We start from the raw sequence: 115,343 nt of genomic DNA, 5'->3' as shown, positions 1-115,343 counted from the left end.
CACAAGTATATATGAAGGTAGCAGCGAAGTATTCGAACGCTATTAAAGAATCCCTAACTGTCAGCAAGCACAATAGAAGTTACGATCATTCAATAGGGGAGGGTAAGGTTAGGGTTGGTTATTATTCTCCTAATTTCCGACTTCACCCCGGAGGATTTTTAGTGCGAACACTCTTCGAGCATCACGATCGATCAAAATTTGAAATACATGCTTTCTCTCTAGTCAGTTCGGAAGATTACGTTAAAAATGACATTGAGGAGGCCACAGATTACTTCCATGATGTTTCTAAAATGACTTCAGTCGAAATAGCAGACTTTATTAATAGGGAAAAGATAGATGTTCTGGTTGCATTAGCTGGTTATAATACACAGATGAAACTAGATGTGTTGGCACTTAAACCTGCTCCCATCCAGATTATGACTTTAGGATCTCATGAAACGACTGGTTCAAACTTTATTGATTATGTTTTTTCTGATAGTGTAGCCAGCAAAGAACAGCTTAAGGATTTTTATTCTGAATCAATTATTACCCTTCCATGCTCCATCATGTTTAATTGTCCCTTACCAGAGGTGAATGCGAATTCTACCAATCGGGCAGATCATAATTTACCAGAAAATAAATTTGTGTTTGCAAGTTTTAACCACCCTCGAAAATTAGATCCTGCCACGATAGACACATGGGTGAAAATTCTTCAAGCTTCAAAAGATTCCGTACTTTGGATATATCATGGAGGTATTCCAAAAATTGCTCAGAACCTTAAGGAATATTTTAAGAAGAAAGGTGTTTTTGATAAAGTAGTTTTCGCCGATAAGGTTGAAATAAATCAGCATTGGGAGCGAATTAAACATGCGGATGTCTTACTTGACTGTTTTACTTATAACGCGCATTTTACCGCTATTGAGTTTTTGAGATACGGTGTACCTATGATAACTCTTAAGGGTGATTCACATAATTCAAGATTAGGATCCAGCATTTTGCATTTTGCAGGACTGTCAGATTTAATTGCGAATTCTGTAGCGGAGTATATCGCACTCGCATTGGATAGGCATAAAGTTTATTCATTTAAAGAAAAACTAGCTGAGAAAAATCAACTACTTTTCGATTCGTGGATGCAGGTTAAATATCTGGAATCAGCTTATAAAAAGGCCCTTGATATGTTTCGAAGAAACAAAGTCAAGTCATTTAAAGTGAAGCCCTTATTGCCATTTGATTCCAAATAAATTAGTACCTTAGTAGGGTTATACTAGACATACGTACTGCCAAAAAACACCACACTATGAATAATCTTTATTCAATCACGCTACAACGAACAAAAGAAAAGTATTTAAAATTTAAAAATCGCCTGGAAAAAAGCATCTCATCCGGAAGGTTTAATAGCCTTTCAAGGAAGAGTAAAAATCGACTTGTTAGGCGAGTAGATAAATATAAATCTAAACTTGACGAAGTAAACCTTGCTGTGAAAGGGTCACTTGTTGCTGGTTCAGTATTGGCAGCTTCAGTTATACCTCAAGATGCTATCGCAAAGGACGAACGATCCGAGTTTGATAGAGGGGCATTGTCATTCGATAATGAAGAATCCGAAGAAATTCTGAATCCGATTAAAGAAGCAATAGCAAAACGCAATACGTTTAAAATTGACGAATCTGTTGCGGGCTTGAATGACCTTGATGGTGACGGTAATAATAAGTTTTTCGCAACAGGTGGTTTAGCAGTTTCACTGGTCAATTTCACGGAAAATAACGCAAATAGAGGAGATATTATTGGCGTACTGGTAGCCCAAGATTTAGGTGGTTATGGTCTTTCTCCGGACGGTATTACATTCAGCTTTGCAACCGGTGATGGGACCAATGATGCAGACAATGCCAAATTCGAAATTGTTAATAACAATCAATTAATAGTTGCCGCAGCAACCACATTAGATTTTGAAACACAAAATTCTTTTAACCTATTTATCAATGTAGATGATGGAGATATTCCAGCAGACTATGCCATCACAATGTATATGGAGAATTCTCCAGAGCAGGGGGTAGGTACTTTCGATAAAACAGGGGAACAACTTTCAACCTTTAGAATGAACAATGGTTCGACGGCTGATCTTGACGGAGACGGTATTGAAGAGTTGATCTTTACAGGAAGAGAAGATAAGTATTCTGGTACACGAATTTTTGTTCAAAATATTGGAATAGGAGGAGATCCAGTTGAAGTTTATAGCACAGGAAGCATCGCAAGAGCAGCAGACATTGATGGAGATGGGGATTTAGATTTGGTGGTTGGGGTATCAAATTATCTACGCCTACTTCAAAATGATGGTTCGGGTAACTTCACCTACTATAACTCTGTAGCATACAGCTTTGGCTCTGTTTATGATATAGAGGTAGCTGACTTTGATCAAAATGGCAAGGTAGATTTTGCAGTCGCAGGTAGTTCAAATACACGAGTACTGCTGGATAATGGCTCTGCGATGAGTGTAGCTAATTCAGGGACTGTCTATGATTTAAGTGTTGGAGATTTTGATCAGGACGGTTTTCCAGATCTTGCATTTATTGATGGCTATAATGCTGTTGCGATACGTGAAAATGTAGATGGTTCGTATTTCAGCTTCACAACATCTAGCTACCAAAACTCCCCTAGAAAAGTGGAGTTTTCAGATATTGATGGAGATGGGGATGATGATGTTATCGCTGTTGGTTACGATATTATAACACTGACCAATTATGGCGGCTCATTTTCAGGATCATCTACAGTTTATCTATCAAGTTACCTATATGACAAAGACCACATCGCTATAGTAGATATTGATGGGGATGGTGATGATGATTTGGTAGTAAACACCTATGTCTACTCTAATAACTTTGAGGATAGCTACAATGAAATTACTGTTCATACGAATGTAGCTGGAGTATTTTCTACAGCTCAAAGTTTTCAGTCAGATATAGATAATCAGGGCATAAGAACACTGTTTGCAGGAGATATTGATGCCGATGATGATTTAGATATCATTATTAGTAGGGACATTCCCAATAATTCACCGAGCGGAGGAGATGATTATCAAGTGTTGGTTCTTGAAAATAGAAATGTTGCTCCATATATCTCATCTTTTAATGGGAAACTTAGACTAGAAGAAAACCAGTCACCCGGAACTCTAGGATCATTTACGTTCTATGATCCTAATGGAGAGTCAATTACGGCAACTCCATTTGATGGTGACAATGACAATGACCTTTTCAGCTATTCTGGTTCAGACTTATCACTTGTAGGAAATGTTGACTGGGAAGAAGTTGGTAGTACTGTTACTTTCCAGTTCGAACTTGGAGATAGTTATTCTACAAGAGTTGAAGATGTGACATTTGCAGTAAACAACTTAGTAGAAGCTGGGAGTGGGACATTTGAGTCAGAGCCTGTTCCATTATTTGGAAAACAACGTACAAGACATGCTATTTCAGGTGACTTTGATAATGATGGTGATCAGGACTTAATGAAAGTATCTTTTACATCTGGTGGTGGAGGCATTGAGGTTATTGGACCGTTAGATTCTCAATTTCCTAACAGTATGTTCAATCAAATTGAAGATGGAACATTTATAGAGGAGCCAATTTATGATTTATCATCCAGGCTTGATGTGCCCCTTTTTATTGATCTGGACAATGATGGAGATTTGGATCTTGTGGGAGAGACTGACGGTGGAGAGGGCAATGTAATTGCCAGATTGATAAATGAAGATGGTGTATTTGATCGAAGAGATTCCTATGGAAATAATTTTCGAATAGATTTTATGCAATCAGGTGATTTCGATAATGATGGAATTACCGAACTCGTAATACTTGACGATTACTTCAATAGTCAGATTATGGTATTTGATGTGGATGATGGTGGAGAGATGAGCCAAACAGATTCTTTCTATACAAATTATTCAGGTTCATATATTGTAACGGATAATATTGTCAATTTGGAGGTTGGCGATATCAATGGTGATGGATTTGATGACTTACTTCTTACCGTAACCAATGGTGGGGATGATGTGATGATTCCTGGAGGTGAATTTGGGTTGAATACTTCGCTTGCAACTTCGGTGATTACCGATCCGGACTATGGTAGTATTAACTCAAAATTAGTCGATATAGATGGAGACGGAGACCTTGATATTGTCCTTCATACCGTATACGATGATACTAACTATTACTCAGAAATTGACATTCATTTAAATGATGGCAATGGGTATTTCACATCTGGAGGTTCATTTTTAACAGGTGGAGAAAACGGAGGTGAACTCGCGCTTGGAGATATAGATGGGGATGGATCTCCTGACCTAATTACGATTAGTGGTTCAAATAGTGGAGGTACCTATACATCTTATTTAAAAATTTGGACAAATGATGGTTCGGGTACGTTTACATTATCTCAAGAGCTACCATTTGAAGATGGTTTAGGTGGTCAGCTAAGTTTGATGGATGTGGATGGAGATGATGATAATGACATTATTTTCGAGTACAACAAATACACTGTAGCACTGATCAATGCTAATGTTGCACCAACAGCAATTGTATTATCAGGAACTTCTCTCGATGAACATTTGGCCATTGATTCTGAAGTAGCAACCCTATCTGCAACAGATGCAAACGCTTTGGATACGCATACTTTCAGTTTAGTAGAAGGAGATGGATCGAATGATTTACATAATGGTTATTTTAGAATTGATGGGAACAGTTTGCAAATAATAAAAGATGCGAAATTTGAGGATACTCCTCAACTTTTCATTAACCTGGAAGCCTCTGATGATAGTGGGGCCAGTGTTACAGAGGCATTTGTTTTGACTGTTAATGATATAAATCAAGCTCCTACCGCCATTACTTTGTCAGCGTCCTCGCTCGATGAGAATACACCGGCAGGATCGGCAGTAGCAACGATAGATGCAACAGATGCGAACGCCGCAGATGAACATACCTTTACTTTGGTAGCTGGAGATGGCAGCAACGATGCAGATAACGACAAGTTTGTCGTCGAAGGTGATCAGTTGATCATTAAGCAAGCGTCAAGCTTCGAAACACAGTCCAGCTATAACATCTACTTATCAGCTGCAGATTCAGAGGGAAGTGTAGCACAAGCCTTTACCTTGACTGTTAACAATACGAATGAAGTACCAACAGCCATTACTTTGTCAGCGTCCTCTCTCGATGAGAATACACCGGCAGGATCGGCAGTAGCAACGATAGATGCAACAGATGTTAATGCTTCTGATGAGCATACCTTCAGTTTGGTAGCAGGCGATGGCAGCAACGATGCAGATAACGACAAGTTTGTCGTCGAAGGTGATCAGTTGATCATTAAGCAAGTGTCAAGCTTTGAAACACAGTCCAGCTATAACATCTACTTATCAGCTGCAGATTCAGAGGGAAGTGTAGCACAAGCCTTTACTTTGACTGTTAACAATACGAATGAAGTACCAACAGCCATTACTTTGTCAGCGTCCTCTCTCGATGAGAATACACCGGCAGGATCAGCAGTAGCAACGATAGATGCAACAGATGCGAATGCCGCAGATGAACATACTTTTACTTTGGTAGCTGGCGATGGCAGCAACGATGCAGATAACGACAAGTTTGTTGTCGAAGGTGATCAGTTGATCATTAAGCAAGCGTCAAGCTTCGAAACACAGTCCAGCTATAACATCTACTTATCAGCGGCAGATTCAGAGGGAAGTGTAGCACAAGCCTTTACTTTGACTGTTAACAATACGAATGAAGTACCAACAGCCATTACTTTGTCAGCGTCCTCTCTCGATGAGAATACACCGGCAGGATCAGCAGTAGCAACGATAGATGCAACAGATGCGAATGCCGCAGATGAACATACTTTTACTTTGGTAGCTGGCGATGGCAGCAACGATGCAGATAACGACAAGTTTGTCGTCGAAGGTGATCAGTTGATCATTAAGCAAGTGTCAAGCTTCGAAACACAGTCCAGCTATAACATCTACTTATCAGCGGCAGATTCAGAGGGAAGTGTAGCACAAGCCTTTACTTTGACTGTTAACAATACGAATGAAGTACCAACAGCCATTACTTTGTCAGCGTCCTCTCTCGATGAGAATACACCGGCAGGATCGGCAGTAGCAACGATAGATGCGACAGATGTTAACGCTTCTGATGAGCATACCTTCAGTTTGGTAGCTGGAGATGGCAGCAACGATGCAGATAACGACAAGTTTGTCGTCGAAGGTGATCAGTTGATCATTAAGCAAGCGTCAAGCTTCGAAACACAGTCCAGCTATAACATCTACTTATCAGCGGCAGATTCAGAGGGAAGTATAGCACAAGCCTTTACTTTGACTGTTAACAATACAAATGAAGCACCAACAGCCATTACTTTGTCAGCGTCCTCACTCGATGAGGATACTCCTGCCGGGTCTGCAGTAGCAACGATAGATGCAACGGATGTTAATGCTTCTGATGAGCATACCTTCAGTTTGGTAGCAGGCGATGGCAGTAATGATAGAGATAACAACAAGTTTGTCGTCGAAGGTGATCAGTTGATCATTAAGCAAGCATCACGGTTTGAAACGCAGGCTAATTACAATATTTATTTATCCGCTTCAGACAATGAAGGCAGTGTGGCTCAGGCATTTGTGCTAAGTGTAATTGATGTTAATCAGGCTCCTACATCTATCTCTCTCTCGATAACATCAATTGATGAGAGTGTAAGTCCTGGATCGACAGTTGCATTGATATCAGCAACAGATCCAAATGTCGGAGATTCTCCAACCTTTGCATTGGTCGAAGGAGACGGAACTAATGATGGCCATAATGATATGTTTGTTATCGTTGAGAACGAACTCATTTTAATCGATGAGATTGAGTTTAATGATCTTGAGTCGATCAATATTAATATCCAGGCGGATGATGGCGAGGAAACTTTTGAACAGGCATTCACTTTGGTTGTAAACGAAGTTCTAGGTCTTTCGGATGAGATCAGCAATACATTAGGTGTTTACCCTAATCCAGGCAATGACAGATTCCAAATCAACTTTGAGAATAATGTGAGAGGTGCTGTAACTATTAAAGTCTCAGACCTTTCAGGTAAGGTTGTCCATTCTATTTCATCTTTTAAAGATCAAATGGAATTTGTACACTCCATAGACATGTCCTCGGCGGAAGCTGGAATCTATCTCATTGAGTTAATTACAGTTGGAGAGGTAATTACTCAGCGTTGGATAAAGAAGTAAAATAATTGACTAAAAAAAGAGTGACTGAGTTATCAGTCACTCTTTTTTATTGCTTTTTGAAAAAAGATTGAAGCTTCATTTCAGCTTCATTTCCTGAAAGGTATGTCGGTGATAAAGAGGGTTGACCTGGTAGATTCTCTACATGCAGCGTTTGAGTTGGGAATGCGAAGTTGACACCTAATTCATTTCCAAGCTTCATGATGCTCATTAATATCTCGTGTCTACATTGGAGCTCTTCTTTCCAGGTTGGTACATTAAAGAAGATATAGAACATGATATTCAAGGAAAATGAAGCCATTTCATTAAAGTATACATGGTAGTTATCCTTCCATGTGTTTGGATGTTCTTCGACAATAGTTCTAAGTCCTTCCACAAATACATCAATCATCTCAGGAGGTGTATCATAAGTAATTGAAATCTGCGTGTAAAACCTTCGATATTTTCTCAATCCATGATTGTCAATGGTATTGTCTGCAAGTTTGCTGTTTGGGACATAAATGACGGAATTTCTAAATGTACGAATCCTTGAAGATCTGAACCCAACCTCTTCCACTGTTCCGTCTACATCATTTGATGTAATCCAATCGCCAACCTGAAATGGTTTATCCACAAAAATCATTACCGATCCGAAGAAGTTTTTGATTGTATCCTGAGCCGCTAAAGCAAATGCCAGGCCTCCAATAGATAAGCCGGTGAGTAGCGGAAGAATAGGTACATCCAGGTTATCAAGAATCAATAGTGTACCAATGATGATGACAAATGTTTTCAGTGTTTTTCTGAGCAGAGGAACCAATTGATCATCTAAAGTACTTTCCGTTCTTTGCGCTGCTCTTGCTAGAAAAATACTAAGGATGGAAACCAGACGGTACATAATAACGGTCCCAAACAGTGGTACCATCACTCGAAGAATAATGTTTACATATTTTGAGTAGGTGACAGGTAATTGTAAAGCAGGCGTAACTAAAAGCAGTAATAAGACAATAATAAAAACGCTGGTAGGTCGCGCAATTTGCCACAAGTATTTTTCAGAGGTATCACCAGCAAGACCAGATTTTTTGACGATTCTACTAAAAATTCTCTCAGTAAAAAACGCAAATATTTTATATACTAAGGCGCTTATAAGAGCAAGAATAAAAATTGTAACATACTGATAAGTGTAGAGACCAAAGGTCTTTTTTGTGCCTAGTTTGGGTAATAAGTTTAAAAGTTGACCGGTCCCAAACCTGAATGTTTCTGTGTATAGTTCATCTATGGTATCAATACTTGAATCGGAGAATAACCACTGGTCATTATCAGATTTAAGTAAGAACACCGTTGGGTAATTTTCTAATAGTACGTACTTGCTCTTATTACTAGCAGAGTCTACATAGGATTTTGTTTTTGGAATCTCATCCAGGTAGATTAAGATTCCTCGTCCATCAAGTACTCGTTTAAACTTTACTGCAGCATTTTTTGCTTCATTTTGTGTTCTTTCTGAGGTTTTAAATGGTAATGCAGCAAGCGAATCATTTTTGTTTTCCGGTTTTAGATTCTCAAGAAATGTTTTGACAGAGCCATGAGGAGAACTCAGGTTAACATAGTTGTCTTGACCAATAGCAGAAAATGTGAAGAATAATACGAAGGCGAGAAGAATAAATCTCATATGTCAGGTTGTTTCATGCAAAAGTAAACCCGAATGACAATTACATTTGCCGTCCATTCTGAAAATAAATAGTTGTGTTTATGGAAAATCCGCTTTTAGCCGCATTTGATACAAAATTTGAATTACCTCCATTCAAAAAAATTCAATCTGACCATTATGTTATTGCAATTGAAAAGGCATTGAATGAGGCGAAAGATGAGATAGCTAAAATTATTAAAAACTCTGAGAAGCCCACTTTTACAAACACTATTGAAGCATTGGAAAAAAGCGGTGAAAAACTTCAGCGAAATTCATCGATTCTTTTCAATCTGAACTCTGCTGAAACATCAGATGAACTGCAAAAAATTGCTCAGGAAATTTCACCAAAACTTGCGGCATTTAATAGTGAGGTAAAGCAAAACGAAAAACTGTTTGAGCGGGTAAAGGAAATCTTTCGGCAAAAAGAGAGTCTGGATTTATCTGGAGAACAAAAAAAGTTGCTTCATGACACCTATTTTGATTTCGTTCGACGTGGGGTGGAGCTAGAAGGCTCTAAAAAAGAGAGGTTCAAGGAAATCAGCATAGCGCTTTCAAAGCTATCCCTTAAGTTTTCAGAAAATGCATTAGCCGAATCGAATGCATTTGAAATGGTCATTACTAATGAGACAGATCTAGCTGGACTTCCAGACGATGTGAAGGGTAGAGCCAAAGAGCTAGCAATGCAAAAAGGCAATGAAAATACCTGGATTTTCACCCTTCAAGCACCCAGCTATATCCCATTTATGGAATATGCAGATAATCGGAGTTTAAGGGAGGAGATGTATAAAGCATATATGACCAAATGCTTTAAAGGAGATGATCGAGATAATCAGGAGGTAATTCTTAAAACCATCAGGCTCAAGGCAGAATTAGCGTCTCTCTTGGGCTACAAGACATTTGCCCATTATGTTTTGGAACAACGTATGGCAGAATCTCCTGATAAGGTTAGAACATTTTTGGATGACCTTTTAAGGAAGAGCTTGCCGAAAGCAAAGGAAGAAGTGGAGGAGATCAAAGAATTCATTAAGTCAGAAGGAGAAGATATAGAATTGCAAAGATGGGATTGGTCGTATTATTCTGAAAAATTAAGGAAAGAAAAATACGCATTAGATGACGAATTAGTGAAGCCGTACTTCAAGCTTGAGAATGTAATAGCGGGCGTTTTCACCACAGCAGAAAAATTGTATGGTATTTCTTTCAGGCCAAATGATGATCTGGAAGTTTATCATGAAGATGTTAAAGCTTACGAGGTGCTGAATGAATCTGGAGATGTTGTATCAGTTTTTCTTGCAGATTTTTTTCCAAGAGAGGGAAAGAGGGATGGTGCCTGGATGACCTCTTATAGAAGTCAACGATATGATGGTAATAGCCGAGTGATTCCGCAGGTAAGTATTGTCTGTAATTTTACTCCATCTTCTTCTACACATCCTTCTCTATTAAAGTTTAATGAGGTTAAAACACTTTTTCACGAGTTTGGGCATGCCCTTCATGGAATGCTTGCTGATACACATTACCAAAGCCTTTCAGGGACAAGTGTATATTGGGATTTTGTGGAGCTGCCGTCCCAAATCATGGAAAACTGGTGCTACGAAAAAGAATGTCTTGACCTATTTGCGAGACATTACGAAACAGGTGAGCTGATTCCTGAAGATCTCATCGATCGAATCAAAAAATCTTCAACATATCATGAGGCATTTGCTACTGTCAGACAATTAAGCTTTGGGCTACTGGATATGGCCTGGCACAGTTTGACACTAGAAGAAGCAAATGCGACAAGTGATGTGAGTGATTTTGAAGAAAATGCTTTTTCCTCGACAGACTTGTTTCCAAAGGTAGAGGGAACGAATATGAGTGTTCAGTTTAGTCATATTTTCGCAGGTGGATATGCGGCCGGATACTATAGCTACAAATGGGCAGAAGTGCTTGATGCGGATGCTTTTTCTCTTTTTAAAGAGAGGGGGGTCTTTGATAGGCAAACGGCAACCGCCTTTAAAGAACATATTTTAAGTAAAGGGGGTACTGAACATCCAATGACACTCTATAAGAAGTTTAGAGGACAGGAGCCTACGCCAGATGCATTGCTGAAGCGAGCAGGATTAGTTTAATGCTACAAATACTCGATCTCGGAAGCAAGTGATTTTTTATTAGAAGCCAGATCAGCCTCTAAGTCTGAGATGAGACTTGAGAAAACACTATGAAGCTTTCCTACTTCTTTCTGCTTTTCCGGTCTACCCCCAAACACCCGATCTTTTTCTGAGGGCGAAACGAGGTTACTAAAAAAGGCAGTATCGGTCGATATCTTATTAAGCAGTTTTGCTACTACTGGAAGAAGCGTTAGGACCTTATTAGGGGCAACAGATAATTCAGACTCTGGAATACTGTAAAGCATTGAGTTGATTTCTGAATCTCGCAGATTGATACGTTCATCATGGTCTGCTCTTAATGATTTGAGCAGCCTCGACATGGCTTTTAGGTTGCCATTTGTATGCTGATCTCTAGAGTTTATCCTTGCAATATTTAAAAAGGGCAAGTATTTCTTTACTTTCTTGTTCGCAAAATCGAATTCTGCAATGCCTCGATAGATTTCATTTCTTGTCTTCAGGTACTCCGCACTATTGATCCACATGGACGGAAGGATATCTATTTCACAGGTAGGCTTTTGAGCTGTAATCCTGATTCTTGTCTTATCGCTGTAATCAACAGACTTAAAAGTTGAATCTTTAGAAAGAACGTCAAGAAGATCCATGGCTAATGTCTGCATATCTGTATGTGGCTTATCAGAGATGTTCTTCTTAATTACCATAATCTCCACATCCCCATACAAAAGAATGTTCGTGTAGGTTTTCAAGGCTCCCTGATACCTGTAATCAACATCATACCCCTTTTTCTTTAGTGAGGTACTGATCATCTCATGGATTTTACGCGAATTGGCGTAGACTTTATATGCGTATGATGGATCTATTTCTACCATTGATTCCAATGCGTAGCGCAAGCAATCTGAGTATCCAGACTGGTGAAAAGCTTCTGAAAGCACCTGCTCACGTAGGGCCTCATCATACCTTCTTCCTTTTAGGTTTTCTACGAACAGGCTGTAATCGTGATCCATAGAGTGCCAAAATAATCAATTATATAGACATGAATTGTATTTTTAGAAGATTATTGTCCGGTAGGGTATTCCTTAAGAAGAATGTAGTATTAATATTCTGTATCTTTAGTATCGATAGCATTTCTTATGATTGAACAAATTAAAGACCCAAAGGATAGATTCAAAAATGATAAGTTAACTCAAAAACTGAGAGAGATACCATTATTCTTTTTTGAAGAAAATAAAGAACCTGCTACAATAAGTAGCAGAGCTACAGTGCTGTCTGGTTTGGCAGAATACACAGGGTCTTGGGACGAATTAACCTCAAGTCATTTACTAAAACGCTGCTTATTTGGTGTTAAAAAATCAGAAATAGACTATTTCAAGACATTAAGTATGAGTGAGGCCGTGGATCAGGTCATCTCGAGCTCACCTTCACCAGCTCCTCCTGTAAATGACTATGCCCCTGCATATGCTGACATTGAGGATCCGGATGTATTATTTGGAGAGACATGGATAAATGCACCACACAATAATGATATCGAAGGATATCGGATTTTATCCTTAAAAAGCTGGATTTTAAATAACATACTTGAACAGGAACCATCACTACATCAAAAGATGACCCTTTTTTGGCATAACCTGCTTGTAACTCAATTTTGGGATTTAAATATTGCTAAGGCATCATACAAATACTATAAGATGCTTTTCGACCATGCTTTTGGAAATTATAAATCATTGATTAAGCAACTCACTATCGACCCTGCAATGTTGTTCTTTCTCAATGGTACTTATAATAACAAGGAAGCCCCTGACGAGAATTATGCAAGAGAATTACAAGAGCTTTTTTGTATAGGCAAAGGACCTGATTCCAATTATACCGAGTCGGACGTACAGCAGGCAGCCAAGGTTCTGACAGGATGGGTGGTTGATTGGCAAAATACGATACTAGTTGAAGGTGAGCCAGACAGCTTTTTTTATGCACCATACCACGATACCTCTGACAAACAGTTTTCTTCATTTTATGAAAATAAAGTGATTGAGGGCAAGGCTGGTGATGAAGGTGCGAATGAGACGGATGAGTTGATCGATATGATTTTCGATAATAGTGAAACAGCACTTTACATCTGTAGAAGGCTTTACAACTTCTTTGTTTATCACGAAATAGATGAAGAAACAGAAAGCAATATCATTATACCGCTGGCTCAAATTCTTCGCGACGCAAACTTTCAGATAGAACCAGTTCTTAGGACTCTTTTCAAGAGTGAACACTTTTATGATGCAGCGAATAGAGGTGCTCAAATCAAGAATCCTATGGATCACTTACTTGGACTGTGGAGAACTATGGAGGTACCAAGATCAGAGGATTTATATGCCAAGCTAGTTATTAACAACTCATTATTATGGTCTATTTCTGAGGTTGGAATGGAACTCGGGGATCCTCCGTCTGTCTCTGGATGGCAGGCATATTATCAAGATCCGACATATGATCGGTTTTGGATTAATACGGATACGATTATCAAGCGAACAATAAGACAAGATTCTCTTATATACTGGGGACATTGGGTAAGCGAAAACCTTCAAATCAATGCAGACCTTATTGGTTTTGTTTCAACCTTTGATAATCCCGGAGATCCGGTTTTACTTATCGAAGAGATGAGTTTATTGCTTCTTGGCATACCATTATCAATTGATGCTGTTGAGGGAATGACAACAATTCTTAATGGTGACTTTGGGAATGGATATTGGGCAAGTATTTGGTATGACTTCATATATGATTCGGAGAATGAGGAAAAAAGAGTCACTGTTGAAAATAGGTTAAAGGCCATGTTGAGTCCATTTATGCAATTATCAGAATTTCAATTGATGTGATATGAAGAGGAGATCATTTTTGAGACATGCGATTCATTCATTAGCAGTGCCTGGTGTCGTCGGATCTATGGGCTTTAGTATGCCGTCAGGTAGATCAATGCAAAATTTGTTAAGATTGGCAGCAGACTCTGACAAAGCCCTTGTGATGATTTTTCTTGAAGGCGGTAATGACGGCTTGAATACATTAATCCCCCTTAACAGGTTATCCGAATTGAATGAACTGAGACCTCATGTTGTACTCAAAGACAATGAGCTTTTGGGACTTAGCAAGTCAGAAGTAGCACTCCATCCGTCACTGAAAGGATTGAAAAATTTATATGATGAGAATAGACTGCAAATAATTCAAAATGTAGGATATCCTGAGCAAAATTTTTCTCATTTCCGTTCGACAGATATTTGGATGAGCGGATCTGAATCGAACCAAATCGTTAGTTCAGGTTGGGCAGGGAGGAACCTGGAAATAGACTTCCCCAACTACCCTGCGGAGTTTCCTAATGAGGACATGAAAGACCCACTATCTGTTGAAATTGGATATGGATCTTCTTTGCTTTTTCAGGGTGTCGGATCGTCTATGAGCGTTACGCTGAATAGTGTAGACTCATTTTACGAGCTTGTTGAAAACATAGAACAGGAAGCCCCAGACTCGCCTGCAGGAGATAAATTGAAGTATATCAGGTTAATCGCAAAGCAGTCTCAACTCTATGGTGAGCGAATTGTTGAGGTAGCTGCAAAAGTGAATAATCACGTGCAGTATCCTTCGAATAATTACCTCGCAGATCAGCTTAAAGTAGTATCAAAATTGATAGCGGGTGGAAGTAGAACTCCGCTTTACCTGGTAAGGATTGGAGGTTTTGATACACATGACTCACAGGTTGAACAAGAAAATCATTCAATTGGGGAACATGCTAGCCTATTAACTCGACTGGACGAAGGAATATCTGCTTTCATGAGCGATCTGGAGTTGCATGGAGTGGATGATAAAGTATTAGGAATGACCTTCTCTGAATTTGGTCGTCGGATAGTTTCAAATGCCAGCTTGGGTACAGATCATGGATCTGCTGCCCCTATGTTCTTTTTTGGAAATAAAGTAAGAGGAGGGGTGCTTGGCAGTAATCCTGTCATTGACAATCAGATGACTTATTATGATAATTTATCTTATCAATATGATTTCCGACAATTATACGGTTCCGTTTTAGAACAGTGGTTTGGTGTGGATGCTGGTACCCGATCTAATGTTTTATTTAATGATTTTGACACACTTGATATAATAGGAGATCCCATTTTGTCGACAGAACCTAGAAGTAAGACAAATGCACTATTGGTTTATCCTAACCCACTCAATGGAATGGCTACTGTTCAATTTGATGGAGATGGTAAGAGTGTTTCCATTTCATTAGTTGATCTTCAAGGTAGAAATATGGCTGAAATATTTAACGGAGTATCAAAACCAGGAATTAATAAGATTAATTGGAACAGTGGCTCTATTCAACCCGGAAGATATTTTATCTTAAAGCAAACTAAAAGAGGTAGGGAAGTATTTAGCGTTACAAAATAAATATATCTGTCTTGCCAGTTTTTAAAAAAAATCACTACTATTGTAGTCTTATGATTCTATTCGCAGAGATTGTTAATACCACGCCCTCTCGCATCCGAGGGTAACCCCCAGGCTGGGTATCTCAACTTTTCATTTTAATAATTTCTGAAGCTGTCATCAATTGACAACTTCTCCAATCACTTAATTTCTTAGAAATGACGAAAGAATCATTCTCTATATCAAGAGTTTACAAACTCTTTGTTTCTGCCATGAAAGGCGAGGAAACAGAATTCACAACAGGTAGTATAAATCGAGCGATCATACTTTTATCTATCCCAATGATTGCTGAAATGATAGGTGAATCATTGTTTGCGGTTGTAGACATGATATTTGTTTCACGGATAAGCGTGAATGCAATCGCAACCGTGGCTTTAACTGAAACGCCTCTTATGATCATTTACTCACTCGCAGTAGGTTTGAGCATGGCTGCAACAGCCATTGTAGCCAGACGTGTGGGAGAAAAGCGGCTGGTGAGAGCTGCTGATGCCGGTTTTCAAGCTATTTTGATCGCTATAGTCATCGGAGTAATCTTCGGGGTATTAGGATTCGTATTTGCAGATGACATCCTCAGATTAATGGGCGGGGAGTCCGGTTTAATTGCGGAAGGTGTCGGCTATACGAAAATAATGTTTGCCGGTAATTTAAGTATCATCCTGATTTTTCTAATTAATGGAATATTCAGAGGTGCGGGTAATGCTTCCATTGCTATGAAGTCTCTGCTATTAGCCAATTTCTTAAATATAATCCTGGATCCGATATTCATATTTGGATTGGGACCCATCCCGGCAATGGGAATCGAAGGAGCTGCAGTAGCTACTACAACCGGAAGGACCATCGGGGTGATTTATCAACTCGTTCATATTTTCAATGGAAGCTCATTGATTAAGCTTACGATCAAAAATTTCGTTATTCGTATTAAAACGGTTGTTGAAATAATCAAGATCGGTTCCGCGGGAATTGGACAGTTTTTAGTTGAAACCCTAAGTTGGCTTTTTCTTGTCCGTATTGTGGCTGAATTTGGAACAGAGTATGTAGCTGGATATCAATTGGCATTTCGAGTGATCGTTTTCACACTATTGCCATCCTGGGGTATGGCCAATGCTGCTGCCACTTTAGTGGGTCAAAATTTGGGAGCAAAGAGTCCGGAGCGGGCAGAAACCTCCGTTTGGCGCACCGCAAAGTGGAATACCATTTTCCTGATTTTGGTGGCAATCGTATTTTCGATTTTCTCTAATGAGATATTGGCCATATTTGACCAGTCAGGAATTGTTCTGGATACAGCAATCAATGCGTTAAGGATTATCTGTTTTGGATATGTATTCTTTGCATATGGAATGGTGATTGGCCAGGCATTTAATGGAGCAGGGGATACTTATACGCCTCTATGGATCAATATTGTGGTTTTTTGGGCGATTCAAATCCCACTGTCATACGTTTTATCCATAGTTTACGATTGGGGGCCAAATGGAGTCTTCTTTTGTATTGCTTTTTGTCACAGTTTATATGCGGTCATCGCAATTGTTCTGTTCAAAAGAGGCAAGTGGAAGGAAGTTGAAGTATAGCGACTATGAGAAAGATCATTTATTACGTGGCGGTTTCCCTGGATGGGTATATCGCCGGAAAAGAGAATGACATCAGTGCTTTTGCAATAGGGGGCGAGATAGTAGACCAATATAGGTATGACCTGCAGTCTTTTGACACAGTGATCATGGGAAGGAATACCTACGAATTTGGGTACCTCTACGGCTTGAAACCTGGGCAACCCGCATATCCTCATATGGAGCATTTTATATTTTCAAATTCATTGAAATTTGAGGAACCCGATGAAAAAGTGAAAGTTGTTCCGGTTAGCTTAGATAGAGTTAGAGAACTCAAAAATGGGGTCGGAAGTGATATTTATCTATGTGGAGGCGGAGTGTTTGCAGGCTGGCTAATGGAAAATGGAATGATTGATGAGTTAAAACTTAAAATCAATCCCATTATTCTTGGAACCGGCATTAGGCTTTTTGGTGATAGTAAAAGACCAACTAAATTAAAAGTTAACTTCAATCAGTCTTATGAAGACGGGTATCGGATTCTTAGCAGTAAAGTACTCAATAGTTAAAAGTGTATAATTCCAGGTTAGTATCCCATGTGGTGAACACCTGGAATTCTCTTTTTGCTGCAGAATAGATGACGCTTACTTCATGTTCCGAATTCAATGGATTACCAGTTATCAGATTTCCTGACTTATCGTAAATGTATAACGCGTTGTTTGGCTGATCAGTGAAGATAACCAGATCTTTACCTGCTCCAAATTGATAGTATTGGACCGAAACAGGCCCTTCAGATAGGTAATCTTTCTTGAACAGCAGATTGCCTGTATCATCTAAAACCTCATAACTATTTCCGTCTCTGCGAAGGATAATAAAAGAATCCCCACCTGTGTCAGGAATGAGTCTGAATTTTGTATCAGCACTCGTTTTTATAAGCTGATCTCGCTTAATCACATCACCCTCCAGGTTTAGTTCTGTCAGTTCACCTCCTTCAGTAATAACCGAAATCGAAGAATTCGAAAGAGAGTTAGATTGTCTTAAAAAATAGTTTTTATTGATGGATTGCTTTGTGTCAAATGGGAATCCACGCATATATTCTCCCCTTCGATTCATGATATTAACGACCCCATTTTCTTGTAACGAAATCATAATATCCTTTCGTCCCAGACGCGCATGGTTCATCGGTTGAAGGGCAGAGCGATTAAATTTTCTTGGATTCCATCCTTCCAATACTTTCAAATCTTTGTCACCCAAATACACATTTCCATCACGATCCGTAATAGCCATTCGATAGTTTCTGCTCAGATCATAATCGATGATATTGAAATGATGGATGCTGGATGAATTGGGAAGTTCTTTTGGATACCCGGGAATATGGGTACCTGTCCGATCGATCAGATGAATATGGGTTGTAGTAGTAAAAGCATACTGGATTTTACCATTTTTATAATAGTCAAGAGGATAAATGCTACTGACAATGGGATTCTCAATAGTTTCGGTCCATAAAGCGTTTTGGTCCGGATCCAGGTAGTAAATAGTATTTGTGCTATCCTGCAAGATGATGTCAAATTCACGATGTGCATGAGTCCGCACCAGGTGTGGCTTGCTTATGAGCTTACTTACAAATCGAACTCCATTGTCAGCATCAGTTTTAGGTATATTTCTGGACTTTTTAACCGGTTGGGTAAACGTGTAGTTGGTAAAAAAAACGCCATCAAGGTGACTGAACTGAAAGGCTGCCAGGTCTAGAGACTTGAAGACGGATGAATTTTGCTTGAAGTGCTCCTCCCATTCAGGCTTTAAGGTAGTCAGAATATTGTTCCATGCTCGAGGAACATTAACAAACAGGCTAACATTAGCCGCATTGTTGGTTCTGGAAAGAAAATCATTCATTTGTATAGACTTTCCCCATGTCTCTTCCTCTGAAACTGAGGAAATCAAGTTTTTCAGCTCTTGAAGGTCATTGGAAAAAATGAGGTAATTTTTGTAGCTGATGTAAAAGCACTGCTCAAAATTTTCAGCCACTTCGCCGAGAAGTGTTGATGGAAAGTTACGGATGGGCAGGAAACGAATTTCATTATCGCTATAGGACTCGGTATAAACTGAATCACCTCTGGCCACTGCGATACGTTGGGTCAGCAGACTGAAGAAATTTAAGGACTCCTGAACATCTTTCACCTCCAGTATCATGAGTTTTTGTCGATCTCTGACACGGGGCGATTCCAGGTTGATGATTCCAATTTCATTGTCGACTAAATCAAAAACTTGGTCCACATTAAAATCATATTGGGATTTTAATGAATCCTGAAGGCGCTTGATTTCATCTGATTTAGTTCTTAAATAGGGAATCTGGTTTTCTTTCCAGGAAGTCGCATTGAAAGAAGTGAAATGGTAGACGAATGCTGCGTTGTTGGGAACTACTTCAGCCATTTCAAAAGTTGACGGTTGCTCATTATGAATATTTAACCAGTCTTTTGATGCAAACGAAAACCCTGATAGCTGGACAATAGAAGAATCTATCGCGAGCTCATAACTTCCGGAATTAAGCGGAAAATCTATTTCCGATGAAACGAATGCCTCAAGCAATTCACCTGTCTTTTCGTAGTTAATGAAAGTTGTAATGAAGTTGCCTGCGCCAGGATCATTCAATTCAACAAAATTTTCTTTGAAAGAAGGCATCCCATCTTCACTCAACGCACGAACCGCATCTTCTACGAGGTATGGCGTAAAGCTGCCCAGAAAAAAGTTTTTGTAAAATATGAAAGTTAGCGTTCTTCCTTTATCATTGATTTCGCTGATTTTAAAATCATTATAGTTTCTGGTTCTGAATCGATATCCTTTCTCTTTAAGTCTTCCTATTGCAGCATTAGCGAACGTATTTTGGGATATGTTTTGTAACTCTACAACAAACAGGAAGTCTGTTGAATTACTTGAGACTTTATGCATTGAGGCAATGGCAGGAGCATCCTCAAAAATGGCGGTGAAGCCACCCTCACCATTGATGGAGTCCAGGAATGATAGTCCTTGACGGAGGTTCTTGAATCCACTGGCCTGATCAGGGATGGACCAAAGAGGAAATTCCTTTAATAAGTTGAGGTCTGATGTGAGTTTACCTTCAAAAACGACTGCTGCATCTGACGGAACAAAACTCCATCTTGTGAGGTCTGAGTGCTTCACCCATTTTTCGTAGGTGAAGTAGCCAGCACCCGCAAGGAGTAAAATGGAAATAATGATTAAAACCTTTTTCAAGAGGAATGGTTGATTTGTTCAAAAATAACTTAGTTATTGACCATTTAGTACCTCTATAGATCTTTGTCTTATTTTTTTTCAATAAGCGGTTATTTGACGTGGACACAGAAATGGAATATATTAGCTAAAATGCCGCATCACAAGGAAATAGGATCATACATTGATCGCACATATAAGGTAGTGCGGCAGGATTTAATTAATCGTTTCAAAGACGTAGGTGTCAATATTACGCCTGAACAATGGGTAATCCTTTCCAAACTCAGTGAAAAGGATATGTTCCAGACCGACCTTGCCAATTTCAGTTTTAGAGACAAGCCTACCGTTTCCAGGATTGTGGACCTACTGGTTCAGAAAGGATTAGTGGAAAAGGAAAAAGACGTGGTTGATGGTCGAAAATACCACGTAATGATTACCGATGAGGGCAAAGGCGTAATCAGGAAGGCCACTCCTGCAGTGGAAGCTTCACGTGAGCTAGGATGGACTGAACTCTCTGAGAAAGAATATTACACACTAATATCCATATTAGATAAAGTATTTGAAAATTATACCAATGGGGAAGGTAATGAGTGATTCACTCTTTATTTTTTCTTATCAACATCCACACGTATAGCGGAATTCCTAGCATTAACAGGATAAATCCCCAATACACAATTTCAACACCAGAACCGGCAATGGCCCAAATGGCAAATAGAAATGCCACTGATGCCAACGATATTTTTATTTTAAATTCTTTGCTAACACCTTCCTTGTTACCTGTCACTATTGCATAACTCACTGAAGTAAAAAGATACGCAATCAGTGAAGTCATACTTGAAAGTAGTAGAACGAACTCAAATGCCTTTACCAATCCTTTTGAATAATTCATAATCACCAAAGCAGATATAAGCGCACTCGAAATAATCAGACTCAAGGCGGGTACCCCGTTTTTGTTTTCTTTAGCGAAGATGGGAGGGAAGAGTTTGTCTCTGGATATGGCAGCAGGGATTTGTCCTTGTATCAGAATCCATCCATTCAATGCCCCTAGTGTAGAAATAATAGCTCCAAACGCCACCAAGTTTTCAGCCCAGGGACCCCAGATAATGGCGGCTGCATCCGAGAAGGGTGATTGGGAGTATTGGAGCGTTTCTGCAGGAATGATCCCCATTAATGCGGTGGTCCCCAGAATGTAAACGATGGCCACTACCGCCAATCCAAAATAGGTAGATCGGGGAATTGTTCGTTTAGGATTCTCAATATCTCCGGAAGGAATAGTGGCACATTCAATTCCCATATACGCAAAGAAGGTCAATGTCGCAGTGGCCGTTAGCGCCTTAATGTTGGACACTCCACTGATGTTGAACAAAGAGAAGTTCTCAAGACGGATGTAGAATATCCCAACTAAAGCAATAGCGATAAGTGGGGTGATTTTGAGGATAGTTGTTACCAATGAGAATATCCCAGCCTCCCTGATCCCTCGGGTATTGATCCAGACTACTGACCACACGATGGCCAAACTGGTTGCCACCGCAATGAAACTGTTGGCTTTCAAGATAGGGAAGAATACCCCCAGGTATCCGATCAATGCGATAATGATGGCTGCATTAGCACACCAGACTGAGATCCAATACCCCCAGGCCACTAGAAATCCGGGAAAATCTCCAAGTCCTTTTCTTGAGTAAACATAAGGCCCTCCAGAAGTGCCAGGTAGCATTTTACTAAACTCAATGAAAACAAAAGCAAGTGCAGCAGCTCCAAAAGCGGATATAATCCAGCCCAAAATACTTACGGTTCCGTAGGCGGCCAGTGCAGAAGGTAGCAGGAAGATGCCCGATCCAATCATATTTCCAATGACCAGGGAGGAACTGGTCCAGAAGCCAAGCTTTTTTCTACTCATGGGTGTTTAGCCTAATTGGGAGACGTAAAATCGGTATTTTTGAAAGATAGCCGAAATAAATGAGCACACCTAGATATTCAATAAACCCGGACATTACCAAGGCTGAGACCTTACCAGCATCCTTTTATAACGATCAATCGACCTTTGATTTGATTAAGGAAAAGGTGTTTTATCAATCATGGCAATGGGTAGGGGATGAGCAGTTAGTGAAGCTTCCAAAGCAGACACATCCTTTCATCATGCTGGATGGGTACCTGACTGAACCGATGGTGCTCACCAAAGATGAAGCTGGTATTATTCATTGCCTGAGTAATGTGTGTACACACCGGGGAAATCTGGTCGCGCAGAATCCCGGCAGTCAGCGAAAGCTTATGTGCATGTATCACGGTAGAAAGTTTGGATTGGATGGATCGTTTGAATCCATGCCGGAGTTCAAGGAGGCAAAAGACTTTCCAAGAGCGTGTGAAGATTTGCATCGATTTGACTCGGTGCAATGGGGTCCTATGCTTTTTGCAAACCTGGGAAGCGAGGTTGATTTCAAAAACATTATTGACGAGATGAATCAATATGTGGGATTTCTCCCACTGGATGAGTTCGTATACAGCGATGTACAATCAAAAGATTACCTTGTCAACGCACATTGGGCGTTGTATTGCGATAATTACCTGGAGGGATTCCATATTCCGTTCGTGCATAGCGATCTGAATGAAGCGCTTGATTATGGTACCTATGAGACAATTCTTCACAATCACTTCAATGTCCAGGTCGGATATTCGGAAGGAGCGGAGGATACTTTTGAGTTACCCGAGGGTCACATGCATGCAGGGAAACGGGTGGCAGCTTACTATTTTTGGGTTTATCCCAATATGATGTTCAATTTCTATCCCTGGGGATTATCTGTTAACATCATACGACCACTTTCTCCGAACCAAACCAAAGTTTCATTTCTCTCCTACATCTACGACGAATCGAAACTGCATAAGGGCGCAGGGGCCTTACTCGATAAGGTAGAAAGGGAAGATGAGTTTGTTGTGGAAGGTGTACATAAGGGACTGAAGTCCCGATATTACCCTTCTGGTAGATTCTCACCAAAACGTGAAACAGGTGTTCATCAGTTTCATTCAATGCTCGCGAAGAGTCTGGGTTAGTTTAGCTAATCGGGCTTTGGTATCCATTTTTTAATAGTAACTGACCATATTCTATAAAACAAATGCTGCAATTGCGATGAAGATGATTAATCCCATTGATCAATTAAAAAAGGAACCTGAAAAGGTTCCTTTCTTGTGTGATTAGTAGTGAGTGATATTTTAGAGTGTTCCTCTTAGCTCTTGCTCTCTTTCTAATGCTTCAAACAAGGCCTTAAAGTTTCCTTTTCCGAAGGAGGTAGCTCCTTTACGTTGAATGATCTCGAAAAACATAGTAGGGCGTGCCTGCACTGTTTTCGTGAAGATCTGTAATAAATAACCTTCGTCATCTCGGTCTACCAGTATGCCCAGCGGCCTTAGCGCATCTATGTCTTCGTCTATTTTACCTACCCGCTCGGTTAGCACATCGTAATAGGTATCCGGTACCTGAAGGAATTCTACGCCTCTGTTCTTAAGATCAGTCACCGTCTGGATGATGTTGTCGGTAGCGACTGCAATGTGCTGTACACCGGCACCTTCATAAAACTCCAGATACTCATCAACTTGTGACTTTTTTAATCCTGCTGCCGGCTCATTGATTGGAAACTTAATTCGCCCATTGCCATTACTCATTACTTTGCTCATCAGCGCAGTATACTTGGTGGAAATGTCTTTATCGTCAAACGACATGATCTGCTTGAAGCCCATTACTTCTTCGTAAAACTTCACATATTTATTCATGTCGCCCATTTCTACGTTACCCACCATATGGTCCACGTACTTAAGCCCAACAGGCTCTGGGTTGTAGGAGGTATTCCATGCTCGGTAGCCCGGTAGGAATATGCCGTTGTAATTAGTTCTCTCAATGAATATATGAACCACCTCACCATAGGTATGAATACCTGATCGAACGACCTTGCCGTTCTCATCTTCCATGGTATTTGGTTCCATGTACGATTTGGCACCACGCTTTACTGCTTCATTGTATGCATAAGTTGCATCGTCCACCCATAGTGCGGTTACTTTCACGCCATCTCCATGCTTATCAATGTGTTTTCCAATTTCAGTGCCACTTCTCAAGGGAGAGGTCAGTACGAGTCTGATTTTATCCTGAACGACTACATAAGATTCCCTGTCCTTCAATCCGGTCTCCAGTCCTGCATAAGCCAGCGCCTTAAAACCAAAGGCTGAACGGTAGTAGTGTGCGGCCTGTTTGGCGTTGCTCACGTATAGTTCCAGGTAATCGGTCCCATTGATGGGCATAAAGTCCTGAGCTTCGGTTGTTTTTGGTGCTGTTGCTGTACTTTCCATGACAAGCGGTTTTATTTAGTTGCTTTGACAACAAAATTATAAATTATTGCTGATTTTACCCAATTTAACGTGTATAGGTTACTAGTGTTTTAGTCCCTCGGCTATTCGTTGATGTCCATTCAGGATACGGGTAAGTTCTTTTTCATTCGGTTCCAGTGACCAATTTCCTTTCTCAGAGGTTCCACCAAGGATAATTCCGTCTTTTCGTGGAAACATGTAGAGCAGGTCATCATAGGAAGGTACTACATAGCCGTACTTGATTTCTTCTTGTGGGATCAGTACTGCAAGCTGACCCTGCACGGGTACCAGTTCCTGATCATTGAAGAGGCTGTGCGAGCCCAACCCAGTACAATTCATGATGGTTGATTCGGATAGGTCTTTCAGTTCGCTTGAATCATTAAATTTCCGAATAACCATTTTTCCACCCAGTTGATAGAAGTCATCGAGCAGGGCTTTGAGGTAGATGGGTGGCTCAATCATGAGTGAATGTAATTCTTCATTGATGTCGTATCCCATGAATGGAGAGGAAGCGTTACTGTGCTTCTTGAAATCAGGATATAAGGACTGACCTCCCGGAAAATCAAAATTGCCTCCCAGGAAAAAGCTTTTGATCCACCAAACGCCGTACCGGTCACCCACCAGGTCTTGAAACATGCGCTGAGAAATTGCCGCCGCTTTATTGAAGGTTTCCATGAAGTCACTTGCAACCTTATTCGACTCATAAACGGATACAGGTGCCCAGTACGCAGCTGCCACATTGGATGTTGTATTGGGTGGGAGTTTGTCCGTATAGATGGTGACGGACTTTCCTTGTTTCAACAATAGTATTGCTGTGGATAAACCGATAACTCCTGACCCAAGCACTGCTATGCGCTGATGATCATTATTTACTTTTTCAATGGCCAGACTGGCGCTTCCCCAGGAGAGTGAGATACCTCCGCCACCATGTCCATAATTATGGATGATGACTTTGTCATCCAGTTTTTGAACACTCAGGTTAAATCCGGAGGGACGATAAGGTCTCAGTCCAACAACTTTTCTAATGAGCCGCTCACGAGAAACATTGACAGGTTTTAAAGGAGTGAAGGATGGGAAATGGTTACCAACTTGATCATATGCGAAGGATGGAATTCCTACAGTGGACATAAAAAGTCCGGCTGCTCCCAGCTTCTTTATGAAATTTCTTCTGCCTTCTTGTTGTTGTGTAGGTGTCATGCCAACAAAGCGTGGATATCTGACTTAATTATTGACTCATAAGATAAGCAGAATAGCAAATAGATCAGAATGTGGATACGGTTTATGATAGGTAAGCGATGTAAAATCTTGTCATTGCGGACTTGATCCGCAATCTTCCGTTTTCGAAAATGCCGTTTCGAAGAACGGCATGACAACTTTTATCTACTCATTCCTCAACGACTTCACCGGATTGGCTTTGGCAGCTCTACGTGCCTGATCAGAGACTATGGCGATCGCGAATAGCAAAATGATGACACCTACCAAAGGAAAAATCCACCATGTTACATCTACCCGAATAGTATAACGATCAAGGTATTCGTCCAGTAGATACCATGCGAAAGGAGCCGCAATGAAGAACGAGATCAATACAAGTTTTGCAAAGTCTTTGGACATAAGTCCCATTAAGCTGGCAATGGATGCTCCCAACACCTTGCGGATGCCAATCTCTTTGATTCGTTGTTCCGCAGTATAAGAGGCTAGTCCAAATAACCCAAGGCCGGTAATGATCATGGCAAGGGTTGCAAAAAGGCTGGCTAACTTTCTGGTTAGGTTGATGGTTGTGAACTTGCGTTCAAATTCCACGTCTGCAAAGTTGTATTCAAAGGGATAGGCCGGGTTGTGCCTGTTGAAAATCTCCTCCAACGATCCTAGGGAAGCTTGTAAGTCGTTGGTTTTCTTAAGACGAACAGAAACATAGCCCCCCCAATCATCCAAAATCAAAAACATGGGCTTTACAGGCTCATATGGTGAGCCCATCAGGACATTATCTACCACTCCAATCAATTTTCGTTTCTCCCCCCATAAATCCAGGTTTGTTCCAATCGGATCTTCTAAATTCATGAGTTCCAGAGCCGCCTTATTGATGACTATGGCATTTGAGTCGCTTGCAAACTCCTTTGAAAAATCCCTTCCCATCAACATATCGATTCCCATGGTTTTTGCATAATCATAGGTAGTTGTGATGGTAGTGAAAATCACACGTTTGTCTTCTGGTTTTCCAGGCCATCCAAGGAAATTATTTGAATTGATCTGGGTAATCTGTGAATTGGAACGGGTAACAGATTCTACTGCACCTGAAGATTCTAATTCTTGCTTTAAAACTTCATAATTATCACTGAGGTCATTTGTTAGCCCTACAGCTATCAGGAGGTCTTGATCGTATCCCAGGTCTCTGTTTTTGACCAGATTGATTTGCTGGAAAATGACAATGGTACTAATGATCAGTACAATGGAAAATCCAAACTGTGTTATGACTAATACTTTTCTTGGCGTGGTAGCCCCTTTGCCTGCTTTTACCGTGCCTTTCAGTGTTTCCACCGGATTGAAGGAGGAAAGATAGAATGCCGGATAACTACCAGCAATTACTCCTAAAATGACAATGATGCCAAAAGAGGCGAGCCAAAAAATCGGGGAGGAGTAGTCAATGAAAAGCTCTTTATCGACCAATGTATTATAGGCAGGTAATGCAAGCTCTGTTAGGATTACTGCTACTAAGAACGCAAGAAATGTGATGAATATGGACTCACTGATGAACTGATAGATCAAGCGTGTACGGTTTGTTCCGAGACTTTTCCTAATTCCGACTTCTTTTGCTCTTTTTTCCGATCTGGCGGTAGCCAAATTCATGAAGTTGATGCATGCGATAATGAGAATGACAATAGCAATGGCTGTAAAAAGTTGGACATAATCACTTCTGCCACCAGCTTGCTTTCCTGTATCGTCCCAGCTAGAGTATAGCCTCCAATCGGACATGGGATGGAGAAAGAAATGTTTATTGATTCCATCTTCACCATCTTTTTCCATAAGCAGATCATAAATACTTTGTTTTACATCAACTTCCCTCGATGGATCATTTAGCTCAATGAATACCTGAAAGGAATAGTTACCCCAATTGGTTTTGTTGTCCTTTACCCACTCGTTTACCGATTCCCGATACTTCCATGTGGCGAGGTAGTCAAACTGAAAACTGGAATTCTCAGGAATGTCTTTGACGATGGCAGAAACCTGTAAGGTTCCTTCGTCAGAAAGCCGAACTTGTTTCCCAATCGGATCTTCATCTCCAAACAAAATTTTAGCTAAAGACTCTGAGAGTACGATGGACATTGGATCCTTTAAAGCTTCTTTATGCGAGCCGGAAATCAATGGAAACTCAAACATTTCCAAAAATTCCTCACTTACATAATACCCCCTTTTGGTTATTCGTACATCTCCAGCTGTCAATAGTCGTTCACCTCCCCATCCAGTAACTACTGAGTTTTTGATATTACTATCTATCACTTTCATTTCTTCGTAAGTGGGAAGAGGAACAGATTGCCAGTTATTTACTTTATCATCAAAGTCGGAGCTTATCCAAACCTGATAGAGGTTATCATACTTTGGTAAGAACTTATCATAAGAGACTTCATCTGCCACCCATAGTAGTATCAATACACTGCATACGATTCCAATTGATAGACCTGAAATGTTGATGAAAGAATAAAGTCCGTTCTTTTTTAGGTTTCGAATTGAGATTAGGAAGAAATTTCTAAGCATGATAGGAGAGTTGAGTTGCTTTATTAAGGATGTTTTGACCGTACAATAGTTGCACGCTATTGGAATTACTTGGGTAAATAATCATAGTTACAACATGATGAACTATTTTCATGTTTTTAATACAATCTAAATATACATGACCCTATCCTTATTTGACTGGCTTGTCATTGGAGCTTTTTTCCTAGTTGTTCTCATAATTGGGTTGATAGCAAGTAAATCAGCAGGCAAAAGTTCCTTAGAGTATTTTCTTGGAGGCAAAAGCATGCCCTGGTGGTTGTTAGGTGTTTCTATGGTTGCTACTACTTTTTCGGCAGACACTCCCAACTTAGTAACTGGTTTTGTGAGAGAAGGAGGGATAGCCAAAAACTGGGCTTGGTGGTCTTTCTTAATTACGGGCATGGTTACCGTGTTCATTTACGCCCGCCTGTGGAGGCGGTCGGGTGTTTTAACTGATTTGGAGTTTTATGAGTTACGATACGGTGGAAAAGCAGCCTCTTTTTTGAGAGGGTTTAGAGCTCTTTATTTAGGCGTGTTCTTTAACTGCCTGATCATGGGATCTGTTACTCTGGCTGCTATCAAGATTTCCTCAATTCTCTTTGGTATTGAGCCAATTTATACGGTTTTGATTGCATCCGTAGTTGTTGCCGCATATTCTGCTCTTGGGGGAATTAAGGGAGTCATCTGGACAGATTTCTTTCAGTTTGGCATTGCCCTCCTAGGAGCAATTTATGCTGCATATGTAGCTGTTAGCCAACCACAAGTGGGAGGGTTAAAGGGTCTTTTGGCTCATGAATCACTGGAAGGGAAGCTGGATATTATCCCTGATCTCAACAATACGTCATTAATGGTCTCCATGTTTATCATTCCCCTTGCCGTGCAATGGTGGTCAGTTTGGTATCCGGGGGCAGAGCCTGGGGGAGGAGGATACATTGCACAGCGTATGCTGGCAGCTAAAAATGAAAAACATGCAGTAGGGGCAACACTCTTTTTCAACTTCGCACATTATGCGCTACGTCCATGGCCATGGATTTTGGTAGCTCTGGCTTCCATTATATTATTCCCGGACCTGGATTCGATTCAACGTGCGTTTCCAAACATAAGTGAACAATATCTGGGCGATGATATTGCCTATCCGGTCATGCTGACATTACTTTCCCCTGGATGGCTGGGGTTGGTGGTGGCTTCATTGATAGCTGCTTATATGTCTACCATCAGTACCCATCTCAACTGGGGCTCTTCCTATGTGGTAAATGATTTTTATAAACGTTTCATAAAGCCTGAGGCATCAGAGAAGGAGTTGGTAAAAATGGGTCGGATTTCAACCGTGCTTCTGATGGGTATTGCGGGGGCACTTGCTCTGACAATTCTGGAAAATGCCTCGCAGGCCTTCAATATTTTATTGCTTTCCGGGGCTGGTACCGGAGCGATATTTTTATTCAGATGGTTTTGGTGGAGAATTAATGCTGTAACCGAAATAGTAGGAATGATTGTAGCCACCACCAACGCGCTGGTGCTGGTGCTAGCTGTTCCGGACAGCATGTTGGCACATTCCATATTTGACCCATTCACGATGCGATTATTGATCGCAACAGCAATAACCACTTTGGTATGGATTATCACTGCCTTAATTACAAAGCCTGAATCGGAAGAAAAGCTCAATGCATTTGTGTCTCATGTAAAACCGGGAATTGGATGGAAGAGGTTTGAAAATCGGGGATCTTCAAATCTGACTTCAAGTATTCTATCTGTCTTTGTAGGTACGATTGGGGTGTACGCCGCATTATTTGCTATTGGGAGTTTGATTTATGGAAACTTTTTTACAGCTGCTTCAATGATCGCTTTATTTGGGATATCTGTTTACCTCATTATCAAGTGGTGGAAAGATTAAGCCAATGTTATTATTTTAAAAATACCCGAATTAGGGTATTGTTTATCATTTGATAAGTTTAGTTCTTTACACCTATAGACGCTCACCGCTCTATTCACTGCCTAAATGTAGAGGCCTCTTTAAAAAGGGCCTCTTTTTTTATGCCCTTTCGTTTATCTTGCTTCACAAATAATATCAGATGAATCATACGCAAGGCATGCTTAGTCCAGAGTCGCTAAAGGGCAAAACCATAATCGTAACGGGGGGTGGAACAGGATTGGGAAAATCCATGGGAAGCTATTTTTCTGAGTTGGGAGCCAACCTGGTAATCACCAGCAGAAAGATGGAGGTGTTGGAAGAAACAGCCAAAGAGATTACAGCTAAAAGCGGATACCCTGTACATTGTGTAGCATGTGATGTGCGAGAGTATGAACAGGTAGAGCGTGTGATTAAAGAAGCAAAAGAGAAATTTGGTCAAGTTGATGTCCTTCTTAACAATGCAGCTGGTAACTTCATAAGTCCTACCGAGAGGTTGTCTCACCGGGCTTTTGATACAGTAGTAGATATTGTGTTAAAGGGTAGTTACAATTTTACGCTGGCATTGGGTAAAGATTGGATTGATAATAAACAGGGAGGTAACATTCTTAGTATTGTTACAACTTATGCCTGGACAGGATCAGGCTATGTGGTTCCATCAGCTTGTGCGAAGAGTGGGGTATTGGCGATGACCCGATCCCTGGCAGTAGAATGGGCGAAGTATGGTATCAGGAGTAATGCAATAGCACCTGGACCTTTCCCGACGGAAGGGGCGTGGGATCGACTCTTACCAGGTGATTTGAAAAAGAAATACGATCCTGCCAAGAAGGTACCACTTCAACGTGTAGGAGATCATCAGGAGTTGGCTAATCTGGCAGCATACCTTGTGTCAGACTATTCCGCATATATCAATGGAGAGGTCATAACCATTGATGGAGGTGAGTGGTTAATGGGAGCTGGTGAATTTAACGGACTTGAAGCTATACCGGAGGAACTTTGGGACGCCATGGAAATGGGTAGAAAGAAAGGTGGCTCTAAATTAAAAATGATGTGGCTCTACTTTAAAGGGATGCGTAAACTCAAGATCTGAATTAGCGCTGATTTTTTTAAATCAACGCTAATCGTCAAAACTAGTCGTTTATGGTATAAAGAAGTCGATTGTTTGCGAAATCGTAAAGTGTCAATCTTCTCAGGTCATAATAGGCGATCCAGTAACTTCTCAATGCATTTATATAACTTCTACGTGCACTATCCTTTTCAGTCAATGCGATATTAAGATTAGTAATATCAATTTTTCCAATCAGGTATCTGTTTTGTGCTACCTCGTATCTTTTTTGTGCAACCTCATCCGACTTTTTGGATATTTCTATTTGTTGTTGCAAAACATCCAATTGACGAACCTGAGTAATGATTTCTTGCTCAAAGTTTTGCTCTTCCTGTGCTATGACATAGTCAGTTAGCTGCTTGTTAGCTAGCGCAGTTTTCATTCGTGCTTCATTGCGTCCCCAATTAACGATAGGAATATTGAGGGTTAGATTGGCGAATTGCTGAGTTTGTGCATCTTGATATGATTGGTCAAAATTTGTACCCGCACTATTTAATCCAAAAGAAGCATTCAAATTCATTTGAAACCTTTGTCCTTTAGCTTGCGCGACTTGAGCGTCTGCCTCTATTCTCCTACGTTCAAATGCAATAAAGTCAGACCGATTATCCTTTGCATACTGAAGTGCAATTTCTTCGTCAACAGGGAATACTGGAATTTCTTCAGGTAATGACAAATCAAAATTTTCACCTTCATTTAAACCAATAAAAGTTCTTAGAGCCAATCGTGAGGTTTGAAGATCAAGTTGCGCTTGCGCCAAATCTTGTTTAGACCTCAGGAGCTGTAATTCTACTTGTAAGAGTTTATCTTCTGACGCGGTTCCGATATTATAACGCCCTTTTTCAATGTTGTATATGGTATCATTGTTAGCCAGGTTAAACTGTGCTATCTGGTAATTCACCTGTGCATCCAGGTAGTCGAAGAATCGTTGTACAGCGTTCCTGGATACAAATTCCATTTCCTCTACATAGCTTCTTCTCGATTCTTCGTAGCGAATAGGTTCCGTTTTTCTATCCCATTTAAGTTGATTGAACGCAAAGATTGGTTGGTTCACAGTTAAATCAACTATTGTACTTCTCCACCGTGTGTCATCTAAGACCAAGTCTTGAAATTGACTAGCTCTGGTATTTACCGAAACGCTACCTCCTGTAGGTGCAATCGGTTGAAAAAGTCCCAGATTCAGAGATGAATTAGTTTGCTCGACAGGTCTAAATTGAGTTGACCCATCTTCCTGAATAACTGGAATAAATTGGTTGCTATAGGCTGGGAGGTTTCCACTCAAAGCTAGCTGAGGGTTATAATTTGATTTGAACAGTCGGTACTGCCAAAATCTATTCTCTTTACGTGTTTCAGCCTGTTTAGCTTGAGGAGATTGACCTTGGGCTAAATTGATAATATTATCCAGTGAATACTGAATCTGCGAGCTTGCCGTTATCGAAAGTCCAATAAGGCAGATTCCTGCGATTATTTTATTCATATCTAAGAGAAGTAATAGGGTCTTGTGATGCTGCTTTTCTTGCCGGTGCAATTCCAAAAATTAAGCCAATAGCCGTTGCTACACCAAATGAAATTATAATAGATCCAAAAGATATTACTGTAGGTATTTCGGCAAACCGACTGACGGCAGAAGCCATCATAATTCCTAAGAATATGCCGATAATGCCTCCTGAAACACTAATCATAATGGATTCAAACATGAATTGATTTATGATGTCATTCTTTTTAGCTCCAATGGAAAGTCTCAAGCCAATTTCTTTAATTCGTTCCAATACAGAAGCTAACATGATATTCATAATGCCTATACCTCCAACGATTAGTGATATACCTGCAATAGCACCCAACACATAACTGAAAATATCGTTTGTCCTCTGCTGTTGTTTTAAAAGCAGTTCAGGTATCTCTATTTCATAGTCAACTACCTCGTTATGTTTTCTTTGAAGCATACGCACGATCACATCAGCAGTCGGATTTAATTTATCTGTTTCGGCAACCTGAACAACCAATCGATCTAATTGATGATAGTTCACTGCCTGTTTAGGGGCATCATCACTTGATCCTCCACCGCCACCACCACCGATGATGATAAAAGCACCAGTAGATCCTCTGTTGGCTCCCTGAATCATTTCTTCAGTAAGCATTGCTCGGTTTTTGTATCGTACCAACACTGTCTGTAGTGGAGTATAAACGTCCATATTGTAATCTCTAATACCGAGTTTACTGATACTACTTTCACTGATGTATCGCTCATCTAATACTCCGATCACTTTCAACCAATTTGGACCACACTTCAACATTTTTCCCACGGGGTTTTGCGACGGAAAAAACTTTGCTTTGATGGATTTACCAATGATGCATACCGCTTCTCCTTTTTCAAGCTGAGTATCGTTAAACATCTTTCCTTCCGAAAGCGTGAAGTTGAAAATATCAAAATAGGAGGGCTCAACTCCAACAAGTTTAGCTGAGCGTCGAATGCCGTTTTTAATGATATAGGTCTCCAGCAATATTTCAGGACTGATTGTCTCTACTCCTGGAATTGTTCTCATGATGGATTCTTTGTCCTCTAACGTTAAACCTGGTGAGAATTTCTTTTTCTCCTTAGATTCAGAATCTTCTTCAGCTAAATTTTCCTCTGTCTGTTCGACTACAGGTTCAATGATTATGTTGTTGACACCAACGAGCTTTATCTGCTCAAGTATTTCTTGCTGTGCACCATTTCCAATAGCGAGCATGGCGATTACTGCTGCCACACCGAAGATGATACCAAGAGCTGTGAGGACCGATCTAATTCGGTTAGCCAAAACCGCTTCTATAGCGATATAGAGGTTGGCCAGGATTCTTTCTTTATCCATATCCTAGTTTCTTCTGCCTCTTCTTCCTTGTGGAAATTGTGATTTCATCGGCTCGGGTTCAACCTCTTCCTCTTGGATATTTCGCTTACCATCCATTTCGGGTAAAAGGATGACATCTCTGCTTTCCATTCCTTTAACTGTAGAAAGACTTACACGGTCACCCACTTCAAGGCCTCCTAAAATATGCACATATTCGGCGTTTGCATCTCCAATCATGACTTCCTGCTTAGTAGTGGAGCCTCCTGTTTTCTTGAAAACATAAGTAATGGAATCGAATTGTGATTGTAAACTTTCTAAAGGAATAAATAGGGCATCTTCAACTGTTTTGGTAATGATTTTGTTACTTGTTGTCATACCTGGTTTGAGTAGGGGGTCTGTTCCAAATACTTCGATCTCTACTTCAAATACTTTAGCGTCCGAGTTAGGTCTTTGTTCCCCAACGTTTGCTACTTTTTTAACTCTTCCTTTCAGATTCTTATCAGGAAAGGCATCAAACCCGATCTCAACACTTTGTCCGGGTTTAACTTTTCTAATGTCTACTTCATTGACGTAAGTTTTAGAAATCATTTTGGATAAATCAGGAAGTGTTGCCACGATAGGATCCCAGCCACTTATTTGTGAACCTTCTTTAACTGGTTTTCCGTCCCAATTTCTTTTATAAATAAGCATCCCATCCTCTGGAGCAATTACGGTAAACTCTCTGGAAAGGGCTGTTAATCCTTCGAGCTCGTTTCGAACTTTTGAAAGCTCAGCTGATGCTTGTCTCATTTTAGCAACATTTTGTTGCTTTTTGATTTCGTAATTTTCTTTAGCCTGCTTGAATGACCTTTTAGCTTTTTCAAGTTCAATTTCAGCTTTTTGAATAGTAGCCGGTGGTTCAAACTGCGATTGATCGAGTGTCAATTGCTTTTCCCTAACTGTATATTCCAAATTAATCAATTCATCTCTTGATTGCCTCATAGCCAAGGCAGTATCCAACCTTGTTTGAGTATATTGGGATTGTTGTTGTTCAAGGGCCAGCTGTGCGTCCTTCATTTTGCCTGTCAATTCAGATGGATCTAAGCGTGCTACATACTGACCTTTTTTCACTACTGACCCTTCGTCTATGATATCCTGTATAGTGACATTCCATATGCGATAATTCCGTAACCCATTCGGACCTTTTATTGGTACAGAGTTTTTGGCTTCTAAAGCTCCGGAGGTCATAATGTCAACAACGAATTCACCTTCTTCAACATCAACTACTACCTCAGTAGTAGAATCAGAAGAATTTCCTGAGAAAACCAGAAGAAGGATCGCAACGACAGCAACACCTCCGATGATGAATATTTTATTATTTCTTTTCATATTTAGATAGGTTCTATTAGATGATACTGTAATTCAAGATGATAGTTACGCTTCCCCAAGCCAAAATGACATAATCTTTTGTTGCTCAGGTGAAGGGTTTTCGATTACTTCCAGTGCATGCTTTTGGGATGACTTAACTTTTTTTGCTTTCGCTTTGAGTTTCACCTCTTTTATTTTTCCTTTAACTTCCCTTCTTACAAGAACCGTCACTTTATCTCCCTCATTAGTTTCATTATAAAAGGATTGTATGGTCTGAGAAAAAGTTTCAAGGTCTATAGTATTTCCATTCCACTCAAGTAATACATCGCCGACTTCAAATCCCAAATCTTTACCAAAATCATTCATTTCATTAATTCCAGCTACGAAGATTTCCTGATCTTCATTTAACGATGGAGTAAACTTACCGGCGGTAATTACTGACTCTTTGCTCTCAGGAGAATATCGAATGCCAGCCCAGCCTAGCACTTTACTATAGGGAAGCTTTTCAGCACTTCCAACATATGTTCTGAGGAAATCCCCCACTTCGGCATTGGTGTTTTTTTCGATTTCATCGAACAATTCTTCATCCTTAAAAGCTTTTTTAGGACCGTATTGTTTAGATAGTTCTCTTAAAAGTGATTGAAGGTCCATTTGACCATTCGTAGATTTTATGATGGTAAGGTCCAGGCACCAGGCAATTAAAGCACCTCCCGCATAAACATCTCCATAACGTTGCTCATTTTTTGGTTCAAGAATGTTCTCGCTAAATTCAGTGTAGGGGATGTCAACATTGTACTGGTCTTGCTGATTCATCTTACTCCTCATTTCACCCAAAAAATCCTCTAAATCATATAAATCATATTTGAGCTGAACGTGCTGCGAAGCATACTCTGTAACACCTTCATATAGCCATAAATGTTGACTCATTTCAGGTTCGATGTAATTGAAATCATGAATTTCTTCTGAATGGATATTCAGCGGAGTAACTATATGAAAAAATTCATGAGCTGCAACATCTTTAACGGTCTGACTAATCCGTTGAGGATCCATTTCAGGTAAAGTATATAGTGAAGAGTAAGAGTGTTCCAAAGCTCCCCAAGAACCAGAAATGGAGGGCGAATCAAATAAATAGATTAAATAGGCATATCTATCAACTGGTAATTCGCCACCCAGGTATTTGGCTTGCGCTTCCATCAACTCATCAATGTTGTCCATTACATCGGCAGCCGATAGTACCTTGTTAGGAGAGTAAACAGATACCAAAACTTCAGCTCCTGCAATTTCCTTTGTTACAATATCAGGTTTGCTATACATTATGGGTGCATCCGCTAAGAAATTGTAATTATCAGCGATATAGACATCACTGGTTGTTGTTTCTGATACTTTTTTTAATGAGGTAGCACCCTTAATTTCTTCATTGTGATTAATTGTTAATTCAAACGGGTTGAACTTGTATCCATCAATATATCCAACGAACCCAAAGGTATTCATGACAAATACTCCTTTATCTGCCTCAATGCTCATTCCGCCTGGTTCGAATATTTTATTGCTTCCATAACCTTTGAACTCATCAAAGGAATCTTCAATCCAGTAAGTAATTTTGCTTAATTGGCGTGCATTTGAGATTGTCCAACGATTGGTACTTATTTTCTCGAAGGGCAGCTCATTTCCTTCAGCGTCCATTGCCTTGAATTCATCAACAAATCTTCCGAAATCAGAAATACTATACGTTCCGGGTACAATTTTCGCCATGTGATATTCAACAGTATCTATATCCAGAGCAGGAACTAAAATCTCTACCGGGACACGATCCTCATTTGTTTTTGTGAGATCGATATTGATTTTGTAATCATTTTGTGCGAATGAGCCACTTGAGAATCCGACGAGTAATAAAAGGAGAAATTTTTTCATAAGTTTTAGTGTGTCAAATACCATGCAAGTTTAAGCGCAAAAAAACCCCTATTGTTTGTTAATAGGGGTTAATTTATATGAGTGGTCTGCCAGGTATTTGAATGACAGACACCCTGATATTTCAATTGAATCTATTTTTTCATTTCAATCGTATTGTCACTAATTATGTCACCTTTTTCATTGACATCAACAATTTCATAGCCTAGCTTTTCCAACTTGGCACGATTACTTGCACCATCTCCAACCACAAGGATATATAGACTATCATCTTTTAAGTACTTATTAGCCAATCCGTTAATCTCCTCTTTGGTTATCGTAGCAATAATCTTATTTTGTTTCTCGACGAAATTTTTGTCCAGATCATAATGATTGATTCTACGAAGGAAGTTAGCTTTTTGTCCAGGAGTCTCATAGCTTCTCGCGTCTCTTTGTCCAATTGCACTTCTCATAAATTCTAATTCCGCATCTGTGATGCCACCAGTTCGATAATCGGTGATCTCCTTCATGAATTCAACTACTGAACTATCTGTAGCAGCAGCTTTTACTCCGGCAGATGCAACAAAAGGCGCAGGTTCATCACCGCCATTGAAGAAGGAACGAGCACCATATGTCCATCCTTTGTCTTCTCTTAAGTTCAGGTTGATTCTGCTGTTGAATGCACCACCTAGAGGGAAATTCATTAACGTAGACTTGTAATAGTCTCCGGTAACATCATATTCCAAGTCTGTCATGTAACCAATACGGATCTGTGATTGTGGAGCATCCACTTTATCAACCAAATACACTTTTGTGTTATCAGAAGGTTTAGCTTCGGGCAGTTCAGGTATTTGTGTCCCTTTGCTCTCCCAATTTTTAAGGAAATCCAAGTACGGGTCAACTTCTTTTTTCGAAATATCACCCACCACTACCAGTTCGGAAACATTAGGTGAATAGTATTTATTGTAGAACTCTTTCACATCATCCAGTGTAATGTTTTCCACCGTTTCTTCAATGCCCTGAGATGACACGGAATAAATATGCTCATCCCCGTACATCAATCTGTTAAATACCTGGGAAGCAATGCTTGCCGGGTTCTTCTGAGAGGCTTTAATGCCTTCCATCTGTTGGTTTTTCAGCCTTTCAAAATCCTCCTGATTAAATGCGGGGTTTTTAAGAATTTCTTCAGCAATCTCCAATGTTCGAGCAAGATTCTTCTTGAGTGAGGAGATTGTCATTGTTGTTGCCGAATTGCCTCCAAAGATGTTGATGCTACTGCCTATTTTTCGTAGCTCTTCTTGTATCTCTTCAGATGTATAATTCTGCGTCGCTTCATTCATCATGCTAGCGGTTAATGAAGCTAGCCCTGACTTCTTAGGTGCATATGCGTCCATTTTATGTCCACCATTGATCGTAAGTTGCATTGCTACGACCGGAATTTCATTCGTTTCTGTACCGATTACTTTAATACCATTTGCATATGTTTCTTTCCAAAAGTCAGGCACTTTGATTGAAGGATTTGGACCTAATGGCGGACGCTCACTTCGATCAAAAGAGTCCCCAGAAGGACGCGTGTAGCTTAAACCTGAATAGTCTGTACTTGGAAAAGGGTTATTTCCTTCTCGTGGAATTTCATAATTGTCAGGTTTGGCAGTTGCTGTTTCCTCATCAGGTACCACACTCTGAATTACAGCAGCCTTTCCTTTAATATACTTATTAAACACACGCATCACATCTTCTTTAGTAATGCTCATGTATCGATCTAAATCGTGCTTAATCCCATTTGGATTCCCGTAAAATGTTTCATAGGAGGCAAGTTGGCTAACCTTACCGGCCACACTAGCTAATCCATTGATCATACTTTGTTCCTGGTTGGCTTTGAATTTGATGATGTCGTCATCAGAAACGCCGTTTTCCTCGAATTCAGCAAGAATTTCTCTGATTTGGGTTTCGAAATCTGCTAAAGTTCCCCCAGGAAAAGGCAAAGCGAAAAGCGTAAACTCACCTGCATGTTCGCTGGTAGGATGAAAGGTCGAAGCTTGTATTGCCTTTCGTGTGAGGACGAACTTTTTGTAGAAGTAAGAACTTTTGCCGGTACCTAGAATTTCTGCCAGACAGTCCAGCGCAGCTTCATCTTCATGAAACCGTGGAACAGTAGGAAATGTGAGAAGCAAGGCCGGGAAACGTATGTTGGAATCAACATAAGATACGTATCGATCACTTTCCAGTGTTGGAGGCTCTAATTCCAGAGGTTGCACCTCCGGTCCGCTTGGTATCACACCAAAGTATTTTTCGACTTTCGCAATGACATCTTTTGGATCCACATCACCGCCGACAGTTAAAGTCGCGTTGTTGGGACCGTACCATCTCATAAAAAACTTCTTAAGATCACTTACATCCACCCGGTCAAGGTCTTCTAATCGGCCAATGGTCAACCATGAATATGGATGTCCAAACGGATAAAGTGACCCGGCATTTACTTCTCTCCATCTTCCGTAAGGGGAGTTGTCATAATTCTGACCCTTTTCGTTCTTAACTGTGGCTCTTTGAACTTCGAATTTTTCTTGAGTAACTGCATCCAGGAAGAATCCCATTCGGTCTGCCTCCAACCATAACATGGTTTCAAGTTGATTGCTTGGAACAGTCTCAAAATAGTTGGTTCTATCTCTATTAGTAGTTCCGTTAAGGGTACCACCTGCTTCTGTTACAATTTTAAAATGCTCCTCATCAGCGACATTTTCCGATCCCTGAAACATCATATGTTCAAAGAAATGGGCAAAACCTGACTTGTTGAGTTCCTCACGGGCTGAGCCTACGTGATAAGTAACATCGACGTGCACCAATGGATCGGAATGATCTTCATGAATAATAAGGGTAAGTCCATTATCCAACATGTACTTTTCATATGGGATAACAATTTCGTCACCTTTCTTGGTAACCTTCTCCACCAGTTTTGTTTGACCGAAGGCCAAAGTTCCAATAAGTAGGGTTAGTAAAATGGGAATTTTCTTCATAATTGTGAGTTTTTGATGATTGAATTCTTTCTGAAAAGATAACTAAAAATGTGCCATAAAATTATCTGTGAAGTTTTAAAACAGAAATGTATAGACCAAAAAAAACCCGCTAGAAGCAGGTTTTTACACGAATATTAAGTGTTTTAGGCGTTTTCAGCATTTGCCATTCGCTTTCGTTGATTTTCATCCAGATAAATCTTACGCATACGTATAGACTTAGGGGTAACTTCAACATACTCATCTTTCTGTATGTATTCCAGCGCTTCTTCTAAGCTAAACTTCTTAGCTGGAATGATCTTCGCATTGTTGTCAGTACCCGAAGTTCGCATATTGGTAAGTTTTTTCCCTTTTTGGATATTAACGACCAGGTCATTACTTCTTGAGTGCTCTCCAATTACCTGACCTACGTAAAGATCTACCCCTGGGTCAACAAAGAAAGAACCTCTGTCCTGAAGCTTATCTATTGAATAAGCTGTGCCCGGACCATTTTCTATGGAAATTAATGAACCGTTAATTCTACTTGGAATATTACCTTTAAACGGTTGATATTCTTTTAATCTGTGTGTCATAACTGCCTCACCTGCGGTGGCAGTAAGCATATTATTTCTCAAGCCAATAAGTCCCCTTGATGGGATCTCAAATTCCAGGTGCTGAATGTTGCCTTTCGGCTCCATCACTTTCAACTCGCCTTTTCGCTGAGTTACTAACTCAATGGCTTTTCCGGAGTATTCTTCCGGCACATCAATTACCATGTGCTCAATTGGTTCCAGCTTTTGACCATTTTCATCTTCTTTGAAAAGTACCTGTGGCTGACCAACCTGTAGTTCATAACCTTCTCGTCGCATGGTCTCGATCAAAACTGACAAGTGAAGTACTCCTCGGCCATACACTAAAAATTTATCCTCTTTGTCTGTTTCTTGAACTCTCAAAGCAAGATTTTTTTCCAACTCTTTCATCAAGCGGTCACGCAAGTGTCGAGAAGTCACAAACTTTCCTTCCTTACCAAAGAATGGAGAATCATTTATTGTAAAAAGCATACTCATGGTAGGCTCGTCAATTGCAATCCGTTCAAGAATTTCAGGATTTTCAAAATCAGTTAGTGTATCACCAATTTCAAATCCTTCAATGCCTGTAACAGCACAGATATCACCTGCTCTAACTTCTGCAACCTTCTTTTTACCCAGACCTTCAAAAATATGTAACTCCTTGATTTTCACTTTTTTCATGGAGCCATCCTTTTTACTGATACCAAGGGAAGCACCTTCCTTAAGAGTTCCTTGCCATACTCGACCGATCGCTATTCGACCGGTAAAAGATGAATAATCAAGAGAAGTAATCCGCATTGCTGGTACACCCTCTTTGAATTCAGGTGCCGGAATTACTTCAATAATCTTATCCAATAGGGGAGTGATGCTATCGGTGGGCTTTTTCCAATCTTCACTCATCCAACCTTGCTTACTTGATCCATAAAGCGTATGAAAATCAAGCTGCTCCTCCGTGGCATCCAATGAGAACATCAAGTCAAATACTTGTTCGTGCACCTCATCAGGTCGACAGTTTTCTTTGTCTACTTTATTAATTACAACAATAGGAGTAAGTCCTAAACCCAAGGCTTTACCAAGGACAAATCGTGTTTGCGGCATTGGACCTTCAAAAGCATCACAAAGAAGGATTACTCCATCGGCCATTTTCAATACACGTTCTACTTCACCACCAAAGTCAGCGTGACCAGGAGTATCAATGATATTTATCTTAACTCCTTTGTATTCAGCGGATACGTTTTTAGAAAGGATGGTAATTCCTCTTTCACGTTCCAGATCATTGTTGTCAAGGATCAATTCACCCTTCTCCTGATTCTCACGAAATTCCTGAGTAGCGTAAATGATTTTGTCAACGAGCGTAGTTTTGCCATGGTCAACGTGTGCGATGATGGCAATATTTCTAATTTCTTGCATGCAATACTTAAATGAGCCGCAAAATTAGACAGAATGATTGTGGAATACACTATAAGAGGTAAACACAAAACTTATATTTGCGGACTCTTATCGAATTTATGAGCAAACAATACAAACGACATACGATCACAGCAGCACTTCCATATGCCAATGGGCCAGTACATATTGGACATTTAGCAGGGGTGTATGTGCCCGCAGATATATATGTGAGATACCTCAGAAACAAAGGTCAAGATGTAGCTTTTGTGTGCGGTTCTGATGAACATGGAGTTGCAATCGAATTGAGGGCAAGAAAAGAAGGTAAATCACCACAAGAAGTAGTGGATTTTTATCACAACCAAATCAAGAACTCTTTCGAAAAGTTTGGAATCAGCTTTGATATCTATCATCGAACGTCATCTGAGCTGCATCATGAAACAGCTTCTGAATTTTTTAAAAAAATGGAAGCTGACGGAAAGTTTACCGTTGAAACATCAGAGCAGTTTTTTGATGAGAAAGAACAACAATTCCTGGCAGATAGATACATTAAGGGAACCTGTCCCAACTGCGGCTATGAAGAGGCCTATGGCGACCAATGTGAACGATGTGGAACTACACTTAGCCCAACTGAACTGAAAAACCCTAAATCCATGCTAAGTGGAGAAGTACCTGTGATGAAGGAAACGAAGCATTGGTATCTGCCACTGGACAAGTTTGAGCCATGGCTGAAAGAGTGGTTGCTAGAAGGTCACAAGGAGTGGAAATCTAATGTCTATGGTCAGTGCAAAAGCTGGATTGATAATGGTTTGCGTCCACGACCGATGACCAGGGACTTAAAGTGGGGGATTCCTGTTCCAGTTGAAGGTGGAGATGGTAAAGTTTTGTATGTGTGGTTCGATGCTCCTATCGGCTATATCTCTGCGACAAAGCAGTGGGCAGCCGATACTGGAAAAAATTGGGAAGACTACTGGAAATCAGAAGACACTCGCCTGTTACATTTCATTGGGAAAGACAACATTGTTTTTCACTGCATCATCTTCCCAACACTACTAAAAGCTGAAGGAAGCTACGTACTTCCGGATAACGTTCCAGCAAATGAATTTTTAAACCTGGAAAGCAACAAAATCTCTACCTCCCGAAATTGGGCGGTTTGGTTGCATGAGTACTTGGAGGAATTTCCAGAGAAGCAGGATGTGTTACGTTATACACTCACTGCTAATGCTCCTGAGACGAAAGACAATGACTTTACCTGGAAGGATTTTCAGACAAGAAACAATAGTGAGCTAGTAGCCATTTTCGGCAACTTTGTGAATCGAGCGGTAGTATTAACGCACAAGTATTTTGAAGGTAAAGTGCCAACGATAGGATCATTGATGCCGATCGACGAAGAAGTTATCAAGGCTGTGAGTGAAGCTCCATCTAAAATTCAGGCAGCTCTTGATCAGTTTAAATTTAGAGAGGCACTGAGTCAGATGATGGAGCTAGCAAGAATTGGGAATAAATACCTGGCAGATACTGAGCCATGGAAACTGATTAAAGAAGATCAAGAGAGGGTTGAAACCATCTTAAACATTGCGCTCCAAATCAGCGCGAATCTGGCAATAGTATGTGAACCATTCCTTCCATTTACTGCTGCAAAGCTGACAGGAATTCTAAATACTGAAAGTAGACGTTGGACTGAAGCTGGAGGCGTGGATTTCCTCTCAGATGGTCATCAGTTGAATAAAGCTACCTTACTTTTTGAGAAGATAGAAGATAAGGATGTAGAAGCACAAGTGAACAAATTATTGGAAACAAAGAAAATGAACGAACAAGAAAATATAACTCCTGATTTACCCGCTTTGAAAGATGAGATCGTATTTGATGATTTTATGAAGATGGACTTGAGGGTAGGAGAGATTAAGACCGCAGAGAAAGTAGAAAAGTCTAATAAACTGCTCATGTTCACGGTAGACATGGGACTGGAGACTCGTACTATCTTAAGTGGAGTAGCTAAACATTTCACACCGGAAGAAATGATTGGTAAGAAGGTGACGGTAATGGCTAATCTTGCACCACGTAAGATCATGGGAGTTGAGTCGCAGGGGATGTTGCTGTTTGCCGAAAATACTGATGGTAAACTTGTGGCAGTAAGTCCGGGACAAGATGCACAAAACGGAGCTCAAATAAACTAAGTAGCACTGGCGCTAATCTATCTTTTTTATTGAGCCTGCTTCTATTACCAACCAATGAGTATTAACTACTAATTTTTCATACGTGCTAATGGCACCAGAAGGCCAATAAATTTTAACGGAATCAATAATAGCGCTTTGGTCTAATCCGAAATGTAATTCATAATCGTTTTGACTTGCATATCCGGTGATTGGATACATCCACCTATGTTGGAATTTTTCCGTACCACTCTCTGAAATTTTTAATTGTACATGAGTACCAATTCCAAAGCTATTTGAGTCAGTTCCTTTAAGCCTGAATGAAACCCAGTTTTTACCTGAGGTTTGGTTGAGGTAGAGTCGATTTGGGTCGTTATTTCCCCAATTAGCAACAAAAACATCCAAATCACCGTCCCTATCAAAGTCTGCATGAGCCACACCAGCCGTTGTATCTGCATGTATTTCGAGGACTCCTTTGGTATAGCGATTAAATTTACCAGACCCAGTATTTAGGTAGAGGAAGTTTTGCATGTCTGGCTTGTAAGTTCCATTTCCCAAATACAAATCTATATCGCCATCATTGTCATAGTCACCCCACGTATGACCCTTGGAAGCTCCATTTTTCTCTTCTACTAATGCTCCTTCCTTTATCTGAGTAAAATCCCCATTTCCATTGTTTGACAATAGCAGGTTCTCTTTATCAAAATTGGCGATGAAAAGGTCCAAATCACCATCGTCATCAAAATCTACCCAGGACGATCCGTACGCATACCCTAGATCTTCGATGTGAGGACCTGAAGTAATTTTCTTAAAGTTCCATTCCCCCAGATTTTTATAATAAAAGTTTTGCTGTCGAGCATTTCCAACAAATACCTCAGGTAATGCGTCATTGTTTGCATCACCACATGCACATGTTCTTCCACTTCCGTTCCCTTCACCGAGTAAATGATTATTCATTGGTTTGAAATTGCCTTCACCAATATTTTGGTAGAGCATATTCCCATTGTATCGATAACCAATAAGTAGAACATCGAGATCTCCATCCAGATCATAATCGGCCCAACAAGCCATTGAAGAGCTCAAACTATCTTTAGTAAGTACATGATCTGAAACATATGAAAGTTTACCAGTTCCATCGTTTTGAAAAAGTTGATTGGCCTCATAACCTCTACTACATATATAGAGGTCCAAGTCTCCGTCATTGTCATAATCAACCCAACTTATGCCTTCAGAGGATCCATCGAATGGACTATCTATAGCTACTTTGATGAATTTTCCCGTTTCGCTGTACTTATATAACGTATTTGATTGTCCTTGAGAGTTAGATGTATAAAGCTCCGGCAATCCATCTCCATCTACGTCTCCCCAAGCGACACCTCTCGTAGGTCCGTTTTCATTCTCAATTACCTCCTTACTGACTTGAACAAAAATATTGTCGAATTCTTTTTCAGAAGGATTTTGTCCTAGTGTTACAAGTGGGAATAGTATCGCTAGAAATAATACTTTTTTCAATGGACAATTTTTAGAGAAGAAAATGTACGGAGTTATTTAACGGCTCATGCGCAAAGTCGTTACGCTTTGTAACTCTAAGTGGTATAAGTGATTACTTTTTAAATAATGTAGGCGTATACGACAGCTGTAAATATGCAAAATGTGCTATTTCATCCTCATCGCCTCTTTGCTTGAGAATACGCATGCTTTCTGTGGCGAAAAAATGGGTATAAGCAAAACTCACAGTCATGTTGCTATAAGGCCTGTAGGTAACGAACGTATCTATCTCATAGCCGAGATGTTTATCATCCGTAATGGAATTATTTTCTACATCAAAAATACTTTCTGGAGTAGAGAAGGAGTGAGCGTGAATAGCAGTGCTCCACTTGGAGTTCACTTTGTGTCTAAACTTCAGGAAATAGTTTGCTAAACCACCTGGAACATCAAAACCACCTGCATAGAACATATCCTGAATACCATAGTACCTATGCCTTCGCGCATACAATGGAATGAATGTGCTGGTTTCGTTGAATGTTGGATCTTGTAAGTTCTCTGCACTTGTACCTGACAAAATATCAAAACCACCTGTAAGGCTTGACTTTTTAGATATTGGCAGCTCAAGTTGTAAGGCTGCCATGCTAGCTTGTACATTTTGATCAGTCTGATTCTTTCCTCGTTGAAGGTAGAAACTACCAGTCAGCTTAGCATTACCGAATTTTTGGACCCCATAAAACCCGACTGTTTTAAAGTGATTGATGGATGTATCTGCCAACTGCTGGCCCAAGTCCAGGAATAAAAATGACAATTCTGTTGATTTGAATTTTTTGTTGAGCCAAACCATGCCCATGTTTTTGTAGTATCCACCTTCTGAATATATGGCTTGAAATAGCTCTTCCTGCTCATTGTTTACACCTCCTGCCAGGTGTATCTGAAAGGAGGAGTCAGTACTTTGCCATTGCAGTAAGGCTGCATCATGTGTCCGTGCCTGAAGACGCCAGGTGCTGTTGCTTAGAATTTTAAGATCATCATATTCAAATTCCTGCCTACCAATTTTCAAACTCAACCGATCTATCACGTTGAATTTTACCCAGGCTTGATAGAGGTTCACTGTGGAGGCAGTGGTGTTCAGGTCATATTGTCCCCATGTACGGATATCCTGAAAGGAAAGAAAAGACTCTACATGGTTTTTATCTTTAAAAGAAGCATTTAGTCTGGTTCTTTGTGTAATGAGAGAAACTCCTTTTTCACCGGGCTTACTTAGTGTCTGGTAACCATCTCGAAATTCAGCCCTAGGTCGGAACTCTGCTCCTAATTTAAATTGAGAGAATCCGAAAAATTGAATAAGCACACAGGCAGAAATTGTTAATAATGTCTTTTTGATCATAAATGATTTTTTCATTTTCTGAACACCATTCAGAAATGCGAAGTAGCGATTTTAGTTTGCACCAGGTGAGCAAAAATAAGTACTTCTTTTTTGTAGGTATCAAACTATTTAAAAACCTACAGCGTCGATGAAATTCATTGGTTTAGCGACTTTTCTAAGCTGTATTCATAGGTTGGAGTATATTTAGGTATCTAAAACCAACCATCACATCTAAAACCTAATTCTCCAAATGAAACTAAGGCTCAAGATTGCCCTATTTATAGGTGGATTATTGCTCCTGACTGTCACGATTATTAGTACAGTAACTATTCTAAGCATTCAGGCTAAAAGCGAAGAAGATATTAATGCCTTCAGAAATGATGAGTTAAGAAAAGCCAGACTTAGATTAGAAAACGTAGTTGATTTGGCTTACGGAATTGTAAGGGATGCATATTCAAATGCGGAGAAACAAGAAGAATCCTTGCAAGAGGCACTAAGAGTACTTTCCCAAATTCGTTTTGACGGGAAAGAGGGTTATTTCTGGATAACGGATACTCAATTGCCATATCCCAAAATGATAATGCATGCAGCTAAGCCACAGAATGAAGGCAAGGTAATGAGTGATGAAAAGTATAATGTAGTACAAGGGAAAGACGGCAAAAACTTGTATCAGGAACGCGTAGAACAATCCCTTGCATATGATACTGCCTTTGTAGAGTACTACATGGTAAAACCAGAGGAAGACAAGGTATACTCAAAGCTTTCGTATTCCAGGTTGTTTAAGCCGCTGAGCTGGATTATTTCTTCAGGGATTTATACCGACTCCATCGATGCTGCTGTTCAGTTAAAAAAAGATGAACTGACAGATCAGCTTGCCGGAGTTATATATAAGGTGATCGGCATATCATTGATTCTTCTTATTCTAGGGTTAAGGATCGGTTTCTATTTTAGTAATCAAATTGTGGATGCCATAGTAGGAGTTAGAGACCGACTGATATTACTTTCCAAAGGGAGGAAAGTAGCTAAAATAGATAGAGTAAGGAAAGACGAAATAGGTGATATGACTTCCTCGCTAAATCAGCTGGTGGATAGTTCTGTTAGCTATACAAAATTTGCAATTGAAATAAGTAGGGGGAATTTAGCTGGTGATTTTGGTGATTTTGATGATAAAAATGTACTAGGCAGTCAACTTGAGAGAATGCGGAGAAATCTTAAACAAGTTGTCTCACAAACCAATGAAGTATTACTCGAAGCTGGTGATCAAGGAAATCTTAAAGCTCGAATTTCAACTGACGAGAAAAGTGGGGTATGGCTGGAAATGGCTGAGTCCGTCAACAAGCTTTTAAGTTCAGTATCAGAGCCCATTTTTGAAGTAAATCGTGTGGCGAATGCAATGGCTGAAGGGGATCTTTCAGAAAGGATGGAAACCAACAGCAAAGGGGATATACAATTGTTAACAGACAATCTAAATCTGGCACTGGACAAATTGAATGTATTGCTTTCTGATAGTGTTTCCATAACACGGAACGTAGAGGAATCAGCCGTCGAAATGCTGGCGACAGGCGAGGAGATGTCCCGAAGCACCGGAGAAATAGCTTCAGCTACTGCCCAGATGAGCAGTGGAGCTCAATCACAGGTGCAAAAAGTAGATGAATCTTCACAATTGATAGAAGGAGTCTTGGGCACTTCTAACGACATGAAATCAAAGGCTCAAGCCATTAATGACGCTGCAAAGTTAGGATCAGAAAAAAGCCAGGAGGGTAAAGGAATGCTCAATGAACTTAAGATAAGCATTTCTGATATTATTAAATACACTACAAAAAGTAGCGAATCAATAAAAGTGCTGAAGGGTAGGTCCATTGAAATTAATCAAGTGTTATCTGTCATTACAGAAATTGCTTCTCAGACCAATTTGCTAGCACTAAATGCTGCAATTGAAGCTGCACAAGCAGGCGATGCAGGCCGAGGATTTGCAGTGGTTGCTGAAGAAATCAGGAAGCTAGCGGAAGACTCTCGTACATCTGCAATAAGAATAGAACAGCTTATCTCTGATGTTCAAAAAGATACACTCGAAACATCCAGAACAATGGATGAAATGAGTCAGCGGGTGCAATCAGGTACAGAGGTCTCAAGTGCGGCTCTTGAAATATTTAAAGAAATCACGGAATCCTCAAATAATACCTTAGTACTCTCAGAAGAGATTGTCTCGGCAAGTGAAAATCAATTAAAAAAGATTCAGGATGTGGTTGCGATCATTGAAGGAGTGGTTGTCATTGCGGAACAAACTGCAGCAGGAACTGAAGAAGTAGCTAGTTCAGCTACAGAGCTTGCTTCCGGTATGGATAATTATAAATTGAAATCTACTAGCCTGACTAAAGTAGCTTCAGGCTTAAAAGGGGAGCTTTCTAAATTCAAACTGAGCTAAGTAGAACACTCAGCTCAGTGGTTTGATTTAATCTTCAATCATCTCTTTCGCCCAATTGATCACTAATTTGGGTAACTGTGGATCCCACTTTCCGGGTTTGAAATTAAATGAATCATCAGGTGATTCATGAATTGTATTCCAATGATCCAGTCCAGGATAAATATGAAGTTGATGATCTTGATGATTATTACGATCTAGTACTTTCATGATTAAGTGATTATCGAATTCTGACATAATCCAATCATTGGATCCATATAAAATTCTGACAGGTACTTTAACCTTTTCCCAAGAAGAGGCCAGATCAAAATTTTGTAGTTGCTGATAGTAGGTTACAGGACGACCATACATGTGTTCAGGGCTGTGATAATTGAAGTCCTTGAGTGCCGGATACTCCTCAATAACTTGTGCATAGGTCTTTTTTTGAATGAGCATTCCATAGTAAAGAGGGATATACGCTTCGTTCATTTTTTTGGCTATAGTGGCTTCATTGTCTCCGCTCATTTGTCTAATACGTCTTTCTATTTCAAGCATGTGTTCAAACCAGGTCTTAAAGAATGTACCATCAGAGATAACACCGGCAAGGTTATGTCTCATAGCAAGCCATGGTGCCAATGCACTACCCATACTTGCTCCATAAACTATAATTCGAGTACTGTCTACATAGTCTTTCATTTTTAGACTTTGTAATGCCACTTCATAGCCATTAAGCTCCGTTTTGAAATCGGTACACCCACAGTCTCCCTCACTATCGCCAACGCCTGGTTTATCCACTCGCATGACGACCATTCCTGATTCTTCAACCAAACTCTCAATCATTTTAACCCAATTATTGGATCGCTCTGAATACATCTCTATGGTAGAACAACTGAGTCCTTGCACCAAAAAGATGGCTGGTAGTTTTTGCTTTGGGTCGGGTGTCGTAATAATTGTTCGTTGGCGAATGCCATAATCATTCACAATGCTTTCATAGTAGGTATCCAATCCACGGTGAGATTCTATTTTGAGCGGTCTTAATTCGACTTGTTTTTTAAGCCAAGCAGACCCACGTTTGATATGCAAGGTGGTGATTTCGTTTGCTCTTATACTGTAGATAATATGATCCCAGTCTAAACTACTCAATACCTTACGATCATTTACCTGGATAATCCTGTCACCAACCAAGACTCCATTTTTTGAAAGTATAGCATTAGGTTCTACGGATTGTACGATCGCTCCAGGAGTGTTATTGTCGGGTCCTATGAATGTTGCTTCAAAGTCAGCTCTTCTGGCGAGTTCTTGACTGACTAATACAGAAGAAAAGATGTATAAGATGAGAAGTAGAATTAATTTATGCATGCCTTCTTGATTGATTTGATTATTCAATTCTACTATCGGAAGTTGATTTGGATCTAGTTGTTATTTAACCGCTCGGGATTTTTATGTAAACTGCGGTAGTTTCAGGATATCCATTTTATGAATTATCTCTTTGGGTCGCGTATTCTTACACATATATTCTTCTGGCTGGGATATTTTTTGCTCTTTGGTTTCATATGGGAAAATGGGGAAGGTTATGCCTCTTCGTACTTTCTGGAGTTTGTCTTGTTGCCTATTCGTATTGGTGTAGCCTATGCTACCTTGTATTGGCTGTTGCCCAATGTCTTGCTGCGAAAGCAGTTTGTAAGATTCCTGCTCATGTTTATTGGTTTATTGCTTGTTGGAGCTGTGCTCCAGAGATTCGTTATCTACTTCTTTTATGATGGAAACATAACCTTTGATATTCATTTGGTTTTAAGTGGAAGTGATGTTTTAAGGGCCGTTATTTTAATCAACTCTACCGCACTCTTATTATTGGCTCTGAAAATTCTGAAACTATATTTTCAAGAACGTGCCATTAATCAACCAATTCATGATACTTCTATAGAAGTAAAATCGGATAAAAGATATTACCGGTTGATACCAGATGATATCCTTTATATCGAAGGATTAGGAAATTACATTACTTATCACTTAACAAATGGAAGGAAGATAATTGGGTATAATAGCCTAAAGAAAGCTGAAGCTGAATTGCCTGAACACTTCATTCGCATTCATAAATCGTTTATTGTCAATGCCCAATCAGTCATATCTTATGATAAAAATTCTGTAGAGATCGCAAAAGACAAATTTCTACCTATTGGAAATTCATTTGATTTTAAGACTTCATGAACTCAAGAAGGTCTAAAATGTCACTTTCAAAAAGAAATTAGCGGCAGGAATAGTTTTATCAAAAGCGCGACCGTAACCCGGGATGGAATAAACGTCAATTGGGGTTTGCTCATCATAGTTTGCGAGCATTCTAAATCGTAGCTTAAGACCTAAACGAAAGAGGTCTGAATCTTTCAAAAGTCGCATGTCTGTATTTAAGACAATTTCATACCAATTAGCGGTTAAATCTTCTCTTTCAATATTTTGCACATAATCTTCCTGGGATTCACTAGGACTTGAGATGAATATTCGACCATTTTCCGAAAATGTTGATGACGCATATCGAAACGAGATTCCAATGTTATTTTTTGCTGTGAACTGGTTAAAATATCCGGTACCAACTCTGAAATAAGTACCTTCACTTTCATAGGTCCCATTTGAATAGGCCCCTTCCGGGGTAAGTATAGCCTGTCCAACCTCGATGATCAATGGAAACTTCTCAATAAACAGGAGTTCCAATCCTCCTTCATATTTTGTTTCAATATTGGTAGGGATGGTTAAAAGCTTGCCATAGTCAATATAGAGAGATGTTGTAACAGAACGAGTAGACGCAAGTGAATCTACCTGTTCAGTTTGGGCAAAGCTCAACGTTGACAGTGAGAGTTTAAAAATAAAAAGTAAATATGGTTTCACCATCTACACAGTTTTCTTCACAATTATCAAATGAGTCAAAGGTAGTTGTGACTACCTGAATATCTTTCGCTCTTATTAGCACATTTCTTTCCTGGTCCAATTCATGAAAAGTATTATAGCTAAGCTCAATTAAACGTGGTATTCCCGCAATGGTGATTTCATATTGATTAAAGTCCTTGTTGTATGATAACGGGATACTCCAGGTTGTCGCACTATCCTCATAGGAGGATACATTTGATGTACCCAGAATTTCAATCTGATCAACTTTCAAGAGTCCGGTGTTAATGGATGCTTTTGTCTGATTCAGGATAGGGGTAATGGTGTCAGTACCTAAATTCTTAATTACAAATAGTAACGAATCGGATTGTCTGGACATTATCCAATCTTCCAGTGCCATTTTTTCACTATTGAGATCTCCTCCATTTTGGATCGAATCATTGATAGTTTCGAGACTATCTCTCAATATTGAAAGCGAATCAATGTTTGCCGCCAGCGAGGAATCATTGAAAGAAATTATAGCTAAACTATCATCTATACTTTGAATACTATCCTGATTTATAAAAATCAAAGAAATAGTCGGTTCAAAAGAAACTGAGTCGCAATCATCACATGGATCACATGAGATGATTAAAAGAAAGATAACGAAAATACTTAGACTGTTTTTCACTCGTTTCGAAACTAAATCGGGTCTACGTCAAATACCACGCCAACACTTTTAAACGCAGGCATTTGTTTCATCATTTGCTCTACGGAACGTAGGTATTCCTTTACGGCCGGCAAGTTAATGCCTTGCTTCTCAATTTTCAATGTGATTTCGTGCAGATACATATTTCTGATTTTGCCAATCAAGGGTTCCACGGGTCCAATCATTCGCTGGTTTCCCAAATTTTTACGAATGTCTGCAGCAAAGAAGTTGGACGCCTGGAAGGATACTGTTTTTTCTCTGTGCTTGAAGGTGATGTTAATGAGCCGGGTGAAAGGTGGATAATGGAAGTGTTCTCTCTCCATGATCTCCCATTGAAAAAAGGATTTATAATTATCGTTTCTAGCTCTTTGTAATAGCTCCTGATCAGGGTCGTTGGTTTGAACGATCACCTTACCATTTTTGGACTTTCTTCCTGCTCGCCCACTCACCTGAGAGATAAGATGATAGGCTCTCTCGTGCGAACGAAAATCCGGAAAGTGAATCATTCGATCTGTATCAAATATGCCCACCAGATTGACGCGATCAAAATCAAGACCTTTGCTCACCATCTGTGTTCCCACCAGGATATCAATATTTCCTTCTTCAAACTCTTCGATTATTCGCTGGTAACCATACTTGCTGCGAGTGGTATCCAAATCCATTCGTTGAATGATTGCTTGAGGAAAAAGGAGTTTGAGTTCTTCCTCTAATTCCTCGGTTCCAAAACCCACGTTTCTCATTTCAGTGCTTCCACAACTCAAACAATCAGCGTACATGCTTTGATTATAGCCACAGTAGTGACAAACCAGTTTATTGTTAAACTGGTGGTAAGTGAGACTGACGGAGCAGTTTGGGCATTTTGGAATAATATTACAATTATCACAAGTGATATAAGAAGCATACCCTCTGCGGTTTTGAAAAAGGATCACTTGCTCTTTCTTATCCAAAGATTCTTGAATAGCCTCCACAAGCACAGAGGTGAAGTTCCCCTTGAGTTTTCGTTGTTTTCTTTCTCGCTGAACATTGGCAAATTCCATAGTGGGATGGTAGGCTTCTCCATACCGCGAGGTGAGTTCTACCAAACCATATTTATGATCTAAGGCATTTTGATAGGTCTCCAGTGAAGGGGTCGCTGTGCCTAGCAACACTTTAGCATCATGGATGGTAGACAGATAGATTGCCGAGTCTCTCGCATGATATCTGGGAGATGGTTCAAACTGCTTATAAGAAGGCTCATGCTCCTCATCTACGATGATCAATCCTAAATCTGTGAAAGGCAGAAAAACTGCACTACGTACACCAACAACAAACTGATATTCTTTTTTGATTATTTTCTGCCAAACTTCTACGCGTTCGTTATCCGAATATCGAGAGTGGTATACTCCAAACGAATCTCCAAAAATGCGGTGGAGCCTGGCTATGATTTGAGTGGTTAATGCAATTTCTGGTAAGAGATACAGCACTTGTTTTCCCTGATCAACCTGTTCTTTGATTAATTCAATAAAAATCTCTGTCTTTCCACTCCCCGTGATTCCATGCAGTAGCACAGTATTCTTATCTTCAAATAATGTAATGATTTCTCTACGGCAATGTTCCTGTACTTGACTTAAGGTGATTTTTTTGCGGATATGACCTTTTTCGGAAGGAAGGCGTGAGACTACTTCTTCCCATTCGATTAAAATTTGATTTTTTATAAGCGTTTTCAGTGACGAAGGACTGATGTCATTAGATAGCAGTGTTGACTTCAGTATCCCTCTTGCATTGCTTCCGGGATCATCTAATACAGGGACATCTCTCAAATAAGCGAGCAGCACATCTTGCTGTTTGACTTTTCCTTCGAACTCATTAAGCAATCCTTCCAGCATGGATTCTTCCATGAATGAGTCCGATAGCCTGATTCGTTTTACCTTTTTTGGTATGTATTTGTCCTTTACTTTTTCAAACAAATCAATAAAACCCTTCTCTGAAAGTTGCTTTAAGATTCGATGGGGTTGTTTGAGTCCTAAAATTTCAGCCACATCCTTCATGGCGAGATCATTAGTTTTGAGTGAATGGAGCAACTGAAATGCTCTGTGGTCAATGTCAATGTCATCCGGGTTGATCTCCGGATTGATAGCAACAAAAGATTCACTTGAAAGCTTAAGGGCCGCAGGAAGGGCAGCATTGACGACTTCCCCTAATGAACACATATAGTATCGAGCCATCCACTTAAAAAATTTCAATTGGAGTTCATTGACAATAGGCTCGTCATCCAATACATCAATAAGCTCTTTTGGTTGATAATCAGAAGGGGACTTTGCATGCAGATTAAGAACAATACCGGTATAGATTTTCTTCTTTCCAAAGGAAACCACCACACGAGAACCTGGAGAAACCGAATTTTTAAAAGCGGGTGGGATGTGATAAGTAAATGTCCCATGGAGCGGGAGAGGAAGTATTACTTCACAATATGTGTTTGTATCAATCACAGCGACTCGAAGCTACAAAAATAGGAGCTCAATTTGTCGTTTTGCATTGAGCTATTAGATTCTAGTTGTTACGGGTTCGTGACTCTTCTTGTTCGCTGAGAACGTCATTAATGGAATAGATTACCGCATCTAGCTCACCAATGGATTCCTTAAGTATGCTAAAAAGTTTCTTGTCCATTATCTCATCATCAGAAATTTCAGCGACTTGTAATGCACTCATCATTTTAGTCAGCGGTCCCCTGAGGTGATGAGCATTTAAATAGGCTGACTCTTCAAGCTGCAGGTTTTTATTTTCAAGTTCTTGTGTCCTCTCCTTAACTTTCTTTTCTAGCTGCTCATTGAGTAGGGTGATTTCTTTTGTTCGTGTAGCTACTTGATTTTTCAACTTCCTCTGCTTCCGGATTAAGTACAAGTACCTGAAGTAGAAAATCACTCGTGCAATTACGGCCAATAGTAAAAAGACGAAAATGAAGAACCACCACTGCGAATAAAAAGGAGGTTTTACGCTAAAGCTAAAGGAGGATATTGGTCCCCATGCATCTGAACCAAATCGAGCTTGAATTTCAAATTGATAATCACCTGAGCCTAAATTACTGAAAACGATATCATTTGATGGATCCGATTTTTCTATCCATTTATCCTGATGATTAACCCTATACCTAAAATTGATTTTGTCTTCATCAATATAAGAGAGACACTGAAATGATACTTGAATACCGTTTAAATCATACGGCAATTCGTTGTTTCTAAAAGCACTTAAGAAGGCTCCATCTTCAGTAACTATTTCAACAATATCTACTTCTAGGTTTAGGTTTTCTGTGAATTGGGAGCCTTCTATAAAGACCGAAACACCTTTCTCTGTTCCAATCCAAATTTGTCCATTTGAATCTTCAAATAGCGCATTTCGATTAATTTCATTACCTGATAGGCCTCCATCCAAATCGTATAACCTGAGCTTTCCTTCCTGATATAAATAGGCCCCATGATCACTTCCAATCCATAATCGTTTCTTGCTGTCTGTCAGCAGACTATATACTGGGGCGTTGATTTGCACTTTATTCCATCGGCTTAGCTCATTTTCCTCAACAATACCCACTCCATCTCTGGTGGCCACTAACGTGTCACCTTCAAAAATTGTAGCTTGAAAGACACTACTAAGATCAATGTTTGAGGAAGAATAGTTTCTGAACGTGGAACCATCATAAATATAAAGGCCCTCTGAAATTGATGAAAGGGCTAAAAGATTACCAATGTTAGTAATGTTCCGTATCCCTATATTATCATTTACTTTTATCAGGTCATCATTCACAAGCGAGTAGATTCCACTATTGCCAGCAGTGTAAATAGTACCATTATATGATCCTACCGAAGTGAATTTGAGACGTTCACCAGAAAAAACTCGTTCAGGATTTATGAAACTATTCTTGTTATACATCAAGAGACCTTGATCATTAGTGGCAATGAATAGTCGGTTGTTAATGGTGTCTTCAGCCACTGATAGGTTTCGGTAATTCAGATTTTTGGCAATTTCATAACTGTAGTGATCAATGTGGTTGTCTTTGAGGATATTGAAATCATAGTGATTTGCTAAAAAAATCGAACCATCTTGTAATTCAGTGATTGCTGTCACTTCATCATCAATCAGCCCTGATGACTCATTGTAATTTAAAAATTGGAGAACATTAAATTTGAACAGACCCCTTGAATCACTTACCCATATGTTGTTTTCTTTATCGCAGAAAATCCGAGTACTTCCAATATTTAAGTTCTGGCCCTTGATTAGCAAATTCTGCCAGGTATTGTTCTCATAATTTATGATTCTGGCAGGTGTGCTTGACCCAAAAAAAACTTTACCATTTTGATCAACAACCAGGCTGCTTTGATTTACCGAGGAAGAAGTGCTCAATCCGGCATCATTTAGCAGGAAATTGATTTGCTGATTTTCTAACTCCGCATACCAGTTAAATCCAAGTAGGTATAACACTCCCTTTCTATAATCTAGTGTGAGTATGTTTTTAGAAGGCAGTTTATCGTAGGGTAAAGAAATTATTCTCAATTCGTTATTAACGATTTCATATAGGCCCTTAGAGGTAGTTATTACCCATTTCTCATCGAGTTGATGTATGTTGTTTATTTTATGATTATTTAATTCTAGTTGAGACCATTCATCCTGTGACATGTCATAAATGAAGAGTTTGCTCTTAGCCCCGATGATGCAGTAGTACTGATTGTTTCTTTTAAACACATTAAATGAGAGGTGACTATCAAAGTTTTCAAACGGGAATGGAACTGCTATTTTGGTCCATTCTGTGTGATATTTTTGGAAAGTAAAGGTCGTTTTATTTAGTCCGATCACCCAAACAAGGCTGTCAGATATAATGATTTTAGAATTATATGAGGAAGGAAGGTTTAGAGAGTCAGCAAATGAGTGCCACTTTTGACCATTATAATAGGTGGGTCCAGATTTGGTTACAAACCACATCATACCTGAGGGATGTTGCGCAATATCAAATACGCTGTTACTTGGCATGCCATCAGAAGTCATGTATTGCCTGACCGGAAAATATTGAGCCGAACAGTACGTGGTGATTATCACACCAATCAAGAATAGCGATATGCTTCTTCGTGTATTCACTAGTTAATGAAAACTAAAATCTACTAAAGTAGTCGATGTAAGATGCTAATTAGTTTTCATTTAGCAGTGTCTCCCTTATCTCTTTTACATTGGCGATGGACAATGGTTTACTATAAAAGTCAAGTATTACAGATGATTGGGAAGCTTTTTCTTTATCAGATGGATTTATGGACGAGGACAGGATGATGACCTTACTTTTTCTGGATTCTTCAGGTAGCTCGTGGTACTTTTCCAAAAACTGCCAGCCATTCATTGTGGGCATATTAATATCAAGAAGGATGAGGTTCGGGTTAATAATACCTTCTGAAAGCTGAGATAGTGCTTCATCTGCTTGCGTTCTATCACAAACATTAGCATGGATATCTGCCTTCTCGATGATTAATTTGTTTAGATAGTTGATAGATGGATCATCATCAATAAGAAGTATACAAAAATCGTTATTTACCATCATACTCAATGATTGTTTGTACGCAGGATTCACTCAATTGTTGGAATCAGCCTTTAATTTAGACTTATTAGATCTGAAGATTTTTTAAAATCGATAGTCCATCAATTTTTCTCTACAAACAGAGAGAATGAATGGTCATTCTCCAATTTGTTCCGATGCTTCCTTAACACTGAAGCTAGGTTGTTTGCAGGATTTGTCAAAGCAAACATAGATAGTGGTCTTTCCATTAAGGATCAATTTGCCATTAAAGGGGGTATGTTCAGATTCAGAAAGTGAGGCAGAAATAATCTTATTTGGAATGAATTGGGAATTGATTTCATTCACATAATTGTAAGCTTCAGAGCCTATAATTATGACTTCAGCAAAGTTTCCGGACAGCTCCATGGCTAATAGTGCCCAATTACTCATATATTCAGGTTCCTGAATGATTAGTTCTTTCACTTGAGCTAAAATGGACTGCCCTTTTTTTATCATGTCATCATCATAAAAATGAGTCCCGAGATGAATAAGATTCCATGCCATTAGCGAGTTAGAAGATGGAATCACGTTATCAAAAAGCTCTTTTTTTCGTGCGATGAGATTCGCATCTGCCTCACTGGTAAAAAAATAAAGGTTTTCCGTTTCATCGTAAAAAGCTCCATCAGCTCGCTGAGTCAGTTGTAAAGCAAGCTCTAAATAAGAACGATCCAGCGTAGTTTCATAGTACTTAATGAATCCCTGAATCACAGCTGCGTAATCCTCCATGAACCCTTCCATTTCCTTATCAGGAAATCGATTAAGCTTTTTATTCTTAATTAGGCTTTTAAGATATGATGCATTTTTTTGAGCTAAATCTAAAATTGAAGAATCTTGAATCGCCTGATAGGAGTCAACCAATCCGGATAGTGTCAGCCCATTCCATCCTGCAATAATTTTATTATCTAATCCAGGTCTAATCCGTTTTTCTCGCTGATTTAGCACACGTTCTTTAAATGCTTTTACCTTGGTGTCAAATTCTTCTGTTGATAAATTATAAGCCTCTGCAATCTCAGCGTCATCTCTCACAACCCGAAGTGCATTTTTCCCTTCCCAGTTTCCATTAGGATGAACGTCATAGTACTCGGATATCATTTTTGCATCTTCTTTAGCAAGTTCTTGTATTTCTTGGTCTGACCAAACGTAAAACTTACCTTCTTCTCCTTCGCTATCTGCATCCAGTGCTGAATAGAACCCACCAGATGCATCCATCATTTCTCTTATCAACCATTCGACGGTTTCTAATATGGTTGTTTTAAATTTTGTGTTTTTTGTGAGCTTATATCCATTCGCGTATAGGCTCAAAAGTTGCCCATTGTCATACAACATCTTTTCAAAATGCGGAACGTGCCACTCCTCATCTGTACTGTATCTGGCAAACCCACCGCCTACATGATCATATATACCGCCATTAGCAATTTTTTCAAGGGTGAACTCAAAATGCTTCAGGGCATCTTCATTTTTTGTCAGACGGTAATAGGTTGCTAGCGATTGCCAAACAGATGGCATTGGGAATTTGGGTGATTTTTTTATGCCTCCGTCTATCTTGTCAAATTTCTTTTCAAGGTGCTGAAATAAGGTGCTGATTTCCTCAGCGGATAGCACGTGATCATTACCACCTAATTTGTATTTCTCAGATTCTTTGGCTTGAAGGTTTTGAGTAAATGCTTCTGCTGATTCATTGATTTTGTCTCGGTTATTTTCAAATGCTTCATTGATGCTGGTGAGCAGGTTGACCCAGCCTTGTTTTGGAAAATAGGTGCCACCATAGAATGGTTTTTGATCTGGGGTGAGGAAAACATTTAAGGGCCAGCCTCCTCTGAGTCCCATCGCCTGTACAGCATCCATATAGACTTGATCTACATCGGGCCGCTCTTCTCTGTCCACTTTGATATTAATGAAGTACTTATTCATAATATTCGCTACAGCGGTATCTTCAAATGACTCTTTCTCCATTACGTGGCACCAATGGCAGCTTGAGTAGCCAATGCTTACTAGGATCGGTTTGTCTTCTTCCTTAGCCCTGGATAAAGTTTCTTCGCTCCACTCTTGCCATTCGACCGGATTGTGGGCATGCTGTAAAAGGTATGGACTGGTGGAATGAATGAGTTCGTTGGTGTATTTATGCATCTCGGTTTGGCTTTTCACCTGACAAGCGATGAGTAGAACGAAGGAAAGGCCTATAATTCTCACTTAAGCTTCTTCTTTAGTTGTTTAATCTCAACACTCAGATCTACTTTTTCATTCAGACTTTCTAACTTCTCTAAAGCGGTTTTAAGAAATTGTTGGTGTTCTTCCGATTTAGGCTGAAAAGGCTTGTGCTCAAGGGCAGATTTTAATTTTTTCCAATTCTTTAAAAAGTCTTTGGTGTCTGTATTAAAATAAGTCGCAGCAAAGCGTTCCCAGACATATGAAGTTGCTTCCTTAGACGGATGAATCATATCAGATGAAAAGAAACGATAATCTCTAAGTTCATCCATCACGATTTCAAACGAAGGAAAATAAGAGACCTCTTGATGTTCTTTAAGAATAGCATGAATGGAATTTATCAGGATTGCTTTACTCCGATTGTTTTCAATTAAACCATCTCGGACATGCCTGACCGGGCTCACAGTAAATACAACTTTAAGGTCAGGGTTTACTTTTTTTAAATACGTATGAAGAGATTGATAATGATCAATAATCTCTCTCTGTTCAAGAAATCTTTTTTTGAAATTAGTAGCAGGTACTTTATGGCAGTTGGCAACCATTATGCCGTTTTCTAATTCATAAACAATAGCGGTACCCAAAGTGATGATTAGCCATTTTGAATTTGCTAGAAAATCTTGAGTTTCTTTTTGCTTGCTCGTGAATAATTCAATAGTTTCTTTCTCACTCAAACCCGAGATTTTTCCATGCGTATCCCAGTGATAGGTTACTCCTTGATTTTCAACCAGGTGATTTGGTGAGACTTGACCCATTAAGAGTTTAAAGATTGATACAGGGTTGTAGATGGTGCCGAAAGGATTTGACAGACTTATAAATTTATTCTGAACCAGAATACTTCCAATCTCATCCGAAAAACACGACCCAAAGAGCAGAATTTGGTCGCTAAGATTTATTTTATCTGAAGCCTCAGGAATATCGAATTCAAGCTTAAACACGAACAATGCTTTTTAGTCAAAGGTACCTTAATACAAGGTGAATGAAATAAAAAAACCCTGAACCTTTCGGTACAGGGTTTTATATCTAAGAATTATAATGCTTATTCAGCTACCACCTTTATTTGGATTGGATGGTGTACTTCTTTGTGAAGGTCAAGAAGTGCGGTGTATTCACCTAACTCTTTAATTTTTTGCTCAAAAGAAATTCGCTTTCTATCCACTTCGTGACCTTGCGCAGTTAGTGCTTCGGCAACCTGAATAGGAGTGATAGCTCCAAAGATTTTACCGCTTTCACCAGCTTTCGTTTTGATCTCTAAAGTCAATTCACCGATTTTCTTAGCAATTTCTTCAGCATCTTTCTTTGCCTTCTCAGCTTTGTGAGCTGCCTGACGAATGTTTTCGCTAATCATCTTTTTGTTAGAATCACTAGCGATTATTGCCATTCCTCTTGGGATCAGAAAGTTTCTGCCATATCCTGGCTTTACATCAACCGTATCATTTTTGTAGCCAAGACCTTGTATGTCTTCTCTTAGTATTACTTCCATGTCAGTACTTATTTAAGGGAATCTCCAACATATGGCATCAATGCTAGGTGTCTCGATCTTTTGATCGCCTGTGATACCTTTCTTTGATACTTCAAACTTGTACCTGTAAGTCTTCGAGGAAGGATCTTACCTTGCTCGTTTACAAACTTTAGCAAGAAGTCAGGATCTTTATAATCGATGTACTTGATGCCATTCTTTTTGAATCGGCAGTACTTCTCTTTCTTCTGCTCTCTGTTTATTGGTTCGTTCTGTAATGTCATTTGGCTGCCTCCTTCTTAGTTTCTTTCTTCTTATTGAATTCGCCTTTCTTTCTACGCTCGTTATAAATAACTGCGTGCTTGTCGAGTGTAGTGGTGAGAAATCTCATCACTGCTTCGTCTCTCCTGTACTCTGTCTCTAGCTTAGCGATTAATTCAGGCTCTGATCGGAATTCAAACAGCTGATAAAACCCGGTGGTTTTATGCTGGATAGGGTAGGCAAGTTTGCGTAATCCCCAGTTCTCTTCGTTAACGAGCTCTGCGCCGTTATCAGTTAGAACTTTCTTGAATTTTCCGACAGTATCCTTCATCTGAGCTTCAGACAAAACGGGAGTCAAAATGAATACCGTCTCGTAATTCTTCATAATTGTAAATAAATTAAGAACTTATGATTTAAAAATGAGGTGCAAAAGTAAGCAATCTTGAGTAACAGACAAGGGACTTATTCAAACTTTGAATCAAACCTATTTTAGTTATTTGACTATTGACTAAAAGTCTGTTGATTGTTTACTGGATTACTTTACCATAAAAGACCCCTTACCCATCAAGTAATCATCGGTATAGACCTCTACTTTGTGCTGACCAATGGCATATTCGCTTCCTTTAGTATATAAAAATGTGACCAACTGACTATTTCGATCATATAATATTTCCTGCTTCGCAGTATAAAACATTTCACGATTTTCAAAAGTGAAGGAGCCTGAACCTCTTGTTACATCAAAGAGTACATTACCATCAGGAGCAATCACTCTCAGCAACAAATCTTTACCTTCAATAGGAGCAATTTCATTCTCAACAACTGTAAACTGAATTTTCAACTGTTCAATGTGACGATTGCGATACTCCCCACCGGTTTTCTCCCTTCCTCTGTCATTGATTGCAATTACTTGCATTCCTTCAATTTGTAGTCTTGAAGCAAATGCTACTTTACTGGCGAGTTCCTTCTTGTTTTCCTCAAGCTCTTGCACAGTTTGATTGAGTTGATTTTTCTCGACTTTTAGTGTAGTGTTTTCCTCAGCCAACTCCTCATTCAATACTTTTAATTGTTCAATTTCTTCATCTTTCAAAAGGAGCAACTCCTTGTATCCAGCGACACGATTGTTTAATTGAGTGATGCGACTTCTTTGGTATTCCGCATCTACCAATAATTGTTTTTTATCTGCTTCAAGTTCAGCCTTCAAAGCTTCTAATGTATCTACTTCACCACCAAGTTCTTTAATAGTCTGAATTCTAATGTTAAGCTCACTTGTGATAGAGTCCAGCTTTAAATAAGTATTTGAGATTTCTTTTTGTTGTCGAGCCCGCTCATCTTCCAGGTTCTGATTTTGATAGTAGAAGAAAACTACCGCTGCTAACAATAGAAACGTAATGACGATGAAGACAGGTGTTCGATTCTTCTTTGGCTTTAAGTAATCCGGTTGCTCTGATGAGTTTTGTTCCTCCATGCTATTTTAAATTATTGCGCAAAAGTAGAAAATTGACTCTTCTTTAAAAACGTAATGCAAAATGCTGTTTCGGCATTTCTTTGTTTGGAAAGATGATTCCAGCATGGAATATATCAATGGTCAGGTTGAATCTGAAATCTGCTTGAACCTGATTCCACGCTTTCAGCATGTCTTGTGACCAATAGATATCATGAATGACAATGCATTTTATCTCAGGGCAATGCTTCATGATTTTGTCCAGGCAAAAAAGAACCGCTCCGGATCGATGATCTGCGTCGATGAAGCATAATTCCGGCTGTACACTAGCGATGGTTGACTCAAAAATGTCTTGAATAGTTCCTTCATTTATCTGAATCTTATGTTGCAGAAGCTCACTGAATTGTTTGGTTGCGATAGATGCTAAAATAGGGGATGCTTCAATAGTAACTACCCTTTTCACTTTATCGCTACCAGCCATATATAGCGTGTTGACACCTAAAGAGGTGCCGGTCTCTACGGCTCTTTCAATTGCTAAATAGTCTATTAAACGGTTCAGGAAAGCAGAAAATCTGGTACGACTCAGAGAAGTTTTAGCAATGTATCCGACTGTTTGACGATAGTTCTTACCGGTTTTCAGGTCATATAGATCAACAATCTGTTCATTCTTTTTTAGATTATTTCTTAAATTTTCTACGCTCGCTAGTCTGTATTTTTTGGATGGTATAACTACCTGATTGTACAGGTCAAACAGAAAAGGGGAGTGCAGTGCATGAGGACCCACACATCTGGTTAAATAAGAAATGTAGCTCTTAATTCTGAAAAGAATATTGCTCAAGACTTAACTAGTTAAGCTTGAAAGGAACAACCATATAAAATTCTGGGATTTCGACATTAAAAAGGCGACCATCAAGAATCCGCTCCATAATGTAATAGCCTTTCATTTTACCAATGCCTGATTTCAGGTTACACCCTGAGACGTATTGATGAATTTCCCCTGGCTCAAGTACAGGTTGTTTTCCAACTACTCCTTCACCGTCAACCTCATGTTTAGGATGTGCGGCATCAATGATGTCCCAATGTCGCGCTTTTAATTGAACCGTGTTGTTGGAGTTATTTTCAATAGTGATGCGGTAAGTAAATACAAAGTGCTCATGTGCCGGTTGCGAATGCTCCGGCTGATAATTTGTTTCCACAGAAACTTTAATGCCTTTGGTTACTCCAGTAATCATAACTTGGTAGCCAATTTAATAGAAATTTTTATTTTACCAATTAAGGTTCAATTAAGATATCAAATGAGTGTTAAAATAGAACAAAGCTGGAAAGACCGATTGATTAGTGAATTTGAGAAAGCATACTTTCAGAATCTCACTTCATTTGTGAAAAATGAGTATGCTTCTAAGACCATCTACCCACCTGGTTCTTTAATTTTCAATGCTTTTGATCATTGTCCATTTGATGACGTTAAGGTGGTAATCGTAGGGCAAGATCCTTACCATGGTCCGGGGCAAGCGAATGGCTTATGTTTCTCTGTTGCAGAAGGAGTTCGACATCCCCCTTCGCTACAGAATATTTTTAAGGAAATACAAAATGATTTGGGGCAGCCAATACCTGCTTCCGGTAATTTGGAAAGGTGGGCAGATCAAGGGGTACTACTTTTAAACGCGACGCTGACTGTGGAGGCCAGAAAGGCTGGATCACATCAAAATAAGGGATGGGAGACTTTTACTGATCGTGTTTTGGAGGTTGTCTCCAATGAAAAAGAGCATGTTGTGTTCCTACTTTGGGGGGCATATGCACAAAAAAAAGGTGCCATCATTGATGCATCAAAGCATTTGCTTCTTAAGGCACCACATCCTTCTCCATTTTCGGCACATTCCGGATTTTTTGGACGTAAGCACTTTTCTCAAACCAACCAATACCTTATTACCAAGGGTCTTAGATCAATAAAATGGTAATTTTGTCTTGAACCATGTAAATGACCTTATCGTTTGGTTATATGTTGAATTTTAATGAATGAAATTTTTGAAAAATAAAATAGTGTTGCTCATAGCTTGTGTGGCTATTGCATTTGCATGTAGCAAGGATGATGGGATTAGTGTTGACCTTCAGAATGAGGTGAATGAGTTTGTGTGGTTTGGTATGAGAGACTTTTATTATTGGGTAGATGAGGTGGATGATCTCTCCAACGAACGATACCCCACCTACAATGCTTTGTATACTTTTCTAAACGGGTACAGCGATCCTAAAACCCTCTTTGACGATTTGCTTGTCGACCAAGATAGATTTTCATGGATTGTTGATGACTATGAAGAGTTAGAAGCCTCATTTCAAGGTATTTCCAAATCTTTCGGTTATGAAGTAGGATTGCTTCGTATCTCAGCAGACAGTGATGATTTGCTGGCGTACGTCAAATATGTAGTGCCGGATGGACCCGCAGAAAATGGGGGACTGGTTAGGGGAGATGTTTTCACCGAAGTAAATGGAACCCAGCTCACGGTCGATAATTTTGTTTCGCTTTTGTTTGAAAATGAAAGCTATACGATTACACTATCGCAGATTCAGGATAATGTCATTTCATCGACTGGAGAGCGTATTGCTCTTACCGCTATACAGCTCACTGAAAATCCAATTTTAAAAGCAGAAGTCTTAGAAGTAGAGGGGCAAAAAATTGCTTATCTGATGTATAATCAGTTTGTAAATAATAATGATTATCATGAAGAACTGAATAATGCGTTTGGAGAATTTAAGTCGGCAGGTGCTACAGAATTAGTGCTTGACCTTAGATACAATGGTGGAGGTTCTTTAACGACCTCAAGAATACTTTCTTCCATGATTTATGGTGCAGCATCAGCAAATGATATTTTAGGGTCAATCGTTTACAATCAAAATTTAGCTAATGCTGGATTAAATGCGGACCTAACCTTCCTTGAGGAAGTTCCGGTTCTAAATGATGACGGGAATCAAATTTCATCATTACCAATGAATCGCATGAATATTAACAGGGTATTTGTTTTAGTTAGCGGTAGTAGCGCCTCCGCTTCTGAGTTTGTAATAGCAGGACTTTTACCTTATATGAACGTTACGCTTATTGGTACTACAACTGTCGGAAAAAATGTTGGTTCCGCGACCTTATATGATTCTGATAATTACTTAAAATCATCAACTTTAAACCCTAATCACAAATATGCAATTCAGCCTATCATAAGTCAGCTTGCAAATTCAGAGGGTTTCACTGATTATATCGATGGATTAGATCCAAATATTGTTGTAGATGAAAGGAATTATCTTGGTGATCTGAAGCCTCTAGGAGATACTGCAGAACCTTTATTGGCTGAAGCACTAGCCATCATTACCGGCGTAGCACGTACAGAAAGGCTTCCTGATAATGGAATGGAATCGATACCTTATGAGATTCCTGGTGAAGAGTATCTGAATACAATACTGCTGGAAGGAGAGCTAGTCCCGGATGTGCTTAGAACGCTCTTAGATATTGAATGAGTCATCACCTAGAGCATTTTTATAAAACAGACAATGAAAAAAAGGCACTCATTCCTGGGTGCCTTGCTATGGTCTTTTTCCTAATTCTGGGAACCGGATTCTTCGTGGGATTAGTCTATTTGGTTCAGTGGATATCCTCCTAACTATTCAATTCCATCAAATAGTCGATTCCATCTGATTTTGTTTATAAAGCTTCCGTTGGTGTTATAAGACATCCAGATAAATGAAGCCTCACCAACAATATTATCTTCAGGTACAAAACCCCAGTACCTCGAATCATCAGAGGCATGCCTATTATCTCCCATCATGAAATAGTAATCCTTCTGGAAGGTATATTCAGTGACTTGTTCACCATTGACAGTTAGTTTGTCTATATCAATCTCTACAGACTCGTTTCCTTCATAATTGGCAATAGTAGTTCCGTACATTGCCAGATTCTCTTCAGTTACCTGAATCTTCATCCCACGCTCCGGAACAGTTAATGGCCCAAAAAAGTCTCTATTCCATGGGAAGTACCTCGCATCAGGAAAAATGTTTTGCTCAGCTCTGTCTTCAGGAATCAACTGAAGACTAACACTTTCAACGAACGGGAGCTTTTCGAACTCTGTGGCAACAGAAGAAGGCATTAAAACCGAATATCCTTCAGGGTATCGGGTGACACTGCTATATGGATTGATGTTAAGGTTTTCAAAAATCCGCTCCCGAATAGATTCATTAGTTCTAACGAAATATTCATGCTGCATCAAAGGCGGGTTTTCAGCTTCCTCACCATTCACATAGACTTGAGTTGCTTTAATTTCAATGGTTTCACCTGCTATCGCAACACATCTTTTAATGTAATGCGTTTTTAAGTCCATTGGATGGTATTCACCATCTCTCCTTTGGTTGTAGTGATCGTTTACCGGATAATTAAAAACTACCACATCATTTCTTTCTACTTTTCCAAGAGATGGTAATCTCAAGCTAGGTAATGAAACACCTGGTATATAAGAGGGAATTTCGGTTCCCCATATGGTCTGGTGCGTCAATGGGATCTGCAGAGGTGTTTTTGGAGTTCTGGGACCATACTCTGCTTTGCTCACAAAGAGAAAATCACCCACCAACAGCGACCGTTCCATGGAGCCTGTCGGGATTACATATGCTTCCATAAAGATCCATCTAACAAACGTCGCGCAGAATACTGCGAATACGATAGCTTCAAACCACTCCTTGCCAAAAGACTTTTTAGGCTTAGGAATTTCGGTTGCTTTATCAATGTATTTAGTGTCGGTCCACGCAATGTAGTTCATGTAAATAGGGGCGAAAACAACACCGAGTACCTGGTCCAAATACGTATATTTTCCAAAGGACTTCATTAGGTCCAGGTGCATAGTCAACCCCACGAAAAAGTTAATAACGGGTACGAAAAGTAGCAATACCCACCATTTTGGCCTACCAACAATTTCCAGGTGTATGTAATAGTTCAGGATGGGCACAAAACCTTTCCAGCCTTCTTTGCCTGCTTTTTCGAAGAATTTGTAATAGGCAGTTCCTTGAAGTACATACCATAGAATAAGGAATGCAATTACAAAAACCGGGTTGAAATCGTGAAAGTACATAGCGTTATTTATTGTTAATAAAGTCTGACATTGTGAATACGCCCTTTTTCTTGTGAATCCATTCACCAACTTTTACCACCCCTTGAGCGAAAACGCTGCGATCATGAGCGGTATGAGTGATGTCAATAGATTCAAAAGAAGACGTGTAGCTTACGGTATGCGTGCCGGGTACGTTGGGTTTCCTTTCAGAAACTATCCCTAATTTTTTATGATCGGTCGATTCTTCATTTATCCACCCATCAATGATCGGATTTGATGAAATAATTCCTTCCGCTAAGGTAATGGCTGTTCCACTAGGACTATCTTTCTTCTCCGTATGATGTACCTCTAAAATAGATGGGTTAAAATTTAGTTGAGCCATTTTACCAGCTAACCAGTTATTCAATTCAAAAAACAGGTTTACACCGATGCTAAAATTGGAGGCATAAAGAAATGTACCGTTTCTATTTTGGCATAGCTGTTCTATTTCATTGAGCTGTTCTAACCAGCCGGTGGTTCCTGAAATAACAGGAATATCATTTTCTATACAGTAGGATAGGTTTTCAAAGGCTGATTCAGGTTGCGTGAATTCTATTGCAAGATCAATTTCCGAATTCAGGAGTTTAGATAATTCGTCATCGGGCTGAATAATACATGAAATGGAATGACCGGAATCAACTGCTACCCGCTCAATAGCTTTCCCCATTTTTCCATACCCGATTAATGCAATATTCATGGACTAAAATTTCAATACAAAAGAAACTCCAACAGCCTGCGAAAATAATGGAGTTGATTGAATTGAAGGCTCTATTCCTAATGCAAGACGATCATTTACTTTAAACTCATCCAAATGAGCCGATACATGCGCATCAACAATTTGTAATAAATAGAAAGCGGATCCGATGATAATAAGGAGGTCACGATTTCTTCTGAAAGTATCCCTGTTCCTCACCAGTGATGACTCACTACTTATTATGGATTGATATGGATTGGGTAAATTCTTAGATTGTAGGATGGCAGCATTTCGCAACCCATGATAGACTTTATTGTTGTAGCTAATGAAATGAGCGAAAGTGGCTACTCCACCCAATACGATAGGTACCTTCCAATATTGTTTATTATAGACCTGCCCCAATCCGGGAAGTATGGCTGAGAGTAACGCAGCTCTTTGTGGATTTAATTCTGATACTTCTTCAAAAAGCTCCGCATCTTCTTCTGCTTCTATAAACGTAGAATCTTTTAGGAGAACAGGTTGATCTTGCGAGTAAGAGTGAAGCGCTAAAATGCTAAACCCTAGAACAAATAGTGCTTTTTTCATCATTGGCAGATTGCTTCGCAAAGTTCGCGCCTAAAAAGGAATAATGAAGGAGATATTAAGAAATTCTTAGTCCAGTCATTTAAAGATCGAGTATTTCCAAAATACGGTTGAGATCTTCAGTGGACGTAAATGGAATTTTGATTTCTCCTTTATTGTGTTCGTTTGATTTGATGGCAATCTTGGAACCAAAGTGCGTAGAAAGCTTGCCCTGAAGCTTTTTAATCTCAGGATCAATTTCGACAGGTTTAGATTCTTTCTCTACTTTCTTACCCTTGGATCTTACAAGTTCTTCAACTTTCCGAACGGATAGATCTTGCTTGATGATTTGATTGTAAAGATCCAATTGTAATGAAACATCATCAATCGAGATGAGTGCACGTGCGTGTCCCATACTCAATTTACCATCCCGCAGTGCAATCTGAATATCGGGTGGTAACTTGAGTAAACGTAGGTAGTTGGTGACCGTACTACGGTTTTTACCTACACGATCACCAAGCTGTTCCTGCTTTAAGTCACACTCTGCCAAGAGTCGTTGATAACTCAATGCAATTTCTATCGCATTTAAATTCTCGCGTTGAATATTTTCAATTAAGGCCATTTCCAGCATTTGCTGGTCATCGGCTATTCGGATGTATGCAGGAATTGTTTTTAACCCGGCTTTTTTGCACGCCTGTAGTCTTCTTTCACCGGAAATAAGCTGAAATTGCTTTTCGCTGAGCGCACGAACAGTTATAGGTTGAATAATACCTTGTACCTTGATTGATTCAGCAAGATCATTTAATGCATCCTCGTCAAAATCTGACCTTGGCTGCCAAGGGTTTGTTTCAATCTTGGCGATATCTATTTCACTAATGGCACCTTTTGGGGTCGCACCAGATCCACTTATTTTCTCCTTCTCTCCAGAATCCTCCAAAAGAGCTCCAAGACCTCTTCCTAATCCTGATCTTTTCTTGAATTTACTCTCTGCCATGTTTCTTTCAGGCTGCTTTAACTTCGTTTCTTATTAGAATTTCTTTAGCCAGATTCAGATAGCTTATTGATCCTTTGCTATCAGCATCATGGGTGATGGCTGGCATTCCGAATCCCGGGGATTCGCTCAGTTTAATATTTCGTGGGATCATGGTGTCAAAGACCAATGATTCAAAGTGCATTTTTACTTCTTCTACTACCTGGTTCGCAAGATTCAATCTCACATCGTACATCGTTAACAATATCCCTTCAACTTCAAGGTCTTGATTTAATCGGGTCTGGATGATTTTGATGGTGTTGAGAAGTTTGCCTAATCCTTCAAGTGCAAAGTACTCACACTGAACAGGAACAATTACCGAATCTGAAGCTGTAAGTGCATTAATGGTAATTAACCCCAATGAAGGTGAGCAATCAATGATGATAAAATCGTAATCATCTCTAATTTCCACAAGCGCTTGCTTCATCTTTTCTTCTCGCTCCTCAATGTTGACCATCTCCACTTCAGCACCTACCAGGTCAATGTGAGAGGGTAGGAGGTCTAAGAATTTAATCTGGGTCTCAACAATGCTTTCTTTAGCACTAGCACCATCTACCATGCATTCATATACACTCACCTCAACTTCTTTAGGATCAACTCCAACACCTGACGTGGCATTGGCCTGTGGATCCGCATCCACAATTAATGTTTTGAATTCAAGAGCAGCCAGGCTTGCAGCCAAATTGATAGCTGTAGTGGTTTTGCCAACTCCTCCTTTTTGATTTGCGATAGAAATGATCTTACCCATATAAATTTCTTTTGAGATGTGATTTTAGGTAGTATAAAGGATACAAATATATCCAACCTACTCTCAAGATAATCATGTTGTTAATAACTTGTGTAAAAAAGAAAAACCTTGATTCAATTACGTAGAATCAAGGTTTTTAGTATGGTTATCAACAATCTATTTTTTCTTTTTGCTCTTCTTCTGCGCTTCTTGATTGGCTTTCATTGCATCTTCCAGTCTTTGCTGAAATTTTGACTTCTTCTTGTTGACATTTTTCTTTTTGTTCTGCTGTAACAATGCGTGGATCTTATCTTCATCAATTATTTTTCTAAATAAGACTGTCTGTCCAAACGTCACCATGTTTGACACAAAATAGTAAAAGGTCAGACCGGATGCATAGCTATTTAAAACAAACAAGAACATGATAGGCATCATGTACTGAAGTGTCTTCATTGGACCCTGAACAGTCGTGATTTGGCTGTTACTCCACGTATACAATATGGTTGAAAGCGTCATTAATAAAGTGAATAAACTCACATGACTACCATAAAAAGGAATTTCAAAAGGCAACATTATGATGCTATCGTAGGTAGATAAATCATGTGCCCATAGGAATGATTGTTGTCTTAATTCGACCGCATTTGGGAAGAAGAAAAACAAGGAGAATAGGATGGGCATTTGCAATAGCATCGGAATACAGCCACTTACTGGATTAATTCCGACCTGTTGGTAGAGCTTCATTTGCTCTTGTTGTGCCTTTTGCATGTCCCCGTCATGCTTTGCTTTAATTTCATCAAGCTCCGGCTTCATTGCTCGCATTTTTGCCATGGACATATGCGACTTCCAGGTAAGTGGGGCCAGTAAGAGTCTAATAACTACTACAATTATTAAAATAATGATTCCGTAGTTTGAGAAAAATCGCTCTAAAAAGTGGAAAATTGGAATAATCAAATACTTGTTAACCAGTGGTAGTGGTCCCCAACCCATGTCAAGATTTTCCTCAAAATCCGGAGCAACTTTCTTTAGGATGTCATAGTTGTTAGATCCGAAATAATACCTGGCTCCAAATCCATTTGCAAAGTCTGAGTAGGGAATCAGCATTTGCATTGAAAGGTTTTTTACTGTAGTAGTATCGCCAAAGTCTACGGTTTGGCTCACATATCCTGATTTAAATGAAGCATTAGCGATAATAGCTGCCGTAAAAAACTTTTGTTTAAAAGAAACCCACTTTACTTGCTCGCCCAGCGTTTCATCTTCAAATTCGGTAGAACGCTCTGCAAGCTCATCATAATCTCCATTGGCTAAATAATAACGCGTGTTACTATTGTACCTCCCATCTTCAAGATTATTTTCAGCTCGATTAATTGCATGATTCCAGTTGTAGTTTACATCTGTTGGGTTTAAAACCGTGTTTAAGTTTTTACTCTCAATGCTGTAAGCCACTTCAAAGCCTTTTGGAGGTAGCAGATATTTTTGAATAATACTAAACGTACCATTTGTCAAAACATAGGAGATTTGAGTCGTATCACCGCCGATATTTTTAACCGAAGGCTTGAAAGACAACTCAGACAGGTTAATCTTTTTACCATTGTGATCTACCAATAGATCTGACTTTGATTTGGAGCCATCTACTAGCACCAAAGGGTTTCCTAAGTAATCTTTATGTTTTTTAAGAATAACATCTTTAATTCTACCGCCTTGATTGGTTAACGTAATGATCAATTCCTCATTTTCGATCGTATTCACCTTTTCATCTGCACCAGCAGCAAAAGCAAACGCTCCATACTTCTGTGAATTGAATGATGCCTGAACAGAATCCGACAAGACTGGAATTACAGTTGTTGTATCCGAAGAAACTTCAGCAATTGTTTCTTGTACAGGTTCTGTTTGAGTAGTCAGTTCTTCCGGTACAGGTGGGTCTGGAGCAAACCAGGTAAAATAAACTGCCAATAAGGCAAACATGAGGATTAGTCCTATAAATTGATTTCTATCCATTTAGTTAGAATTATATCGCCAGACTTTTCTTTTGGTCTAGAGAAGCTTTTACAAATTTCACAAAAAGAGGATGTGGATCCATTACAGTGGATTTTAGCTCCGGATGATACTGTGTGCCCACAAACCAAGGGTGGTCCTTGATCTCCATGATCTCAACCAGGTTAGTTTCTGGATTTATTCCTGTTGCTGTCATGCCAGCATTTTCGAAATCTTCCAAATACTTGTTGTTAAACTCATATCTATGACGGTGGCGTTCCATTATTTTTTTCGATCCGTAAGCTGCGAAAGCTTTGCTTCCTTTTTTGAGCTCGCAAACATAAGCCCCAAGTCGCATGGTTCCACCCATATCTTTGATGTTTTTCTGACTTTCCATCAAGTCAATAACTGGATAAGATGTTTTAGCCATTTCCGTACTATTGGCTTTTTTCTTTCCAATGACATTGCGAGCAAACTCAATAACTGCCGATTGCATGCCCAGACAAATTCCAAAAAACGGAATTTTATTTTCACGCGCATATTGAACAGCATAGATTTTCCCTTCAATACCACGTTCGCCGAATCCAGGTGCAACCAGGATTCCGTCTAAACCGCTTAATTCTTTTTGAACATTATCACCATCAAGTTCTTCAGCGTGTATCCATTTAAGATTCACTTTGCACTCATTAGCTGCACCAGCATGTATAAAGGATTCTGCGATCGACTTGTAAGCATCCTGTAATTCTACGTATTTACCTACGAGTCCTATGCTAACTGAATCAGTCGGGTTCTTCAGACGTCCAAGGAACTCTTTCCATTTTTCAATTTTAGGTTCCTTCTTATAGGGCATCTTAAACTTGGTAAGCACACGCTCATCAAGTTTTTCTTTTCGCATCAAGATCGGTACATCATAGATTGTAGAAGCATCAAGTGCTTCAATAACCGAATTAATGGGTACGTTGCAAAATAAAGCGAGCTTTTTTCGGATCTCCTGAGTTATTGGGTATTCGGATCTGCAGACTAGTATATCTGGTTGAATACCTGCCTCTAAAAGTTCTTTGACAGAATGTTGGGTTGGCTTGGTCTTTAACTCACCGGAAGCTTTAAGATAGGGGATCAGCGTAAGGTGAATAGAAATGCTGTTTGTTGGACCAAGCTCAAATTTAGCTTGCCTAACCGCTTCTACGAAAGGAAGTGATTCAATATCACCCACACATCCGCCAATCTCTGTTATTACAACATCATACTTGCCAGTTTCACCAAGTTTAAAAATGTTGTTTTTGATTTCATCTGTAATGTGAGGAATAACCTGAACGGTTTTGCCAAGAAATTCTCCTTGTCGTTCTTTTTGTATTACGTTGTAATAAATTCTTCCTGTTGTGACATTATTTGCCTGAGATGTTTCAATGCTAAGGAATCGCTCGTAGTGACCAAGATCCAAATCGGTTTCCGCTCCATCGTTGGTTACATAGCATTCTCCATGTTCGTACGGATTTAACGTACCCGGATCAATGTTGATGTATGGATCAAATTTCTGAATGGTTACGGATAAGCCTCTGGCCTGAAGTAGTTTACCAAGAGAAGCTGCGATGATCCCTTTTCCAAGGGAAGATGTTACACCGCCCGTAACAAAGATGTATTTCGTTTTAGACATGAAGAGCTTTTTCCTTTTTCTCGTTACGGGATGCAAAGGTAGGATTTTATTCCTATCTGCAACTGATTATTTGAAAGGAATGCGATAAGAAATTGAAGCTCCAAAATACCCTATTGGATCAACCGTGATAAATTCGCCTGGAAGTTGTACAGGGATACTGTATGTGTAGCTTAACATTAGGTAAAATCGCTCTGTAGATAATGAAAGTGGGAGTGTAAATGCATAATTAAGAACACCAAACTCATTGGAGTCTACATACTCAGTAACCTCGTATCCCTGATTGGCGATTTGTTGCAGGGCCGCCTGATCTTCGTTAGATAAGTCTGAAGAATTACGAAGATCTGTCATTAACTGATTTCGTGTTTGTTCATCAATGGTTCCATTTCTGAACGCCCTTAAAATGATTAAACCAACATATTTTTTTTGCTCATTTGTTAGATTTGAAAACGTTGTAATTCGTTGGATTCTTGCCGCATTTTGGTCACTTATTTGTCTATTTGTAATTCTGAGCTGAGTAATATCGCTATTACCCATCATGACACTAACTGAGGGATACAGTTTGACACTATTGAATACCCACCATTCCCCAAGGTTTATAGCACCTGTTAGGTTTGGGATGATGCGGTTGGCCGTTTCCTCACCAAATAAAAATGAGTAGTCGATCGATGCAAAACCCCATTTAAAATCATAGCTAACAGATCCGCCTACTGAATATTTAAGTGGATTTTCGGATGAGTCCTGTGGGTTATAAAACCAACGTTCTGCATCCAAGGAATAGCTCCATTTTGGATTGTTGAATGTTCCAAGATAGCCAGCCGAGAGCACAGTAGGATTGTAATTTGGATCTGTGCCACTATTCCAGTAGCCTGCAAGGTCACTGTAAAAACCAGATTTATGATAATAGGAAATACCCGGAGATATACCGGATTGATTGATGTCATAATCCCGGCCTGCACTGGTTACATTGGTAGTGAATCCTGCGCGTATGTTTAGCTCACTTTTCGGAGCAAAATCTAAAGTAAACAAGCTATCAATAAGATTAAATATGGATAATGAATCCATATCTTCTTCAATGGCTTTCAACTGTTCAGCATAGCTTAACTCATCTTGAGAAAATGATGATAAAGACAGAGTGAACAACAGTGATATGACTGCTATTAGACGCATCAGGTAGGGTAGGTTGGTTTAGTTGCGTCTATCGTTCAGTCGTCCATCATTTCTGCGTTGTTTTTGTCGCTTCATTTGCTCTGCTCTTATTCTCCTCAATAGCATCTCTTTAAAGTCGTTTTCCGCTTTTCTCAGATTATTGAGTTGGCGTGTTGATATTACTTTCAATATACGATCAGAATAAACTCGTTCCAGCTTTAATTGACGCTCTTTAACCTGATTCGCCATGTCAAGCATCTTCTTATTTTCTTCTTCCGAGGCTTTATTGGGATCAAAATTCCTTCGGGCTTTATCAAAATCCTGCCTGATTTCTTGTCTTTGTTTTCCAAATTCTCGATAGATAGGCCAAAACTTCTCAGCTTGCTGTGGGGTTAATTCCAGCCTTTCGGTGATTAAAGCAATCTTTGCCGCTTCAATCTTCTTCATCGCTTCCGGACTTTGAGAAAAGGCTCCCAGGGCGAATGAAATAAGCATTATGGTTAATAATTTTTTCATGTTTATAAATATTCGTCTTCTAAATCATATTCTAATAACACATCATCAAGTGCCTGATCATCTATTTCTATTCCGTCCAACATCGAGCTATTTTCTAATTCAAAAACATCCATGTTGTCATCAAATGCACTCGCAATATCATATTCATCAAGCTCTATCAGATCCAAATAAGCGATTAGTTCATCTTGTGGGACTTCCGCCAATAGCTTTTCAGGATCTGGCCCTGATTCTGGGATGATGAAGATGAAGGTGATGAGCAGGAGGATTGAAGCAACCATGGCTAAGCTCCAGGCCGGAACTTTCCATGGATTTGATCCTGCCTTCTCCTCGTTAATCCTTGTCTGAATTTTTAAAGGAAGTTCTTCGAAATACTTTTCAGGTACCTCAAATGGCTTTTTTTTCTCTATATCGTCAAGTTTATACTTCATTTCGTATCCTTTTAGATTACCTAAGGTTTAAAAGGTTTAATCACTGTTGATAAAATCTTCAATTTTTTTTACCGCGTGATGGTAGCTTGCTTTAAGTGCTCCAACACTTGTCCCGGTGATTTCTGAGATATCGGAAAACTTCATTTCATCATAGTACTTCATATTAAACACCATTCTTTGCTTGTCTGGCAATTTCAGCAATGCCTTATTCAATTTCATTTGCACCTCATCACCCGTAGGCTCTAGACTACTCGTCAGTTTTTCAGCTAATTCTCCTTCAAGATCATGAATAGGCATAAAAAATCTACGTTTTTTCTTTTTAAGAAAATTCAGACACTCGTTAGTGGCAATCCGATACACCCATGTGTAAAGTTTTGAATCTGCTCTGAATTTTGAGAGATTCTTCCACACTTTAACAAATATCTCTTGAACCAAATCATCTGCGTCATCATGATCGATCACCATTTTCCGAACATGCCAGTAGATTCGTTCCTGGTACTCACGCACTAAAAGGTTAAACCCATAATTTCGGGTTTCCTCATGAGCAATCTTTTCAATTATCTGATCTTCCAAAGTTTTTCAGGTGGGTACAAGTCTTAGATTCTAAAGTTAATGGAAGGTTTAATCTCTTGTAAGCATTTTTACAATTGCAACCTTTATTTTAAAATGTTGTTACATTTAATGTAATTGTATTTAATTTGAAAGATCAATTCGTATATGGGTATATCTGAAGAAATAAAACAGGAGAAGTTTAAAAGCCAATATTCGAAGGCCGTGGTAAATGTGATCTATACCAGTGCCTGGCTTCATCAGCAGCACATTCAGCTTTTCAAATTATACGGTTTAACAACCCCACAATTTAATATCCTAAGAATACTTCGGGGACAACACCCAAAGCCTGCCACAGTAAACTTATTAATTGATCGGATGCTGGACAAAAGCTCAAATGCTTCTCGCATAGTAGATAAACTAGAGCAGAAAAAATTAGTGGAAAGGAGACAGTGTTCTAAAGATAGGAGGGCAGTAGATGTGATCATTTCCGATCAAGGGCTGGAATTGTTGAGGGAAATGGACAGCAAAATTGAAGAGTGGGAGAGAGCCAACGATAAGCTTACCGAGAAAGAAGCTGCTACTCTAAACTCCCTTCTCGATAAGATGAGATCTTAATTTAAATCCATAAGCGTTTCAAGAATTCCAGCCACTGCTCCTTTTTTTCTAATGATCATCAATGGGATTGAGTCATTTATTCTTATCATACGCTCCGCTTTGCTACCGATGAATAATGCAGAAGTTGCTGTTCTCCCTTTAGCTCCCATGACAATCATGTTTACTTTCTTTTTATCGGCCGTGTCCAGGATGAGATCAATGATCTTTCCATTCTCATCTAGCGTTGTAACCGGAATCAATTCCTGATCTTTTGTTTCCGCCTTTTTAATTAAAAACTCCAGATCTTTCTTTGCATGTCCCTTCATAATGTCCGAAAACTCCTTATAAGATTTCCCGGAATACCTATAACTGGACGGAACATTGTAAACGTACTGAAGATAAATTTTAGATTTTAAGTCTTTGGTAAGCAGGAGCGTTCTTCTTAGTGATAATGACGAATAATCAGAAAAATCTACTGGAATAAAAATTTTGTCAAATTTCAATTTTTCACCTTGAGGGATTACCAGCAAATTGCACGGTGACCGGCGAGCAATTCGTGTACTCAATACTGAATCGCTAACCTTCTTGCGTCCAAGTATGATAAGGTCGGATTTGATCTCATTGGCTACATTTAAAATCTCTTTAGTTTCTCCTCCTTGTTTTACAATTATTTTAGTTGGCACATCACATTTGAAGTGCTGTTTAAGAAGTCCTTTTATCTCATCCTTTCGCTCCTTTATTGCTTTATCTAAAAGATCTGGGAATTCCTTTAGAACAGCATCTGGAAGATTGAAGTCTTTAATAATGTTTAAAAAAACAATTTGAGTGGCTCCAGCTACCTTACTTAAGGTGCAAGCATTTTCTATTAAACCCTGATCCATATCAGTGTGATCAAGGCATGTTATAATTTTTTTTAGTGGCGCGATCAAAGCTTTGGGGTGTTATTTACTGCAAAGGTATGCTTGAATAATATTCTAACAACAATTAAAATCTAATTTTCAAAATATTTATTCTTAAAATATTCATGTTGTGAAATTAATACTCGGATAAGCGCAAAATGTTTCAGTTCAACGGAATATTATTCTATTTTTTTAAACATATCACAAATCATCTCAACAGATTCCTTTGAATGCGTTGGGAAATTCGCAATACGTATATGATTCTCTTTATGAACCCCATACCCATTTCCTAAAATAATCCCTTTCTCTTCAAAGAAAGATAGGAATTTTCCTGATTGATCTGTTTTAGCAAGAATGGTGGTCTTAGACCTATGTGGCTTGGAAGACACTAAATGAGAAAGCATTGGATGATCCTCTATTGTTTGATTTAGAATGGCTGCTTTATAAGTGGTGTCATTTCTCAACTTTTTTAGTCCTACCTGAAGCATATCCTGAGCGATCTTGCCCAGGAGGTAAATGAAAAGCATATTTGGTGTTTCGGGAGTCTGTTGCTTTATTCCAAACTTGTGCAGATTTGGTAGCGTCCTATAAGATCCTAAAGAGGTTTGAGTCGCTCTTTTTTCAGCCACTTCATGACACTTCTCATTTGCAATCCATACCCCTAATCCCGGAGGAAGCCCAAAAGCTTTTTGAACAGAGAAATAGGCCGTGTCTATTTGTTTAAAATCTACGGCTAATGACGGTGAAGCACTTACAATATCTAAAGCGATAATTTTATCAGGGTTGTTATTCCTCAGAATTGTTATTTCATCGGCTAAAAAACTGTAACCAACGCTGGTTTCATTTTTGGTGATGCCAATTAATTCTGAATAGTCAGGAACCTCTAATTCGGAAAAAGAATCGCCATCATTGACTTTTGAGAGTGTACTTTGTTTGTTGTGTGCCAGTGCAAAATCATAGAACTTTTGGCTAAATGACCCATTCACAAAATGGTGTGAACTTTTATCAACCAAGTTCTGAATAATCCGATCCCAAGCCTCATTGGCTGAATTTAGAAAATAGATGTGATGCCCTGATGGTAATTCAAGAAGTTCGGCCAAAGCCTCATTCGTCTCTTCTACCACACGAATAAATTTGCTGCTTCTGTGTGAAATTGAAGGAATGTCTTCAAAAAGTGCGCGCTTTAGATGTTCTTCAAATGTATAAAACAGCTGAGCAGGACCGGGAGTGAAGTAGATTTTGTTAGACATAAAAAAAGCTCTTTAAACTAAAGAGCAATATAATTTTATAAATGAAAATAAGGTTCCGTCAAACTCTGGTTTCCATCCATTTAAATGTTCTGTTGATAATTTTGAGGGCTAATTTGATCTTTTTCACACTGATCATTTCTCTCGACTCATCATACATCGTTACACCATCCGCAAAGAGTAGCACCTGAGGATATTCATTGATTACGCCGGCGGACTCAGTGACAGCCTCTGAAATGTTCTTTTCTTTCATTACATCAAGCATGTATAGGTCAAGATCTTCCGGAGAAATCGTCCAATCTCTTTCTAATTGCTCAAGTGCATGAGTGCTCTCAGTAGACGAAGGTCTGTGCTTAAAAATAAGCGCAGGCTTTTCCTTCGAGTTTTCTACAATTTGATCAAACTCTGCTAGTGTACTAAGCGATTTCCAATTAAGCGGGTAACTCATTTTTCAGTATTTAGCTTATTAACGTTAAAATAAGCTCTTCTGGTTGGGTGGTTTTTACTAAAATTTAACTTAAATCTAATATAAAACTCTGAATCTAAGGGTACCTTGGACCAATTTAAGGTCTTTTATTACCTCTTCTTGGTAGTTCTTGTCTATATCCGTAATAACATACCCTATTATATCATTGGTTTTCAAGTATTGTCCCCCAATATTGATGCCATGTTTTGCGAGGATATTGTTAATCTCTGCAAGAATTCCGGGCTCATTTTTATGAATATGAATAAATCTGTGAGCCTGGCTTAAAGTAGGCAGAGTGATATTTGGGAAGTTGACACTATTGGTCGTTGATCCGGTATTTATATATTCAATAATCTTCGAAGGCACAAAATCTGCAATATTCTCTTGAGCTTCTAATGTGCTCCCACCAACATGCGGAGTAAGGATTGTATTTTTCAATCCCATGAGTGGTGATTGGAATGGGTGATCGTTGCTCAGGGGCTCTTCAGGAAATACATCTACGCTAGCACCGTGAATTTTACCGTTTTCAATGTATCGGGCAAGTGCATCCACATCGACTACATGGCCTCTGCTCAGGTTGACAAAGACAACTCCGTGTTTCATTAGTTCAAATTCATTTGAACCAATGATTAGCTTATTTTCTTCTCTTCCATCTACATGCACACTAACTATATCTGATGACTTTAAGAGGTGTTCCAGGCTTGGACATGCTGTTGCATTACCCAACGCCAGTTTCTCCTCTAAATCATAATATTGAACGTTTATACCAATGGATTCTGCAAGGATGGAAAGCTGAGATCCAATCTTTCCATATCCGATGATGCCGAGCGTCTTACCTCGCACCTCAAAGCTTCCATTCGCTGATTTATTCCATTTGCCCTTATGCATTTCAGACATCTTATCCGGAAGATTACGCATAAGCATAATGATCTCAGCAAGAGCCAGTTCCACAACCGAGCGCGTATTTGAGAATGGTGCATTAAAAACCGCTACCCCTTTTTTCAAAGCTGCATTAAGGTCTATCTGGTTAGTGCCAATACAGAATGCGCCGACAGAAAGAAGCCTTTTGGCATTGTCTAGTACTTTTTTGGTTACTTGAGTTTTAGAACGAATTCCCAGGACACTTACGTCTTTAATAGCTTTGACTAATTCGTCTTCTGTCATCCCGGCTGGATATATTTCAACCTGATAACCCTCGTTTTTGAGGCGTTGAATGGCCCCTTCGTGAATATTTTCGAGCATTAAAGCTTTAATCCTATTTTTAGGATAGGAGTGTGCACGCTCAAGTTTTTGACTAAAAAGGAATTCATCTAAAGATGGTGCTTCATGGTCCGCTTCATTAAGTATCTTCTCTCTTCTAACATTTTCTGTAAAAGCATAAAATTTATGTGCCAGCCCGGCTTTTTTAATTTCATAGTCTGTATAGCCATCACCCAGAACGAAAACCTCTCCCTTAAGATTTAAACTTGCGATTTGATTAGGTTTTCCATTATTTGCCGAAAGCATATTCTCTTCATTAAACCCGATTATTGCGCCAGCTTCGTTATAAATAAACTCGTTTGCAAATACGTTTTCTTCTTTAATTCCAAACTTGCTGACGATTGGTACAATGAAGTCTTTGAATCCATTAGAAACAATGTATATCTGATCCCTATACTTATCAATGAACGCTGTATTTCTTTGGAATGAAGGAGAAACTAATTTGCTCAGCCTATCCACTAATTCAGGTAGATCCTTCTGATTTGCATTCACAATATCCAGGCGTTTTTTTAAAGATTCGCGGAATGACATACAGCCATCCATGCCCTGATCAGTGATTGACTTTATTTCCTCAATGGCATTCGCTTGATTTTCGTTATCCTTGAGAGAGATTTCAGCGAGCACATCCAAGGCTTCTACCTGAGTAAACGTGCTGTCGAAATCAATAATAAAATACTTAGTTTGATTCATTGACTTGTAAGGTGAGCATCAAAAATAGATCATGCAAAAACTCCGACATACTTTATTTTCTCTTTTATTTATTGCAATCGTTTTCGTTAATGGACAAGACCGGGATTCAATAAAGAATTGCATAGATAGTGTGGTTTATGGGGCAATTAAAACGGAAGCATTTCCAGGCTGTGTTATATATGCTAGTATAGGTGATAGCCTGATATTTCTAAAGTCTTATGGGTACCATACGTATGATTCGATTAGAAGGGTGGCGGTTAATGATATTTATGATCTGGCCTCTATTACTAAGGTAGTTGGTGGGACATTGGCTATGATGAAATTATATGAATCAGGCCATTACAATCTTGATGATCCAATAGGTGATTACATAACCAAACTAGGCAGAAAAGTTGGGAGAGTTACTTTTCGAGAGGCTATGGCACATCAGGCCGGATTATACCCATGGATTCCCTATCATCAGGAATCAAGAAAGAAAAATGGAAAGTTTAGGAATCGCACTGTGTCCAACGAACAAGATGATGAATACAATTTTGAATTAACTGATAGCTTGTATTTGCACAGGGACTTTTATTCAAAAATCAGAAAGATGATTCGAAAGAGTGATGTCTCAAAAGAGAGGAAATATCGATACTCCGGCATATTTTTTTATTTAATTCCGGAGCTTGTTAAAAACCTAACAGATACGAGTTATCAGGATTATTTAGCTCATCATTTTTATACTCCATTGAGCGCGGTAACTACTACCTTTAATCCATTACAAAAGTTTTCTAAAGAACAAATAGTCCCGACTGAGATAGATACCTTCTTCAGGATGGAAGCGATTCATGGAAAAGTACACGATGAAGGGGCAATTATGATGAAGGGAATATCTGGTAATGCTGGCCTGTTTAGCAATGCAGAGGATTTATCTAAGGTGATGACTCTTTTAGTCAATGAGGGACATATTGACTCAGTGCAATTATTAAAACCACAAACAATCCAACTATTTACTTCTGCTCAATATCCGAACAACGAAAATAGGAGGGGTCTTGGTTTTGATAAGCCACTTCTGCAATATGATTCAATTCGTAGCAGTGTAGCCAAAAGTGCCTCATATGCGAGTTATGGACACACCGGATATACAGGTACGCTTGCATGGGCAGACCCTGAGAATGACTTGATTTTTATTTTTTTGACAAATCGTGTTTATCCCTCTCGAACCTATCGAGCGATCTATGATTTGAATGTTCGTCCCACAATACATCAATACTTATATGATTATCTGAAAGCCAATTCAATCAATAATGAGTACCCTGTCGAAATCACCAAATAAACAACGGCTTTTACTTATTTAAAATGATTCTAAATAAGGTGTTTTATTTTAAAATATTTGTAATTAATATATTGATAATCAGCAGCTTAAGAATAAACAGGTCAATACCCATAAGTAGGGTTATAACCCACCTTTGAAAAACAGCAACCCAATGTTACTTTTGTACGCGTTTGATCTACAAGTCATCGGAATACATGTTTAAAACAACACCGAATCTAACCCGAATATTCTTCAGCCTGGCGCTGGGGATATTTACATCACTGAGCTTAAATGCTCAGGAAATTCCCACAGATGAAAGCATAATAGCAGCCGGGGAGTCCAACTTTAAAACTAATTGTTCTACATGCCATGAAATCTGGAGTGTTAGAATTGGACCTGCTCTGAATGGAGTAACTGAAAGAAGGTCTGTGGAGTGGTTGATTCCATGGATTAAAAATTCTCAGGCAATGATTGCCGCAGGAGATGAGCAAGCAGTTGCTCTATGGGAAGAATACAATCAGACGGTTATGACCGCTTACCCATCATTCTCGGATGATGATGTTTTAGCGATTTTGGCTTACGTTAAAGCAGAAACAGCTGCAGGTCCTCCGGTTGAAGAAGTAGCTATTGTTGAAGTTGAAGGTGGAGGAGACTCTGTTTCTTCTTCTTATTTGATGGCAGTGATCATCATTTTGGTGGTAGTACTAGCTCTAGCTGTTGTCGCATTGATTATAGCGGCTCAAACTTTGGTTAAGCATCTTAAAGATGTTAAAGGACTGGATGAAGCTGAACAAGAGATTGTTTCTCAACAGTTTGATGTTGGGGCTTTCTTAAAGAGCAACAATTTTGTTGGACTTGTGATATTTGTATTCACTATACTGGTATTGAAGACGCTAATAGATGGAGCATTTACCATAGGCGTGCAACAAGGCTATCAACCAGCACAACCGATAGCATTCTCTCATGAATTACATGCAGGACAATATGAGATTGATTGTCAGTATTGTCACACCGGAGTGAATAAATCAAAATCAGCAAATATTCCTTCTCCAAACATTTGTATGAATTGTCATTCACAAATCAAGAATGTAGGAGGTCAAGATGGAGTTTCAGAAGAAATTGCAAAAATCTATGCAGCGATAGATTACGATCCGGCAACACAGACATACGGAACGGATACAAAACCAATCGAGTGGGTAAGAATTCATAATCTTCCTGACTTGGCTTATTTCAATCACTCACAGCACGTAAAAGTGGCTGGTCTTGATTGTGAAACCTGTCACGGTCCAATAAAGGAAATGGAAGTGGTGTATCAATACTCAACACTCACCATGGGATGGTGTATCAATTGCCACAGAGAAACAGATGTAAATACGAAAGGAAACGAATATTACGACAGGCTTGTAAAGCTTCACTCAGAGCAGAGCAAGGAGCCGATGAAGGTTGAAGATATTGGAGGTTTGGAATGTTCTAAATGTCACTATTAATATTCGTAAACTGCTGATCTAAAGTATAATGAAAGAAACTAAGAAATACTGGAAAGGGTTAGAGCAACTGGAAAATACTGCAGATTTCCAAGATAGAGCTTCAAAAGAATTCCCGGAATATTTACCGATCAATAGTGGAGAAAATGGTGAACCATCACGAAGAGATTTTCTTAAGTTGATGGGGTTTGGAGTTGCCGCGGCTTCCCTGGCTGCATGTGAAGCTCCAATTAGAAAAGCCATCCCTTATGTAAACAAACCAGTAGACGTAGATCCTGGTGTTGCTAACTATTATGCATCGACCTATGCAATGGGTAACGATGTTGTGCCGGTGGTGGTAAAAACAAGAGAAGGACGGCCTATTAAAATAGAAGGAAATGATCTTTCTATGATGAGCAAAGGTGGCACAACGACACAAGTTGAATCCTCTGTTCTTTCACTTTATGATGGTGAGAGACTACAAAATCCAAAAATAGCTGGCGAAGATACAGACTGGGACACCCTTGATAACAGAATTAAAACGGAGTTAGCAGCAAATGCTGGAAAAATCAGCATTGTTTCATATTCAAACTGTAGCCCAAGTACATCCCGTGCTGTCGAGGCTTTAAATGAAAAGTACGGAACTGTTGAACATGTTCAATATGACCCAGTATCAATGGCTGGCCTATTGGACGCCTATGGTGAAGCGACGGGAAGTAGAAGCTTGCCAATGCACGACTTTTCAAAAGCGAGCACAATCGTTTCAGTGACTGCTGATTTCTTAGGTAGCTGGCCTAATCAGGCGATCAACAACAAGCAATTTGCAGCAGCGAGAAAACTGGGGCCGGACAAAAAGGAAATGTCAAGGCTTTATGCTTTTGAATCAAATCTTTCACTGACAGGATCTAACGCTGACTACCGACAGCCTATTAAACCATCTCAAGAAGGTTTATATGTTGCTAATCTCTATAATCTGATAGCGCAAAAGGCCGGCTCAGCAACTATTGGTGTCGCCAGACTAGAAGATTCAGTAATGCTCGAAAAAGCGGCCAATGACCTTTGGAGGTCAAGAGGTAAAGCCATTGTTATATCTGGTTCAAACGACAAAAACGTTCAACTATTAGTTATTGCAATTAATGATTTGTTGCAGAGCTATGGTTCAACGATAGATACTTCTAAAAGTGTTAATACAAGAAAAGGAAGTGACGCATCATTTGCACAGCTTGTAAGCGATGTAAAAGCAGGCAGTGTTGGTTCAGTGATATTTTTCAACTGTAATCCGGCATATGATCACCCAATGGGTGCTCAATTGGTCAGTTCACTTGGAAAGGTTAAAACAACGATATCCACTTGTGATCGAATGGATGAGACAAATAGCTCTGTGAAATACATTGCTCCTGATCATCACTTTTTAGAGTCGTGGAATGATTTCGAACCTGTTACCGGTCACATTACACTGGCACAGCCGACAATAAAGAACCTTTTTAACACAAGACAAGCTCAGGAATCATTCTTAAGATGGGCTGATAATTCAACCTCTTATTACGATTTTATGAGAGAAGGTTGGAAGCCAATGGCCTCTGGAGACTTTAATGGATTCTTTGATAAGTGTTTGCATGATGGTTTTTATAATACAGAAGTCTCAGGTGATCAAAAAGCTATTTCGGTTGATGCGATAGTTGTAGCAGGCAACTTAAAAGGATATACAGCTAAGTCAGACGGACTTGAGCTAGCACTTTATACAAATTATTCAATTGGTGATGGTACTCAGGCTAACAACCCATGGTTGCATGAAATGCCGGATCCAATAACGAAAGCTTGTTGGGACAATTACTTCACAGTTTCTCCTCGTCAGGCGAGAGAAAGCGGATGGGATGTTAAAGGTGGAGATATGGACTACAAAGTAGCCACACTTACGGTTAATGGTAAGTCGGTTACAGCTCCTGTAGTTCCACAACCCGGACAGGCCTATGGGACTGTTGGATTGGCTGTAGGTTACGGAAGAACGAAGGCAGGTAAAGTTGGAAATGGTGTTGGAGTAAACGCATACCAATTGGTAAGTATTACTGCTGATGGCCTTCGATTCAATGCCAAAAATGCATCATTAGAATTGAATGGTGAGCAGCGTAAAGTGGCTCAGACTCAAACTGCACAGACCTATGCCGGAAGAGAAACGGTCATTCAGGAAGCAACGCTAAAAGAATATCAAAAGGATCCTCAGGCAGGTAGATACATGCCGCTTATTTCTAAAGCAGATGGTACGAAGGTAAGACCTCATGCTGTTTCTCTTTGGAATGGACACGAGTACCCAAATCATCATTGGGGAATGATCGTTGATCTAAACTCATGTACTGGCTGTGGTACCTGTACTGTCGCATGTCAGACTGAAAACAATATTCCTGTTGTAGGTAAGGAGGAAGTCCTAAATAGGAGGGAGATGCATTGGATCAGAATTGATCGATATTACAGCATGCGACCTGAAGATGAATTTACCTCCGATGATAAGAATCTGATGGAGGTGAAGCAGAAAGAACTTGCAGCGGTAGAAAACCCTGAGGTTACTTTCCAGCCGATGATGTGTCAGCAATGTAACAACGCTCCATGTGAGACAGTATGTCCGGTTGCAGCAACTACACACAGTAGTGAAGGACTAAACCAGATGACTTATAACAGGTGTATCGGAACACGGTATTGTGCAAACAACTGTCCTTATAAAGTGCGTCGTTTTAATTGGTTTAAATACCACGACAATGCCAAGTTCGATAAGAACACCCCAATGAATAATGATTTGGGTAAAATGGTGCTGAATCCGGATGTGACTGTGAGAGCCAGAGGGGTAATGGAGAAATGTACGTTCTGTGTTCAACGAATTCAATCAGGTAAACTTGACGCTAAGAAAGAAGGAAGAAGACCGGTTGATGGTGAGATCCAAACGGCCTGTGCTAAATCATGTCCTACAGATGCATTGGTATTTGGTGACATGAAGGATCCGGAAAGCAGAATTTCCAAAACTTTAAAGCTCAAGTACAAGGAGAAGAGTGTAGAAGCAACTGAGGATAGAGCATATCATGTGCTTGAGGAGTTGAGAGTGATGCCAAACGTTTGGTACTTGACTAAAATCAGAAATAAAGACAAAAACGAAAAAATAGAAGCATAATGCACGCAGAATCAGAAGTACGGATACCCTTAATAACGGGTGGAAAGACACTCCACGATGTTTCTGAGGATATTGCTGGAAGAGTAGAGCAGAAGCCAACAGTTACATGGATGTTGGCAATGGCGGTCTCTTTAGCACTTCTCCTTGCCGGAGGATATGCAGTAGCAATTACTTTGTGGGATGGAATTGGGATGTGGGGCCTCAATAAAACTGTAGGATGGGCCTGGGATATTACGAACTTCGTATGGTGGGTAGGTATTGGTCACGCAGGAACATTGATTTCCGCTGTGCTATTGCTTTTCCGTCAGCGTTGGAGAATGTCAATAAACCGTGCATCAGAAGCAATGACCATATTTGCCGTAATCTGTGCGGCAATGTTTCCGGTACTTCACATGGGAAGACCATGGTTAGGATTCTATTGGGCACTACCATTGCCAAACACGTTCGGATCATTATGGGTGAATTTCAATTCGCCGCTTCTTTGGGATGTTTTCGCAATTTCAACATACTTCTCTGTTTCGTTGGTATTCTGGTACATTGGTTTGATCCCGGATTTTGCCACAATTAGAGATCGAGCTAAAAATAAAGTTTCAAGAGCTATCTATGGAGCACTAAGTTTTGGATGGACTGGTGGAGCCAAAACCTGGTCTCATTATGAAACTGTTTCATTAGTGCTTGCAGGATTAGCAACGCCACTTGTACTTTCAGTACACACCATTGTATCCTTTGACTTTGCCACCTCTGTTATACCCGGATGGCATACGACTATCTTTCCGCCATACTTTGTGGCTGGGGCGATATTCTCAGGGTTTGCCATGGTGTTGACATTACTATTGGTGACAAGAAAAGTTTACAAGCTTGAGGATTACATTACCATTCAGCACGTGGAGTTGATGAATATTGTCATCATTGTGACAGGATCCATTGTAGGAATTGCTTATATCACGGAGTTCTTTATAGCATGGTACTCAGGTGTTGAAGCCGAGCAATACGCATTCATTAACAGAGCAACCGGACCATACTGGTGGGCATACTGGTCAATGATGACCTGTAATGTAATCTCACCTCAGCTATTCTGGTTCAAGAAAATTAGAACGAATCTGGCGGCTACATTCATTATTTCCATTATTGTAAATATTGGAATGTGGTTCGAGCGATTTGTAATTATAGTGACTTCATTACACAGAGATTTCCTTCCATCAAGTTGGGCGATGTTTTACCCAACCATGTATGATATTGGAGTTTATGTGTTCACATTCGGGTTGTTTTTCACGGCGTTCTTCCTTTTTGCGAAGTTCTTCCCTGTGATTAACATGGCAGAGGTTAAAAGTATTATTAAAGCAACTGGAGAAAAGCCGGCACAGTCGGGTAAATAAAGAATAGATTATGTCTCAAGGAACGAACTACATACTGGGCGTTTATGAAGATGAGGACGTGTTGATGCATGCCATCACATCTGTCCGGGAGTCTGGTGTTAAAATCGAGGAAGTTTATTCACCATTCCCTGTTCATGGAATAGATGATGTCCTGGGTTATAAGAGAAGCTGGTTATCTGTGGCAGCATTTCTATTTGGAATTACAGGTACCATTCTGGCGCTGACTATGATGGTTGGTATGATGGGAATTGACTGGCCAATGATCATTGGCGGTAAGGATTATGTTCCAATACCCTCATTTATACCGGTGACATTTGAGATGACCGTTCTATTGGCATCCTTTGGAATGGTAGGAACCTTCTTTGTGATTTCTAATCTAAAGCCATGGGGAAAGCCAAGAATTTATGATATCAGGATTACCGATGATAAGCATGTAATGGCTATCGATCTTGATAAAAATGATAAATCAGAAGCCGATATTAAAAAGGTACTGCAGGGAAGTGGAGCTTCGGAGGTTAATAACAAAAAGTTTGATTGATAATGAAACTAAAGGCATTTAGATATTTAGGGATTATCACGATAGGAGCCATAGTTGCTTCGTGTGCAGCAGGTGTAGATGACACAGGTTTGGAATATGCACCTCAGATGTATCATTCAACTCCATACGAGCCACTGACTCAGATCGTTGAGGAAGATGCTGGTTCATGGCTGGATTCCAATGATGAGGATGGACATGGTGAGTTTTACAACTCAAATCCATACAATCAATTTAAAATGAACATGCGAGAGCCGGTTGCTAATACGGTTAGAAGGGGAGAACCTCTTCCTGTTCGATTGACTATTGATGATTTGGAAGTGGCAGCAACAACATTTGAGAGTCCCTTCAAAGCAGACGATCCTAGTGTAGTTAAAGAAGGTAAAGCATTATACGATAGTTACTGTCAGCACTGTCACGGTGAAAAAGGAAATGCTGATGGTAAAGTTGCAGAAGCATACGCAGGGGTAGCTAACCTTAATGGTGCGGCTTACCTGGAAATAACTGAAGGACACATTTTTCATGTGATCACTTTTGGTAAAGGTTTAATGGGTGCTCATGGGTCTCAGGTTAGTTCTGATGATCGGTGGAGAATCGCTCGATATGTGAAAGAATTGCAAAAGAAGAACTAAGTCTACTCATGGTATCAGAAGAAAGATTTGAATTTACTGCTACTGCCAAGAAGCGCTTAATCATTACCCTAATGGTTGGGTTAGTGCTTTCAGTGCTAGGCTATTTTACATTAGGATCAGGAGATCATGGGGACGGTCATGAAGGTGACCATTCAGAAGTCGTAGCTGATGGACATGGTGAGGAGCCTTATGGAGCTGAGGATCATAATGGTTCCGAAGAAGAGGGACATGCAGAAGAGGGTGAGCATCATGGAAGCAGCCCATCAATCAAAAGGTTGCTATCGAACCTATGGATCAATAATGTGTTCTTTGCAGGACTCTCAATTATTGGAGTCTTCTTCTTTGCCATTCAATATGCCTCTCAGGCAGGATGGTCTGCAGGTATTAAACGAATTCCATTTGCTTTTGGTAGTTGGCTACCTATCGCTTTTGTGTTGATGTTGGTTGTATTTATGATTGGTGGGCATGATATCTTTCATTGGACGCACGCTGACTTATATGCTGCTGAAGGTGGCGATGCAATTGTGAAAGGCAAGGCTGCATATTTCTTCTGGCCACTCGAGGGTGGAGAGTTTCCATTATTTTGGATAGGAAGGCTCGTGATATTTTTTGTTGTGTGGTATCTACTATTTAGAAAATTAAGAGCACTTGCATTTTCGGAAGATATAGAAGGAGGGACTACACAATGGTACAAAATGAGATCTACCTCGGCAATATTTCTGGTTTTCTTTGCAGTATCTTCGTCAATGGCTGCATGGGATTGGATCATGTCAATAGACGTGCATTGGTTTAGCACCATGTTTGGCTGGTATTCATTTGCCAGCTGGTGGGTAGCAGGTCTTGCATTAACCCTTTTCATTGTTGTGATGTTGAAGGATAAGGGATACCTGTCCGTGGTAAACGAGAACCACATCCACGACTTAGGAAAGTTTGTTTTTGCTTTTACGATCTTCTGGACATACGTGTGGTTTTCTCAGTTTTTATTGATTTACTACGCACACATTCCAGAGGAAACAGTATACTTTTTGGAGCGTTGGAAAGACGATCATTACGCTCCTGTATTTTATATTAATTTAATTATAAACTTCTTCTTCCCATTCTTAGTTTTAATGACAAGAGATGCGAAGAGACACTCAAGAATTTTGAAAGTAGTTTGCCCGGCTGTAGTCTTTGGACACTGGCTGGATTTCTATCTAATGGTATCGCCAGGGACAGTTGGAGATAACGGAGGCTTTGGATTCCTTGAGGTTGGATTGATACTTGTTTATTTAAGTGCTTTCTTATATGTGACGTTAAACGCACTATCGAAAGCACCTCTATTTGCGAAGAATCATCCAATGTTGAAAGAGAGTTTGCATCATCATATTTAATTAGTGAGGGATAGGTTATGCTTAATTTAATCATTGTTGTAGCGGTCATTCTAATCATAGCTGTGATATTCACAGCCTACCGCGTTACTACGTTAGTTGATGTTGTAAAAAAGGATAAGAATAAAAGTCATGTACCATCAGGGAATAACTTCCAGGGTGTATTAATGATTGTCTTTCTTATAGCAGGTATTGCAGCGTTCTTTTATTTTTCAATGAAAGAATACGATACCTACAACTTACCAATTGCTTCTGAGCATGCGGTTATTACAGAGAATTTATTCTGGATCACGATGGCTATCACAGTTTTTGTTTTCATCGTAACTCAGATTTTTCTATTTGGATTTGGATGGAAGTACAGGTATAAGGAGTCAAATACGGCTCACTATTATCCACACAACAATAAGTTGGAGTTGATATGGACGATCATTCCTGCCATCGTGTTGGCTTGGTTGATTATTTCAGGGTTAAAACAATGGACAGTAATAACAGGTCCGGCTCCTGAGGATGCTGAGGTAGTGGAAGTAATGGGATATCAATACGCATGGGCGTTCAGGTACCCGGGTAAAGATGGACAGCTTGGTGAATCCGATTTTAGAAAGATTGATGCCATTAATTCTATGGGTATTGATTTGGAGGACCAGAGTGGTCATGATGATTTTATGCCAACACAATTGGTACTACCTAAAGGGAAGCCTGTTTTATTGAAAATAAGAGGTAGAGATGTTATTCATAGTGTTTATAACCCACATTTCCGAATGCAAATGAACGCAGTTCCAGGGATGCCTACTCAATTTTGGTTTACTCCAACTGTTAGTACCGCTGAGATGCGTGAGATAACTGAAAATCCGGATTTTAACTATGAGTTAGTTTGTAACAAGATCTGCGGGAAGAGTCATTACGGAATGAAAGGAATCATCACCGTATTGGAGCAGGATGAATACGATTCGTGGTATAAAGAAAGTCAGGAGAATACATTTTTAAAGCAAAATCCTGACTATATAAGTCAAGTACCAGAGGATTTAAAGGAAGCTGCAAAAATTGCTGCAGGAATTGAAAACATTGAGAAAGAACAAAAGGTTACAACTGCTGCAAGCAGTTCAAAATAATTAGATATGTCAGTAACAGATATACAACTTCAGGAGGATTTAGCTCACGACGATCATCACGATGAGCACCACGAGCAAGGGTTTGTGAGTAAGTATATTTTCACGACAGACCACAAGATGATCGCCAAGCAATTCTTGATAACAGGAATTTTTTGGGCGTTAATTGGTGGTGGCCTTTCGATAATATTCAGACTTCAATTAGGGTTTCCAGAAATGAGCCTGGAATGGTTGAGACCTATGCTAGGTCAATGGATTACCGAAGCAGGCAAATTGGATGCGGAGTTTTATTTAGCATTAGTAACCATGCATGGTACCATCATGGTATTTTTTGTGCTTACCGCTGGACTAAGCGGTACGTTCTCAAACTTCCTAATTCCATTACAAATTGGAGCACGAGACATGGCTTCTGGCTTTATGAATATGTTATCATACTGGTTCTTCTTTGCATCTAGTGTGGTAATGTTTATCTCACTATTTATAGAGACAGGTCCTGCCGGTGGGGGATGGACAGTATATCCTCCATTGAGTGCACTACCTCAAGCGATTCAGGGATCAGGGCTAGGAATGACACTTTGGTTGGTATCGATGGCTTTGTTTATTGCTTCATCGCTATTAGGGGGTATTAATTACATAACAACGGTAATTAATTTACGAACTGAAGGAATGTCATTCTCCAGGTTACCACTGACCATTTGGGCATTCTTCGTAACAGCTATCCTCGGATTGTTGTCATTCCCGGTTTTACTCTCAGCTGCACTACTATTGATCTTTGATCGATCGTTTGGTACCAGCTTTTATTTGTCAGAGATATACATTGCAGGAGAGGCACTCCCAAATGTAGGAGGAAGCCCAATCTTGTATCAACACCTTTTCTGGTTCCTAGGACACCCAGAGGTATACATTGTAATTCTACCGGCATTAGGTATAACTTCCGAGATCATTGCTACAAATGCTAGAAAACCAATATTTGGCTACAAGGCTATGATCGGTTCAATTTTAGGTATTGGATTCCTTTCTTTCGTCGTGTGGGCTCACCACATGTTCGTGACGGGTATGAATCCATTTCTAGGTTCAGTTTTCACGATATTGACACTTATCATCGCCGTACCATCAGCGATTAAGGCTTTCAACTATATCACGACATTGTGGAAGGGTAATATTGTGTTTACGCCAGCAATGTTATTTTCTATAGGTTTGGTATCATTCTTTATTTCAGGAGGACTTACAGGGATATTCTTAGGAAACTCTGTTCTTGATATCAATCTGCATGACACGTACTTTGTAGTAGCACACTTTCACTTGGTGATGGGTAGCGCATCATTCTTCGGGTTACTTGCTGGTGTATACCACTGGTTCCCTAAGATGTTTGGTCGTATGATGAATGATAAACTTGGTAAACTACATTTCTGGTTATCTTTTGTCGGGATTTATCTGGTATTTTTCCCGCTTCACTATATCGGAATTGCAGGGTTCCCAAGAAGGTATTATTCATTCACATCGTTTGAGACTTTCAGTATTTATGGTGATTTGAACGCACTGGTAAGCATTGCAGCAATCTTAACATTTGCAGCTCAGTTTATCTTCTTGTTCAATTTCTTCTATTCAATTTTTAGAGGAAAATTAGCACCAATGAACCCATGGAAATCAAACACTATGGAGTGGACAACTCCAAGATTCCCAGGACACGGCAACTGGGTTGGAGCTATCCCGAAAGTATTCAGATGGCCATATGATTATAGTAAGCCGGGCGCTAAGGATGATTTCATCCCGCAAACAGTGCCTTATACTCACACTCCAGAATCTAACCTTGAGCATGAAAACGAGCTAACAAAGGAAGAAGATTTAACAGGAGTTGAAAAGACTAATTAATCAAAGAAATTTTTTAAGAATCAATGCAATCACACTAGGAGCAGTATTCGTACTGATCCTAGTGGGAAGCATTGTTCGAGTCGTCGGAGCTGGTATGGGCTGCCCGGATTGGCCTAAATGCTTCGGCGAATATGTACCTCCAACTTCTGCAGAGGGACTCCCGGATAATTATCAGGATATTTTTAGGGAAGAACGTTTACAAAAGAACGAACGCCTGGCACGTACTTTTGAACGTCTAGGCTATACAGAACTCAGTGAGCGTATAACAAAGGATCCGGCAGTACTGGTGGAACAAGAATTTAATGCGACAAAAGCGTGGGTGGAGTATGTCAATCGCTTGATTGGTGTCGTCATTGGAATGTTGGTATTCTTAAACATGATTCTGAGTTTTTCATTACGAAAAAAATCTGCTTGGATACCTGTAATGGGTATAGCCATCTTTGTTCTGACAGGCTTTCAGGGCTGGGTTGGATCGTTGGTGGTTTCTACTAATCTCCTGCATGGATTCATCACGTTTCATATGCTTCTGGCTCTTTTAATAGTTGCTTTATTGATTTGGATGAATTTCAGAGCGAGAGAAGTGCCTAGATTTAAGCATTCGCAATTGTATCTGATCAGTGTAATTACCATACTGCTTTTTATTCCTCAATTGATTTTAGGGACAGAGGTCAGAGGTGTTATTGACGATTTGATGGTTTCTAATATTGGGAGAAATGACTGGATAAATGAGTTATCCACTAATTTTTTGATACATCGGTCTTATTCCTGGTTGATTCTGATTGGATGTGCTCTGCTTGCTTACTATGCGAGAAAGACGAAGGAAATTTGGGTTATTAATACTACTATCGGATTAACTACAATGGTTTTTTTGATTATGGTTGCAGGGATTGGAATGGCCAGATTTGGGTTTTCTCATTGGCTGCAACCCCTACATTTAATTTTGGCAGTGGGTATATTTAGCACGCTGTTTTATTTAACTTTGCGACTCAAATTCAACAAGTGAATTCTACTGTTTCACATATAGATATTTCCACAGCTGCCAAGGCAAAAGCTTACTATGAGCTGCTAAAGCCAAGGCTTTCTTTTCTTGTGGTTTTTTCTTCAGGTTTTGGATATGCATTGGCCAATCAGTCTGCCATATCATGGGGTAGTTTTATTGCTTTTTTAATCGCAGGATTTTTGGTTTCAGGATCATCTGTTACGATTAATCAGATCATCGAGGTGAAGTACGATGCGATCATGAAGCGTACAAAGAACCGTCCATTGCCGTCCGATCGAATATCTGAAGGTGAAGCAATATGGTTCAGTATTATAACCGGGATAGTGGGACTTGTGCTTATGTTCCTGGCAACTAATATGCTTGCCACTTCTTTGGCATTTCTTTCATTGCTCTTATATGCCTTTGTTTATACTCCACTTAAGAGAGTTGGTTCAATTGCTGTATTTGTTGGAGCTATTCCAGGTGCGTTACCTCCACTCATTGGGTGGGCAGCTGCCAGCGGAATGATTACTTATGAAGCGATGATCATATTTGGTATTCAGTTTATCTGGCAATTTCCACATTTTTGGGCCATCGCGTGGGTCTCTGATGAAGACTATAAAAAAGCGGGATTCAAGCTATTACCTGGAGGTGGTGCAAAAGATTTGAATACAGCAGTAAACATCATGGTGTATACCTTGTTTCTATTACCGTTGGGACTACTACCAACCTATTTTGGATTAACAGGACTGACAAGTGGTGTGGTGGCTACTGTATGTGGGGTATTATTTCTAGCGCAAACGTTCAGCTTAATGAAAGATACTTCTAATCAAAAAGCAAGAAGAATCATGTTCGGTTCTTTTATTTACCTACCTATTGTGCAGATTACTTTTTTAATTGATAAGCTATGACAGGAGAGATAGAGGTAAAAAATAATCAGGTGCGATCAATGCATCCACAGAAGTTCGCAATGTGGCTATTTCTGGTTTCGGTAATAATGATTTTTGTATCACTATCCAGTGCATACATTGTGAAGAAATCGGTAGGCGAGTGGGTCTATGTTGATTTCCCTCCCTTATTTAAATACACCACTTTCGTGATCATCTTGAGTAGTATATCTATGCATTTTGCACTCATATCGGCAAAAAGGAACAACATCAAAAATATCAGAATTGGTTTAGCTGTTACTGCAGTACTTGCGGTTATCTTTATCATTGGGCAGTTGAAAGCTTGGGGACAATTGGTTGATGCAGGGCATTATTTTGTGGGAAATCCTGCAGGATCCTTCATTTACATTTTTACAGGATTACATGTAGTTCACTTGATTGGAGCTATTATTTTTCTTTTTATAGTACTAGCGAAAGCATTTAAATACCAGGTTCATTCTAAAAGTATGGTGCGAATTGAAATGTGTACTACTTTCTGGCATTTTCTTGGTGGACTTTGGTTGTATTTATACTTATTTTTGATTTTCAATAACTAAACCTAAAACCTAATAGAATGGCTGAATCGGCTGTAATAGTAGAAGAGAATAAGAATATATGGGAGGGTGGACAATCCCCGATGAAAGTAAGCTATGGAAAACTGATGATGTGGTTTTTCCTTTTATCAGATGCTTTCACTTTTTCAGCTTTACTGATCACCTATGGTTTGATCCGCTTTAGCCATCAGGCATATGGGGGCACGGTTGAAAACTTCACTTTTTCTCAAGAGTGGTGGCCAATACCTGAGAAGGTCTTTGAAGCTGTTCCATTCCTTCACGGTGTAGAGTTACCTCTTGTCTTTGTAGGTATTATGACTTTCATCTTGATTGTAAGTAGCGTGACCATGGTTTTAGCCGTGGAAGCAGGCGAGCGAATGGACCGAAAGGGTGTAGAAAAATGGATGCTTTGGACCATTTTAGGAGGACTTGTTTTCCTTGGATGTCAGGCTTGGGAGTGGAGTCACTTTATTCATGGTGCTGATATTTCAAAAAATGCAGTAGGTAATTTTCTTCAAGGTGCAGGTTTAACTCAAAATCAGTACGGTCCGCCAAATTTTGCTGCCCTATTTTTCTTTATCACAGGATTTCATGGATTCCACGTATTTAGTGGGGTGTTAATAAACTTTATCATCTTCTATCAAGCTACGGTTGGTGTTTTTGAGAGACGGGGACATTATGAAATGGTGGAAAAGGTTGGTCTTTACTGGCACTTTGTAGACCTTGTTTGGGTCTTTGTATTCACATTCTTTTACTTAGTATAATCGCATAATTGTCAAAAAAATGGAGCAGCAAACGCCACAAGTTGAAGTACAGCCGGTAAATAAGGCTAAGGTTAAGAATTTCATTAAAGTGATGTTATACCTTGCCGCAATTACAGCGGTTGAGTTTGGTATTGCTTTTACTGTGCCTCACGAGCATAAGTGGATTCGAATCATCGTATTCATCGTATTGACAATTGTGAAGGCTTACTATATCGTAGCAGAGTTCATGCACTTAGGTCATGAGAAAAAGTCATTGAAGATGTCTATTGTATTGCCGATGCTATTTGTCGTATTCTTCATCTTTATCATGATCTATCAAGGGGGTGCTATTCTGGAAGCTCTTTATTAAGCATTGGGTAAGAAAGGATTAACAAGACTCGTCTTTCTAGTAGTATTTCTGATACCGGTAGTATGGTATCTTTTCCTACAATTATTCGGAAGTAATAACTTTTCACTGAACAATGTTGTGGCAGTCCCTGAGGATTGTCAGAACTATGAAGAGATTACCATTCTCGCCAGACGAGATTCTCTAAGTATGGTGGAGACCAATTACATGAACCGTGTGATTTATGGTGTAGATAAACGATCAGCGAAACTGATAAACTCTTCTCAAAAATATTTTGATTGCATCAATCAATCCGACGCAGATTTAGTTCTAGTAAATGAAAAAGGAGTGTGGGGTCAATATGCACTAGACAGAGAAGGCGTAGACCGTTTACTTACAGAACTAGATATTTTGACTCTTCAGGAATCATATGGTAAAGGAACAAGCAGATAACAAGGTATACCTACGGATCATTTATTTGATTTCCATTCTAATTCCGTTAGTAGTAGCATTTTTAATATTCTTTCCTGCAAAACTTGCTATAGCGGGAGATTGGATTAAGATTTTACCTGGGGTACATGCTGCAATTAACTCGTTAACTGTTTTGACACTGATTTCTGCACTGGTTTCCATAAAGAATGGAAATGTGAAGCTTCACCGTTCGTTCATGTTTGCATCGTTGATTTTAGGCGTTTTTTTTCTGATTTCATATGTGCTCTATCATTCGAGTGTTGAGTCTGTCAAGTTTGGTGATATTAATCATGATGGTATGGTGAGCGATGCAGAATTACTCAAGGTGGGAACTTCGCGTGTCATATACTTGGTTATACTAGCAAGTCATATTTTACTATCGATTCTTGTTGTTCCTTTTGTGCTTTTTGCTTTCTACTATGCATTATCAGATCAAATTGAACGGCATAAAAAAATGGTAAAGTATACTTATCCGGTTTGGCTTTATGTATCTATCACCGGGGTAGTTGTTTATTTCATGATTAAACCCTATTATTTTTAAGTGATGATTAGGTTTCTAGCTATCTTCTTGACTTTTGCTACACCTGTTGTGGGTTGGGCGCAATGTGCGATGTGCCGAACACAAATAAAAAACAATGTAAGCGCCGGAGAAACGAATGTTGCCGAAGGGTTAAATAACGGGATTATGTTCCTCTTTTTCACGCCCTACTTGGTAGTACTTCTATTAATATTCCTATGGTTTAAGTATAGTAAAACAACCAAACGTGTCAGTATTAGCGAACGTCTTCAAGGCTAAATGTCCCAGATGCAAGGAAGGAGAAATCTTCACTCATGGACCATTGAATATTAAGAAAATGACTTCCATGCATCAAAATTGTCCGAACTGTAATCTTAGATACGAAAAAGAACCTGGTAACTTCTATGGAGCTATGTATGTTAGCTATGGATTTTCTACTGGCATATTTCTAGTTACAGCTTTTATCCTCTATTATTTTTTCAATGATCCTGCTGTAGAGGTTTATTTAATAGCGATTCTTGTAACCGCTTTGGTTCTCTTTCCTTTTAACTTTCGCTACTCAAGGGTTGTATTTCTTTACCTCATTTGGAAGAGCTAGTCTAGGTATTAGCGGTCTGATTATTGTATATTAACCAACGTGAATCAGAAGATTTTAGTAACACTTTTGTTCTGCTGTGTTACAGCTTTGTTGGTTAACCACTTCCTGATTGATTGGAAAGGGTATGACTATAATCAAGCGCTAAAAAGTCTTGATCGAATTGTTGAATCTCAGCAACAGGATCTTATCGATTGGAAAAACGGTAAGTCCACTAAAAGCGAATTTAGAAAGCGAACCATCTGTAAGGGGAGGCTTGAAGATTGGAGCGATAATCGTCCGTTTGTCTCTAATTTATCCAAAGATTCTATTCAAGTTATTTCGAATGAGCTAGGTGTTTTTTTGGTTCAACAGATATCTGAAGGTGAATGCACGTATGTTTCCTGTCATCAGCTATTGGAACAATACTCGATAACCAATCAATACCTGGATGGTGGGTTGAGTGATTTACTCTACCATAAAATTGTTGGACTTTCGGTAAATCCTGAACAATCGACCATCAAAGACTCGCTAGTCTTCGAAGTTTCTGCAATGCCGGGCAGAATAATAGATACGATTGTTACAATAATCCTGATATGTGGTTTGTTAGTTGAATATTGGCGTCATAGCCAAAGGAGCAAACGACTATTTTGGCTTTCAACTTTTGTACTCATTCTCCTGAGGTATCTTTCGCTTGAATTTGACGCATTTCAACTGATTTTTAGAAATTCACTCTTTGATCCAATTCGCTATACATCGTCTGTTGTAAATCCCACACTTGGTGATCTTTTTATTAACAGCATTTTGCTGAATTTTATCATTCTTGGAAGTGCAAAATATTTAAGCAGTATTCGAAAATCGAAATATGGGGTTGCAATAGTAAGTGCAATTAATGCGATTTTGTCAGGACTTGTATTGCACGTTGCATGGACCATAATTAGTCACTCGCAACTCTCCTTAGATGTAGGTCAATCCATCCAGTTCAATCTTTTAAGGTCTGTAGCGTATTCATGTATTCTGATGGTGAGTATTGGGTATTTCTATTTCACTTACCTCACGTTGAATATTATCAGGAGAAGTAGGCTAATTCTACAGGCGATTATGGGAGCCCTCTTTTCGGCGCTGGTTATGGGGATGCTGGATATTTTGTCCATTACATTTAGCGTGGTTCATGTGAGCATTTTACTCATTTCGATAAGGTACCAATGGGGTAAATCATTCAAAGAATTTACATATGCGAACCTGCTCTTTATTTTGATCATTAGTCTTGGGATCTCATCGGTACTTGCTTTCTGCATTTACAAGTATGAAGAAGGTGCAGTTTTAGATGCTAAAAGAAAGTTTGCCAACTACCTGCTGTTAAAGCGAGATGTACTTGGAGAGTATTATCTGAATCAAACCATAACAAAGCTTTCTTCCGATGAAAACCTTGCTTTGATCGCCAGTGAAAGAAGTAGGAGCGTGCTTGAAGAGCAGATAAGAAGTGAATTTTTGACTCCCTATTTTAATAAGTATGACCTAGAGATTGTATTTCAGGATTATCAACAATTACAGTTAAATACTCGATTTACCAGAGAATATAGTTTATTAACTCCTGAGAGTCAGTCTGACTATGAAAACATCTATTTCATTGATGAGGGGACCAACTATAAGTACATCTGTAAAATCAGCGTAGGAGACTTGGTAGGTTTAATTATTCTAAAGATCAAGAAGCGAGTGCCATCAAGTGTTTATCCTGCACTTTTAACAGATAATAAGTACTTCTCTGTGTCGAATAATTTTGATTATGCGGTATTCGCGGGCGATGATATTCTATTTCATAGAAGTAAGTTTGGACAAGGTGAATGGCCGCAGCATGAGGATTTTGAAAGTGAGCAACTATACTCAAGAGGAATAGAAAAAAATGAAAGGCATTATTATGGAATTAAGACCAATGATGGCCGTACGATATTGATTATTTCAGACAAATATGAAGCTCGGGATCGACTTACAAATTTTTCGTTTTTCTTTCTACTATTGCTCTTTTCTTTCGGACTCTTTAGTGTCATCAGTTCCATTATTGAGCATGGATTGAAACTGAATTTTACAGGCAAGATCCAATTATATCTTGGAATGGCTTTCGTTGCTCCTTTACTTATTACAGGATTTGCACTACTTAACACCTTAAATAACTCGTATCGAGAGGAAATCAATCGGAGCTACATTAAACAAGCATTATATATTTCGGAGATTCTGTCAAATCATATAGAAGAAGTCAATGACGATCAGGGAGTATATAGGCTGGCTGAAATAAGCAGGTTTATCCAATCGGATCTTAGCTTTTATAATGAATCAGGATATTTAGTAGCAACCTCCCAGCCTGAAATTTTTAACCTGAACCTACTAGGAAACCTTATCAACCCTTTGGTTTTTGAAGAACTGGTAGTGAAAGAGAATCAAAGTATCATCGCAGAGGAATCAGTAGGTGCATTAGATTATAAAGTATGCTATGCGGTGGTCAATACCATCGATAATCAGGTAGCAGGGTTTATTGCAATGCCATTTTTTGACTCAAAGAATCACCTAAGACGACAGCAAATAGAGGTTTTTGGGAATTTGATAACCATATTTGGCTTCATCTTCATTCTGGCTATTGTTTTTGGTAATGCTGTTCTGAATAACCTGATGCACCCTTTGCGCATGGTTGCTGCCAAGATTAGGAGAATTACTCTACAGGAGGTAAATAAACCAATCGATTACGAATCAACTGATGAGATTGGCTCATTAGTGAAGGATTACAACCAAATGCTGGTCAAGCTTGAAGATAGTAAGCTGGCACTTGCGAAAAGTCAAAAGGAGACTGCATGGAAAGAGATTGCCAAGCAGGTAGCTCATGAAATCAAGAATCCACTTACTCCTATGCAGCTTAAGATTCAACAAATGCTACGAAAGCATACAGCTGAATCCAAAGAATATGAAACTCTGACGTCTTTACTTACACAGGTAGATACATTAAGCCAGATTGCTGAATCGTTCTCAGCGTTTGCGGAAATGCCAGCACCAGACAATCAGGTATTTAATTGGGGAAACCTGGTAAGAGAGGTGGTGGAATTGTATAGCACAGAAGATGTCACTTTTGAATTAGATATTTCGGAAGAAATCTTAATTGAATCGGATAAAGATATTTTTAGAAGGATACTCAATAACCTGGTATTAAATGCCATCCAGTCAGTCGAAGGAAAAACGGCTGAGATAGAAATAAGGCTGGAAGAAAGATCTAGTAAAGGATTATTCATCATTAGTGATAATGGAAAAGGAGTGCCGCTTGAATTAAGGGATAAGATATTCCTGAACTATTTTAGTACAAAATCAACAGGGAGTGGTATAGGGCTAGCCTTAGCTAAAAAAGGAATTGAAAATGCAGGAGGCAACATATGGTTTGAATCGAATGAAGGTAGTGGTACTACCTTCTTCATTTCCATGCCGCTTGCTTATAGGTAGCCTGGTTTATTTTCTCATTCTTCAGGCTCATTCACAAAACCTTAAATGCATTGATGTTGTAACCAATCAATCTGTGCAATTGGATACTGTTTTAATAGAACCAGGTTCTATCTCAGTGAGTGCACCATATACATGGAATGATTCTACAAATTCAATCCGGGTAAGTTCTAATCTAAATACAATAGAAGTTTGCTATCGTACGATATCTAACATATTGACTCAACCAATTCAGAGCAGAAGCTTGTCAACGTATGATGATTCCCAAAACCCTACCATTCCAATAAGTGATCGACCCCTAATTGAGAAAGAAGAACTCTTTGATTTTGGTGGGGTTCAAAAATACGGCGCGATCTCCAGAGGTATTTCTTTTGGAAATAGGCAAAGCTTGTTTGTTAATTCCACTCTGAATTTGCAAATGGAAGGCAAGTTGGACGAAAACTTAAATATTTCCGCGGTTATTACAGATCAGAATGTGCCATATCAGCCAGAAGGAAATACACAGCAGATCAGAGATTTTGATAATGTTTTTATCAAGCTATACAATGAAAATTTTGATGTAACAGCTGGTGACGTTGTTTTGGAGCAACCAAAAGAATCAGGTTATTTCCTGAGATATTATAAGAATATTCAGGGGCTTCAAGCTAGTTATCATGGAGCTTCCCAAAAATGGAAACATGAGTCTAGGGTCTCAGGGGCTTTATCCAAAGGGAAATTTAACTCGGAACTGGTTGCTTCAATTGATGGGCTCACTGGTCCTTACAAGTTAAGAGGTCCAAATGGAGAGAGATTTATTATTGTATTAGCAAATTCAGAGAAAGTTTTTATTGACGGAAAGCTAATGCGACGAGGGTTTGATCAGGATTATGTCATTGATTATAACCTCGGAGAAATCACCTTTAACAACCATATCATTATAACTCAGTTCACCATAATCCGAGTGGATTATGAGTATGCTGAGCAGTTTTATAATCGGTCAAACCTTTCTGCTCATCAGTCTTTGTCTAACGATAAAATCACTTTTTTTACCAATTTCTATCGAGAAAGGGATAATCCAAATTCTACTTTGGGGATTAGCCTGGATGAAGATGACCTTGGTCAGTTGAGAAACATTGGAGATCAACAAGATCAGGCTTTCATTACAAGTTTTGATAGCGTCCAATTCTCTGAAAATAGAATACTATATACTAGAAAAGATACGGTAGATCAAGATGGAGTGACACAGACCATTTTTGAGTATTCCGTAAATCGTTCAGCTGAGTTGTTCAGTCCAACTTTCTCTGAAGTAGGTTTAGGAAATGGTGACTATGTGCTCTTAGAGACAAGCGCAAACGGCCGTATTTATCAATGGGTATCACCGCAGGGAGGCATCTCACAGGGTAATTATCAGGCGGGAGCGCTAATTCCGTTACCAAATAGCAGGCAAATGATCACTGTTGGATCAAAGGTGCAGATTTCAGCATATGAATCTATTCAGAGTGAGATTGCCTTTTCAAATACAGATCAAAACCTATACTCAAATCTTGATGATGGAAATAACCTGAGTAGAGGATACTATTCATCCTTCGAATCTAAAGGGAGACCTTCTCTTATCACCAATTATAAGTGGGAGGGATCGATATCATTAGAGTATGATGAAGCAGACTTCTCATTCATTGATCGGTATAGACCCATTCTGTTTGATCGTGATTGGAATCACACACCGAATCGACAGGAAAGTGTGGATGACTTATTACTTTTTTTAAGAGCGGGCTTACGTAAAAATGAATCAAATAAATTTATCGCTTCCCTAAATCGCCGTAAACGCTCAGATCTCATCGATGGTTGGCAACAAACCCTGGACTTTAATCAGGAGCTTGGTGATTTCAAACTAATATCCACTCATTTCCACTTGAACAATGATCAGCAGGATAGAAAAACGGAATGGACTCGTTCCCGAACCGATTTTAGTTATAGGGGCTGGAAATTTGCTCCCGGTTATATTTTTGATTCGGATCAAAATGAGATTCAGGAGGGAGACAGCATCATAAGCTCACTTATGCACTATAAGGCACATGAGGTGTATCTGGAAAGTACTGACTCGTCGGCTTCCACCTACCGAATAGGATATCAACTTCGGAGCGATCAATTACCTGTAAATGGGCAAATGACCGATTACCTGTTTTCCAGAAATCTTACTGTATCCTATGGATACTCCGGTGAAAATGGAAACGTGTCAGCTGATTTTAACTATCGAAACGTAGAAGACAAACTAGAACTTAATGTTGGTGAGGATGAGGTGATTAGTGGAAGGATTAACTGGATTCAATCGTTTCTAAATCGAAGTATTCGCTCAAATTTCTCTTATGCTACCGGTAATAGTAGAGAGCTTCGACGAGAGTTTGTTTATCTGCCTGTAGCCACAGGTGAAGGGACGCACACCTGGCGGGATACGAATAATGACGGTGTTCAGGACTTGAATGAATTTTTCGAGGCGATAAATCCAGACGAAAGAAATTATGTTAAAATCTTTACTCCTACAGATGATTATATCATTTCATTTCAGACTTTTTACCTACACACCATAGATGCTAAATTTCCTTTGAGCTGGAAGAGTCAGGGAGGTCTAAAACAACTTGTCTCCAAGTTATCTGCAAATGTTAATTTAAATATCAATTTTAAAACCAGTTCTAATGAATATGACGATCGACTCAATCCTTTTAAGATTAAGCTTTCTGAAGATGATTTGATTTCAGCCAAAAATGGTAAGCGATATACGCTATTCTACAATAGAAATGGTAGGGGTTTTGCCGGAGATTTCACCTACCAGACATCAGACAACAAGCAGTTGTTGATTCAGGGCTTTGAGACTCGAGAAAAGAACGAGTGGATCTCTAATGCAAAAATGGACGTAAGCTCGGAATATACTTTTCGTGTTACCACCACATTGGGGAGGTTGCTAAACAGATCCGATTTTTTGGATTCCAGAAATTTCGAAATTGTGACCAATGCCTATAGACCTCAGCTTATTTGGCAACCATCAAATGTGCTAAGACTGATTGGTAGCTACGAACGTAAAAGTCGTCAAAACGAATTGATAGAGGCCTCATCAGAAGCCGCACTTACTAAAACATATAATGCGGAGATTACATGGAATAAAGCTGGATCTGGCTCGCTGAGAGGATCATTTTCTATTGTAAATATTGAATTTTCCGGTGATCCGTCTTCCTATTTGGGCTATCTCTTACTAGATGCTTTGCAACCAGGGGCTAATCAAACCTGGCAGCTCAACTGGCAGCAAAAATTATCTAAAGGAATGCAAATTTCATTACTCTATAATGGTCGAAAATCGGAGGATGTCAACGCGATTCATACTGGAAGTGTACAGGTAACTGCATTTTTCTAATTGTTTAGCTTTTTCACAAATACAGGACAACTTAGCTTACGCTGAGATTTTGGAGGTTTGTATTTACTCCTTGGTATCTTGAAATTGTAAATGAGAGAAAATTCATGTGCACCACCACCAGCTACAGGGTCGAGTTTAGATAGATTAAGATCAAAACTATAGCTCAGTTCGAAATTATAATACTCAACTCCAGTTAGTAAAATGATTGCATCTTGATTAATCCGATTTGCTGAATTGCTAATGAATGGCAACCCTCGATAATAAAGCCCAATAATTACTGGTTGTAAGTGTACGGATGCACCCGCATCCAACTGTTGAAAGTTACCCTGCCTACGATATAGAATGCTAGGAGCAATTGTAGGAGCAATCGTTCCAATAGGTATAAGTTTTTGTAATGGATACCTGCTTCCAATATGAAAAGAGTATCGTATAGGTAGGACGTCATTGCCCTCCAGTAATGATCGATTAGGACGAGTAAGATGATCTATTCCAACACCAAACCAATACTTATTCGTGTAAATGAGAAATCCAGCTCCTATATCCCAATGATTTTTGAGCCGAATTGAATTGACTTGCGGGTCTTGAGATGGTGTTCCATCTACTCCAAAATCTACCTGATCTCCAAGAACAAGTTTAGTTCGGTCAATATCTCTAAATGTATATCCAAACTTCAACGCAGGTCGGAAGACAACTTTGTCATTTATATTGGCCTCATAGGTATAGATAAATGATCCTGTGGTACTTGTGAGGGACGCAGATCCTTGCTGATCAGTAGTAAAAATCAATCCAAAACCACTATTTATGTTACTTGCATTATAGTCTAATGAAACTGTTGAGTTCGAGAAGGCTTGAGGCAGAGTAGGCCACTGAATTCGATGAATAAAAATAGCTCTTGTATCAGTTGATGTTCCTGCAAAGGCCGGATTGAGATAAAGCGGATTTGAGTAGAACTGAGAATATTGAGCATCCTGAGCAAAACTGAAAGTAATGGTGCAAAAAGCAGCGATATGTATCCAATACTTTTTCACTAGCGAATCAAAGTTACATCTCCGACTTTGACATCATCTCTACCATCTGAATATCGGATTTCGAGCTTGTAAACATATACACCAGATGGAGCTAACTTGCTTTTATAGTATCCATCCCAGCCTTTATTTTGGGAACTGCTCTCAAAGATTAACTCTCCCCACTTATTATAAATGAACATTCTAAAACGTTCCACACCCTCTAGTCGGGGAAGGAAAACATCATTGATTGACGATGGATCACTGCTGCCATTTACTACGCCTCCTGTAGGTCCATTTAGATTGGGTGTAAATGCGTTAGGCGTTTGAACTTGCCCCCCAGAGACAGCTTCGACCTCAGCAGATCTAAATAAGGTATCTACACAGCCCAAATCATTGGTAGCTATTAAAGTGATGTCATAAAATCCTTCCTCCGTGTAAGCATGTCGTGGGTCTGCATCGGTTGAAGTGGTTCCATCACCAAAGTCCCATATATAGGTGCTTGCATTTTCACTCAGATTCTTAAAAATAGCTTCCTGATCAGGAATGTACACGACGCGAGTAGAAACCAGAAAATCTGCAAAAGGACGTGCGTAGACTGAAATATATTGTTCTTTTTCAATTTCCGAATTCTCACCCACTACATTTTCACCTCTTAGTCTAATTGTAAAATCACCTGAAGCAAAAAAGGTATGAGTAGGATTATCTGATCGTGAGATACTACCATCACCAAACTCCCATACATATTGGCCAGAAACAGCGAATTGAGAAAGATTAGTAAACTGAACAGTTAACGGGGCACAGCCCTCAAGCGTATCTGCTTGAAAGTCTAGGATTGGATCGGCGGGTAGTACGGTAACTGTCTGTGAAGATTCTGTCGTACAGAATTCATCTGTAAGCTCAAGTGTTATTTCAAAGGTTCCAAACTGATTATAGCTATGCGAGCCGGGATTAAAGCCTGAGAAAGTGTTACCATCACCAAAGTCCCAATCATATGTGATTCCTGTACCTGTAGTACTATTATTTGTAAACGACACTGTACTGTCAGGTAGTTGGAGAGTGGTTGAGGATAGAGTGAAATCTACCACTGCAGCCGGACGCAATTTTTCAACCGTCTCGTTGACAATTTCTGGATTACTTTGACAACTCGCCAGATTGGTGGTAACAAGGGTGATTTCTAAATTGATATCATTCCCTGCATTAGGTTCTCGATTATATAAAACCTGAATTTCATCATCGCCACCAGTCATTTGATTTGGAGTAGGATCAAAATTCCAGTTATAGTTCGATAAGCCCTTCTGTGTAGCTTCCAATGCTAGCACTACCTGATCACATTCGTCTGTTCTATTTATTGTGAAAGCCGCAGAGGGCTGAGGGCTTATTTGAATGTTAAACGTGTCATTGGAAATGCAAATACCAGTCTTTTCAACTTCGAGTACCATTGCATAGTTCATGATAGTAGCTGATGTGTTTAGTATTTCATAATCAAGCTCATGGAAGTCAATGTCACCACTATTTTTAACGATTGGGTACCCTGCGATAGCACCATTAATATCCATCAATGTCCAACGATAAAGATCAGGTGCAAGCGCTTGAGTACTTGGATCAACGATCATGGTACTGTTCCAAGGAGAGCAGTTCGTATTAAAAAAGTTATAGGTTGGATCATCAAAAGCCGCCTCCTCATTAGGAGAAACCCTGAACGTCTCAATCGAACTTAGTGTAATACAGCCTTCGGTGGTTTCAGCGCGGATCTGTGCTTGATAAGTTCTGGTTGTGTCATCCGGATTATCGAAAGATAATGGAGTATTGGTGTCTGTTAATGTAACGGAACTGACAAAGCCAGAAGGCGGATGAGTAACTTCTAATTGGTAGGTGGTTCCAGGAAGTGTGGGATTACTGGAGTTGTTGGTAAAGATAATTGTTTCGTTTGGGCAAATGTCACTCGTTGCATCGTGCGAAAGTTGCGCATCAGGATTATCATTAATTGTTACAGTTTGAGTGATTATATCCGAACATCCTCCTTTTTCAGTTGTCATGCGTAGTGCCACCGTATACGTACCAGCCATTGATGATCCTGGTTCTACACCAGTAACTATGTTGGTCCCATCAAGGTACCAATCAAAGTTCGAGTTGTCTGTTTGCACTAATTCAACATTGAATGTGCCATCATAGCTAAAATCCCATTCGTACAGATTTACTTCGTCATTATTTACTTGGGTAGTAAGACTACTTATTGGATCTGAAATGGCACTAAATGTAGTTCTGGATCCTTCACAAACTGCATTTGTGTTGAAATCCGGCTGTGGCCTTCCATAAACGAAGACTGTATCTTGTGCTTCACTACCACACAGAGTTGAAGTGTTTCTGGCTACTAATCTTACTATGGTAAACGATTCTACAGAGAAGTCTCTTGTAAAATCAGGCACCGGATCGGGAAGGAAGGAACCGTCCGTTGGCTGAGTGCTGATGAGTGCATTGCCTTCATCGTAAAATTCAAATCTAAACTCTGTATTGGGCTGATCTACAGTATTGTCTCTAAAACCGACAGTAAAAACATCTGTTCCTGTTTGACAATAATTGGGATCAATGATGGAGGTGAAAGATGCATCATAAAAGTCAAAATTTGCCACTGCATCTGGTGAAAGGGTAACAATATCCTCATAAACCACATCACAAACTCCATCAGCATTTGCATCTGAGGCAGTTAGTCGTACGAGTTTATCTCCTCCGCTGTTAAATGCAAAGGTTGGGTTTTCAGCATTAGATGTGCCAGCAAGAGGATCTGAATCAGCTGGACCATCAAAAAATTGCCAAAAGTAGGTATAGGGTCCTCCCGTTGTTTGATTATCAAAGTAGATATTTGAATTGATGCAGAATTCTGCTGGTGTAGCACCCCCAGGGCCATCTTCTCTTGCAATATATGATGGGTTAGGAGGGGGTATTATTTCAATAATCAACGTTTCTGAAACCGCATCTTCATAATTTGGATCAATGGGATCACCGTTGTAAGGATTACATGTATTCCAATTGAATAATGTGACTTCAAAAGTGGTTCCGATAATATTTGCTGCATTGGCTGGTGCTGAAAGTGGAAAGGTTGAATGGATGGGTTCATCCGCTGGGAAAGGTACTTCTTCAACAGGTCCAAAATACCCAGCAGTGATCATAACAGCTCCCGTACCACGAGTTTGTGGAGTATTGAGATTACCTGCGTTATCAGTTACGGTTACTATACCTCCATCATCTAAAGTTAAATCTCTTAATCTTCCCACCGCTGGTGCTGGATCTGAGCCATAGACGAATTGCACCCATCTAGATATTTGATTCGGATTGTCAGGGTTGTCATTGATGTTGCAGTTGAAGGTGCTGGCATCATCGAAAATCACATTGGCTAATTCTGTATTTTCACATAAATTATATTGACCCGGGTCAAAAGCGATGACACCTCCGTTTTCATCGTCCAAATTCCATGATGGAACAATTTGTGTTTGTTCTGAAGTTTCACACATATCCCCGGCAACTATAATGAACGCTTGTGCTTCAAAAAAGCATTCGGGACCGGTATCTGGATAGGAATAAGGAGTGGCTGTCGCTTGATAAGTTCTGTCACCATTCGAAACAGTAAGCCCAGCACCTGTCACAGTTTCCGTTGTGTTTGCAGGATCGTTCCAGATAAATTGTATTTCAATATCTGCCGGATTTTGAGGTGCGTTGAATGTATATGTGACTGTAAACGTATTCACTGTCACAGGAGCACAAGTACCATCTGCGCTGAAGTCAACGCTTATTGTGGTACTTAGCAAACTACATTGAGTGTGTCCATGCAGTCCAACCAAGGCTAACAGAAAGGTGATTAAAAGCCTGGTGATCATATTGACTGAATATAATTATTCAAAGATATGATTTAATCATTCGAATATCAATATAAAGCTGGAATCAGAAATTTATTGTACGACTACTAGATTTTATCTTTTACGACTTTCATCAAGCGCCCTGCAAAAACAAATTGATTTAACTCTTTTACATCAGAGTCTCCAATTTCATCTTTTGTTCCACTCCACAAGACATGCCCCTCATGCATGAAGTTTACTTTGTCTCCTATCTCCAATACTGAATTCATATCATGAGATACAACCACAGTGGTGATATTGTACTCATCTGTTATATCCTTAATTAGGTTATCAATTTTGATAGCAGTTTGAGGATCAAGGCCTGAGTTGGGTTCATCACAAAAAAGGTAGTTGGGCCTGGTTACAATCGCACGTGCTATACCTACACGTTTCTTCATACCCCCGGAAATTTCAGAGGGCATTTTCTTATTTACATTCTCAAGGCCCACTCTTTCCAGACAAAAGTTGACTCTTTCTAATTTCTCTTCCGGCGATTGCTTCGTTAAGACATCAAGCGGAAACATGACATTTTGTTCAACTGTCTGGCTGTCAAATAATGCACCTCCCTGAAAAAGCATGCCCATTTCCCTCCGTATCTCTGTTTGTAGTTCTTTATCTGCTCTGGTAAACTCTCTATTGTCATAAGAGACATCCCCATTGTCAGGTTTTATCAATCCAACAATACATTTAAGCAGGACGCTTTTACCTGTACCACTGGCGCCAATAATCATATTTGTCTTACCTTTTTCAAAAAGCATATTTATCTCATGTAAGACTTTCTTATCACTAAATGATTTAGATATGTTAGATACTTCAATCATGCAGTTAATAGAGGGGCTAAGAGATAAGCTAAAAGGAAATCTGCAGCTAGCACTGCGATACAACTATTGGTGACAGCACTTGTAGATGATTGGCCAACTTCTAGTGCTCCACCTCGAGTAAAAAAACCCTGGTAAGCAGAAATTGCGGCAACTAAGAAGCCATACACGATTGCTTTAATCATAGCGAAAACAACCGTGAACGGAATAAATTCAATTTGGATACCGATCAGATAATCGGTTCCGGAAATGACCCCTGTTGCTAATGATGTAAGGTATCCACTGTAAATGGAGATAAAAGCCGATAATATTACAAGTACTGGGAACATTAGAACAGAAGCCAATATTTTTGGAAAAACCAGGTAGGAGGTTGCATTGATTCCCATCACTTCCAAAGCATCAATTTGCTCGGTTATTCTCATGGTACCTAACTCACCCGCGATATTGGATCCTACCTTTCCTGCATACACAATTGCTGTAATGGTCGGAGCAAGTTCGAGGAGTGTCATGTCGCGAACCACCCAGGCTATTGTACTGTCAGGGATAAGTGGAGAGACCAAATTATAGGCTGTTTGTACCGTAGTAACCGCCCCGATAAATGCGGAAACAATAGCCACAATAAACACGGAGTTAAATCCTACCTTAATACTTTCATCAACCACACGGGTCACATACGTGGCAAAAGCTTCTCTTCGAACGAATAGTTGTCCAATGAATATGATGAATTTTCCTAAGCTCTTCATGTATTGCGTTCGATGCAAGTGTTAGATTTGTCAAACATAACACCTTATGGAATAACCGAAAAGTTTAAAATGAATAATTCAGAGAGATTAGTAGTAGTAACAGGTGGAACCAAAGGAATTGGGAAAGCGATTATCCAAAGGTTTGCCGAAGATGGGTTCCCAATAGCTACTTGTGCGAGGAATGAACATGATCTAACAGTTTTACGTGAAGAGATCCATAAGGAGTACAATCAATTGATTCATACCTATTCAGCCGACCTATCTAAAAAGGAGGGAGTAAAGGACTTTATCGAGTTTATTCGTATGATTGGCCAGCCTGTTGAAATTTTGATCAACAATACAGGGGTTTTTA

Annotated in this window: 85 protein-coding genes (2 of these 85 running past the window's edge); 37 read left to right on the top strand and 48 right to left on the bottom strand. The window is 39.4% G+C overall.

Annotated elements, in window-relative coordinates; translation table 11 throughout:
• Together ACO05G_RS09170 and ACO05G_RS09165 are read left to right on the top strand one after the other, a co-directional pair.
• Positions 1-1,220: the 3' portion of a tetratricopeptide repeat protein gene (locus ACO05G_RS09170; protein ID WP_421765676.1), read on the top strand. The gene continues 898 nt to the left of window position 1, outside the view; the window shows 1,220 of its 2,118 coding nt (coding positions 899-2,118); its start codon lies off the left edge, out of view; the stop codon is at positions 1,218-1,220.
• Between the two features lie 56 nt (positions 1,221-1,276).
• Positions 1,277-7,219, top strand: a complete 5,943-nt coding sequence (locus tag ACO05G_RS09165) for an FG-GAP-like repeat-containing protein (protein WP_421765675.1) — start codon at positions 1,277-1,279, stop codon at positions 7,217-7,219.
• Positions 7,220-7,265: 46 nt separating this feature from the next.
• Here ACO05G_RS09165 and ACO05G_RS09160 read toward each other — a convergent pair whose 3' ends face one another.
• Positions 7,266-8,861: a mechanosensitive ion channel family protein gene (locus tag ACO05G_RS09160; protein ID WP_421765674.1), complete on the bottom strand. Its 1,596-nt coding sequence runs from the start codon at positions 8,859-8,861 to the stop codon at positions 7,266-7,268.
• Positions 8,862-8,941: 80 nt separating this feature from the next.
• On the opposite strand from ACO05G_RS09160, the gene ACO05G_RS09155 reads away from it, so the two are divergent.
• Entirely contained in the window at positions 8,942-10,984 is a 2,043-nt protein-coding gene (locus ACO05G_RS09155; protein ID WP_421765673.1) for a M3 family metallopeptidase, read from the top strand.
• A gap of 2 nt (positions 10,985-10,986) precedes the next feature.
• On the opposite strand, the gene ACO05G_RS09150 is transcribed toward ACO05G_RS09155, so the two are convergent.
• Positions 10,987-11,985 (bottom strand): hypothetical protein, encoded by a 999-nt coding sequence (locus ACO05G_RS09150; RefSeq protein ID WP_421765672.1) that lies wholly within the window; start codon positions 11,983-11,985, stop codon positions 10,987-10,989.
• Between the two features lie 126 nt (positions 11,986-12,111).
• Between ACO05G_RS09150 and ACO05G_RS09145 the strand changes: the two genes are divergently transcribed.
• The 4 genes from ACO05G_RS09145 (at position 12,112) to ACO05G_RS09130 (ending at position 17,534) form a co-directional block, all read left to right on the top strand.
• Positions 12,112-13,836, top strand: coding sequence for a DUF1800 domain-containing protein (locus ACO05G_RS09145; RefSeq protein WP_421765671.1), 1,725 nt, complete (start codon positions 12,112-12,114; stop codon positions 13,834-13,836).
• Position 13,837: 1 nt separating this feature from the next.
• Complete coding sequence (locus tag ACO05G_RS09140) at positions 13,838-15,391, top strand: DUF1501 domain-containing protein (RefSeq protein ID WP_421765670.1); 1,554 nt, start codon at positions 13,838-13,840, stop codon at positions 15,389-15,391.
• 194 nt (positions 15,392-15,585) lie between these two features.
• Positions 15,586-16,992: an MATE family efflux transporter gene (locus ACO05G_RS09135; RefSeq protein ID WP_421765669.1), complete on the top strand. Its 1,407-nt coding sequence runs from the start codon at positions 15,586-15,588 to the stop codon at positions 16,990-16,992.
• A 5-nt stretch (positions 16,993-16,997) separates the two neighbouring features.
• Positions 16,998-17,534: a dihydrofolate reductase family protein gene (locus ACO05G_RS09130; protein ID WP_421765668.1), complete on the top strand. Its 537-nt coding sequence runs from the start codon at positions 16,998-17,000 to the stop codon at positions 17,532-17,534.
• Here the strand turns inward: ACO05G_RS09130 and ACO05G_RS09125 are convergent.
• Complete coding sequence (locus ACO05G_RS09125) at positions 17,524-20,214, bottom strand: hypothetical protein (RefSeq protein ID WP_421765667.1); 2,691 nt, start codon at positions 20,212-20,214, stop codon at positions 17,524-17,526. The two genes, ACO05G_RS09130 and ACO05G_RS09125, sit on opposite strands and share 11 nt — an antisense overlap.
• A 93-nt stretch (positions 20,215-20,307) precedes the next feature.
• Between ACO05G_RS09125 and ACO05G_RS09120 the strand changes: the two genes are divergently transcribed.
• Positions 20,308-20,784 (top strand): MarR family winged helix-turn-helix transcriptional regulator, encoded by a 477-nt coding sequence (locus ACO05G_RS09120; RefSeq protein ID WP_421765666.1) that lies wholly within the window; start codon positions 20,308-20,310, stop codon positions 20,782-20,784.
• Position 20,785: 1 nt separating this feature from the next.
• On the opposite strand, the gene ACO05G_RS09115 is transcribed toward ACO05G_RS09120, so the two are convergent.
• Positions 20,786-22,087 (bottom strand): amino acid permease, encoded by a 1,302-nt coding sequence (locus tag ACO05G_RS09115; RefSeq protein ID WP_421765665.1) that lies wholly within the window; start codon positions 22,085-22,087, stop codon positions 20,786-20,788.
• Between the two features lie 59 nt (positions 22,088-22,146).
• On the opposite strand from ACO05G_RS09115, the gene ACO05G_RS09110 reads away from it, so the two are divergent.
• Entirely contained in the window at positions 22,147-23,235 is a 1,089-nt protein-coding gene (locus tag ACO05G_RS09110; protein ID WP_421765664.1) for an aromatic ring-hydroxylating oxygenase subunit alpha, read from the top strand.
• 159 nt (positions 23,236-23,394) lie between these two features.
• Here ACO05G_RS09110 and hppD read toward each other — a convergent pair whose 3' ends face one another.
• The 3 genes from hppD to ACO05G_RS09095 all read right to left on the bottom strand — a co-directional run bounded on the left by hppD (position 23,395) and on the right by ACO05G_RS09095 (position 28,290).
• Entirely contained in the window at positions 23,395-24,522 is a 1,128-nt protein-coding gene (hppD, locus tag ACO05G_RS09105) for a 4-hydroxyphenylpyruvate dioxygenase (RefSeq protein WP_421765663.1), read from the bottom strand.
• An 81-nt stretch (positions 24,523-24,603) separates the two neighbouring features.
• Positions 24,604-25,737: an FAD-dependent oxidoreductase gene (locus tag ACO05G_RS09100; protein ID WP_421765662.1), complete on the bottom strand. Its 1,134-nt coding sequence runs from the start codon at positions 25,735-25,737 to the stop codon at positions 24,604-24,606.
• A gap of 183 nt (positions 25,738-25,920) precedes the next feature.
• Positions 25,921-28,290 (bottom strand): ABC transporter permease, encoded by a 2,370-nt coding sequence (locus ACO05G_RS09095; protein ID WP_421765661.1) that lies wholly within the window; start codon positions 28,288-28,290, stop codon positions 25,921-25,923.
• A 136-nt stretch (positions 28,291-28,426) separates the two neighbouring features.
• Here ACO05G_RS09095 and ACO05G_RS09090 point away from each other — a divergent pair, with 136 nt between their 5' ends.
• A complete protein-coding gene (locus ACO05G_RS09090; protein WP_421765660.1) occupies positions 28,427-30,178 on the top strand; it encodes a sodium:solute symporter family protein in 1,752 nt (583 codons plus the stop codon).
• A 178-nt stretch (positions 30,179-30,356) separates the two neighbouring features.
• Positions 30,357-31,283, top strand: coding sequence for an SDR family oxidoreductase (locus tag ACO05G_RS09085; RefSeq protein ID WP_421765659.1), 927 nt, complete (start codon positions 30,357-30,359; stop codon positions 31,281-31,283).
• Positions 31,284-31,323: 40 nt separating this feature from the next.
• Here ACO05G_RS09085 and ACO05G_RS09080 read toward each other — a convergent pair whose 3' ends face one another.
• The 6 genes from ACO05G_RS09080 to typA form a co-directional block, all read right to left on the bottom strand.
• Complete coding sequence (locus ACO05G_RS09080; RefSeq protein ID WP_421765658.1) at positions 31,324-32,772, bottom strand: TolC family protein; 1,449 nt, start codon at positions 32,770-32,772, stop codon at positions 31,324-31,326.
• On the bottom strand, positions 32,765-34,144 hold the full coding sequence (locus ACO05G_RS09075) for an ABC transporter permease (protein ID WP_421765657.1): 1,380 nt from the start codon (positions 34,142-34,144) through the stop codon (positions 32,765-32,767). The genes ACO05G_RS09080 and ACO05G_RS09075 overlap by 8 nt, the downstream gene beginning before the upstream one ends.
• A 3-nt stretch (positions 34,145-34,147) precedes the next feature.
• Entirely contained in the window at positions 34,148-35,491 is a 1,344-nt protein-coding gene (locus ACO05G_RS09070) for an efflux RND transporter periplasmic adaptor subunit (RefSeq protein WP_421765656.1), read from the bottom strand.
• 45 nt (positions 35,492-35,536) lie between these two features.
• Positions 35,537-37,381 (bottom strand): peptidase M61, encoded by a 1,845-nt coding sequence (locus ACO05G_RS09065; protein ID WP_421765655.1) that lies wholly within the window; start codon positions 37,379-37,381, stop codon positions 35,537-35,539.
• A gap of 131 nt (positions 37,382-37,512) precedes the next feature.
• Complete coding sequence (locus tag ACO05G_RS09060; RefSeq protein ID WP_421765654.1) at positions 37,513-40,371, bottom strand: M16 family metallopeptidase; 2,859 nt, start codon at positions 40,369-40,371, stop codon at positions 37,513-37,515.
• Between the two features lie 143 nt (positions 40,372-40,514).
• Positions 40,515-42,326 carry a translational GTPase TypA gene (gene typA / locus ACO05G_RS09055; RefSeq protein WP_421765653.1) on the bottom strand — a complete coding sequence of 604 codons (1,812 nt, stop codon included), beginning with the start codon at positions 42,324-42,326 and terminating at the stop codon, positions 40,515-40,517.
• A 98-nt stretch (positions 42,327-42,424) separates the two neighbouring features.
• Here typA and metG point away from each other — a divergent pair, with 98 nt between their 5' ends.
• The gene (gene metG / locus ACO05G_RS09050; RefSeq protein ID WP_421765652.1) at positions 42,425-44,479 is read left to right on the top strand and encodes a methionine--tRNA ligase; all 2,055 of its coding nucleotides are present in this window, start codon (positions 42,425-42,427) and stop codon (positions 44,477-44,479) included.
• A 12-nt stretch (positions 44,480-44,491) separates the two neighbouring features.
• Here the strand turns inward: metG and ACO05G_RS09045 are convergent, their stop codons facing one another.
• Both ACO05G_RS09045 and ACO05G_RS09040 read right to left on the bottom strand, forming a co-directional pair.
• Entirely contained in the window at positions 44,492-45,967 is a 1,476-nt protein-coding gene (locus ACO05G_RS09045; protein WP_421765651.1) for a CRTAC1 family protein, read from the bottom strand.
• Between the two features lie 91 nt (positions 45,968-46,058).
• Positions 46,059-47,345 carry an alginate export family protein gene (locus ACO05G_RS09040; RefSeq protein WP_421765650.1) on the bottom strand — a complete coding sequence of 429 codons (1,287 nt, stop codon included), beginning with the start codon at positions 47,343-47,345 and terminating at the stop codon, positions 46,059-46,061.
• A 214-nt stretch (positions 47,346-47,559) separates the two neighbouring features.
• Between ACO05G_RS09040 and ACO05G_RS09035 the strand changes: the two genes are divergently transcribed.
• Entirely contained in the window at positions 47,560-49,734 is a 2,175-nt protein-coding gene (locus ACO05G_RS09035) for a methyl-accepting chemotaxis protein (protein WP_421765649.1), read from the top strand.
• A 27-nt stretch (positions 49,735-49,761) separates the two neighbouring features.
• Here ACO05G_RS09035 and ACO05G_RS09030 read toward each other — a convergent pair whose 3' ends face one another.
• A complete protein-coding gene (locus ACO05G_RS09030) occupies positions 49,762-51,069 on the bottom strand; it encodes an alpha/beta fold hydrolase (RefSeq protein WP_421765648.1) in 1,308 nt (435 codons plus the stop codon).
• Between the two features lie 117 nt (positions 51,070-51,186).
• Here ACO05G_RS09030 and ACO05G_RS09025 point away from each other — a divergent pair, with 117 nt between their 5' ends.
• Positions 51,187-51,918 (top strand): LytR/AlgR family response regulator transcription factor, encoded by a 732-nt coding sequence (locus ACO05G_RS09025; protein WP_421765647.1) that lies wholly within the window; start codon positions 51,187-51,189, stop codon positions 51,916-51,918.
• A 12-nt stretch (positions 51,919-51,930) separates the two neighbouring features.
• On the opposite strand, the gene ACO05G_RS09020 is transcribed toward ACO05G_RS09025, so the two are convergent.
• The 13 genes from ACO05G_RS09020 to apaG form a co-directional block, all read right to left on the bottom strand.
• A complete protein-coding gene (locus ACO05G_RS09020) occupies positions 51,931-52,593 on the bottom strand; it encodes a DUF6048 family protein (protein ID WP_421765646.1) in 663 nt (220 codons plus the stop codon).
• Positions 52,562-53,257 (bottom strand): hypothetical protein, encoded by a 696-nt coding sequence (locus ACO05G_RS09015; protein WP_421765645.1) that lies wholly within the window; start codon positions 53,255-53,257, stop codon positions 52,562-52,564. Before ACO05G_RS09015 ends, ACO05G_RS09020 begins: the two co-directional genes overlap by 32 nt.
• Positions 53,258-53,268: 11 nt before the next feature.
• Positions 53,269-55,743 carry a replication restart helicase PriA gene (priA, locus tag ACO05G_RS09010; RefSeq protein WP_421765644.1) on the bottom strand — a complete coding sequence of 825 codons (2,475 nt, stop codon included), beginning with the start codon at positions 55,741-55,743 and terminating at the stop codon, positions 53,269-53,271.
• 61 nt (positions 55,744-55,804) lie between these two features.
• Complete coding sequence (locus ACO05G_RS09005) at positions 55,805-58,378, bottom strand: ligand-binding sensor domain-containing protein (RefSeq protein ID WP_421765643.1); 2,574 nt, start codon at positions 58,376-58,378, stop codon at positions 55,805-55,807.
• 49 nt (positions 58,379-58,427) lie between these two features.
• Entirely contained in the window at positions 58,428-58,829 is a 402-nt protein-coding gene (locus ACO05G_RS09000) for a response regulator (protein WP_421765642.1), read from the bottom strand.
• A 132-nt stretch (positions 58,830-58,961) separates the two neighbouring features.
• Positions 58,962-61,034, bottom strand: a complete 2,073-nt coding sequence (locus tag ACO05G_RS08995; RefSeq protein ID WP_421765641.1) for a thioredoxin domain-containing protein — start codon at positions 61,032-61,034, stop codon at positions 58,962-58,964.
• Positions 61,031-61,984, bottom strand: coding sequence for a GSCFA domain-containing protein (locus tag ACO05G_RS08990; RefSeq protein ID WP_421765640.1), 954 nt, complete (start codon positions 61,982-61,984; stop codon positions 61,031-61,033). The genes ACO05G_RS08995 and ACO05G_RS08990 overlap by 4 nt, the downstream gene beginning before the upstream one ends.
• A gap of 101 nt (positions 61,985-62,085) precedes the next feature.
• Positions 62,086-62,529 (bottom strand): 50S ribosomal protein L9, encoded by a 444-nt coding sequence (gene rplI, locus ACO05G_RS08985; RefSeq protein WP_421765639.1) that lies wholly within the window; start codon positions 62,527-62,529, stop codon positions 62,086-62,088.
• Positions 62,530-62,537: 8 nt separating this feature from the next.
• Positions 62,538-62,789, bottom strand: coding sequence for a 30S ribosomal protein S18 (gene rpsR, locus ACO05G_RS08980; protein ID WP_089356018.1), 252 nt, complete (start codon positions 62,787-62,789; stop codon positions 62,538-62,540).
• Complete coding sequence (gene rpsF / locus ACO05G_RS08975; RefSeq protein WP_421765638.1) at positions 62,786-63,151, bottom strand: 30S ribosomal protein S6; 366 nt, start codon at positions 63,149-63,151, stop codon at positions 62,786-62,788. Before rpsF ends, rpsR begins: the two co-directional genes overlap by 4 nt.
• Before the next feature lie 150 nt (positions 63,152-63,301).
• Positions 63,302-64,231, bottom strand: a complete 930-nt coding sequence (locus tag ACO05G_RS08970; RefSeq protein ID WP_421765637.1) for a chromosome segregation protein SMC — start codon at positions 64,229-64,231, stop codon at positions 63,302-63,304.
• A 43-nt stretch (positions 64,232-64,274) separates the two neighbouring features.
• On the bottom strand, positions 64,275-65,045 hold the full coding sequence (locus ACO05G_RS08965) for an O-methyltransferase (protein ID WP_421765636.1): 771 nt from the start codon (positions 65,043-65,045) through the stop codon (positions 64,275-64,277).
• 7 nt (positions 65,046-65,052) lie between these two features.
• Positions 65,053-65,439 carry a Co2+/Mg2+ efflux protein ApaG gene (gene apaG / locus ACO05G_RS08960; protein WP_421765635.1) on the bottom strand — a complete coding sequence of 129 codons (387 nt, stop codon included), beginning with the start codon at positions 65,437-65,439 and terminating at the stop codon, positions 65,053-65,055.
• A gap of 63 nt (positions 65,440-65,502) precedes the next feature.
• On the opposite strand from apaG, the gene ung reads away from it, so the two are divergent.
• Positions 65,503-66,165: a uracil-DNA glycosylase gene (ung, locus tag ACO05G_RS08955; protein WP_421765634.1), complete on the top strand. Its 663-nt coding sequence runs from the start codon at positions 65,503-65,505 to the stop codon at positions 66,163-66,165.
• Positions 66,166-66,223: 58 nt separating this feature from the next.
• Positions 66,224-67,708 carry a S41 family peptidase gene (locus ACO05G_RS08950; protein WP_421765633.1) on the top strand — a complete coding sequence of 495 codons (1,485 nt, stop codon included), beginning with the start codon at positions 66,224-66,226 and terminating at the stop codon, positions 67,706-67,708.
• Positions 67,709-67,851: 143 nt separating this feature from the next.
• Here the strand turns inward: ACO05G_RS08950 and lepB are convergent, their stop codons facing one another.
• From lepB to ACO05G_RS08895, 11 genes are all read right to left on the bottom strand, one after another.
• Complete coding sequence (lepB, locus tag ACO05G_RS08945; RefSeq protein WP_421765632.1) at positions 67,852-69,306, bottom strand: signal peptidase I; 1,455 nt, start codon at positions 69,304-69,306, stop codon at positions 67,852-67,854.
• 4 nt (positions 69,307-69,310) lie between these two features.
• Positions 69,311-70,021 carry a 4-hydroxy-tetrahydrodipicolinate reductase gene (dapB, locus tag ACO05G_RS08940; RefSeq protein ID WP_421765631.1) on the bottom strand — a complete coding sequence of 237 codons (711 nt, stop codon included), beginning with the start codon at positions 70,019-70,021 and terminating at the stop codon, positions 69,311-69,313.
• Between the two features lie 3 nt (positions 70,022-70,024).
• A complete protein-coding gene (locus tag ACO05G_RS08935; RefSeq protein WP_421765630.1) occupies positions 70,025-70,603 on the bottom strand; it encodes a DUF5683 domain-containing protein in 579 nt (192 codons plus the stop codon).
• A 79-nt stretch (positions 70,604-70,682) separates the two neighbouring features.
• The gene (locus ACO05G_RS08930; protein ID WP_421765629.1) at positions 70,683-71,573 is read right to left on the bottom strand and encodes a ParB/RepB/Spo0J family partition protein; all 891 of its coding nucleotides are present in this window, start codon (positions 71,571-71,573) and stop codon (positions 70,683-70,685) included.
• A 7-nt stretch (positions 71,574-71,580) separates the two neighbouring features.
• Complete coding sequence (locus ACO05G_RS08925) at positions 71,581-72,357, bottom strand: AAA family ATPase (RefSeq protein ID WP_348284434.1); 777 nt, start codon at positions 72,355-72,357, stop codon at positions 71,581-71,583.
• A 156-nt stretch (positions 72,358-72,513) separates the two neighbouring features.
• Positions 72,514-74,331 (bottom strand): membrane protein insertase YidC, encoded by a 1,818-nt coding sequence (gene yidC, locus ACO05G_RS08920; protein ID WP_421765628.1) that lies wholly within the window; start codon positions 74,329-74,331, stop codon positions 72,514-72,516.
• A 10-nt stretch (positions 74,332-74,341) separates the two neighbouring features.
• Entirely contained in the window at positions 74,342-75,961 is a 1,620-nt protein-coding gene (locus ACO05G_RS08915) for a CTP synthase (RefSeq protein ID WP_421765627.1), read from the bottom strand.
• A 66-nt stretch (positions 75,962-76,027) separates the two neighbouring features.
• Positions 76,028-77,128, bottom strand: coding sequence for a hypothetical protein (locus ACO05G_RS08910; protein ID WP_421765626.1), 1,101 nt, complete (start codon positions 77,126-77,128; stop codon positions 76,028-76,030).
• Between the two features lie 18 nt (positions 77,129-77,146).
• Complete coding sequence (locus ACO05G_RS08905; RefSeq protein ID WP_421765625.1) at positions 77,147-77,623, bottom strand: hypothetical protein; 477 nt, start codon at positions 77,621-77,623, stop codon at positions 77,147-77,149.
• Positions 77,624-77,625: 2 nt separating this feature from the next.
• On the bottom strand, positions 77,626-78,051 hold the full coding sequence (locus ACO05G_RS08900; RefSeq protein ID WP_421765624.1) for a hypothetical protein: 426 nt from the start codon (positions 78,049-78,051) through the stop codon (positions 77,626-77,628).
• Positions 78,052-78,087: 36 nt separating this feature from the next.
• Positions 78,088-78,624, bottom strand: coding sequence for an RNA polymerase sigma factor (locus ACO05G_RS08895; protein ID WP_421765623.1), 537 nt, complete (start codon positions 78,622-78,624; stop codon positions 78,088-78,090).
• A gap of 144 nt (positions 78,625-78,768) precedes the next feature.
• On the opposite strand from ACO05G_RS08895, the gene ACO05G_RS08890 reads away from it, so the two are divergent.
• Complete coding sequence (locus ACO05G_RS08890; protein WP_348284427.1) at positions 78,769-79,218, top strand: MarR family winged helix-turn-helix transcriptional regulator; 450 nt, start codon at positions 78,769-78,771, stop codon at positions 79,216-79,218.
• Here ACO05G_RS08890 and ACO05G_RS08885 read toward each other — a convergent pair.
• The 4 genes from ACO05G_RS08885 to serA all read right to left on the bottom strand — a co-directional run bounded on the left by ACO05G_RS08885 (position 79,215) and on the right by serA (position 83,759).
• On the bottom strand, positions 79,215-80,126 hold the full coding sequence (locus ACO05G_RS08885; RefSeq protein WP_421765622.1) for a universal stress protein: 912 nt from the start codon (positions 80,124-80,126) through the stop codon (positions 79,215-79,217). The genes ACO05G_RS08890 and ACO05G_RS08885 overlap by 4 nt on opposite strands.
• A gap of 149 nt (positions 80,127-80,275) precedes the next feature.
• Positions 80,276-81,346, bottom strand: coding sequence for an aminotransferase class V-fold PLP-dependent enzyme (locus ACO05G_RS08880; protein ID WP_421765621.1), 1,071 nt, complete (start codon positions 81,344-81,346; stop codon positions 80,276-80,278).
• 58 nt (positions 81,347-81,404) lie between these two features.
• Positions 81,405-81,791: a bacillithiol system redox-active protein YtxJ gene (ytxJ, locus tag ACO05G_RS08875; protein ID WP_348284424.1), complete on the bottom strand. Its 387-nt coding sequence runs from the start codon at positions 81,789-81,791 to the stop codon at positions 81,405-81,407.
• Between the two features lie 75 nt (positions 81,792-81,866).
• The gene (gene serA / locus ACO05G_RS08870; RefSeq protein WP_421765620.1) at positions 81,867-83,759 is read right to left on the bottom strand and encodes a phosphoglycerate dehydrogenase; all 1,893 of its coding nucleotides are present in this window, start codon (positions 83,757-83,759) and stop codon (positions 81,867-81,869) included.
• 31 nt (positions 83,760-83,790) lie between these two features.
• Here serA and ACO05G_RS08865 point away from each other — a divergent pair, with 31 nt between their 5' ends.
• From ACO05G_RS08865 to ACO05G_RS08775, 19 genes are all read left to right on the top strand, one after another.
• Positions 83,791-85,074 carry a serine hydrolase domain-containing protein gene (locus ACO05G_RS08865; RefSeq protein ID WP_421765619.1) on the top strand — a complete coding sequence of 428 codons (1,284 nt, stop codon included), beginning with the start codon at positions 83,791-83,793 and terminating at the stop codon, positions 85,072-85,074.
• Between the two features lie 194 nt (positions 85,075-85,268).
• Positions 85,269-86,540, top strand: a complete 1,272-nt coding sequence (locus tag ACO05G_RS08860) for a cytochrome c3 family protein (RefSeq protein WP_421765618.1) — start codon at positions 85,269-85,271, stop codon at positions 86,538-86,540.
• Between the two features lie 28 nt (positions 86,541-86,568).
• The gene (locus ACO05G_RS08855; protein WP_421765617.1) at positions 86,569-89,673 is read left to right on the top strand and encodes a TAT-variant-translocated molybdopterin oxidoreductase; all 3,105 of its coding nucleotides are present in this window, start codon (positions 86,569-86,571) and stop codon (positions 89,671-89,673) included.
• Positions 89,673-91,049: an NrfD/PsrC family molybdoenzyme membrane anchor subunit gene (nrfD, locus tag ACO05G_RS08850; RefSeq protein ID WP_421765616.1), complete on the top strand. Its 1,377-nt coding sequence runs from the start codon at positions 89,673-89,675 to the stop codon at positions 91,047-91,049. Before ACO05G_RS08855 ends, nrfD begins: the two co-directional genes overlap by 1 nt.
• Positions 91,050-91,059: 10 nt before the next feature.
• Positions 91,060-91,587 carry a DUF3341 domain-containing protein gene (locus tag ACO05G_RS08845; RefSeq protein ID WP_421765615.1) on the top strand — a complete coding sequence of 176 codons (528 nt, stop codon included), beginning with the start codon at positions 91,060-91,062 and terminating at the stop codon, positions 91,585-91,587.
• 2 nt (positions 91,588-91,589) lie between these two features.
• Entirely contained in the window at positions 91,590-92,216 is a 627-nt protein-coding gene (locus ACO05G_RS08840; protein WP_421765614.1) for a c-type cytochrome, read from the top strand.
• Between the two features lie 8 nt (positions 92,217-92,224).
• Positions 92,225-93,586 carry a quinol:cytochrome C oxidoreductase gene (locus ACO05G_RS08835; RefSeq protein ID WP_421765613.1) on the top strand — a complete coding sequence of 454 codons (1,362 nt, stop codon included), beginning with the start codon at positions 92,225-92,227 and terminating at the stop codon, positions 93,584-93,586.
• A 17-nt stretch (positions 93,587-93,603) separates the two neighbouring features.
• Positions 93,604-94,692 carry a cytochrome c oxidase subunit II gene (locus tag ACO05G_RS08830; RefSeq protein WP_348284415.1) on the top strand — a complete coding sequence of 363 codons (1,089 nt, stop codon included), beginning with the start codon at positions 93,604-93,606 and terminating at the stop codon, positions 94,690-94,692.
• Positions 94,693-94,698: 6 nt separating this feature from the next.
• Entirely contained in the window at positions 94,699-96,561 is a 1,863-nt protein-coding gene (locus ACO05G_RS08825) for a cytochrome c oxidase subunit I (RefSeq protein ID WP_421765612.1), read from the top strand.
• Complete coding sequence (locus ACO05G_RS08820; RefSeq protein ID WP_421765611.1) at positions 96,545-97,564, top strand: COX15/CtaA family protein; 1,020 nt, start codon at positions 96,545-96,547, stop codon at positions 97,562-97,564. Before ACO05G_RS08825 ends, ACO05G_RS08820 begins: the two co-directional genes overlap by 17 nt.
• Positions 97,552-98,451 (top strand): heme o synthase, encoded by a 900-nt coding sequence (gene cyoE / locus ACO05G_RS08815; protein WP_421765711.1) that lies wholly within the window; start codon positions 97,552-97,554, stop codon positions 98,449-98,451. Before ACO05G_RS08820 ends, cyoE begins: the two co-directional genes overlap by 13 nt.
• Entirely contained in the window at positions 98,448-99,023 is a 576-nt protein-coding gene (locus ACO05G_RS08810; RefSeq protein ID WP_421765610.1) for a cytochrome c oxidase subunit 3, read from the top strand. The genes cyoE and ACO05G_RS08810 overlap by 4 nt, the downstream gene beginning before the upstream one ends.
• Before the next feature lie 17 nt (positions 99,024-99,040).
• Positions 99,041-99,784 carry a cytochrome c oxidase subunit 3 gene (locus tag ACO05G_RS08805; protein WP_421765609.1) on the top strand — a complete coding sequence of 248 codons (744 nt, stop codon included), beginning with the start codon at positions 99,041-99,043 and terminating at the stop codon, positions 99,782-99,784.
• A 19-nt stretch (positions 99,785-99,803) separates the two neighbouring features.
• Positions 99,804-100,133: a cytochrome C oxidase subunit IV family protein gene (locus tag ACO05G_RS08800; protein ID WP_348284409.1), complete on the top strand. Its 330-nt coding sequence runs from the start codon at positions 99,804-99,806 to the stop codon at positions 100,131-100,133.
• A 117-nt stretch (positions 100,134-100,250) separates the two neighbouring features.
• The gene (locus ACO05G_RS08795) at positions 100,251-100,562 is read left to right on the top strand and encodes a hypothetical protein (protein ID WP_421765608.1); all 312 of its coding nucleotides are present in this window, start codon (positions 100,251-100,253) and stop codon (positions 100,560-100,562) included.
• Positions 100,540-101,121, top strand: a complete 582-nt coding sequence (locus tag ACO05G_RS08790) for a DUF420 domain-containing protein (protein ID WP_421765607.1) — start codon at positions 100,540-100,542, stop codon at positions 101,119-101,121. The genes ACO05G_RS08795 and ACO05G_RS08790 overlap by 23 nt, the downstream gene beginning before the upstream one ends.
• 223 nt (positions 101,122-101,344) lie before the next feature.
• Complete coding sequence (locus tag ACO05G_RS08785; protein ID WP_348284406.1) at positions 101,345-101,695, top strand: DUF983 domain-containing protein; 351 nt, start codon at positions 101,345-101,347, stop codon at positions 101,693-101,695.
• A gap of 39 nt (positions 101,696-101,734) precedes the next feature.
• Positions 101,735-105,151 carry an ATP-binding protein gene (locus tag ACO05G_RS08780; protein ID WP_421765606.1) on the top strand — a complete coding sequence of 1,139 codons (3,417 nt, stop codon included), beginning with the start codon at positions 101,735-101,737 and terminating at the stop codon, positions 105,149-105,151.
• The gene (locus ACO05G_RS08775; protein WP_421765605.1) at positions 105,069-108,533 is read left to right on the top strand and encodes a hypothetical protein; all 3,465 of its coding nucleotides are present in this window, start codon (positions 105,069-105,071) and stop codon (positions 108,531-108,533) included. The genes ACO05G_RS08780 and ACO05G_RS08775 overlap by 83 nt, the downstream gene beginning before the upstream one ends.
• Here ACO05G_RS08775 and ACO05G_RS08770 read toward each other — a convergent pair.
• The 4 genes from ACO05G_RS08770 to ACO05G_RS08755 form a co-directional block, all read right to left on the bottom strand.
• Complete coding sequence (locus ACO05G_RS08770) at positions 108,530-109,561, bottom strand: PorP/SprF family type IX secretion system membrane protein (RefSeq protein ID WP_348284403.1); 1,032 nt, start codon at positions 109,559-109,561, stop codon at positions 108,530-108,532. The genes ACO05G_RS08775 and ACO05G_RS08770 overlap by 4 nt on opposite strands.
• Complete coding sequence (locus tag ACO05G_RS08765; RefSeq protein ID WP_348284402.1) at positions 109,561-113,412, bottom strand: PKD domain-containing protein; 3,852 nt, start codon at positions 113,410-113,412, stop codon at positions 109,561-109,563. The genes ACO05G_RS08770 and ACO05G_RS08765 overlap by 1 nt, the downstream gene beginning before the upstream one ends.
• An 86-nt stretch (positions 113,413-113,498) precedes the next feature.
• Positions 113,499-114,251, bottom strand: a complete 753-nt coding sequence (locus ACO05G_RS08760) for an ABC transporter ATP-binding protein (RefSeq protein ID WP_348284401.1) — start codon at positions 114,249-114,251, stop codon at positions 113,499-113,501.
• On the bottom strand, positions 114,248-114,991 hold the full coding sequence (locus tag ACO05G_RS08755) for an ABC transporter permease (RefSeq protein WP_348284400.1): 744 nt from the start codon (positions 114,989-114,991) through the stop codon (positions 114,248-114,250). The genes ACO05G_RS08760 and ACO05G_RS08755 overlap by 4 nt, the downstream gene beginning before the upstream one ends.
• Before the next feature lie 69 nt (positions 114,992-115,060).
• On the opposite strand from ACO05G_RS08755, the gene ACO05G_RS08750 reads away from it, so the two are divergent.
• Positions 115,061-115,343: the start of an SDR family oxidoreductase gene (locus tag ACO05G_RS08750; protein WP_421765604.1), read on the top strand. The gene runs 431 nt beyond the window's last position; the window shows 283 of its 714 coding nt (coding positions 1-283); the start codon lies at positions 115,061-115,063; its stop codon lies off the right edge, out of view.

Origin of the sequence: Ekhidna sp. (assembly GCF_965227465.1) — a bacterium.
Lineage (GTDB): Bacteria > Bacteroidota > Bacteroidia > Cytophagales > Cyclobacteriaceae > Ekhidna.
This window is presented reverse-complemented; position numbering and strand designations above follow the sequence as displayed.

What these genes read in the sequence shown, in the direction of transcription:
- ACO05G_RS08890 (WP_348284427.1), top strand. Translation starts at nt 78,769, where the DNA reads ATGGGTATATCTGAAGAAATAAAACAGGAGAAGTTTAAAAGCCAATAT.
- ACO05G_RS08840 (WP_421765614.1), top strand. Translation starts at nt 91,590, where the DNA reads ATGAAACTAAAGGCATTTAGATATTTAGGGATTATCACGATAGGAGCC.
- ACO05G_RS09140 (WP_421765670.1), top strand. Translation starts at nt 13,838, where the DNA reads ATGAAGAGGAGATCATTTTTGAGACATGCGATTCATTCATTAGCAGTG.
- rplI (WP_421765639.1), bottom strand. Translation starts at nt 62,529, where the DNA reads ATGGAAGTAATACTAAGAGAAGACATACAAGGTCTTGGCTACAAAAAT.
- ACO05G_RS08880 (WP_421765621.1), bottom strand. Translation starts at nt 81,346, where the DNA reads ATGTCTAACAAAATCTACTTCACTCCCGGTCCTGCTCAGCTGTTTTAT.
- ACO05G_RS09025 (WP_421765647.1), top strand. Translation starts at nt 51,187, where the DNA reads ATGAATTATCTCTTTGGGTCGCGTATTCTTACACATATATTCTTCTGG.
- ACO05G_RS08855 (WP_421765617.1), top strand. Translation starts at nt 86,569, where the DNA reads ATGAAAGAAACTAAGAAATACTGGAAAGGGTTAGAGCAACTGGAAAAT.
- ACO05G_RS09150 (WP_421765672.1), bottom strand. Translation starts at nt 11,985, where the DNA reads ATGGATCACGATTACAGCCTGTTCGTAGAAAACCTAAAAGGAAGAAGG.
- ACO05G_RS09155 (WP_421765673.1), top strand. Translation starts at nt 8,942, where the DNA reads ATGGAAAATCCGCTTTTAGCCGCATTTGATACAAAATTTGAATTACCT.
- ACO05G_RS09135 (WP_421765669.1), top strand. Translation starts at nt 15,586, where the DNA reads ATGACGAAAGAATCATTCTCTATATCAAGAGTTTACAAACTCTTTGTT.
- ACO05G_RS08835 (WP_421765613.1), top strand. Translation starts at nt 92,225, where the DNA reads ATGGTATCAGAAGAAAGATTTGAATTTACTGCTACTGCCAAGAAGCGC.
- ACO05G_RS08810 (WP_421765610.1), top strand. Translation starts at nt 98,448, where the DNA reads ATGACAGGAGAGATAGAGGTAAAAAATAATCAGGTGCGATCAATGCAT.
- ACO05G_RS08905 (WP_421765625.1), bottom strand. Translation starts at nt 77,623, where the DNA reads ATGAAAAAATTATTAACCATAATGCTTATTTCATTCGCCCTGGGAGCC.
- metG (WP_421765652.1), top strand. Translation starts at nt 42,425, where the DNA reads ATGAGCAAACAATACAAACGACATACGATCACAGCAGCACTTCCATAT.
- nrfD (WP_421765616.1), top strand. Translation starts at nt 89,673, where the DNA reads ATGCACGCAGAATCAGAAGTACGGATACCCTTAATAACGGGTGGAAAG.
- typA (WP_421765653.1), bottom strand. Translation starts at nt 42,326, where the DNA reads ATGCAAGAAATTAGAAATATTGCCATCATCGCACACGTTGACCATGGC.
- ACO05G_RS08805 (WP_421765609.1), top strand. Translation starts at nt 99,041, where the DNA reads ATGGCTGAATCGGCTGTAATAGTAGAAGAGAATAAGAATATATGGGAG.
- lepB (WP_421765632.1), bottom strand. Translation starts at nt 69,306, where the DNA reads ATGTACTTTCACGATTTCAACCCGGTTTTTGTAATTGCATTCCTTATT.
- dapB (WP_421765631.1), bottom strand. Translation starts at nt 70,021, where the DNA reads ATGAATATTGCATTAATCGGGTATGGAAAAATGGGGAAAGCTATTGAG.
- apaG (WP_421765635.1), bottom strand. Translation starts at nt 65,439, where the DNA reads ATGATTACTGGAGTAACCAAAGGCATTAAAGTTTCTGTGGAAACAAAT.
- ACO05G_RS08930 (WP_421765629.1), bottom strand. Translation starts at nt 71,573, where the DNA reads ATGGCAGAGAGTAAATTCAAGAAAAGATCAGGATTAGGAAGAGGTCTT.
- ACO05G_RS08970 (WP_421765637.1), bottom strand. Translation starts at nt 64,231, where the DNA reads ATGGAGGAACAAAACTCATCAGAGCAACCGGATTACTTAAAGCCAAAG.
- ACO05G_RS09075 (WP_421765657.1), bottom strand. Translation starts at nt 34,144, where the DNA reads ATGGATAAAGAAAGAATCCTGGCCAACCTCTATATCGCTATAGAAGCG.
- ACO05G_RS08900 (WP_421765624.1), bottom strand. Translation starts at nt 78,051, where the DNA reads ATGAAGTATAAACTTGACGATATAGAGAAAAAAAAGCCATTTGAGGTA.
- ACO05G_RS08915 (WP_421765627.1), bottom strand. Translation starts at nt 75,961, where the DNA reads ATGTCTAAAACGAAATACATCTTTGTTACGGGCGGTGTAACATCTTCC.
- ACO05G_RS09030 (WP_421765648.1), bottom strand. Translation starts at nt 51,069, where the DNA reads ATGCATAAATTAATTCTACTTCTCATCTTATACATCTTTTCTTCTGTA.
- ACO05G_RS09165 (WP_421765675.1), top strand. Translation starts at nt 1,277, where the DNA reads ATGAATAATCTTTATTCAATCACGCTACAACGAACAAAAGAAAAGTAT.
- ACO05G_RS09090 (WP_421765660.1), top strand. Translation starts at nt 28,427, where the DNA reads ATGACCCTATCCTTATTTGACTGGCTTGTCATTGGAGCTTTTTTCCTA.
- serA (WP_421765620.1), bottom strand. Translation starts at nt 83,759, where the DNA reads ATGAATCAAACTAAGTATTTTATTATTGATTTCGACAGCACGTTTACT.
- ACO05G_RS08845 (WP_421765615.1), top strand. Translation starts at nt 91,060, where the DNA reads ATGTCTCAAGGAACGAACTACATACTGGGCGTTTATGAAGATGAGGAC.
- rpsF (WP_421765638.1), bottom strand. Translation starts at nt 63,151, where the DNA reads ATGAAGAATTACGAGACGGTATTCATTTTGACTCCCGTTTTGTCTGAA.
- rpsR (WP_089356018.1), bottom strand. Translation starts at nt 62,789, where the DNA reads ATGACATTACAGAACGAACCAATAAACAGAGAGCAGAAGAAAGAGAAG.
- ung (WP_421765634.1), top strand. Translation starts at nt 65,503, where the DNA reads ATGAGTGTTAAAATAGAACAAAGCTGGAAAGACCGATTGATTAGTGAA.
- ACO05G_RS08935 (WP_421765630.1), bottom strand. Translation starts at nt 70,603, where the DNA reads ATGAAAAAAGCACTATTTGTTCTAGGGTTTAGCATTTTAGCGCTTCAC.
- ACO05G_RS08910 (WP_421765626.1), bottom strand. Translation starts at nt 77,128, where the DNA reads ATGCGTCTAATAGCAGTCATATCACTGTTGTTCACTCTGTCTTTATCA.
- ACO05G_RS08775 (WP_421765605.1), top strand. Translation starts at nt 105,069, where the DNA reads ATGCAGGAGGCAACATATGGTTTGAATCGAATGAAGGTAGTGGTACTA.
- ACO05G_RS09020 (WP_421765646.1), bottom strand. Translation starts at nt 52,593, where the DNA reads ATGGTGAAACCATATTTACTTTTTATTTTTAAACTCTCACTGTCAACG.
- ACO05G_RS09100 (WP_421765662.1), bottom strand. Translation starts at nt 25,737, where the DNA reads ATGACACCTACACAACAACAAGAAGGCAGAAGAAATTTCATAAAGAAG.
- ACO05G_RS08825 (WP_421765612.1), top strand. Translation starts at nt 94,699, where the DNA reads ATGTCAGTAACAGATATACAACTTCAGGAGGATTTAGCTCACGACGAT.
- ACO05G_RS09095 (WP_421765661.1), bottom strand. Translation starts at nt 28,290, where the DNA reads ATGCTTAGAAATTTCTTCCTAATCTCAATTCGAAACCTAAAAAAGAAC.
- ACO05G_RS09040 (WP_421765650.1), bottom strand. Translation starts at nt 47,345, where the DNA reads ATGAAAAAATCATTTATGATCAAAAAGACATTATTAACAATTTCTGCC.
- ACO05G_RS08790 (WP_421765607.1), top strand. Translation starts at nt 100,540, where the DNA reads ATGGTAAAGGAACAAGCAGATAACAAGGTATACCTACGGATCATTTAT.
- ACO05G_RS09085 (WP_421765659.1), top strand. Translation starts at nt 30,357, where the DNA reads ATGAATCATACGCAAGGCATGCTTAGTCCAGAGTCGCTAAAGGGCAAA.
- ytxJ (WP_348284424.1), bottom strand. Translation starts at nt 81,791, where the DNA reads ATGAGTTACCCGCTTAATTGGAAATCGCTTAGTACACTAGCAGAGTTT.
- yidC (WP_421765628.1), bottom strand. Translation starts at nt 74,331, where the DNA reads ATGGATAGAAATCAATTTATAGGACTAATCCTCATGTTTGCCTTATTG.
- ACO05G_RS09035 (WP_421765649.1), top strand. Translation starts at nt 47,560, where the DNA reads ATGAAACTAAGGCTCAAGATTGCCCTATTTATAGGTGGATTATTGCTC.
- ACO05G_RS08755 (WP_348284400.1), bottom strand. Translation starts at nt 114,991, where the DNA reads ATGAAGAGCTTAGGAAAATTCATCATATTCATTGGACAACTATTCGTT.
- ACO05G_RS08830 (WP_348284415.1), top strand. Translation starts at nt 93,604, where the DNA reads ATGCTTAATTTAATCATTGTTGTAGCGGTCATTCTAATCATAGCTGTG.
- ACO05G_RS08800 (WP_348284409.1), top strand. Translation starts at nt 99,804, where the DNA reads ATGGAGCAGCAAACGCCACAAGTTGAAGTACAGCCGGTAAATAAGGCT.
- ACO05G_RS09080 (WP_421765658.1), bottom strand. Translation starts at nt 32,772, where the DNA reads ATGAATAAAATAATCGCAGGAATCTGCCTTATTGGACTTTCGATAACG.
- ACO05G_RS08765 (WP_348284402.1), bottom strand. Translation starts at nt 113,412, where the DNA reads ATGATCACCAGGCTTTTAATCACCTTTCTGTTAGCCTTGGTTGGACTG.
- ACO05G_RS09070 (WP_421765656.1), bottom strand. Translation starts at nt 35,491, where the DNA reads ATGAAAAGAAATAATAAAATATTCATCATCGGAGGTGTTGCTGTCGTT.
- ACO05G_RS09060 (WP_421765654.1), bottom strand. Translation starts at nt 40,371, where the DNA reads ATGAAGAAAATTCCCATTTTACTAACCCTACTTATTGGAACTTTGGCC.
- hppD (WP_421765663.1), bottom strand. Translation starts at nt 24,522, where the DNA reads ATGGAAAGTACAGCAACAGCACCAAAAACAACCGAAGCTCAGGACTTT.
- ACO05G_RS09000 (WP_421765642.1), bottom strand. Translation starts at nt 58,829, where the DNA reads ATGATGGTAAATAACGATTTTTGTATACTTCTTATTGATGATGATCCA.
- ACO05G_RS09110 (WP_421765664.1), top strand. Translation starts at nt 22,147, where the DNA reads ATGAGCACACCTAGATATTCAATAAACCCGGACATTACCAAGGCTGAG.
- ACO05G_RS09160 (WP_421765674.1), bottom strand. Translation starts at nt 8,861, where the DNA reads ATGAGATTTATTCTTCTCGCCTTCGTATTATTCTTCACATTTTCTGCT.
- ACO05G_RS08860 (WP_421765618.1), top strand. Translation starts at nt 85,269, where the DNA reads ATGTTTAAAACAACACCGAATCTAACCCGAATATTCTTCAGCCTGGCG.
- ACO05G_RS08925 (WP_348284434.1), bottom strand. Translation starts at nt 72,357, where the DNA reads ATGGGTAAGATCATTTCTATCGCAAATCAAAAAGGAGGAGTTGGCAAA.
- ACO05G_RS08950 (WP_421765633.1), top strand. Translation starts at nt 66,224, where the DNA reads ATGAAATTTTTGAAAAATAAAATAGTGTTGCTCATAGCTTGTGTGGCT.
- ACO05G_RS08865 (WP_421765619.1), top strand. Translation starts at nt 83,791, where the DNA reads ATGCAAAAACTCCGACATACTTTATTTTCTCTTTTATTTATTGCAATC.
- ACO05G_RS09115 (WP_421765665.1), bottom strand. Translation starts at nt 22,087, where the DNA reads ATGAGTAGAAAAAAGCTTGGCTTCTGGACCAGTTCCTCCCTGGTCATT.
- ACO05G_RS09065 (WP_421765655.1), bottom strand. Translation starts at nt 37,381, where the DNA reads ATGAAAAAATTTCTCCTTTTATTACTCGTCGGATTCTCAAGTGGCTCA.
- ACO05G_RS09145 (WP_421765671.1), top strand. Translation starts at nt 12,112, where the DNA reads ATGATTGAACAAATTAAAGACCCAAAGGATAGATTCAAAAATGATAAG.
- ACO05G_RS08760 (WP_348284401.1), bottom strand. Translation starts at nt 114,251, where the DNA reads ATGATTGAAGTATCTAACATATCTAAATCATTTAGTGATAAGAAAGTC.
- ACO05G_RS09130 (WP_421765668.1), top strand. Translation starts at nt 16,998, where the DNA reads ATGAGAAAGATCATTTATTACGTGGCGGTTTCCCTGGATGGGTATATC.